A 115,343-nucleotide genomic window follows, 5' to 3' on the forward strand; every position below is an offset into this window, starting at 1 on the left:
CTACAGCGATTCCGTGAAAGCAAAAGAGGTGATCATGAGCCCGGAAAAACTGAAAGCCGCGAGGGAAATATCGCAGCGTTCGATCGTGTTGTTAAAAAACGAAGGCGGTCTTTTACCCATCAAAGCACAGGGAAACGTAGCGCTGATAGGTCCTTTGGGAGATTCGCAGAGAGATATGATCGGCAACTGGTCCGCCGCGGGGGATTTTAAAAAGGCCGTTACCCTGCTGCAAGGCTTGAAAGCAAAAAACATCAACGTCACCTATGCGCAGGGCGCGAATGTGACGGACGACAGTGTGTTGCTCGCCAAACTAAATATCCCCGGGGGAAATGCGGCAGCCATGGAAAAAGAAGCGCTGGACCTGGCGCAACGTTCGGACCTGGTGATACTCGCGCTGGGAGAAAGCCAGGGCATGAGCGGCGAAGCCGCCAGCCGTTCCGATATCGGCATCCCCGCCAGCCAGAAACGGCTGATGGAAGCAGTTTTGCGCACCGGCAAACCGGTTGTGCTCGTGCTGATGAACGGCCGCCCGCTCACGCTGGAATGGGAGGATAAACACGTGCCCGCCATCCTCGAAACATGGTTCCTCGGCACCGAAGCCGGCAACGCCATCGCAGACGTACTCCTGGGCGAATACAACCCTTCCGGCAAGCTCACCATGAGTTTCCCCCGCAATACCGGCCAGATACCCATCTATTACAATCATAAACATACCGGCCGCCCCCTGGACCCGAATAACAAATACACTTCCAAATACCTGGACGTAAGCAACGAACCGCTTTATCCCTTCGGGTACGGACTGAGTTACACAACATTCACATATGGCGATATCCGCGTCAGCAAAAAGACCATCCGCCCCGCAGAGAAGCTGCAGGTGACCATAACGGTTACCAACGAAGGTAATTTCGACGGCGAAGAAGTAGTACAGCTCTACCTGCGCGACGTAACCGCCAGTGTAAACCGCCCGATGAAGGAACTGAAAGGGTTCCAGAAGATATTCCTCAAAAAAGGCGCAAAACAGGATGTAACGTTCACCATCAGCACCGAAGACCTGAAATTCTACGACCGCAATATGCAATACACCTGGGAGCCGGGCGAGTTCAGGGTGCAGGTGGGGCCAAACAGCCGGGACGTGAAAGAAGCCGCCTTTATCGTGACCAAATAAACATCTCAAAAATGCGTTTGCATCGCTTTTATTCTAAATATAACCATTAATTCCTAAGTAGTTTTTCAATCACCTCGTATAACTTGCCGCCTCTTAATCCAAACCCATTTAAATCAATCCCTGTAATTAACGATTCATCCACCAATTTTAGCCCTATGATATCAGAAGCCACTATTTCAGAGTTACTGTTTACCAAAATATATCCAGGTATCGCAGATAACAAGAACAATTGTTTAGAAATATTATCAATATCAATTGCATTGTTCCATTTTGAATCTATTTCAGATAATGCCTTTTTCCATGCTTTACGATTCGGGTCAATAGATATGCTTAAAATATTAAAACCCTTCTGATTAAAGGTAGAATATGCCTTTTTGAGTTCAGGCACATCTTCGCGGCATGGCACACACCAGTAAGCCCAAAAATCAATCAAAGTATATCGCGACCCTGCGATGATCTTCCTGACTGATTTTTTTTCCCCGTTTGGCAGCTCAACCATAAAATCAGGTATCTGCTTCCCCACTTTATATTCAGATTGAAGTTCCAGCATTCTTATCTGTTGTTTCAACCTGATGCCACTATAGCTTATTTGTACAGAAGATGTCAATTCATTAAATAATTCACGTTTTTGACTCGCATTTAGCCTCAAATTATTATAAATCAGTAAAGGAGCAGCTTTGGAGTAGTTAACCTTCGAAATATAATCTATTGAATTGGTCAATGCAATATTTGTTAACTCCTGAAGTTTCTCAGGATCGTAATTCGGCTTGGAAACCAGTTCCTCTATTGCACTCTCATGTTTCCTCCGTTCTCTGTGGTAGTTTTCATAAACGTTGGTCGAAGGCGAAGTGGTTTTTACTTTTTCCGGCCAGCTTGCAAAATCACCTGAGATATCTATTATGGAGGTATCAAGAATAAGCATCATCCAGTCTTTGCTATTGACAGAGTCTAATTCTGCCCGAATGAATACATATTCTCCATTGGGGTCCAAATCACTATTAAACTCTATTCTGCCAGATTTTGAACTGACTACCTGAACTGTGTCTTCTACATTCTCTTTTGTCACCCGCGTTAGGTAAAAATTCTTACCATCGGGCAAATTATTGAATTTCCCAACTATTTTACCGCCAGAAATTTGCTGCGAAAAAACATCTCCATGCAACATTACAAAACCAATAACCAAAAACCAAAACCTGCCTCCCATGTTAGAAAATTTACAAGACATATGTGTATAAATAATATTCTTTCTTATGAAAACGTTTGTAACTACTAAATCTCTCTACCTATTTGTTCTTTAAGAAGTACCCCATAGTAACTATTCCTGGCGGGAGATGACAAATTCTGATAAGATGATTTCCACGCAGGACGAGGCCACCATTGCATAATTAATTCAGGAGTATAAAGTGAGGTTGGATGTAGAATAATCCATTCCAGTGTTTCTTTCTGGTATGTAACAACTGCCTTCTGATAAATCTGTGTAGCTAGAAATACATCTAAGGAATCTCTTCCTACCAATATCTTTGAATGCCGTTCCCATTCAAATACATCCGATTTCCCTGTGATTCTTTTCATCAACATTTCATATCTCTTATATTCACATGAAAAAGGCGCCTGAATATTATTCTGAAAATCATTATATTCTTCGTGCACCTTGGAGCCCGAAACTAAAACGTTAGGCCATTTTACTAGCTCTCCCGTTATCTTGATAGCTGATTCCCTATCAACTATTACCCTAAGTTTAGCAGGAAAAGTATCTATCTGAATATCCACCGGAGTTCCTGGAAGAGAATCAATACCACTAAATATATATTCCCCATTCTTGAAAACTCCCGCTGCTCGTTCCCCTTTAACATTAAAGAAATAGACCGAAATCCCATTCTTTAACCCAGATAGCTGAATTGTTATGTGATATTCATTACTACTCTGCGAAAAAGCGCTGCAAACCGAAAAGATGAGCGAACCTACTATTACAATAATTTTATAAAGCATGCCAATATTCATTCCTGACCAAAATAATATCAATAAAAATTATTGCTTTAATAAACTTGCGATTTCAGCGTCCACATCCCCTTCCTGTAGAGTACCATTAAATACGCGCATTTTGCCTTCCTTGTCAAGCAAAATCATTTGCGGAACGAATGTAAATCCATATGTATCAAATATTCTACGCCATTCCGCCGATTCAGACTTCCACTCGTTCCGATTTTTCCCACCTATCATTACTATCGGCCATTCTGTTTTTATACGTTTTTCTATTTTCCTTACAGTATTTAAATCCTCTAAAGGATCAACATTTACAGAAACAACTTCGAAGCCCGAATTTTTGTATTTATCATATGCACTTTTTATTACCGGCATTCTAGCTATGCAGGAAGAACAATATATATTCCAGAAATCAAGCAGTACTACTTTTCCTCTGTAATTTTCAAGATTTATATGTTGCCCATTAATCGACTCTCCTTCAAATTTTAACGGATTTTTTTCTAAATCCAACAATGCCAGTTTTTGCTGGGCCCACTTCCTAACACTTGCATGCGGATCATTAAGATATGGTCTCACAAATCGTCTTAAATCTTCAAAACTTAAATCAAAATTGTTTACCCCAAGAAATAATACATCTACATTTAAAAGTGCGATCGAACATTTATCATCATTTTCAAGAATGGACAATATTGCCTCAAATTTCCGCCCTATTGTATTTAAGAATTGTTCTGTATTTTCCCTATAAACCTTGTTTTTCGAAAGCGAAAGTTCCATCTGAAGCTCCCTGGTGAGATAGTTCGCTTTCTCATCGCGAGGTATTGACGATGAACTCAAAACACTTTCTCGCACCTTTGTCATATTTACCTTCCAAAAATAAATTAAATCAAAATCGACCGGAGTTGAATTGTATTCACCTCTCAGCGATATCTCAGCTCCACTCTCTATATCTTTCCAAAAATTCAATTCATACGAATTGAGCATTTTGGCCCATTTATATTTTCTCTGGTCATCGGGGAAATTCGTCCAAAAGGAAAGCCCCTCATTTAAGTATTGCCTGAAATAAATCTCTTTATTCCTTATCTTCTTACGCGGCTCTATATCATTCATCTCAATATTCCATATTGCTGAATCTATATCCGACAAACATTGCCACGCACTATCGGCAGACAGTACTTTATTGGCTTTCAATCCTGTGGCAGCTGCTGTAACAAGGGGGGTACTTAAAATAGTATTGCTGGTGTTGTTATGTGGATCGGAGTGATATCCCCCATCTGCCTGCGCGGAAGTCGATTGTTTGTTGGCACCAAAGGCCAATACAAAAACAGACAGAAATACTCTGTGGGATTTTTTTAACATACACATGATTTAAGGCCTATCAAATATTTTGTTTCATAGATATACCGTCTGAAAGGAAAAGGACAAGACGTTATAAAATTGACGTAGCAAAAAAATCTTATCAACTAGATAGCATATCCCTACCTGGTTGATAAAATCAGTAAATGCATAAGTCAATCTTCTATCTAGGACGCAGATAAACTAAAAAAGGGGGAAAAATAACAAAAAAATAAAATAATACAATTGGTAACGATATAATTATATATATAAAATATAATAAATTTCAAAGTAACTGTTGATTGATTTTTAATAGAATCCGGCAGCACATACCTACACAGATATTTCCTGTATAAGCATATGCTGACGGAGGGCATTCCACTTCACAAATCCGTAAACAACAATAGCTTACTGATCCAACCTAAACCTTATCGGCAGATTAAAATACACCGCCACCGATCTCCCATTTTGCTTCCCCGGCTTCCAGGCCGGCATCTTCCTCACCACCCTCAACGCCTCTTCCTCCAGTCCCGCACCCTTTTTTGCCCCCACTACTTCCACATCCCGTATCTCCCCGGTAGAGCCCACCACGAATTTGATAAATACCGTGCCTTCCACGCCTGTTTCAGAGGCTACCGTAGGATAATGGATATTCTTGTTCAGGAACTTCGTAAGCGCTGCTTCTCCGCCCGGAAATTCGGGCATAATTTCCACGAAAGACAACGGACCTTCGGGTTTAGGTTCTGTCTTCGGTACATCTATCACGCCTGTGCCGGGAGCACCGCCGTCCAGCAAACCGCCATCCACACCATTCACATCCCCGTCCGCAGTCTTCAGCCCGATAGACACCGCCTGCAATTCACTGTTCTTTTTTAGTTCATCTTCCGGTTTTACCTGCTCATCAGGCGCTACCGTGAAAGTCGGATGTTCGATCGTCGGCAAACTTGCGGCGGGCGGTTCCACGCGCGCGGGAGGCGGCGGTGTTACCAGCGGCTTTTCGATATCTACATCGATCGGCGTTATCGGTGTTACCTCCACCAGCGGTTTGTCCACCGGCTTACCAGCTTTTAATCTTGTACTAACGCTATACCCCCCGATGATCAATAACACAATCCCTCCCATGCCCATAACGGCGTTGCGTACACGTTTATCATACTTGCGGCGCAAGTCATAAGCGCCATAGGATTTGTTCCTGTCATTAAAAAGAATGTCAAGAAAATCCTGTTTGGTGAGTTTGGTTGTTTCCATGGCAGTTTGTTTAACAGGAAGATGCCGGGGCATTTATTTTCCATAAAGGGTAGAATAAACCGTTGAACCTTTTTATCTCAGGATTGTTCTTTACTAGTATCACCGGCTTTAAAACTGAATTTTCTATCCGTATGAGATGCTGGCTCCCCTACATAACCATGCGTAAAACCTTGCTGACTGTGGCACTCCTGCTGACCGTCAAGGCCCTTTCCGCCCAACAGGACACAACTTCCGGTAATTATGTTTTTTCCCTTGAAGAATGCATAAAATATGCGCTCAGCAACCAGAATAACGTGGTGAACGCCCGCCTCAGCAGGCAGTCCAGCCTGGAAAGGATCAGGGAATACAGGGGCCGCCTGCTCCCGCATGTGACCGTCACCGGCAACTTTACGGACAACCTGAAACTGCAAACTTCCCTCATCCCGGATATCGCCGGCAACCCGGACAACAAAATACCTGTCCAGTTCGGCACCAAATTTTCTTCCGCCCTCACCGGCGAAGCCACCCAGACACTCTTCAACAGCGACTATTTCCTCGGCCTGCGCGCCGCCAAAGTATATGACGAACTCTCCGTGCGCGACCTTCAGCGCACCGCCATCGATACCCGTGTGCAGGTAAGCGTGGCTTATTTCGATGTGCTCGTAGCCCTGGAAAGCATCCGCATCGTGGATGCCAACCTCGCGCAGTTCGGCAAAACCCTCAAAGATACCAAAGCCCGATACGAAGAAGGCGTAACGGAAAGGATCGATGTGGACCGCATCCAGGCAAGTTTTAACAGCGTGGAAACCGAACGCGCCAACCTCGAGCGGACCAAAGGTTATGCCTATGATCTGCTGAAATTCAGCATGGGACTGCCCCTCAACGCAAAACTCGATATAAAGGAAACTGTCAATGACTTTACCAGCGTGGCGCTGCCTGACAGTATGAACTACAGCGTGCTGGACCGGCCTGAATATGCTATGCAGCGCGTGCAGGTAGAGCTCAACCGGCTGAGCCTGAAAAGTAAAAAACTGGAATTCCTCCCTACCCTCAACGCTTTTGTGAACTACGGCTTCAACTGGTTCGGCGGGGAATTTTCCGAGCTGTATAAAACCGGCTTCGGCGCATCTGCTTTAGGGCTCCGGCTTTCCTGGCCCATATTCGCCGGCACGGAAAGGATCTACCAGGCACGGCAATACGCTATCACCCTGCAACAATCCCAAAACGACCTGAGCTACCTGGACCAGCAGATAAAACTACAGGTACGGGATGCCTGGACGCAGTTCAAAAACAACTACGCGTCTTACCTCACCCAGCAAAAGAACATAGAGCTGACGCAGGGTGTGTACGACCGCGTGGTACTAAAATACGAACAGGGCGTTTCCACCAGCCTCGACGTAATATCGGCAGACAACAATCTCAAACTAGCGCAGAACGAATATATCACCGCCCTGATCAATGCCCTCATCAGCAAAGTGAAGCTGGATCAGGCGATGGGCAAGATCAAAGTGGAATAAATCAATGGTTATGCAACGCACCCGCACAACTTATTTAATGCTGATCCCCCTGCTGGCTATGGCCTGCAAGGGAAAACAGCAACAGGCAGGAGGCCCTATGCCACGCCCCGGTGTAACCGTATACGAAGTGAAACCCACCGAATATGTGGTCACCGAAAGTTTCCCCGCCTCGCTTATCGGCAATGTAATTGTAGATATACGGTCGGACGTGACCGGCTACCTCGAGGCCATCCATACCAAAGACGGTAGTACCGTTAAAAAAGGGCAGATACTGTATGAAGTGGACAAAAGCCGTAGCCAGGCCACCTACGACCAGGCAGAGGCTTCCGTGCTGCAGGCCGAAGCGGATCTTGCACAAAAGAAACAGGACTACCAGCGTTACGCCAACCTGCTAAAGGCAGACGCCATCAGCCGCCAGACCGTAGACCAGGCGCTCACCGCCGTTAAAACCTCCGAAGCCATCCTCGCCGCCGCCAAAGCCTCCCGCGCAAGAACGGGAACGGACATCAGCCATTCCGTGCTCCGCGCCCCGCAGGACGGAAAGATCGGCATCGCGGCGCTGCGCATCGGCGACCTGGTGACTGCCGGCTCCACCACCATCAATACCCTTGTGAACGAAGATCCGATCTTCGCGGACATCGATATCCCGCAGGCCCGCTACGGCGAGTTTGCTGGGAACACAAAAAAAGATTCGGCGGGGATCAAATATTTTATTGCTTTCCCCGATGGCAGCGTTTATCCACAGGAGGGAAAAGTGCTGCTCATCAATAACCTGGTTGATCCGAAAACGGGTACCCTGCGCGTTCGCCTTACTTTTCCCAATAAAGGGGAAACGCTCAAATCGGGCATGACGGCTTTGGTACAGATACGTTACCACACGCCTAACCAGATCGCCATACCGGCAAAAGCCATTGTAGAGCTGCTGGGCGAAGTGAAAGCGTATACGGTGGACCAACACAACGTGGTGCAGGCCGTTCCTATCCAGAAAGGGCCTATCGTAGACAGTCTCATGATTATCCATACCGGCCTCAAGTCCGGGCAGCGAATAGTGGTGGATGGCATTCAGAAAGTAAAACCAGGCGATACCGTGAATGTAAAATAAAGGCACATGATCTCTAAAACGTTCATAGAAAGGAAAAATACCACGATCGTGATCGCCATTATCCTGGTGATCGTAGGGCTCATATGCATGGTGAACCTCCCGGTGGCCCAGCTGCCGGACATTGCGCCGCCTACTGTGTCCGTTACGGCCAGCTACATCGGTGCAAACTCCACCACGGTAGAAGAAACGGTAACCACTCCCATCGAAAACCAGGTGAACGGTACGCCCGGCGCCATGTACTTACAGTCCGTCAGTGCAAACGACGGCTCCATGAGCATCACCGTTACTTTCGAAATAGGCACCAATCCTGATATCTCCACACTGGACGTACAAAACCGTGTGAGCCTCGCGCTTCCCGCCGTGCCGGACGATGTGCGCAGGGTGGGCGTTACCACCAAAAAACGCTCGAACGATATGCTGATGGTGCTGGCGCTGAACAGCCCCGGCGGCACGCACGACAAGGCTTTCCTGGAAAACTATCTCAACATTTACCTCAAACCGGAAATAGCGCGTATCCACGGCATCGGCGACGTCACCGCCTTTGCAAACGACTACAGCATGCGCATCTGGCTGGACCCGGATAAAATGGCCAACCTGAGCATCTCCACCGCGGACGTGGCCAGGGCCATCCAGGAACAAAATACACAGGCGCCCGCCGGTATCATCGGTGCGCCGCCCGCCAATAAAAACCAGGCTTTTGAATATACCGTAAAAGTAAAAGGCCGACTGCTCACCTCGGAAGAATTCGGGGACATTATCGTAACCACCAACCCGCAAACGGGCTCGCTGGTACGCCTGAAAGACATTTCCCGCCAGGAGCTTGGCTCCTTCAGCTACGCCATAGACGTACGCGCGGACGGTAAACCCGGCACCGGGATGGCCATTTACCTCTCTCCCGGCGCCAACGCGCTGGACGTGGCGGAACGCGTGGAGACGAGGATGAAACAGCTGGAAAAAACATTCCCGCCGGATATCAACTGGCTCATTCCTTTCGAAACGGTGTCTTTCGTAAAGATCTCCATCAACGAAGTAATACATACATTCCTGGAAGCGCTGGCCCTCGTGGTGCTGGTAGTATACATCTTCCTGCAAAGCTGGCGGGCCACGCTGGTGCCCGTGCTGGTAATTCCCGTTTCTCTGATCGGCACATTCATCTTCTTTACACTGCTGGGCTTTTCCATCAATACCCTTACGCTTTTCGGTTTTGTACTGGCCATCGGTATCGTGGTGGATGACGCCATTGTGGTGGTGGAGGCCGTCCAGCATCATATAGACGTAAACGGCATGACCCCGCTGGATGCCACCTATCGCGCCATGCACGAAGTGCAGGCGCCGGTGATCGCCATCGGCCTGATATTGGCCGCGGTATTTGTACCGGTGGCATTTATACCCGGCGTGAGCGGGAAGCTGTACCAGCAGTTCGCCCTGACCATCGCATTTTCCGTAATATTATCCGCCTTCCTGGCGCTTACGCTTACCCCCGCGCTTTGCGCCATTATGCTGAAACCATCGCAGCTGAATGAAAAATCAAGGGGACTGAATGCACTGCATTACCGTTTCAACAAATGGTTTGGCCGGTTCACCGAAAGATATACGCATGGCGTACGCAGGGCTATCAAACAAACTGCTTTTATACTGATCTTGCTGGGCATTCTTTTCGGCGCGGCCTTTTTCCTTTTCAAAAAAGTACCCACCACCTTCGTGCCGCAGGAAGACATGGGCGCGCTGTTCCTCGCGCTCGAACTGCCTGACGCATCCGCTTCCGTCCGCACAAGGGAAGTGGCAGAAAGGGTAAATAAGATATTATCCGAAGATCCCGCTGTGGCGCATTACATGGGCGTAGCCGGTATCAACTTCGTGGCGGGTGCAAACAAACCGAACTCCGCCACCTGGTTCGTCAACCTCAAGCCATGGGACGAAAGATACGAGAACGGGCAAAACATGAACGTGGTGATCGGCCGCCTGCAAGGCAAACTCTCCCAGATCACAGAAGCCACTGTGCTGGCGCTGCCCTCTCCCACATTGCGCGGGATGGGTACCTCCTCCGGTTTCTCGTATGTACTGGAACAGCGGACCGGCAACGATATCGCGGAATTCAACAAAGTGCTCCGCGATGTGCTGATAGCCGCTAACCAGCGACCGGAAATAGCGCAGGCCTACGCCTTCTTCAGCTCTACCACCCCGGAATACAACGTGGAAGTGGACCGTGACCGCTGCAAGCAGCTTGGCGTGGCCGTGAATGATGTATTCAGCGCGTTGCAGACTTTCCTCGGCGGCTTGTATGTAAACGACTTTACCCGCTTCGGGCGCAGCTTCCGTGTGGTGTTACAGGCCGATACCAGTTACCGGAAAACTATTAACCAGTTGCAATTCTATTACGTGCGAAACCTGAACGGCGACATGGTGCCGCTCAGCAGCCTGATCAAACATAAACTGGGAGCGGGTGCGCCAGTGATCAACCACTTCAATCTTTACCGCTCCGTGGAGATCAGCGGCACCAGCAAACCCGGCTACAGCAGCGGCGATGCTATCAAAGCCATGGAAGAAGTCTCCGCAAAGGTTTTGCCCGCCAATTTCAGTTATGACTGGAGCAATATCTCCCGCCAGGAAATTGAAGCCGGCAACAAAAGCATGCTGATCTTCATGCTGTCTATTTTATTCGTATTCCTTCTCCTTACCGCCCTATACGAAAGTTGGTCTGTCCCATTTTCCGTACTGCTGGCAGTTCCGGTAGCCTTGTTCGGGTCCATCCTGGCGTTGTGGCTTACCGGGCAGGCTAACAGTGTGTATTCCCAGATCGGTCTTATTACGCTGATCGGCCTCTCCGCCAAAAACGCGATCCTGATCGTGGAGTTCTGTAAAGAGCGGGTGGACAAGGGCATGCCTTTGATTCAAGCCACGCTGGAAGCGGTAGCGTTACGTTTCAGGCCTATCCTGATGACGTCTTTCGCGTTTATTCTCGGCGTGTTACCATTAGTATTTGCACATGGGGCCGGTGCGGCTTCGCGTGTGAATATCGGGTTTACCGTGGTGGGGGGAATGCTGGCGGCCACTGTGCTCGCCATCTTCTCCGTACCGGTACTGTACGTACTGATCACAAGACTGGCGTATGGTAAAAAGAAACTGGCGCAGCTGGAAGAAGAAGGGAAAAACCGCCCGCCTGAAGAAAGCTCACTCCATTAAGCTTGTCACTTTAAATACTGTTTTGATGTTGCCGGGATCATTCCCGGCAACTTTTTTTGGACATATCCCATCCGGCAGCTGTCAGGCCACTGATGGAATATTAACCGGATTAACTCCTGATCAAGTCCACCTCATCTCCACCTCAGGTCCGCCTTGCCTATACCTCTCCTATAGGCACCATATAGGTTTCCGATATTTACGGGGTATTTCTGAGGCAAAAGGCAAAATACCATCATATCCGGACTTCCTGTGCAACCGGCCTGAACTTTTACATTACACATTTCTATAGCCGGTCAATTCCGTTCCTCTGCATTTTCCCTGTCCCAGCCGGCATCGCGTATCATCATGTTCGTATAGGCATCCGCCTGTATCAGCTTTTGCAGTTCCTCGATCCTTTCTCTCATGACGTTTACATACTGTTTATCGTCGCGGTAGGCGGACAGGCCTTTTAAAGAACGCTCGTCGAAGCGGCGGAACATACGCGCGGCACGCTGGCTCTGGTAAGCCCTTCTGCCCAGCATCTCCAGCACATCGGAAGCCATGCGCAGCGAGGTATCCACCGTTTCGCGGTATATGCGGAGCACACCGTCGTTCATCAGGTCAAAGGCATCGTTGTTATCGGTCGCTCTTACCAGCATTTGCAGGTGAGGGTAATTCTTTTTGACGGTGGCTACCACTTCCCTGTTTTTTTCCGGCGTGGCCATCGCTATGACGATCACACGGGCCTGTTCCGCCCCGGCGGATTTGAGCATATCTGTGCGGGAGGCGTCTCCGTAATATACTTTCAGGCCCATTTTGCGCAGCAGGTCCACCCTGTCCGAATCGAGATCAAGCACGGTGGTCTTTACACCGCTGGCGCGCAGGAAACGGCCTACAACGGTGCCGAAATGATCGAAGCCGGCAATGATCACCGGGTTGCGTTCGTCCATCTGGTCCGGTTCTCTATCTGCCTGGTCCGCGGCGCTGCCCAGGCGGGGCTGTATCCATTTTTCAAACACCAGCATCAGCAGGGGCGTAAGCGCCATGGTAATGGCCACGACCGCCATCATAGTGCTTACGATATCCTTTTCAAGAAGCGCCGCGCCTCCGGCAAAAGAAAACAGCACAAAAGCAAATTCACCCACCTGCGGCAACGCGAAGGAGAACAGCAGGTTCTGCTCCCGGCTCAAGCGGAATATTTTGCCAAGCCCCAGCAACACCGCAAATTTCAAGGTCATAATGCCCGCTACCAGCCCGGTAATGAGCATAGGGTGTTCCACAATAAGATTAAAATCGATCGTGGCCCCCACTCCTATAAAAAAAAGCCCCAGCAACAGCCCTTTAAAAGGCTCTATATCGCTTTCCAGCTCATGACGGTATTCGCTATTGGCCAGCACCACACCGCCGAGAAATGCGCCCAAAGCAGGGCTTAAACCCACAAGTGTCATCAGCACGGCAATGGCCACCACCAGCAGCAGGGCCGAGGCGGTGAACAATTCTCTCAGCCTTGTGCGCGCCACGATATGCAGTATCGGTTTTACCACGTACCGCCCGCCGATCACCAGGCCCGTTACCGCGCCCAATACGATCAGCGTTCTTGCCCAGGCCGGCTGGCCGGCTATCAGCGAAGTAGTTTCCTCCGACACTGCCGCGCCCTGCGGCGCCAGCAGCGGGAAAATAGCCAGCATCGGGATCACCGCGATATCCTGGAAAAGCAGCACCGAAAACGCGCTCTGCCCCGCCGCCGAGCCCATTTGCCCTTTTTCGCCCAGCATCTGCAAAACGATAGCCGTAGAAGATAAAGACAAGATCATCCCGATCACCAGCGCCTGGTTCCAGGGCAAACCGAAGAGTATAGCCAGCCCCGTGATGACCAGTGCCGTAACGGTCACCTGCAAACCGCCCAGGCCGAGGATCGGCGCGCGGAGTTTCCATAACAGCGACGGCTCCAGCTCAAGACCAATGAGGAACAACATCATCACCACCCCGAATTCCGCGAAATGCATCAGGTCTTCCCCGCCATGGCCTATCAAACCCAATATGGCCGGCCCGATGATGATGCCGCCGATCAGGTAGCCCAGCACGGAGCCAAGGTTCAGTTTTTTGGCCAGCGGTACAAATACCACCATGGTGGCAAGGTAGACCAGTGCCTGGTAGAAAAAGGATTCGTTCGTCATGAGAGCCCGGGTTTATTTGGATGCGGATGTTATTTGCGGAATGCCGGTAAGGCTGTTCAGTTCCTGTAATTGCTGCGCCCTTTGCAGGTCCAGCTGGCCGGCCTGTATGGCTTGCAGAAGTTGGGTATACCCTTGCGCGTACTGGTCCAGCTGCTGTTCGGAAAGCTGGTTGGTGCCATGCACTACGAAGGGCGGCAGGTAATGCATATGACAGAGCCTGGCGGATTGTTCGAAAGGCAGCATGAACTGTTTCACCACATGACCGTGATGCCCTTCAGGACTGTATGCCCCTTCATTGCCCCCGGTGGAGATCACCTGCAGCATGTATTTCCCCTTCAGCTCATTGCCGTCTTTGCCGTATGCCCAGCCATGCTCCAGCACGAGGTCCATCCATTGTTTAATCAATGCGGGGCCGCTGTACCAGTAAAACGGGTGCTGAAAAATGATCACATCATGCTCCTTTAATACCTTCTGTTCTGTGTCCGGATGTACGTCAAAGTCAGGGTATATTTCGTAGAGGTCGCGCAGGGTGACGCCGGGCAGCTGTTTTACTGCCCTGATTAATTTTGCATGAACGCGGGAACGTTCAAATGCCGGGTGGGCGAAGAGGACTAATACTTTCAATCTCCTGGAAATTACAAATGATGACTGAAGTTAAAGAGATTAGGCGAACCAGCCTAATGTCTCTCCCCGGTCATCATTTGTAATTGTCACCGGTATTGGCCGGTCTTATCATATCAACGCTCCTGTGCTTTCAAAGCCGGAAGCTGTATTTTATATCTGTAGCGCTTCCGCGGCCGCTTCGTCCACAAACCAATGCAGGTCCCCGTTTTCGGGGCGGATCAGTTGTGAAGGGTAACGGTCGGGATCGGTGGCGCCGTCTATCACCGCTTTCAGCGTGAGGGCTTTTCCAGCACCGGTGGCCATGAACACTACGCAGGCTGCCAGGTTGGTAACAGGTGCGGTGAGCGTGATGCGGTACATATCCTGCGCTTCCAGCCAGAAGGTTTTCACCCAGGCCTTTTTCTCCTGTACGATCGGCAGGCCGGGGAAGAGGCTCAGCGTGTGGCCGTCATCCCCCATACCCAGCAGCACCAGGTCGAAAGTATTCTCTTTCCCGTCGAAATAACGGTGGAGTGTTTTTTCGTATTCAGCAGCGGATGCTTCAGGCTCAATGTCCGTACGCATCACGTGGACGTTTTCGGGCAGGGCGCCTACCTGGTCCAGCAGTACGTCGTAGGCCATGCGGGCATTGTTGCGGGAATCCTCAAAGGGTACCGCCCTTTCATCTCCCCAGAAAAAATGCACTTTGTTCCATTCGATCATGTTCACATACGGCTCTTTGGCCAGCAGGGCATACAGCGCTTTGGGCGTGTTGCCGCCGGAAAGGGCGAAGGTGAAACGTTCCTGTTTCTGCAGCACTTCCTGGATGTACTGGCTGATAAATGCGGCCAGGTTCTCGCTCAGCTGCTGTGTATCTTTTGCAACATGTAATTCCATAAGGCGCTATTTTTTTTCCGGTGGCAGGTTGATCCAGCTGTGCCCGTCGCGGGCGATGAGCGCATCTGCGTCTTCAGGGCCCCAGGAATCCGGAACATAGTTCGGGAAGTCCTGCGGGATGCGGGTTTCCCATGTTTCGAGGATGGGCATGATCACTTTCCAGGCGGATTCCACCTGGTCCGCGCGCATGAACAGCGTGGCGTCTCCTTCCATCACATCCAGCAGCAGGGTTTCGTATGCTTCAGGCGTATGATCGTCCGAACCTTCGTAATTGAAGGTCATGTTCACAGGGTCCAGCGTCATGGTCTGCCCCGGGCGTTTCGCCTGGAAGCGGATGCGGATGTCCATTTCCGGTTGAATGCTGATGGTAAGACGGTTGCTGCGCCAGGATTCCGCGGCTTCAGACGGGAAAGCGAAAGTGGGCGCTTCCTTGAACTGGATGGTCACGTGCGTGCTCTTCTGGTGCATCAGTTTACCGGTGCGTACATAGAACGGCACGCCCTGCCAGCGCCAGTTGTCAATGAAAAACTTAACGGCTGCGTAAGTGTCCGTGTTGGACTGGGGCGTTACGCCTTTTTCTTCACGGTAACCGGTCACCTGTTTGCCTTTCATCCAGCCGGCGCCATACTGGCCACGTACAGCGGATTCGTGTACGTCTTCGCGCCTGATGGGGCGGATGGCGTTCAGCACATCCACTTTTTTATTGCGGATCTCGTTCGCATCGAAGGATACGGGCGCTTCCATGGCCACCATGCAAAGCAATTGCAGGATATGGTTCTGCACCATGTCGCGCAGGGCGCCGGAGTGTTCGTAATAACCGCCACGACCTTCCAGGCCTACGCTTTCGGCTGCGGTGATCTGTATATGATCGATATAATGACGGTTCCATACCGGTTCAAACAAAGCGTTGGCGAAACGCAGCGCCAGGATGTTCTGCACAGTTTCCTTACCCAGGTAGTGATCTATGCGGAAGATCTGTTCTTCGGCAAACAGGCCGGTGAGCAGGGCATTCAGTTCATGCGCGCTTTCCAGGTCGTGACCGAAAGGTTTTTCGATAACGATGCGGGTGGCGCTTTTGTCTTTGCAGAGATTAAGCGTGCCCAGCTCCTGTGCGATGGAAGGCACCAGCTGCGGCGCTACGGCCAGGTAAAAGATCACGTTCGGGTGTACGCCCCATTCGGTTTCCTTCTGCTGCACGTATTCCGTGATGCGCTGATAGGAAGCGATGTCGCCGGCATCCAGCTGAAGGTAGTTCACATGCTCGAAAAATTCCTTGTAGTGACCGTTCTCCTCTGCTTTACGGCGCGAGAATTTCTCGATGCCTTCCTGCAGGTGAGCACGGTAATTTTCAGAAGAATATTCCGTACGGCCGATGCCTACGATGGCAAAACGGTCGGGCATCCACTCGTCCAGGAAAAGATTGTACAGAGCAGGCGTCAGCTTCCGGTAGTTCAGGTCGCCGCTGCCTCCGAAAATGAAGAGGATGGAAGCTGGCGGGCGTTTATGATGTTGCATAAAAAAGATAAAAATTGATTAATGGTGTAGCCAGGTGGTATGAAAACTGCCCGGCATGTCTATCCGCTGGTATGTATGTGCACCGAAATAATCGCGTTGCGCCTGCACCAGGTTGGTGGGGAGCTTTTCGGTGCGGTATGCGTCGAAGTATGAAAGCGCCGCCATAAAACCTGCCGCGGGCAATCCTGCCTGTGCGGCCTGTACGATCACAGCGCGCATGTTATGTTCTTTTTCTTTTACAATGTCGGCCACTGCTTTGTTCAGCAGCAGGTTCGGCAGTTCGGGTGTTTCTTTCAGCGCTTTGTAGAAAGTGCCGAGCAGGGCGGAACGGATGATGCAGCCGCCGCGCCATACTTTTACGGCATCGGGCAGGGGTATCTGCATGTCATGCGCTTCGGATGCGGTGTGCAGCATTGCCATTCCCTGTGCGTAACACATGATGGTGGCGAACTGCAGCGCATCTTTTACCTGCGAGATAAAAAGCTGCGTGTCCGCGGATACGGGAATTTTTGGTTCCGCGTATACCTTAGCCGCCAGTACACGCTCGTCTTTGTAAGCGGAAACGGTACGCATAGACACTGCTGTGTCTATGATCGTGGCGGGCACGGCCAGGTCCATGGCTTCCTGGGAAGTCCATTTACCGGTGCCTTTGGAGCCGGCTTTGTCCAGGATCACGTCTATCAGCCGCTGCCCGGATTTATCATCGTTTTGCAGGAAAATGTCCGCGGTGATCTCCAGTAGGAAAGACTGCATATCCCCGCTGTTCCAGTTTTTGTATACTTCGTGCAGCTGGTCATTGTTCAGCCCCGCGCTTTGCAGCAGGCGGTAGCTTTCGCTGATGAGCTGCATGATGGCGTATTCAATGCCATTGTGCACCATTTTCACGTAATGACCGGCCGCGCCTTTGCCGAGGTAAGCCACACAGGGCTCCCCTTCCACCTTAGCTGAAATGGCTTCCAACATAGGTTTCACATGCGCATATGCCTCCTGGTCCCCGCCGGGCATAATGCTCGGGCCGGTGCGTGCACCCTGTTCCCCACCGGAAACGCCTACGCCCATAAAATGGAAGCCGGAGGTTTTGGTGTATTCCACCCTGCGCAGGGTGTCCGTGAAATGGGAGTTGCCCCCGTCTATCACGATATCTCCCGGTTCCAGCAGGGGCTTGAGAGATTCCAATACATCGTCCACCGGTTTGCCGGCCGGCACCAGCATCATCACCCTGCGGGGGCGCTGAAGCTGGCTGATCATTTCTTCCAGCGACACTACCCCTTTTACGCGGGTGCCGGCGGTAGCGGATGATTCCAGTGCTTTTGCCTTTTCAGTATCCTTATCGAAGCCGATCACGGCAAATCCATGATCCGCCATGTTGAGCAGGAGGTTGCGCCCCATCACGCCCAGGCCGATCATTCCGAATTCGTATAAGCTGTTTGCCATATTGATTATTGTCTGTATTGAGTATTAGAGCGGCGAAATTAGCCATTTATTTGTGCAATTGCAGGGTAAGATCACGTAGCGCTTCCAGCGCGCGATACACCAGCTCTTTTGTTTTTTCGTCCGTAAGATTCCCGTGCGCGTCGAACTTCCCGGCGGCCTGGGCCACCAGCACTTCGGGTTTTGCCACTTGTTTCATGTCCAGGAACTGGAATATGGATTTAAATGCCAGTTGCATCCTGACGGTGCCCCACATGCCCGGGGTGGCGCCCATCAGGGCCACGGGCTTGTGCAGCAAAGGCGCATCCGGGCCGCGGCTGGCCCAGTCTATGGCGTTTTTCAGACCGCCCGGGATGGAATAATTGTATTCCGGAGATACGATCAGGATGGCCTGCGCCCCTGCCAGCTGTTCCCGGAAGCGGTGCACGGAAGGCGGGCGATCACCCGTGTCCAGGTCCGCATTATACAGGGGGATATCTTCAAAACCTGCTGTTTCAGCCGTAAGGCCGGGAGGGAGATTGTCCAGCGCCGCGTGCAGCAGGGCTGTGTTATAAGAACCTTTTCTAAGACTGCCGGAAATGCCAACAATATGAACGGGTGTACTCATGTTTAATCGATTGAGCCTTTCAACCCCGCAAAAATAGGCACAAAAATGTGATAGGAAAAGTTGAAACAACTGCATAAATTACAGTATTAATCCCCCAAACCATGAAATTAGGTGTTCTCCTCAAGCACTATGTCCCCTGTTCATACTTCATTATCTGTTCCGTTTGTATATTATGGAATGCTGATATGATCAATTTCCTGGGCCTCACCCTGCTCGTTTTGTCCTCCGGTCTTTTCTTTTTCAGGCATCCGGCGGCCCGGATGATCACCGGCGGAGTAATGCTGGCGGCGAGTTTTTATTTCCTGCTGGCCCTGATAGACGAAGCCGGCGATGTGAGCCGCGAAGGCGGGGATACTTCCATGCTCCTGGGCTGGGGTGTCACGTTGATCAGCCTTACAGCCGTGATGTCCGTCCTGCTGATCCTGCCGCTCAATATGCCCCGGAAGGCGGCCGTATATCAGCGCAAATAGCCACCCCTGCTTATTATTACCTCCCGAAACAGGAAATTATTATCTTGTACGGGTTATGAAAAAATTACTGCTCCTCTGTCTTTTCGTTACCGCCGCTTCAGCCGCTTCAGCGCAGCAGAAAACGCGACCGTATCTGAACCACCTCGCGCTGTATGTGCAGGACCTTGAAAAAGCGACCATATTCTACCGCGACTTCCTCGGCCTGGACACCATTCCCGAACCTTTCCATGACGGCAAACACACCTGGTTCTCCGTTGGTCCCTTAAGCCACCTTCACCTGATAGAAGGCGCCAAAGGCCCGTACACCGGCGACCGGAATTCTCATATCTGTTTCAGCGTGGATTCTGTAGAGGAGTTTATCGTCCGGCTCAAAAAAGCAGGCATGACCTATATCAACTGGGCCGGTGAAAAGGAAAAAGTGACGGTAAGGGTGGATGGGGTCAAACAGATCTACCTCCAGGACCGCGATGGATACTGGATTGAGGTGAACGACGCCCGGAAATAATTATTGAAGCTGTTTTCTGAACTATGCCCGCTTCAGCATATACTTATGCGCTACCGGCTTCGTCAGCACTGGCATAGAGTCCAGTGAAGCTTTCCACTGCCGGCGGATCTCCGCTTCTTTCGGCTTCTGCTCCAGGTAGCTGCCGAGCATCTTTTTTATGTTGTCGGTATCGGGCTTTTTAGCAAAACCGGTATCGTAATGATGTTTTATCACTTCCAGGTTTTCCTTCCCAGGCAATGTATTAATGAAGCGGTATTCCAGCAGGCGCATCTGGCGGAGCTGGGCTTCCAGCTTCCAGCTGTTCTGCAGCAATGCCTGTACTTTCTGTGCCTGCTGGTATTGCGGTGTTTTGGTGATCAGGGCCAGGTTCACGCCTCTTTCCAGCTCGCCGGAAAAATATTTCCCGATTTCTATATCATCGATGGAAAGGATGTATTCACCGGGTTTCAGGAAATTGAACTGTAACAGTTCGCGGTTGAAGTTCTCCGTAAACGGCGCCAATTCCAGCGCAAAAGCCTGCTCATCGCGCAGTGGGAAAGGTAATGCCTGCTCCTCCGCGGTAAAGGTAATGGTCTTGTTGTCCCGCACGAGGTTGGTGATCTTAGCCTGCTGAGCTTTGGCCTGGCTGGATTTTGTATCCCTGTCCGCCACGATGGTGGCCACGATGGGAGACGATTTGAATGTTTTCAGGAATTCCCAGGCCATGAGCAGGTGGCCCACCGGACCGGGATGCACGCGGTCTTTGCCGATCACCGTGGCGGTGGAATCCGTGCGTTGCACCTCTGTGTTGAAGGTGCTGAGCGAGGTCCAGTAATCTACCACAGGCACGTTATATTTAGCGGCAAACTCGCGGATGTAACCCGCGCAGGTCTTCAGCGCATCGTTGACCCCGTAAAGATTATTGCCGGCCATTTTGGAAGTCTGGTCGTAGATAGAGGGTGTTTGCAGCACCACTTTGATCCCGTTGGACTGGAATATGCGGATGATGCTGTCCAGGTTCTTTTTATAGGTGGCCAGCGCCTGCTGCTGCTGTTCTTTGATGCCGGGCTCGTTCACGCGTTTGGCGTCGTACAGCGGGCGGTTCACATCGTTCATGCCTATCATGATCACGGCCCAGGTGGGCTGATGCACCAGTATATCTTCATCCATCCTGGACAGGATGCCCTTCGTCACGTCCCCGGAAATGCCGCAGTTAAAAAAGGTAACGCCCAATTGCGGGTAACGCGTGGCGTAATAAAGGGATACGTTGTGCCAGAAATCACCGTTGTGCGTGATGCTGTTTCCCACAAAACATACCCTGTCCCCCTTTTTGAACACCTGGGCGGAAGCGGTAATACTACAAACGAAAAGGCAACAAATGATAATAAAGGAGCGCATGGTTCTGAATATATCCGATAAAAATAGACAATACTTCGAAAAATCCTATATGGCAAAGGCCCTCCTTTCGGGAGAGCCTGCCGCATAAGCACTATTCCATATCAGAGAGCCGGTACCGTCGTTCTTTTTACATTCTTTTCAAGAAAGCCGTCTATCAGTGAAACAATTTCGTCCAGGTGGTCTTCCAGCGCAAAGTGGCCGGTGTCCAGCAGGTGGAATTCAATATTCCGGAGGTCGCGTTTATAAGGATGGGCGCCGGATGCGGGGAAGATGTCGTCGTGCTCGCCCCAGATGATGAGGGTGGGTGGCTGGTACTTACGGAAATATGCCTGCCATTCCGGGTACAACGGCGGGTTTGTACCGTATGAAAGGAAAAGCTGCAACTGTATCTCGCGGTTTCCCGGGCGGTCCAGCAAAGCCTGGTCGTGCAGCCAGGTATCCGGGCTGATCTTCGAGATATCTTTCACCCCATTTACATACTGCCAGCGGGTGCTTTCCGGTTTCAGCATCACGGCCACGCCGTCGATATTGGCCGGGTCTTCGGGGTGCTCCCAGTAACGGAAGATCGGTGCCCAGAAGTCGGTCATCCCTTCGCGGTAGGCGTTGCCGTTCTGTACCAGCAGGCCTTCTATCCTTTCGGGCTGGCGGGCGGCGATGCGGTAACCAACGGGTGCGCCGTAGTCCATTACATACAGGCTGAACTTACCCAGGCCAATGGCGTCTATGAACTGTTCCATCACATTGGCAAGGTTATCAAAACTGTATTCAAATTCTGTTACAGATGGCATACTGCTTTGCCCAAAACCGGGATAGTCAGGCGCGACCAGGTGATAACGATCTTCCAGTTTGCTGATCAGGTTGCGGAACATAAAAGAAGAAGTAGGGTAACCGTGCAGGAGGAGAATGGTAGGATTGCTGCGGCTGCCGGCTTCGCGGTAGAAGATGTTGAGGCCGTTTACGGCGATGGTGTTGTACGTTGTCATGATGATTTAATTTTAGACTAAACGGTCAATTATTAAAGTAAAAAAGATATTCTGCCTATATTTCATTCTATACCAATCGGTCAATTATTGAAGTAAAAAAAAAGTCAGGCTGGTTGAAGTACGCCCAGCTGCAGCTCCACGAGTTTCTCCAGTTCTTTCCTGCCGTACATCCTGCGTGAGATGCTCATGCCGTTCCACATATTCACCAGGTACTTCGCCAGGGTTTCTGGGGAAGCTTCGTTTGTGATATACCCCTCTTTCACGCCTTTTTTGATATAATGAAGATAGATTGTTTCCACATCCAGGAGTTTGTGACGGGCAAGGGCGGCCAGCTCTTCGTCCATGCCGCTCATTTCCCCGAGGGTGTTCACCAGGAAACAGCCTTTTGTATGGGCTTTCATATCCGCCGGCTGCGTTACCTGCCGGAAGATCTCTTTAAATGCTTTGATAGGATTTTTATGCTGCTCGAACAGGGCTCTGATCAGCACGCCTTCTTTGCGAAAAAAATGGTCTATCACCTGTATGAACAATTCCCTTTTGCTGCCGAAGGCATTGTACATACTACCCTTGTTCAGGTCCATGGCTTGCAGGAGGTCTTCCATAGAGGCCGATTCGTATCCTTTGGTCCAGAATACTTCCGTGGCGGCCGCCAGGGCTTTATCTTCATCGAACTCTCTGTTTCTTCCTGCCATGGTTTTAACTGTTGACAGTTCAAAGATACTATTCTATACCATTCGGTCAAAATTAAATTTGAACCCGGCTGATATCATTTGAATCGGCAGGATGCAAAGGGACATGGCCTGCAAAAAAGCGGAGATATGATGTTGATGTTTTATAGCGTACAGGCAGGCGTTGTATAAAGACGAAAGTACATCCGGGGGGATGTACTTTCTGAGAGGGGTTGGGGAAAAACAAACAGTAGTAATCAGACTAGCAGGCGTAAAATTATAGCAGCCCTGCCGGAAAAACACGAGTAAAACCGCTGATTTCTCAAAACACGTAGTTTTACGCAAGGCAACTTGCAAATATGCAAACGTTTGCATAACTTGTATTCAGTTCAACTAACGTTATGAAAATAAAGCACCTGACACAATTGCTGGCAGCATCTCTCCTGATGCTCTCCGCCGGCGCTCTCGCGCAATCCGCGGACCTGAAAAACTTCCCGAAAGGCGCCACACCGGAAGAGATCGGTAAAAGGGTGGCGGACCACTTTGTTGCAACACCGCATACCAACTTTGGCCGGCCCGTTCCCCCTAAAGTGATCACCTACCCCGAAACCTGCACATGGTACGGCGCGCTCACCTTTGCAAAGGAAACAAAAAATGACGCCCTCCGCCAGGAACTGGTGAAACGTTTTGAGCCGCTTTTCGGCTCCAGGGACACGCTTATCCCCGTGCCCGATCACGTGGATTACACCGTGTTCGGCTCCGTGCCGCTGGAACTTTACCTTCAAACCAAAGACGTGCGTTACCTCACGCTCGGCAAAGGCATCGCGGACAAACAGTGGGGCCCACCCGAAGGCAAACGCGTAAAACCGGAATCCCACACGTTTTATAATAAGGGATATACCTGGCAGACCCGCCTCTGGATAGACGATATGTTCATGATCACCGCCGTGCAAAGCCAGGCTTACCGCGCCACCGGGAACCGTGCTTATATCGACAAGGCGGCCAATGAAATGATCCTGTACCTGGACAGCCTGCAAAAACCCAACGGCCTCTTTTACCACGCCCCGGACGCGCCCTTCTTCTGGGGCCGCGGCAATGGCTGGATGGCGGCTGGGATGAGCGAACTGCTGCGCTCCGTGCCCAAAGACAACCCGAACCGCCCGCGCATCATGAAAGCCTACCAAGCCATGATGGCTTCCCTGCTGAAATACCAGGCGGAAGACGGCATGTGGCACCAGCTGATTGATGACCCGAAGTCCTGGAAAGAGACTTCCTGCACGGGTATGTTCACTTTCGCGATGATCACCGGCGTGAAAAACGGCTGGCTGGACGCCAAAACCTATGGCCCCGCCGCCCGCAAAGCGTGGCTCACCCTCATCACCTACCTGGATGAAAATTCAGACATCCGGGACGTTTGCGAAGGCACCAATATGAAAAACGACCACCAGTATTACCTGGACCGTAAGCGCCTCACCGGCGACCTGCATGGCCAGGCTCCCCTGCTGTGGTGCGCTACCGCCCTGCTGCGGAAATAACTGAAAGAGATATCCATAAATAAAAGGCGTGCGGGAAAAGATAAAAAATATCTTCCCCGGACGCCTTTTTTAGAATGATTTTTGCAGGTATATTCGCCCTGGACATCAGTTCCCCGGGGAACCTGCCATTCCGGTTTTTCTATTTAAATCAGTCCACTTCCACCCCCTTTTAACTGGATCAGCCATCTGATCAGCCCCAATGACACTGAAATAATGCCCGAAACTGGCTTTTTACCCTGAAAATACCTCTTCTAAGTCCAGGTATAGTCCAAGTATAGTCCAAGTAAAGTCCAGGTAAAGTCCAGGTATACCGGTATTGTGCTGCTGGTGCGCCGGTATGATATCGTTATCATACAGCTATCATACCAGCGTCATACCGGCTTCGTACCGCATCATTCGGCCTCTTAACCCCCTTTTTACACCCCAGGCCAAATGCGCATAAAGCAGCGGGACGGGGATTGTCATAAAAAGAAACGGATGTATACAGCCTTTCCGGCCGCATACATCCGTTTCTTTATTAACAGTTGTATCTTATTTTACTTCAATGCAGTAAGTAGCGCATCTCCACACTTCCTCAAAAGTCTGGCCGTTGTGCTGGCCGGTCTTTTTCTGTGTGCCGGCTACTTCCACCATGTACCTGCCGGGCCAGATGGGGGTAAAGCTGGCCTTGCCGGTGCTGTCCGTGTACAGTTCCTTGCCCCAGCCGTTCGGTGCAAATACCTTCACTTCCTGTTCAGCGGCGGGTTTCAAGTCCATCAGGGCATGCAGATTGATGCTTTCGTTCACTTTATGCGCGCTTTTGGGAGCTACGAATACGCTCACTTCGTTTTTGTTGGTTTCGGGGCTGGCTTCGCCTTTGCCCACCAGTACGCTGGCGCTGGAATTGTAATCCAGGCGGCTGCCATGGTACAGTTCTTTTACGGTATGTTTCATCACCACCGTGTAGACTCCTTCCGTTTCAGGGGTAAAAAAGGCCTTGTAATGGTCTTTGCCCGGGGCGGAGGTCAGCGGAATCTCTTTACGGTCGGGGGTAATGAGGGTGAGGGTGTATGATTTGGTATCTGAAAACCACTTATCCAGCGGGGAAATGTCCTTATCGGCAAACTCTCCCCAGAAAACGCGCACTTCCTGCGGCTGGCCTTTTTTACCGGTCGGATTTGTTTCGATCCAAAGGGCGTGGGCAAACACCTGGGCGCATACCAGGGTAAAAAAGGTTATCATCCATAATGATCTGTAAAGCATAGCAATAGTTTTGTGGGCGTGAAATTATCCCCTCCCGTCCGGACAACCTACTCCGATCGGTAATATTATTTACGCAAAACGGAAAAATTCATTGGCAGGCTATTTGCGCGGCAAATAGGGAATATTGCATAATTTAGTGATAATGATGTTCGTTATACATCAAGTGTTAAATTCGCCCTCCATGAAACGGATCCTTTATTTGCTCGTATTTCTTCTCCCGGTAGCCGCCAGTGCCCAGAAACTTTCAGAATCAGCCGTGGAAGACATTTCTACCAAAATGGCCACCCAGTTCCTGAAACTCAACGATCCGGCCCTGGTATTTGTGACCGAACAGATGAGCAGGAGCGGCGCCGGCGGCCTGGAAGTGGATAAAACCATGCAGGACCTCAAAAAGGATCCCGCCGCGCTGGACGCAGCCATGAAGTTCCTTTACCAGTACAGCGACTGCAACCGCCAGACGCTCATTGCCAACCTTCGCGCCATGAACGTGAGCTCCGGCAATGTGTTCCCCCTGGCCACCTACATCGTGAACAAAAATAAAAACGACAATAAAGCCCTCGTGGACGAAAAAAACGAGCTCTACCGCATCGGCGCCATCCCGAAACAGATTTCCGTGATGGTAGCCCCGCCTGACAACCAGAACCAGGCCGCCGCCGCAGGCACCGTGCTCCAGGGCACCCCGCCCGCGAACGCCACCGGCCAGGCGCCTGCCGCCGCTCCGGGTTCCTCTCCTGCCAAGGAAACCATCAATACCGCCGCCAATATGCCGGTGGATACCCGCAACTGGGACGTGCGCAACGTGTTTAACATGGTGAAACCGGACCAGTTGCTGGAGTTTTACGGTAAGGAAAATGTGGAGCTCCGCGATGCCGTAGACTTCGAAGGCAACGATGCCGGCAAAGCCTGGGTAGTGTACCCGGATACGGAAAATGAAATGGAGGTGATCTTTTATAAAGATTCCACCAAATCCGTTGCTTTCAGCAGGGAAGAAGGCAAATGGCGCTCCCCCTTCGGCATCAAACCCGGCGACCCTATCGAAAAAGTCAATAAAGTGAACGGCAAAGGCTTCCGTATAAATGGTTTTGAATGGACCAACGGCGGCACGGTGGACAGCTGGGAAGGCGGCGCCATGGACAAAAAAGGCGTGATGATCCTCTTCCGCGCCGTGAACAGCGGCGATCCAAAGCTGTACGACAAGTACACCGGCGAAAAGAAATTCAGTTCAAACGACGCATCCCTCAAAAAACTGGGCGTGATCGTGGAAAAAGTAGTATTCAGAACTTACCAGTAATATCCCTCAGCCAACCCGTTTATTCCAGATTCCTTATTTTCGGCACATGGAAGGAACCGGGAACAAGTATTACAGGCTGCTGGTGAGGTTTGGGAATTACAGGACAAAATTTACATCCCACCGGAATTTTCTTATCATCCTCAGTTTTGTGGTAGGCGTCATTGCCGCACTGGCGGCGGTGCTGCTAAAGGTTACGGTCCAGTTTTTCGAGCACCGCGTGGAGGTGATGAACAACTGGATGAATAGTAACTGGCTTTCCGCCATCCTGCCCATGATCGGCACGGGCCTTTCCCTGCTGCTGCTCACCCGTTTATTCCACAACAAACTCAGCCGTGGCGTGGGTTTTATCATTCACAACATCATTTCCAACAAAGGCCGTATCGAAAAGCGGCATACTTACGGCCACATTATCACCAGCGCCATTACCGTCGCCTTTGGCGGCAGCGTGGGCCTGGAGGCGCCTATTGTAGCCACCGGCGCCGCCATCGGCTCCAATACCGCGCACGATCTCAGGCTTTCGGCCAAAGACACGGTACTGCTGCTTGCCTGCGGCACCGCCAGCGGCCTGGCCGCGGTGTTCAACAGTCCTTTTGCCGGGATCATTTTTGTGCTGGAAATATTCCTGCTGGACTTCAGTATTCCCTTTTTTATACCGCTCCTGATCTCCACCGCCACTGCTACCGTGGTATCGCAACTGCTGTACCCGGGCAAGTTTATCTTCATAGCCAGCGAAAGCTGGAGTGTAAAGGCGATCCCTTTTTATATCCTGCTCGGTATCTGTTGCGGTATGATGTCCGTCTATATCACGCGCTCCGTGGATTTTATCGAAGGATATTTCGAGAAAAGGCGTATGAACTGGAAAAGCTGGCTGGTGGCGGGCATTCCATTGTGCCTGCTGATCTTTATGCTGCCTGGGTTATATGGCGAAGGTTATTCCGTGATCACGAATCTGTTGGAAGGACGTTATGCCTCCATTACTTCGCATTCCCTCCTGGAAGGGTACAGCTCCCATGCCTGGGCCATTGTACTGATGACGGTGCTGCTGCTGGTATTTAAAGTGGTCTGCTCCTGCCTTACCATCAGCGCGGGTGGCAACGGGGGTATCTTTGCCCCGTCTATGATCACGGGAGGGCTCACCGGTTTCCTGTTTGCTTATCTCGTGAACCTGTCCGGTATTTACCAGCTGAACACGCCTAATTTTATCATTGCCGCCATGGCGGGTGTAGTGGCTGGCGTGATGCATGCGCCGCTGACGGCGATCTTTTTGCTGGCGGAGATCTCGGGAGGATACAAACTGTTTATCCCGCTCATGATCGTGTCCGCTATTTCTTATTTTATTACCCGCAAGTACGAAAAACACTCGGTGTATCACAAGTCGCTGGTGGAAAGAAAAATACTCACGGACGAAAACATTCCTGATCATTTCTGATCATTTGGCCATCCGCGTCTTAATGTCATTTATTCACTCGTTGTTCCCGGGAGGCTTATTTGCTTTCGGAAGGATGTATAAATTGAAAAGCCCCTGCAATTACGGTTGCAGGGGCTTTCAGGTGATAGATATAAACAGTTGGTTTAATAACTGCGGATCAGGTTGCGTCAGTCTTTACAGGGTAGCGTAACCGGTGTTTTGTTTCATCAGCGGGTTGGACTGCATTTCTGTGTCCGGAACCGGGAACTGCCAGTGATAGTCTGTGGGTGCTATGACACCTACAGCGCTTTCCAACGCCTGGTAGGCACCTTCGCGAACTTTGTTCACGCCCACACCCCAGCGTTTCAGGTCGAACCAGTAGTGGCCTTCAACAGCCAGCTCTTTCCTTCTTTCAATTCGGATCTGGGCCAGCAGCGTTGCATCATCGTATGCGTCCACGATGGTCACATCGTAGCCTTTGATACGGGAAGCGCGGATGGATTTCAGCAGCGTTTTAGCAGTGGCTTTATTGGTCGGATAGATTGCCTCCATTTTGTTCAGCACCACTTCCGCATAACGGAAGAGTTTGGGGGCGTTGGCACCGTATACACCGGTATAAGCTGGGTTTCCGGGGTATTTTTTCACGATCCAGATAGAATCCTTATACTGGCGCGCGCTATCCTTATAGAAGTAAAAACCTTTGCGCAGATCGCTGTCGCTGTACAGGTTCACCAGGTCTTTGGAAGGAATAAAATCCGGGTTAGGCCTGAACTTCGGGTCGGGCTGGTTGATAAACAGCGATCCAAGGTTTACCGCGGACCAATCGGAGCCCTGGGTTGTCCCCAATCCCACTTTGAGAATGATCTCTTTTGCTCCCTGGTCATTGATCCAGACTTTGCTCTGTGCGGCACTGTCTGCCTCAAAGCCAAAGGGACCGGCGAGCACTTTATCAGCGGCGGTGGCGGCCAGGTCGTTCTTACCGAAATACAGGTAAAAACGCGATTGCAGCGCGGCGATAGAATATTTATTGAACAGGGTCTGCCTGGTTACGTTGGTTTCACCAATGCTGCCCAAAGCTGTATTCAGGTCACTTTCGATCTGGTCGTAGGTTTCCTTTACAGTCTTCCTGGCATGAAATGTTTCAACTGTAGGTTGCAGTACAAATGGAAGGCCAAGCGGATCATTCAGATCCAGTTTGCAAAACATCCTGGTAAGGTCGAACATGTACAAGGCGCGCAAAGCGTAAGCCTGAGCTTTTAACTCTGCTTTTTTCTTGTTTACAGTCTCGGCATTTTCATTTGGAAGCGGCTCAACCTTATCGATGTTTGCCAGGAAACTGTTAACCCTGTGCAGCGCACTATAGGCAACGCTCCAGACACCTCTTCCATCTCCACCGCCGGAATGGAATCCCCAGCGGACAATGTCAGAGTAGGAATTGCTGAACCAGGAACCTGCGATCAGATTTTCCGTCAGCAGATCAGGGATTAAAGTTAATCCCCTGCCATAGTAGCTGGCACCATACAACGGCGAATACATGCCGTTGAAAGCGGATTCCGCTGCTGTGATGGAAGTGTAAACCAGGTCGGAGCTGAGGCTACCATTGGGCTGCTGGTCCAGCTGTTTATTACATGCACTGCCTACCGCACTAATGGCAATTACCGCCGCAATTATATGTTTCTTATTGAATATTCTCATTTGAAATGGATTTAGATAATTCTTACCTTTTTTTCTAGAATCCGATGTCTATACCGAAGGTATAAGAACGGGAAACAGGATATATACCCAATTCCAGGTTGTTAAAGTACTCAGGATCGTAACCGGTCCACTCTGTAAAAGTGAGGAGGTTATTCGCACGGGCGTAAGCACGCACGCTGCGCAGCACTTTCACCTTAGACAGTACATTTTTGGGCACGTTGTAATAAACGGTGAGCTCACGGAGACGGACAAAGGAAGCATCTTCAAGATAACGGTCATCGAACTGGGTACCTGAACCGTATTTGGGATACTTCGCAACATCACCTGGTTTCTTCCACATTTTCTCGCCGAGATCGTGCACGCGGTTGTAGTTTGACCACGAAGCATTATTCCATACCAGCCACGCAGTAGTGTTATTCACGGAATATTTACCTTCCATAAAGTTCCACTGCATGAATATACCCAAGCCTTTCCAGCTGAAATCCGCAGTTGCCCCACCATACCAGGGAGCATACATGGTTTTCCCTTCCTGGATCACTGCATCTGCGTCATCAAATTTGTCGGTCTCTTTGCCGTTCTTGTCCAACCAGAGCTCCAGGCCGTTGTCCGGGTTGATGCGGGAGAACCTGTTGTATTTGAACTGGCCGCGGGGATAACCTACTTTGGTCAGAATACCGGTACCTGAGCCCAGCAGTTCGTCACGGTAACCGTAGAGGTCCCTGATCTTATTTTTGTTATAGGTTAAATTGCCTTCAACACGGAGTGCAAAGTCCCTGTTCTTGAGCACATCGCCTTTAACAGTGAATTCCACTCCATTGTTAGACATCTTGCCCATGTTGCCTTTCACCTGGGTGAAGCCGGTGAGATATGATACGGGCGCATCGAGCACCATATCATAGGTCAGTTCTCTATAGTGATCAATCGTAACAGACACTCTGTTATGAATACCGAGATCGACACCTACGTTGAACTTCCTTCTCTTTTCCCAGGTCAGGTCCGGGTTACCGGCCTGTGAAGGTATCAGGCCGGGCCTGCCTTCGTAGGTAGTACCGCCATAGAGGTCATAAGAAGGATAGAAACCAATGTCGTCGTTACCTGTAAGACCGATACTGGAGCGCACACGCAGATCAGAAATCCATTCATACTGCGCGATAAACGGTTCGCTCTTGGCGTTCCAGAGTGCGCCTACTGACCAGAATGTACCCCATTGCTGGTTCCTGCCGAATTTGGAAGAACCGTCGCGGCGGATAGACAGATCAAGGTAATATTTTTCTTTAAAGCCATAGTTCACGTTGCCGAACACACCAAACATCCGGTATTTACTGAGAGAACCTCCTGTGGAAACCGGGTTCAGCATGGTCCCGAACTCCTGCAGCAGCGGGGAACTGGTGTTCCTGGCGGTAGCGGTAAAATCATAGTCGGTCAGATAGTTATATTCACTACCCACTACCGCGTTCACGGAATGATTACGGGCAAATGTCTTGCGGTAGTTCAGCGTATTGGTCCAGGTACCGTTATTCCAGCGGGAGAAACGCCTTGTTGCGTTACCATTGTCCGCAGCGGCCAGGAGCGGCTGGTTGAACGTTTTGGTAACATAATCGGACAGGTTCATGCTGTAACGGGTAGTGAACTTCAGATCAGGGATGATCGTGGCTTCCGCGAAAACATTCCCAAGGAATTTCAGATGGTCATTACCGCTTCCGGTGAAGTCGTTTTCCCTTGACCACAGATTGCTGCGGACGTTAGTATACCCGCCATGCCTCAGGATCTCTCTCCAGTTGCCGCTCTCTGATCTGAGATTTTCATATGGCATCACCAGGTACGCCATCATACCAGGGTTACCGGTAGAGTTACGCGTTTCATTCGGCAATGCTTCTTCCATGTAACCCACATACATATTCAGACCGGTCTTCAGCCAGTCTGTAGTAGTGTTGTCCACATTCAAACGGGCGCCCACACGGGAGAAATCGTTGTCATAATACACACCTTTCTGGTCGTAATATTCACCGGACATGTAGATAGAAGTCTTATCGGTGCCGGTCCTTACAGAAATAGTATGAGATTGCGCCAATGCAGGTTTCAGGATTTCCTTCACCTGGTTGTAATCGCTTTTCAGCAATTCAGGGATAGCAGGATCGTTTGCCTGGCGAAGGCCTATTGCTACTTCATAATCCAGGCGCTCCTTGGTGTTCATCATGCGCACCTTAGGCTCTGCAATTTCAGTAACACCATAAAATCCACGGTAGTCCAGCGTTGCTTTCCCGCTTTTACCCCTTTTGGTGGTAATCAGGATTACACCGTTTGCACCGCGTGAACCATACACCGCGGTCGCGGATGCATCTTTCAGGATATTAAAACTTTCGATGTCGTTCTGGGAAATAGTAGCGAAGTCGCTGGGAGACACCGGCTGGCCGTCCACTATATACAGCGGGGCAAGACCGGAGTTGATAGAACCTGTACCACGGATAAAGATCTGCGGAGCGGCGCCGGGGCGGCCACCGTTCGCCATCACGTACACACCAGCCGCCTGACCTTGCAGGAGGTGGTTGAAGTTCCCGGAGGGACGGGATTCGATCCTTTTACCGTCTATTACGTCGATAGCGCCGGTGATCGTACCTTTTCTTTTGGAAACATAACCTGTGCTGATCTCAAATTCAGCCAGCGTTTTTACGTCGAGGTTCATTTGAATGTCCACGGTAGACTTACCTGAAACAGGTACTTCCAGGACTTCATACCCCACAAAATTGAAGATCAATGTTGCATTGTCCGCAACATTCAGGGAGTAAACACCATCAACGTTGGTAGTCGTACCGGTGGTGGTTCCCTTTACCATTACACTAACACCAAGCAATACGGAGCCATCGCGGGAATCGGTAACTTTACCTTTTACCGGGCGCGTCTGGGCTGTCATTTGCAAGCATGATAGGACGGAGAAAAGCATGAGTAGTACTTTCTTCATAGCATGCGATTTAGATTTAAGATTACTGATATAAACTCTTTAAGGAATGTAATACTATGGGATAAGCCAGCTTCCGGGATGCCAACTCTCAACCAGCAATGACTGGCTTCAGACCTCACAAGCAAATAAAACGCGTGGGAAATACTTCGGTATAGGACCTCAGCATCCGGCTCGGCATAGATTTTACATTTCTGATTTCGATCTTGTTTAAATTAATTGGGCAGGTTATGCGCTGCGCTCATGGTGACTTAGATTCCGATTAAAACTTAGATTTTGTAAAATGATCGGGCTTAAAATTTTTACTAGTCCTAACTGCATCTTTTATATCTGTGTCTCTCTTCGTCGGGTTAGCATTATTTCTAGGTAAAGGATTTCTCCCCGATTCTGGCACAATATACAAAAACACAATTAAAAAATAACACACAATTATCATATAAATAAAATCGATATACGACAAACATATGCCAAAGCGCAGTGTTACCGCAGTATCTCATCGATCAGGGATATCAGTCCGCAGATTTTTTTTTCGTGTGATGCTTTTGTATACATTTTTTAACTACTTTAGTCGAAATACGACGCAGAGAATATCCAGAATCGAATCGAGTAATCCAGAATCTAACAGATCAATAACCTGACAATAAAAAGTGCCGGAATCTAAATCAGTAAACCAGTAAAATGCAGACAGGACAAGCATCCGCCAGCTTTACCAATACCCGTAACTATTAAAATCAAAACGTCAAGTTTATCAACCTGACGCAGGGCTATCTGTTATGCCCTGAAGCTTTGATTATTTGCCTATGCAATAGACAAACAGCTATTACTATATCACCACAAATCTAAATCAAGCATGAAAAAATGCGTATTCCTATGGTCATTGATGACCATCAGCGTTGTGCATGCCTATGCGCAAACGCAACAGGTATCCGGTAAAGTAACGGATGCCCGAGACGGCACTCCACTCCCTGGCGTTACCGTCAGAATAAAAGGTACCACCACCGGCACCATCACGGATCAGAATGGTATCTACAAACTCAATGCATTTCCCAATGATGTACTCATCGTATCCTTCACCGGTTATTTCGCCAAAGAACAGGCTGTGGGCGATCGCACCGCACTCAACGTGAATCTCAACCAGGACGAAAAATCCCTGGATGAGGTAGTGGTAGTAGGTTACGGTACACAGGAACGCCGGGACATCACCGGCTCCGTGAGCACCGTAAAAGGCGACGCCATCAAATCACTGGCCACACCCAGCTTTGAAAAACAACTCGCCGGGCAGGTTACCGGCGTACAGGTGAACACTCCCAGCGGCATCCTCGGCCAGCCCGCGCGCATCCGCATCCGCGGTACAAACTCTATCTCCAGCGGCACAGAGCCCCTGTACGTGATAGATGGCGTGCCCTACATCAGCGGCGACCAGAGCGGCAGCGCCTCCGTTCCCTACAACCCGCTGGGCGACATCAATCCCAGCGACATCGAAAGTTTTGAAGTACTGAAGGACGGCTCCGCCACCGCCATCTATGGCTCCCGCGCATCCAACGGTGTGATACTCATCAGCACCAAAAAAGGCAGGATGGGCAAAGGCCGCCTGAACTACGATACCTGGCTGGCCATTGCAACGCCTTCGAAAAAATTCGATCTCATGAACGCCGAAGAGTTCATGCTCATCACCAATGAAAAGATCAAGAATAATCGAGCCACCGATCCGGCCACAGCACTGCAGCCTGCCGGCAAATACTATGACACAGACTGGCAGGACATTGTGCTGCGCAACGCTTTCCAGCAGAACCACAACCTTTCTTTCAGCGGCGCTACCGAAACCACCAACTACTATTTCTCTCTCGGTTATACGAACCTGGATGGTATTGCGCTTGCCAACGACCAGAAAAAATACAGCGCCCGTGCAAGACTGGAGCACACAGCGTTTGACAGGCTGAAGATCGGCATTAACATGGGCGCCACCCATACTACGGACAACGGCCTGAACATCGGTACCAACGCGCTCTCCGGCAACATCGGCGGTGCTATCCGTATGCTGCCGAACGTGCCCGCCATGAACGAAGACGGCACCTACAACTTCAGCGCGGACGGCGCTAAGCTGGGCCGCGCCGGCAACGGACAGGATATTGATGACAACTATACCAATATCAAGTTCGTACTGGAAAACAACATCCACAAAAACACCACGCTGAACCTCACCGGCAATGCGTTTGCAGACCTGGAAGTGATCAAAGGGCTGAGCCTCCGCACACAGATAGGCGTGAACTACCTGAACGGGGAGTATTACCGCTACTGGAGCCCCATACACGGGGACGGCCGCGGTGTGAACGGCTCCACCACGCAGTCTTCCATGCCTAAGTTCCGCTACAACTGGCAGAACACCCTTACCTACTCCAAAACATTCGGTAAACATAAAGTGAACGTGGTAGGCGGTCTTGAATACCAGAAAACAAGGAACCGCATGTTCAACGCACAGGGATCCAACCTGGCCGCGGGCATCTTTGGCGGGGACGGCGTGATCTCCGACGTATGGGGCACCCGTACCATTGCAGGCACTTACACGGAAAATGCATTCCAATCCGTTTTCGGCCGCGCCAACTATAGCTTCGACGATCGTTACCTGCTCACCGCCACCCTGCGCCACGACAAGATCTCCGATCTTCCCTGGGGCAAGCAGGGCGTTACGCTGCCAGGCGCATCCATCGGCTGGCGCATTTCAGAAGAAAACTTCTGGAAAGAATCCCAATCGCTTTCTTTTATCAGCAGCCTGAAACTGCGTGGCGGTGTGGCTAAAGTGGGCAACGTGGATATTCCCGCCTACGGCTACGCCGGCCTCTTCGGCGCGTTTGTTTACGGCGACCTGAGCGGCATCCAGTTCAAACAGATCGGTAATCCGGACCTGCAATTTGAAACCAGCGTGAAAGTGAACGCCGGTCTTGACGTAGGACTGTTCGAAGACCGCATCCAGTTCACCGCTGACTATTTCCGCAACAATGTGGACAATATGATCCTTGCCGTGCCGCTTCCTCCGTCTTTGGGCGTACCCAAAAACCAGATACTGCAGAACATCGGCAAGATGTACAACCAGGGCGTGGAACTGGCTGTGAGCGGGGAAGCGTACAACAACGGGAAACTCCGCTGGACATCCAACCTGAACCTCACACTGGTGAACAATAAAGTAACACAGCTGGCCAATAACAACGCGGACATCGAAGGCACTTACCACATCGTGCGGGTGAACCAGCCCGTGGGCGTGTTCTACGGCTTCCAGTCCCGCGGCGTGAACCCGGCCAATGGTAATACGCTCTGGGAAAAGGCGGATGGTTCCATCGTACAGGGCAATATCGCCAATTCCACTTATTACAAATACGATCCTTCCAAACCCGATGACTTTACAGCAGGGTCTGTATCCTCCCTCACCGGTGCGGACAAACGTGTGCTGGGCCAGGCGAATCCTACCTGGTACGGCGGTTTTATCAACACCGTGTCTTACAAAAACTTTGAACTGAACGTGAACTTCGTATTCTCCGGCGGCAACAAAGTATACAACGCCACTGCGCAGGAAACCCTTGCCAACATGAAGTTCCAGAACGCGGGCCGCATCCTGCTGGACAGATGGACCACTCCCGGCCAGCAAACCGACGTGCCCAAACTGCGCTACGGTGCCGCTCCCGGCAACTTCATCAACCAGAACGGTCATACGAACAGCCGCTTCCTGGAAGACGGTTCTTTCCTCCGCGCGCAGAACATCGGCCTGAGCTACAATGTTCCTTCAGCACTGCTGAGCAAAGCGAAGATCAACAACCTCCGTATTTACGCGCAGGTGCAGAATGCATTCATCATCACCAAATATACCGGTCTTGATCCCGAGCTCACCACTATCACCGTGGTGGAAAACTCCGCCAACGCCAGCCGCAACTGGCAGGCAGGGCTGGATTACAACGCGAACCCCGTTCCGCGTACTTACACAATCGGTATTAACCTGGGCTTATAAAAATGACGATCATGAAAAGACTGAAATTTCAATATATCATGCTGGCCGCACTGGCCTTTGCCTCCTGCTCCAAATACACAGAGCTGGAGCCGGTGGATGCCGCTTCGGAGAAAGTGGCATTTGAAACACCCGCTAATATCAAACTGGCTATGCTGGGCGTATACGAATCCGCCGCAATAGGCGCCTACAACGGGGACAAAGCATCCGCCCGCGGTTATCCTTTCGGCGCGGCTTCCATAGAGCAGGCCGAAATGCGCGGCGAAGACATGCTGAACATAGACCAGTTCTACGCCATCACCTACAGCGGCGATGTGAACACCACTTCCGCGAACAACGTGAACCACTGGAACAACCTTTATGCGCTCATCAACCAGACCAATGTCATGATTGAAGGCGTAACGGGCGCGGTAAAAAACAATGTCATCTCCGATGCCGAAGCTAAAGCCTACGAAGGTGAAGCCCGCTTCCTGCGCGCACTGGCGCATCATGAGCTGCTGATCCATTTCTGTTTCCCTTATGGGGATGGCGCGGGCAGCAAAGCCGGTATTCCCTACCGCGTAAAAGCCGTGACCACCATGCAGGCTGTACAGGAAAACCTCAGTATGGGCCGCGGCACTGTAGCTGAAGCGTATACCAAATTGCTGGCAGACCTCGACTTTGCAGAAACCAATATTACCAATGCCACTTATCCCGCTGCGGACGGCGGTTACAGCCGTGCTACCAAAGGAGCGGCCATAGCGCTGAAGATCCGTATCAAACAACATATGGGCGACTGGGACGGTGTGATTGCCGAAGGCGCCAAGCTGGGCACCAGCCTCGCGGCACCGCCTTTCAAAAGCCCGGTCGGCAATTATGAACTGACGGCTGATCCTGAAGTGCCTTTCACCAATTACAAAAGCAATTCCGAATCCGTATTCTCCATCGCGAACGGGCCTAACTCAAACGGCGGGTCCAACGGCGCACTGGCAGCCATGTTTGGCCCTGCCGACAAAAACGGCCGTGGCCTCGTAGCCACCAGCCCCATCCTGTACAATGCTTCCTTCTGGGTGGTGAACGACCTCCGCCGCAGCAAGCTGCAGGTATTGCAGACCACCGCCGGTGCACGGTATTACTTCAATTACAAATTCAGGGATTATACCAACCGCGCGGATTGGGCGCCCATCATCCGCTACGCGGAAGTACTGCTGAACGTGGCCGAGGCTTACAGCCGAAAAGGCAATGTGGCCCAGGCCTTCGCACTGTTGAATGCCGTGCGTAACCGCTCTGTAACGAACCTCGTGGACCGCTTTGCCGTACCACCCGCGGACCTCACGCTGGCCATCCTGAACGAGCGCCGCATCGAGTTCACCGGTGAAGGCCGCCGCTGGCCGGACATCCACCGTCTTGCCAAAGACCCTGTTTACGGTATCAATGGTATTCCGGCAAAAATGCTGAGATCACAGATGAAACTAGATGGAACGGACTACAACCCCGCAACTCCACCTGTTTTCTCTGGTACTGGCGTGCCTAAATATGATTACGACAACTTCCGTTACCTGTGGCCCTTCCCGTCCACAGAAGTAGCGGCAAACCCCACGCTGAAGAACCAGCAGAACAAGGGGTATTAATATTGCTTGCCTATAAAACCATATGAAAGGGCCGTCTCACAATTGAGGCGGCCTTTTTCGTGCTTAACTACGACTTCTCTTAGATGACGGATTAAATGGCTACACATCGCTGTACTAAAGAAAAGAATCTACAACGAAAGGGCTATATATAGTAACAAGCTTTTTTTTATTTTCATTTTGTGAAACCCGGCCTCTAATGGCATGTTTTAAGTTTAAAAGTTAACCGTGCACTCAAATCATATTCCCAATCCCTAAACCCAATTACATGAGAAAAACTCTATTCTTTTTAACCGCATCCCTCTGTTCCGCAAGTGCTCAGGCCCAAAGCCTCAGCGGCGAAACAAACCCCTGCCCGGGTGTTCCTTACGTATACTCAACGGTTATAGGTACATCTTGTCTTGCTCCAACAGTGCAAACAACTCAGTACGTTCAACGCGATGTACTTCAGGCTGAATATTTACCCGGAGGTCAGTTGGTTCGATACAGCATAGCTCTTACTTTTCCGAATGATTATTATGAAAATGGCATAACCATCACATTTAGCGTAAGTTCAAGCGGTTCCAATTGCACTACAGCAAGGCTTAACGTGACGCCTAAGGGCCTCGGAAGGATAACAAATCGCACTTTTCCCACCAGCGTTGCCTGTGATTTCAGAGGTAATAAATCATATATAGTTGAACCAGTGCAGAATGCAGATACCTATACCTGGAGTAATACCGCTGGATGGACTATAACATCATATGGTAACTCAGCAGATATTAACTTTACCAACGGGCAACCGGGAACTGTAAAAGTGATTGCTTCCAATTCAGCCTGCGCAGCATCTGCAAAAGATTATGCATTGCCTGTAACAAGGCCCACGCCGGTAATCTACCCATCTTTCGTTGGAAATATTGCTGTTTGCGAGGGAGTACCTACGACAGCTACTGTTGCTGCATCCGCAAATGGCATAAGAGGATACGAGTGGTATAGTATCCCCGCAAATCAAGTTTATATTAACGGAGCAAGTTATAGCAGCCCTAATGCCCCCCTGTTTACATCAACAAATTCTGTTACGCTTACCAAGGGGATAGGTAATGGACATGTTGACCTGTTTGCTAGAATCGCATTTGAAGGATGTGGCAGCGGGCCATATCAGTGGAAGGGCATCGGTACTGGCATTCCGCAAATAACAGGTTGGTCTACCAGTCAACAAACAAATATACCCGGCTGGGCACAATCCACTTGCCCGGGAACTTACATCACCCTCCATCCCATTCTAAATGTACCTGGTGATATTGCGCTGGAACATCAATGGGAACACTGGGGAGATATAAATCTGATGAGCACAACTAACGGCCCTGCGCTGAGCGTAATATCTGGTTCAACGACGAGTAGCTATGGTTATGCCAAATATCGGGTCAGAACAGCTTGCGGATGGAGCAACTGGCAGGAATTCTCTATTACTACAAGAGATTGTGCAGGAGGAGAAGATCCCGAGAGAGCAACTACGATAATGGCTAAAAAAAGTGATTCACAACAGCAAAAAGGATCGGATTTGAAGTTTACCATCAGTCCGAATCCCACCAAAGGTCTTGTGAATATAAAAATGGAAAAGGGACTGGCTGCCGGCAAGGTACTAGTCAGCGTTACTGATATGAATCAAAAAGTAGTATATAATTCTGTATTCTCCGCAGGTATTTTCAATATACAGTTGGACAATCTCCGGGCTGGCGTTTATTTTATAAAGTTACAACAGGGTAATAAAGTGCAAATCGAGAAACTGGTCATTGTGAAGTAACTTCCTTTCAGCAGAGAAACTCATAAACAAAGGCTTCCAGAATAATTGGAAGCCTTTGCATTTTATAGACAGCATAATCCCGACTAAAGCTTGCATACCCGAATTACCTTTGTAAACAACCAGCATTATCCCCATAAAATTGCCGGAATGCTGCACCCAAGTTCAAAAAAACTTAAATTTAGTGACCCATAAGCAGATACTTCTATATGCTCGAGAATTTTATACAATACCTTGCGCTGATCCTTATCATCCTGTTCCTGGTGATGCTGGCCCGGAAACTGAAGATCGCCTATCCCATTGTGCTCGTGCTGGGCGGGCTGGCGCTTTGTGCCATTCCCGGCATACCGGTGGTGAGCGTCAATCCTGAGCTGATATTTGTGATCTTTCTGCCGCCGCTGCTGTATGAAGCAGCCTGGTATACCTCCTGGAAAGATCTCTGGAAATGGCGCAGGGTGGTCACCAGCTTCGCTTTCCTGATCGTGATCGTCACCTCATTTGTAGTAGCGCTGGTATCCAGTTCGCTGATACCGGGCTTTACGCTGGCGCTGGGTTTCCTGCTGGGCGGCATCGTAAGCCCGCCGGACGCAGTGTCCGCCACATCGGTACTGAAATATGTAAAAGTGCCCAAACGCCTTTCCGCCATCGTGGAAGGTGAAAGCCTGCTAAATGACGCCTCCAGTTTGATCGTGTTCCGCTTTGCACTGGTGGCCGTGGACACCGGGCGTTTTGTATTCCAGGAAGCGGCCTTCAGTTTTGTGATCGTGATCGCCATGGGCATCCTGACGGGCGTACTGATCGGCATGGTGTATTACGCCATTCACCGCTGGCTGCCTACCACGCCGGACATGGATACCGTACTGACGTTTACCGCGCCGTACGTCATGTACATTGTGGCGGAAGCGTTTCATTTCTCGGGTGTGCTGGCGGTGGTGAGCGGGGGATTGTACCTCTCCGCGCGCAGCCATCTGATACTCAGTACCGCCAGCCGGCTTAGGGGGAGCAATGTGTGGGCCACCATAGGATTTGTGCTGAACGGGATCGTATTTATGCTCATAGGTCTTGAGCTGCCCGTGATCGTCAACGGCCTGGGTGATGTAAGCCTGGGCAAAGCCATTGGTTACGGCGTGCTGATCACCATCGTGCTGATCATCACAAGACTGCTCAGCACCTTTGGCGCCTCAGCATTCACGGTTTTTATCAGCCGGTTCATTACCACGGCGGACAGCCGCCCTGGCTGGAAAGGCCCGCTGCTGTTAGGCTGGGCAGGCATGCGTGGGGTGGTATCCCTTGCGGCCGCACTTTCCATCCCGCTTACGCTCCAGTCCGGGGCGCCGTGGCCACAGCGCAACCTGATACTTTTCATCACTTTCACCGTGATATTGCTCACCCTCGTTGTACAGGGCCTAACACTTCCATTGCTCATCAAATGGGTGAAGATGGATGACCCCGATTATGAAAAAAGCATAGAAGAACAGGATAAAGACCTCCGCTTGCAGCTTTCCGATCTCAGCGTCCGTTACCTGGACGAACATCATGCGGACATGCTTGGCAACAGCAAACCGCTTCAGAACCTGAAGAACCGGTTTGAAACAGACCGTATAGAGCAGGACGAACACACCCTGGAGGACCTGGAACATTACAGGGAAGTATATATGAACCTGCTCACTCATCAGCGGGAATCACTGCATCATATCAATAAACAGCAGAGCGTAAATGAAGAATTGGTGCGCAAGTACCTGACCCTGCTGGACCTGGAGGAAGAGAAACTGCGGATGCGGTTTGAAGCAGGAGAATGATTATTCCATTTATACACAGGCATAAGAAAATCCCCGGGCACTCCATTGCGACCCGGGGATTTTTTTAAGGCAGTCAGTAATTCCTCCGGATAACAATATCAAACGCAATAGGCCTTAATGGGTCAATTTTGTACTATCCGGTAAAGTATCTACCTTTGCCCTTATGTCAGGCAGGCCAAAAATATTTGACGAAGATGATGTGATCCGGAAAGCAACCACCGTTTTCTGGACCAAGGGGTATGAGCCTGCCTCCACCGAAGAGCTACTGGAAGCGATGGGCATTGGCAAAGGCAGCTTTTATCTTGCTTTTAAAGGCGGGAAAAAAGAACTGTTTGAAAGAGTGCTGGAACAGTTCAGCAAAGAACAACTGATCAAATTCCGGAAAAAGCTGGATGACAGCGATGACCAGGTGGAGACTTTAAAAGACCTTTTCCGCGACATCGCCACCGGTACCCGGCATGCCCACCAGAAAGGCTGCATCTTCGGGAATACGCTCGCGGAGCTTTCCAACTCCGACGTGATCCTGAGAGACAAAGCCGTGAACCTGCTCCACCGCCTGGAAACGCTTTTCCTGGATGTGATCCGCAAAGCCCAGGCCAGCGGCCGCCTGAAAAACAGGGAAAACCCGGAGCTGATCGCACAGAATCTCATCACCATCTGGAACGGGCTGGGCATCACCCGCAGGATGTACCCGGACAATAACGTACTGCGCGGCATCGTAGAAATGCAGTTACAATTCCTCCGGTAATATTTTTTTATACAATACTTTACCAATCAGTACAATATTACACTTATGCAAAAAGAAGAGATACACGACACCGCCGCCACAGCGCCAGCCATGGAAGGGACACAGACATACACCAGGCTGGACGAGGCTTCGCAGGCGCCGGCCTACAAGCTGCAACCCGCCGTGATGTTCATGTTCGCCATCGCCTGCGGACTCAGCGTTGCCAACGTTTATTACGCCCAGCCCCTGCTGGATGCCATGGCGCTGGATTTCGGAATCAGTCATGCTTCCGTGGGCATTGTGATCACCGTTTCGCAGATAGGCAGTGCGCTGGCTTTGCTGTTCGTAGTGCCGCTGGGCGATATGCTGAACAGGCGGACGCTGCTGCTCACGCAGCTCACCGTACTCGTGATGGCATTGATCGTGGTGGGATTTGCGCCCACAAAAGGCGCATTGTTGCCGGGCATGGTGGCATTGGGCCTGATGGCCACTGCCATGACGCAGGGGCTGATCGCCTTTGCGGCCACTCTCGCGTCTGCGGAACAACGCGGGCGGGCAGTGGGCATTACGCAGAGTGGTGTAGTGATCGGCTTGCTGCTGGCGCGCACGATGGCTGGCGCCATGGCGGACCTTGCCGGCTGGCGCTCCGTGTACCTTCTTTCCGCTACCTTGCTGGTCGGTATGTTTTTCTTTTTGTACCGCGTTTTACCACGTCACTCCACTTCTTCGGGCAACATCACTTATCCTCAGCTGCTGCGCTCCATGTTTAAATTGTTTGCTGAAGAACCCGTGCTGCGCAACCGCGGCATCATCACGATGTTTATGTTCGCGGCCTTTAATACTTTCTGGACCTCGCTGGTACTGCCGCTCAGCTCCGCACCACATTTTCTTTCGCATACCGCCATCGGCGCCTTTGGCCTGCTGGGCGCGGTGGGAGCATTGGGCGCCGCGAAGGCGGGTAAGCTGGCGGACCGTGGCCGGGGCCAGTGGGCGAGCGGTGTAGCGCTTTCATTATTATTGCTGTCCTGGTTGCCGCTGGGTTTTACACAATATTCCCTGTGGGCATTAGTAGCGGGCATTATTCTTTTTGACATGGCGGCGCAGGCCATTCACGTTACGAACCAGGTCATGATCTTCAAAGCCCGGCCCGATGCAGCCAGCAGGCTGGTGGGCTGTTATATGATCTTTTATTCCATCGGCAGCGGCGCGGGCGCTTTCCTTTCCACGCAGGCTTATGCCGCGGGAGGCTGGCAAGGCGTATCGATACTCGGCGCTTCATTCAGTGCAGCGGGTTTGCTTTTCTGGCTGATCACCCTGAAGAAGTCCCGGCATTTCTGAAAGCGTGTTTTTTGCGCTGTCTTTCCCCTTATTACAGCGTGTGTTCAGGGCTTTATACGTGGAAAACGTAAATCCCTGAACCTGCAAGACAGGCCATAAGCGTAAATTTTACCCACACCGATATCAAAATAATTGCTGGAAAATGAAGCACGGGGTATTATATTCGTTGAGCTGCGCATAACCCATTGCCGCTAATACGATCCACGTGAAAAGGACAGCTATCATAATATATATACTCCTCCAATACTTTTGCACCAAAGGGCAGAACCAGACCGCGCTGCCCCAGATCATCAATTATCACAGCTACGAATACAAAGCCGGCGTGCAGAACTGGTCCATAGACCAGGACGAAAACGGCCTCCTGTACTTCGGCAACAGCGAAGGCCTGCTCAGCTTCGATGGAAAATTCTGGCGGCGTTACCAGCTCCCGCATCAAACCATCGTGCGCTCCCTGAAAGCCAGTAAAGACGGCAGGATATACGTGGGCGGGCAGGACCAGATCGGTTATTTTTCGCCGGACCGCCAGGGCAGGCTGCAATATCATTCCCTCAACCAGCTGGTGCCCGCGCAGGACAGGAACTTCTCCGACATCTGGAACATTTCGCTGTACAACGACGAGATATTTTTCCAGTCCAAAAACAAAATATTCCAGCTCAAAGACGGCACCATCAAAGTATACCTGCCTGAGAAAAAATGGGCCTTCATGGGCCGCGGCGGCAGCCGGCTGTATGCGCAGGAACATGGCAAAGGCCTCGTGATGTACGACAACGGCACCTGGAAACCTGCCTGCGATAACCCCGTGCTGGCGGAAAGCGCGGTGACCGGCATTCTTGATTACAGCAAAGACACCCTGCTGGTCATGACGCTCAAAAAAGGCCTCTTCCTCCTGCATCAGAACACCCTCATACCCAAACAAACCAATATCGACCACATCCTCACCAGGGACCGCCTGTATTGCTCCGCGAAGGTGAACGACAACTGGTATGCGCTGGGCACCAATTCAGCCGGTATTTTTATTGTCGATAAAGAAGGCCGGCAGATACAAACATATTCTTACCGCGAAGGCCTTCAGAAAAACAATATCCGCAGCCTGCTGCTGGACCGCAATAAAAATCTCTGGACCGGGCTGGACGATGGCATCGACCTGATTGCCATCAACAGCGCCATCAAATATATTTACCCGGACAAAACCAAACAGGTGACAGGATATGCCACCCGCATCTTTGACAACAAACTGTATGTGGGCACATCCAACGGGGTGTACGTATCGCCGGTGGACCTGTCGCAAAGCGACCTCAGCCATTCCGGCAGCTCCTTCACCGAAGTAGGCAACACCTCGGGGCAGGTATGGAACCTGGAAGAGGTGAACGACCGCCTGCTGATCGGCCACGAGGACGGATGCCTGATCGTGAACGGGAACACCGCCTCCAGGATCTACGGCGGCGCGGGTTCCTGGCTTTTCAGGCCCACCACGCAGGTATTTCCCGCCGCGCATGTGCTGGCAGGCACCTACACCGGGCTCCGCCACTTCAAAGCGGAGGGCGGCGGTTTTACGGACCTCGGCCAGCTGGACGGCGTGAATGAATCGCTGCGATTCTTTTCGCTGGACGACCGGTCCAACGTGGTATGGGCCGCACACCCGAATCGGGGGATCTACCGCATCGAACTGTCCCCGGACTACACCCGCATTACCGGCAGCCGCCTCTTTGATAAAAAGGACGGGCTGCCCGCGAATAACGGCAACTACCTGTACCGCATCAAAAACAGGCTGGTAGTGACCACCCTCAGCGGCGTATACGAATTTAATCCCGCCACCGCCCGCTTTGAGCCCTCCAAAACACTCTACCCGGTATTCAACGACCTCAGCATCCAGTACCTGCATGAAGACCGCGAAGGCAATATCTGGTTCATCACGAACAAAAAGGTGGGCGTAGTGGACTATCACAAACCTTCCGGCGGGAAAAACCACAGCATCGTCCACTTTCCCGAGCTGAGCGGGATGGCGCTGGGCGGTTATGAATCCATCTATTCCTGGAACAGCGAGAATATTTTTATAGCGGGCAACAAAGGGATCATTCATGTGAACTATAAAAAATACGGCACGCAGAACACCCGGCCGGACGTGCACCTCAGCCAGGTGAAAGTAACCGGGGAAAAAGACAGCCTGCTGTATGGCGGATACCCTGTGAAACAAACCGATCTCCGGCTTGGCAGTAAATACAGTTCCCTCCACTTCGAATATTCCTCCACCATGTTCGAACAGTTGCAGAACATCGAATTCAGTTACCAGCTGGAAGGGTTCGACCGGGCATGGAGCGCCTGGAGCACCAAAAGCGAAAAAGATTATACCAATCTCCCTCCCGGCACCTACACCTTTGCCGTAAAGGCGCGCAACAACCTGGGCAATGAATCGCCCGCCGCGCGTTACAGCTTTGAGGTGACGCGGCCCTGGTACAGCAGTTACTGGCTCTACAGCCTGTATGTATGCCTCCTGGCCGGCCTCATTTACCTCGTGCTGCGGTGGCAGCAGCAGAAACACCGGAAGGAACAGGCCCACCTGAACTATCTCCACCAGCTGGAGCTGGACAGGAACGAGAAGGAGATCGTCAAGCTGAAGAATGAAAAACTGGAGACGGACATCAGCTTCAAGAACAGTGAACTGCTCACCATGACCATCAACCTGGTGCAAAGGGGCGAAGTGCTCACCCGGATCCGGGAGATCATTTCCTCCCTGATCAAAAAAGATACGGACGGGGAAAGCACCCCTGCTTTCCGGAACCTGTTGAAACTGATCCGCGAGGTGGAAAAAAGCAATGAGGACTGGGACCAATTCGCCATTCATTTCAACAACGTCAATTTCGATTTCTTTAATAACCTCAAACAGGCATACCCGGACCTCACACCAAATGACCTGAAACTTTGCGCTTACCTGCGGATGAACCTCTCCTCAAAGGAAATTGCGCAGCTGCTGAACATCACTTTGAAGGCGGTGGAGATAGCCCGTTACCGCCTCCGGAAAAAACTCCAGCTGTCCCCGGACACCAATCTGACGGACTTCCTGACCGGCCTGACCAAAATCCCGATAAATAATTAACCAACTTATTATCAATTAGTTAAACTCACGCTGTAGGGGTATTGTAGTGCCTGAAAACGGAGGCGCCCCAATTTTTTTTTAATTGTAGGGTTTGTGTAGTGGCATTGATGCAAACGTTTGCCAAAACCAGACCCTATTTTTATTCCGCCGGTTATAGCCAGTTAACCTGCCTTGTCTATTCATTACATATTCCACAGACTTCAATCAAAAAATTGGTCCACGTAAAATTCCTAAACGCTAAAAAAGCTAACACTAATTCCATGAGTAAAAACATGACAAAGCAGCGGGTCAGGCTGTTGATGATTTCATTTCTCTTATTAGCAGCTCACTTGATCCCTCGAAATGCTTATGCCCAGAATTTCCCCGTTTCCGGTATCGTAAAAGATGAAAAAGGGGAAGCCCTGCCCGGGGTAGTGGTTCGTGTAAAAGAATCCGCTACGGGTACCACCACGATAGAGGGTGGAAAATACACTGTCAACGCGGGGAGCGGCACCGCTACCCTGATCTTCTCCTTTATCGGTTATACCACGCAGGAAGTGGCCGTGGGGGGAAGAAACACCATCAATGTAACCCTTACCGCCACCGAACGGTCACTGGAACAGGTGGTAGTAGTGGGGTATGGCGCCATCCGTAAAAGTGACATCACCGGCTCCATTTCCTCCGTTTCTTCGAAAGACATCAGGGCCGTACCGGCCGCTTCGCTCTCCCAGGCGCTTGAAGGCCGTGCAGCCGGCGTAAAAGTAACCCAGAGCTCCAACGCACCCGGCGGCGGCATGACCATCCGCATCCGTGGCGGCAACTCCATCCAGGGAGGCAACGAACCATTGTATGTGGTGGACGGCTACCCGCTTTACAACGAAAACGGCCCATCCATCAACCCGAATGACATCGAAAGCATGGAGATCCTCAAAGACGCGTCCGCAACCGCCATTTACGGTTCCCGCGGCGCAAACGGCGTTATCATTATTACCACGAAAAGAGGCCGCGCAGGCCGCAACAACATACAGTTCGAAAGTTACTACGGCGTGCAAAGGGTTCGTAAAAAACTGGATATGCTCGACGCTACCCAGCTCGCCACACTTGTAAACGAAGGTATTGCTACAGTAAACAGGGACAACCTGAACACCCCGGGTTATGTACCCAAAGCCCCCGCTTTCACAGACGCGCAGATCGCCGCGCTCGGGAAAGGCACAGACTGGCAGGACGCCATTTTCCGCGATGCCCCCATCCAGAACTACCAGCTCACCTTCACCGGCGGCTCTGAAAAAACCCAGTACGCCATTTCCGGCAACTACTTCGGCCAGGAAGGTATCGTGATCAACTCCGGTTATGGCCGCGGTTCCGTACGCATGAACCTGGACCAGGAAGTGAACAGCAGGCTGAAACTCAGCACCAGCTTCACCGTGAGCCGCAGCAAAAGCCGCTCCGTGAATACAGACGGTGATGGCGGCGGCGGCGCGGGCGTGGTATACGGCGCGCTGAACTTCTCTCCCACCGTACCCATTTACGCACCGGACGGCACCTATACGCTGACCAACCGCCCCGGCGGCATCATCATCAGCAACCCGGTGGCCATGGCCATGGAATCGCAGGACAATACCACCCTCACCCGTATGCTCGGCAACATCTCCGGCGAGTATAAGATCATAGAAGGGCTGTATTTCAAAACCCTTTTCGGCGCCAACCTGAACTATAACAAAAACAACTTTTACATCCCCAGGACAGTATACGCAGGCCTGGCCGCAAACGGCAGGGCTTCCATCTATACCTCCCAGTACGGCGAATGGCTGAACGAAAATACCCTCAGCTACCGCACGACCATCAACAAGATCCACAAGCTGAACGTACTGGCCGGTTATACCTACCAGGCAGCCAACTTTGAAGACGTGCGCGCGAACGCCCAGAACTTTGCCAACGACATTCTTGGTTACAACAACCTCGGCACCGCACAGCAAACCAATACCGGCACTTCCAACAAAACGGACTGGACCTTACGTTCCTACATCGGCAGGATCAATTATGACCTCCGTGAAAAATACCTGCTCACCCTTACCGGCCGTATAGACGGATCTTCCCGCTTCGGTACCGGTAATAAAAGCGCGTTTTTCCCCAGCGGTTCCGTGGCCTGGCGCCTTTCCAACGAAAACTTCCTGCGCTCGGTTAAAAACCTCAGCGACCTGAAAGTACGCGCCAGCTACGGCCTCACCGGCAACCAGGAAATTGGCCAGTACCAGTCGCTCGGCGCCCTCAGCACCCAGAGCTACAGCTTCGGCAACGTATTGTCCGTAGGTTATGCGCCCAACCGCATCGGCAACCCCAAACTGAAATGGGAAACCACCGCGCAGCTGGACTTTGGCGTGGACCTCGGCCTGTTCAACAACCGCATACAGGTAACGGCGGACTGGTACCAGAAAAGGACCAAGGACCTGCTGTACAACGTAGCGCTGCCCATCACTTCCGGTTACGCCACTTCCCTGCAGAACATCGGTAAAGTGATGAACGAAGGCCTGGAGTTCTCCCTGAACACCGTGAACTTCGACGGCGAATTCCAGTGGACCAGCAATTTCAACATCGCCTATAACCGCAATGAGATCCTGGACCTCGGTGACGTGACCGGTGACGTGCCTTCCGGCCAGGCCAGCGGCCACTTACAGCTTGGCAATTCCGGTATCCTGCGCGTAGGCCAGCCCATCGGCGTATTCTTCGGCCTGGTAACGGACGGTATTTTCCAGAATGCGGACGAGATCGCAAAATCATCCCAGAAATCCGCCAAAGTGGGCGAACGCAGGTATGTGGACCAGAATAAGGACGGCGCCATCAACTCCACGGACCGTGTGATCCTGGGTCATGCACAGCCTGATTATACCTTTGGCTTTACCAACAACTTCTCTTATAAAGGATTTGACCTGAGCGTGTTTTTCCAGGGCGTACAGGGCAACAGCATCTTCAACCTGAACCGTTTTGAGCTGGAATCCATGACGGGCGTAAGCAACCAGGGTGCAGCCGTACTGGACCGCTGGAGCGCTAGCAATCCCAGCCAGACCATTCCCCGCGCGAGTGCAAACGGCCAGCCTTACCAGGTAACCAGCCGCCAGGTGGAAGACGGTTCTTATATCCGCCTTCGCAATATCCAGCTGGCGTACAATTTCCCTTCCAGCTGGCTGAAACGCGCCGGCATCACAAACGCCAAACTGTATGTAAGCGGGCAGAACCTGCTCACCTTCACGGACTATTCCGGTTACGATCCGGAAGTGAGCCGTTTCGGGCAGGACAACCTCAGCCAGGGCACAGATTACGGCAGCTATCCCGCTACCAAAATTTTCCTGGTTGGTCTTAACATCAGTTTATAATTGAATGAATCCTTTAAAAAAGAAGCAATGAAACGAATACTTTATATAATCGGAATGGCAGCGATCGGAATATCTTCCTGTGGTAAACTGGAAGAAAGCCCGCAGGCTTTTATTTCCCCTGAGAACTTCTATAAAACCCGCAGCGACGCCATTGCTGCGGTTACCGCCGCTTATGCCCCCGTGCGCAACAACGGTTTCGTAACACGCAATTATGCCATCCTCGGTGAAGTCACTACAGACAATATGTTCCCGCTGCCGAACAACAACGACCGCGTGCAGCTGGACAACTACGTGCATACCCCGCAGAACGGCATCCTGCGCGAAACCTGGACGACCTTTTACCAGGGCATTTCCTACTCTAACTTCGTGATAGACAAAGTGCCGAACATCGACATGGACGGTACCCTGAGAGACAGGCTGGTGGCGGAAGGTAAGTTCCTGCGCGCATTTTATTACTATCACCTGGTGCGCCTCTTCGGCGATCTGCCGCTGATCACCACCGCGCTGGCATCCCTGGATAAACTGACGTACCCGAAACGCTCTCCCGCGGCTGACGTGTACGCACAGATCATTGCGGACCTGAAAGACGCGGAAGTTGGTTTGCCGGTTTCATATACCGGTGCGGACCAGGGCAGGGCTACACGCGGCGCAGCAAAAGCTTTCCTGGCCAGCGTTTATCTCACCCAGAAACAATACCAGCTGGCGGCGGATAAAGCGGCCGAAGTAATGCGCCCCGAATACGGTTACGGCCTCTGGGCAAACCTGGCGGACGTTTTCGATATCAAAAACGAATTCGGTAAAGAAGCCATTTTTGACGCGCAGTTCATGAGCGGCCCCGGTGGTCAGGGCGGTAACCTGATCGCGTTTTTCGCGCAGGAAAACAACGCCGTGGGCGGCCGTGGCTTCGGCTCCTTCCAGCCCACCCAGGAACTGTACGACGCCTTTGACCCCACGGACCTCCGCCGCACGGTATGGTTCACCAAAGGCACAGACAACAAATTTTATTGCAACAAATGGATCGATGCGGATGCAAAAACGGAGAACCAGTCGGACAACAACTGGCCGCTGATACGTTATGCCGAAGTGGTGCTCACCTTTGCGGAAGCATATAATGAAGTGAACGTTCCCGTGGATGGCAACCTGGCTTACCAGGCGGTGAACAGCATCCGCGGCCGCGCCAATCTCCCCGCGCTGAGCGGCCTCACCCAGGACCAGCTGCGCCAGGCTATCCTGAAAGAGCGTCGTTTTGAAATGGCCTTTGAGGGCCAGCGCTGGTTCGACCTGGTAAGGACCGGCACACTGGTGAGCACTTTGCTGGCAAAAGGAACCGTAAACATAAAATCTTTCCACGTCTTGTTCCCTGTACCACAATTTGAGATAGACCTGAATCAGAATCTGAAGCCCCAGAATACGGGGTATCCTCAGTGATTGTGAGCTGTGCTTTTTTAGTTGAACGAGGGGCGGGTTGATTTTTCAACCGGCCCTTTTTTTTGTAATCGGGCTACAGAAATATTCGTTATTTTTGCTTTAATGACAATTACATCATATAAAAGGCTTAAAGCTGCGCTTATTCAGCAAAGGCGCAAGGTCACTGCTTCTCCCCGGGCAGCTAGCCGTTTTATTGATGACCTGGGACTGAGAGATATTGTTGTCATTTCTAATCCTCCCGCGAAGAAACCTGTGCATAAAAAAAACACCCCTAAATAGTCATAGCTTTCAAAGATTTATAGCAAATTTTCCTACCATTGTGCCATCGTTGTTTAGCGTATGGCCTCAACTAATTTTATCTATTCTTCGGACCCTGGCTTAATTATTGGCTTTCATGGCTGCTCTCAGGAATTGCGGGATAATGTTGTCATTGGGAAAACGTCTTTACGGCAAAGTAATAACACCTGGGACTGGTTAGGCGATGGCATTTATTTCTGGCAAAATAATTATGATCGGGCATTCCATTATGCTAATAATCCTCCACCTAAAGTTAAAATTAGCACCCCTTCTGTAATCGGTGCAGTATTCAGTTTGGGAAACTGTCTCGATTTTACAGACAAGAAATATATAGACCTCCTCAAATTTTCATACGAAACGCTCGAAAAGACTACAAAGCTTGAAGGAACTGAACTGCCAGCAAATACCAATCCTAAAGAAAATGAAAAATCCAATGACAAAATAATAAGACGCCTGGATTGCGCGGTTATAAAAAACATCCACAAACAGATGGGAATACTAGGTGAACCTCCGTTTGATTCTGTGAGAGGGGTATTCTTTGAAGGCAATGAATTATATAAGGGCGCTGGCTTTTTAGATAAAACACATATACAGATCTGCATTAGAAATCCGAATCTCATTAAGGGCTACTTTATACCGCGTAAAGAAGTCAAATGGCCATAATAACAGTTCGCCCATCATTGTCACCGTTATCCGGTCTTCATTTTTCCGCCACCGCTTGTTCCAGTAATTGCACGATAGTTTTGGGATGTTCGCCAAACTGGTCATTCAGCCAGTCCGGTTTGGCCAGTTTTGTGAGCGCCAGGAACATCGCCAGCCCTTCTTCCTGCGACCATTGGTTACGTTTCCGCCGGAAGCCGTTCACCGCTTCTGCCGGAGGCATATTTCCACCCTGCGGGTGCGTCAGCCAGTATACGGCCACGTATTGCCCGAGGCCTTCCATGGACAGGAAAACATCATCCAGTTCAGTGAGAACGGTTTTGTTCCCGGTAAAGTATTTTTCCTGCCGGGCTTTCAGCATTGCAAGGCCTTTTTTCACCAGCACCCTGGTTTCGTCCGAATCCGACGCTTCATAAAACGTACCCGTTTCAGAAAGGAACAGCCTGGTATAAGCACTGTCTTTCCTGAAATAATCCTGCACAATATCATCGGACAACTGCATATCCCCGAAGCTGTTTTTTCTCTCCACGGAATCCACCATCCGGCCAAAACCAGGGTACTGCCGCGTATGTGCAAATTCATGCAGGAATACCCCGGTCAGCATTTTTTCCAGCGTCAGTTCCCGGCTTTCCACCCCGGCCGCTTTCCAGAAAGAAGGTGCGGCCATCACAAAAAAACTCCTGCCGTCGCCGGTAGCGGCGGCAAAACTCATGAGCCCCACAGGCACCCGCTGGCCGTCCGGCAGGATAAGCGTGTCTTTATGCGGCATTTTCAGCCAGGATATTTTCCGGCCATACAGCGAAGGCCCGACAATGGGTGTACCGGAAGGGGCGGTTTTAGCGGAGCTGGTATATACGTAGGTATCGTCATAAAAGACCATTTCCGGCGGGGTTGCAGGCGGCAGCCTGAAAAGTTGGGTGCAGGCCAGGTCCCAGGCATTAAACCAGCTCCCCAGCCATTGCAGGTCAGGTTCCTGCGCCTTCAGGCAAAGGGGCGCCAGGTGGAGGCAAAGGAGCAATACTAAAGTCGGCTTTTTCATGGCTTAAAAGTTAAGGATTTTTCGGCGGAGCTTTGCCAGTTCCAGCCCACCGAACCTCCCGGAATGGTAAAATTTGTCCGGGTATGGGAGCGCCGCGAGGCACTGAACGTGAGTGCCCTGAAGCCTTACCTCTTGATGGCGTTGAGATACAAGGTTTCCGTAAGGATAAGCCGGCCTTTTTTATATTTTTAAACTATGAAAAAGCAATGGTTACTGGCAGGGATGATGCTACTCACATCCGTCTGCATGGCACAGAAAAAGCCCAACATCGTATTTATCATGGCGGACGATCTCGGTTTGGGAGACCTTGGCTGTTACGGCCAGCAAAAGATCAAAACACCCCATATCGATAAACTGGCAGCGCAGGGCATGAAGTTTAACTCCTTTTACTGCGGCACTTCCGTATGCGCGCCTTCCAGGTCTTCTTTGCTCACGGGCCAGCATACCGGCCACACCTATGTGCGCGGCAACAAAGAGATACAGCCCGAAGGGCAGGAGCCATTGGGCGATTCCGTGCAGACCTTCGCGCAGTTGCTGCAACAGGCGGGGTATACCACAGGCGCTTTCGGCAAATGGGGCCTTGGTATGGTAGGCACCAGCGGTGCGCCCGACCGTAAAGGTTTTGATAAATTCTTCGGATACAACTGCCAGCGCCAGAGCCACCGCTACTACCCCACGCATCTCTGGAACAATGACCAGAAAGTGATGCTGGACGGCAACGACCTGGCCCACAAAGTGACGTACGCCCCCGAGCTCATCCAGCAGCAGGCCCTGGCTTTTATCGATGAAAACAAAGACAAACCTTTTTTCCTCTACATCCCCACCGTATTGCCACATGCCGAACTCGCCGGGCCGGATGATCAGTTCTATAAAATGTATGAAAACGCTTTCGAAGAAAAACCGCACAAAGGCGCGGACTATGGCCCGAATGCCAGCATAGGCGGTTACCAGTCCGTTGAAAAGCCCCGCGCTACATTCGCCGCCATGGTGAGCCGTATGGATGCGCAGGTGGGAGAAGTGGTTGCACGGCTTGAGAAGTACGGCCTGCTGGAAAACACGATCATTATTTTCACCAGCGACAACGGCCCTCACCGCGAAGGTGGCGCCGATCCTGCTTTTTTTAACAGCTCCGCCGGTCTGCGCGGCGTAAAACGCGACCTGTACGAGGGCGGTGTACGCACTTCCTTTATCGTGCAGTGGAAAGGAATAGTCAAAGCCGGCTCTACTTCAAAGTTCATCGGCGCTTTCTGGGACGTGCTGCCCACCCTCACACAGATCACCCAGGCCCCCAGGGCGCGTTATACGGATGGTATTTCTTTCCTGCCCACCCTGCTGGGCAAAGGCGCACAAAAACAGCATGATTATCTTTACTGGGAATTCCATGAGGACGGCGGCCGCCAGGCGGTACGCGCCGGTAAGTGGAAAGCCGTACGCCAGAAGGTAAAAACCGATCCCAACGGCCCCATCGAACTGTACGATCTTGCCAAAGACCCGGAAGAAAAACATAATATCGCCGCCGAAAATCCTTCGATCGTAAAACTGATGGACCAGCGGATGAAAGAATCACATGTGGAATCTCCCATATTCCCGCTGATCGGCGCAGGAAAATAATCACCGCACATCAAGACATAAAAAGGGATGTATCAAGACTGATACACCCTTTCCTGTTATGCTTATAATTGGTCTAGTTTTTCTTCAGTTGCTCCAGGATCTCCAGTTCTGAACTGGTTACTTTCACCACTTTGAAGCCGGTGGCGTTTTCCAGGGTAACGATGTATGTTTTTTCGCCCAGTGCGTCAAACTCCCTGATCAGTTTGATCTGCTCGTCAGGGCATTTTTTAATCAGTTTGTTCACAGCATACTGCGGCAGTTCTATTTCGGAAATGGAGCGGCAGGTGGCCAATACATTACCCTCTGTATCAAAGTAGGTGGTAACTTTCCTTTCAGCCGCTACAGCGGTTACTTTCTTTTCAGACAGGAGGGCGGTGGCGGTATTGTACTTTTTGTTGTTTGCCATTGCGCTTACGGAGATCATTGCGATTGCGAGGATAAAGGTGATCGTTTTCATATTAGTAAGTTTTAAGTGTTTTTGTGTTTTGTGTGTTTGTTTTGTGTTTCTGTGTTTGATAAATCAAAGGTATAAACGGTTTGAAAGAAGGTAAAATGAATAGTTATAGGCGGATGAACGGTAAATAGAAAACGGGAAAGTGTCCGGTTTTGTACAGATCGGACAATGGGGCATTTCAGGCTATAACGCAGTGGGGCAAAGGGTTTCCGGGTTATTTTATCCATCCGGCAACAGGAATACCACCTGAAACAGGGAAAAACCGCACTAGGGCTGACTGGTTTTGGGATTTGAGCGGTTTTTAAAAGCGGACATGTTTTCTCAAAAGCGGACACCCGGAAGGCCTTTTCGCCCCCCGGGTGTCATTATATATAGGGTACAAAAACAGCTATGGTTTGGCTGAAACCGTTGCCAGATCAGACTTTAGCTCCTTTCCCGTCATATTCTTCAGGGTAACGGAGGGTTTAAAAGGAACGTCGAAGTTATTGCCGCTTATCCTCACGGCCTCACAGGCTTCCAGGGAAAATGCGGCTCTGGGCGCGGCTTCCGGCTGGCGGAAGTCATTCGTCCAGGTGATGCGGTTGCCGGTGAATACCAGGTTCTTTGTGCTTTTGGCGGTCAGTACCGGGTAGTCATATATAATGAACCGGTTGTTTTCTATCCTGATGTTCCGGTGGACGGTGAATTTGCTCACCAGTTCATGATTCTCAGGGCTGATGGCGATCACATAGTTCCCTCCGCCCAGGTTATACCCGCAGCCTTCGAAGGTATTGCCGCGGATGGTCACGTCCGTTACCGGCCCGGATTCGAACCAACTGGTTGCATCGTCCGCGATCAGGATGGCGTGCATGCCTGTACGGTAGAAGGTATTGTTTTCGATGAGCACGGGTTTGCGGGTGGTGACCAGCAGGCCCCTGGTGTTCACGGCTTCAAAACGGCAGTTGCGGACCGTGAGGGAAGGCGTCCAGGTAATGTTCTCCAGGCAGTCGCCTTTCTGTAATTGCTCCGGGATGTTTTTGTCCAGGGTTATTTCCATTTCCCTTTCGGAGATCATTTTTGCGGTGCTGACCCTGCCCATACCATACCCTTGCAGCGTGGCGGACCGGAGGAACATCACGCTGTCCTGCGCAAAAAAGGCCGGGAATCCATAAGTTTGATGATGCATAAACCGCAGCCTCAGCACTCTTGGGGACACTTTCTCCGTCACCACGAGATGCGTGCCATGTACATTGATAGGATCGTCGTGCAGGCCTTTAAATTCCGAATCCGTCACTTCAATATGCCCCTTACAGCCGGAGAAATGCATCCCGTCCGCAAACGCGGCTATCGCCCGGCCGCTGCCCGGCGCCGGTTTTACCTGTATGCGGCGGTAATCCAGGTTCTCTGAAAACTGTGAAACGATCCCCAGCCCGTGCATATACCGCATATTGATATTTTCCAGCCGCACGTTTTTGCAATGATTTATAAATGCCCCCACCTGGTCGCGGATGCCGTCCCTTACGGTGAAGATGTTGCCGGGAGAGGCTTTGAAGCCTGAAAAATCGCCGCTGAACTGTACGATGCCCGGAGATACCAGCGTAGCTTTGCTTTTATAAAAAGGCGTCCAGGAGGAATAGGTATTAAGCCCTTTGGCGGTATCGGCAAGTACGGCATGAAAGATACTCATCCCCCACTTTTCCCCGTGCCATTCCAGCCTTCCGTTGATGATGGCAAATCTTGAATCGGGGTGCACCACGGCCGTGACCATATCCGGCTTTATGTCCTGTATGGTCATTTCGGACATGCTGGGCCGCTCGAAGTCCACACTGATGCCGTGCATTGTAATATTTTCGCAGTGATCGAACACCCAGGTGGTCATTTTCCCATGGAAGACAAATTCCGCCCCGTTTCCCTCAATGGTGAGCCCGTTGAAGTTCTCGAAGAACAGGCCGATCGTTTTGGTTTTGACGGGCACTTCTTTTTCGCTGGAAGTGTTCGAGATGAAATATTCTTTCCTGACAGCGCTGTCCGGGTAAAAATCGTAGCGGCCTTTTTCGAAGGACAGCACGGCGCCGGGTTTCCCTTTACAGGCGGCGATGGCACGCTGTACGCCCGTAGTTGCGTCTTTGAATGTGTTCGGGGCAGCGCCGAAGGAGCTGATGCTGATCTTGTCCTGTGCGGTGGCCAGCCCGCTGATGCACAGCAGTGCGGCGATAAATATTTTACTGGTCATTCTTACATGTCGGCGAAGCAGCCTTTCTGCCGTTCAAACAGGCGCGCTGCCTTACCTGGATTTTGCGGTGGAATAAAACAGGTGAAAGATGAAAGTAATGCCAAAATAGTTAATTTCAGGTGCAAATATTATTGGGAATCACTGCATGAATATCGGGCAACAAATATTGTTTCTTCTCGGCGCGCTCGGGGCATTGAATGGCCTTGTGCTGGGGTTTTACCTGCTGCTGAATCCCAAAAAGCGGTCCGTAGCCCTCATGTTCCTGAGTGTATTGCTGCTGGTGACCAGCATCCGGGTGGGCAAATCCGTGTTCCTGTATTTTAACCCCGCCCTGCCAAGGGTATATCTCCAACTGGGGCTGAGCGCCTGTTTTCTCATCGGCCCGGCTTTATATTATTACACCCGGTCCGTAACAGAGAAAGTGACAAAGATTCCCCCGGCCTGGAAATGGAGCTGGAGCCTTCAGTTAGGCCTGATTGTGGTTTTCGGGGCAGTGTTCCCCTATCATTTTTACCCGCAAATGTGGAAAAATTGGACAATAGGCATTATTTATGGTCAGTGGCTGGCCTACATCGTGGCTACCGGTATCTTTTTATGGAAAAATTCATTTGCCAACCGGTTCCTTAATATGCTGCTGACCGGGTACGGGATCATCTTCACCACCTACCTGTTGTCTTTCCTGGAGATCAGGTGCGGTATTTATATCAGCGGCCCCCTTTCTTTTACCCTGGTACTGTTCGCTGGTCTTATCTTTGTGCTCAGCGGCGTAAAATTTGACACCGGCGCCAAACAGGAAAGGAAAAAGATCACGGATACCGATGCCAGGCTCTGGCAGGAAAAACTGGACAAAGCGCTGCTCGATAAAGAACTTTACAAAGACCCTAACCTCAAGCTGAACGACCTGGCGCAGAAGATCAACATTTCCGGGCACCAGCTTTCCCAGCTGCTGAACGATAACCTCGGCAAAAGTTTCTCCACCTATATCAATGAATACCGGATCAACGAAGCCTGCAAACTGATCAGTACCAACGGCCTGCTTACCTTTGAAGCCATCGGTTACGAAGTGGGCTACAACTCCAAATCCACCTTCTATGCGGCCTTCCGGAAGATCAAAGACACCACCCCCGCACTTTACAAAGAAACCATTGATAACCAGCTAAGTTAAGTCCGGATTTATAAATCCGTACGCCTGAATTCGGGAAGTAAAACCTCCCGCGGCAGCGCCTTCTGTAGGTTTGCGGCATGATGATACGCGTCCTGTTTTTTTTGCTGCTATCGATGGGGCTCCTGTTCCGTTTCCCCGTCCTGTCCCAGACCATAAAAGGGAAAATAACCGATGGGAAAACGAAGCAGGCCATCGGGCATGTCTCCGTCAGTTTGCTGTCCCTGCCTGATTCTGGTCTTGTAAAAGGGCAGATCAGCGACTCGGCGGGTGTATTTGTATTCACGGATATCAGGCCGGGGAAGTATTCCCTGCTGCTGATGGCGATGGGTTATAAAAAACAATACAAAGACCTGGATGGGAATACGGACGCAGGGGAGATCATTTTAACCGAAGATCCAAACCTCCTGGAAGGGGTGACCGTGACCGGCGAAAGGGCAGCTTTGCAACGGCAGGGGGATAAACTGGTCGTCAATATCTCGGGGAACAGGCTCTTCGCCGCCAGCGTCAACGCTTTTGATATCCTGAAAAAACTCCCCGGCCTGGAAGTAAGCGCGGACGGCACCCTCCTTATGGGCGGCCGGGTGGCGCCCGGTGTGTTCATAGACGGCAAACCCTCCCCTATGAGCCCCGAAGAACTGCAAAATTACCTGGCAAGCCTCACCCCCGCCATGATCTCTTCCATCGAAGTGATCAGCAATCCCTCCGGCCGGTACGACGGTGAATACAAAGGCATTATCGACATCCGGCTGAAACGCGACCAGGCGCTGGGCTGGCAGGGAACGGCCACCGTCAGCCTTCAGCAGAACGCCCATACGCTGAATGACAATAATCTTTCCGTGACCTATAAAACAAAAAAACTGGCTTACACGGCAAGGCTGGGATATACCACCGGCACCACCATCCGCCGGTACAATGCGCTGCAGCACCAGGCCAATACTAATATCATGACCACGAACACCCGGTGGCTGACGGGGAATAACAATATCAACGTACAGCTGGGGGCGGATTATAGTCCGCATAAAAACCACCGGCTGGAAGTATTGCTCCGCACTTACCAGGTGAACCGCGACCTTTCGCTGTACAATACCCTTTATACCACCGATGCTTCCCGTAAAAACCTGGTTTTTAATACCGAAAGCATGAACCTTTCCGCGCCGAAGCAGCATAATTACGCCGCCAATCTGAATTATGCGGGCCGCTTCGGGGAAACGCAGCTGGACGTCCTCGGCTCTGTCGTAAAGATCATCAACCGGCAGAGCGAGGATATTCAGAATTCGGATATCATCACGGGCAATTTGGAGTATTACTGGAAAACCGTTCTGAAAAATGACATCCTCATCCGCGCGGTACAAGCCGATCTTACGAGGAACATCGGGAAAGGAAAACTGAGTGCGGGTGCGAAATTCGCCTTTACCACCACTAAAAACGATATGCGCTACGACACGCTGGACACTACCGGTGAATTTGTATTGGACGCCAGCCGGACAAACGGTTTCCGGTACGATGAATACATTACGGCCGGTTATGCCGCTTATGAAGGCAGTATTTCCAAACTGCGTTACACCGCCAGCCTCCGGGCTGAAAACACGCATAGCGTGGCGGATTCGTACACGGAGCAACAGCTCACCAAACGCAATTACCTCACCTGGCTACCAGCCCTGAGCCTCACTTACCCGCTCAGCAAAGCAGAGCAGCTCAATCTTTCCTTCAGCCGCAGGATCACCCGTCCCAACTTTGCCCAGCTTAATCCGTTCAGGCTTTACATCAGCCCGCTGAATTATTTCATCGGCAATCCTTTTCTCCGCCCTTCCATCATCACCATGCTCAGTCTTTCCTACAGCGTCCGCTCAGTGAACATCACGGTACAGGCCGGCCGCGAGCACGATCCCATGGTACGTTACCCGGAGTACGACAGCGCGACCAATATCCTGCAATACCTCGGCACCAACTTCCCGTACAACGATTTCGCGGGCATTGAGCTGAGTTTCCCCGTGACGGTCAATAAGTGGTGGAGAATGAATCACAATATCAGGGGAGGATACAAAAAGGAACAAACGCCCTATCACGGCGTTACTTACGCCATTCCGATCACCGACTATTCATTATCGGGCAGCCAGGTATTTACGCTGCCGCAAACCATCACCCTGGATGTGTCTTACTATTACCGCTCCAGAAGCGGCTCCGGGCTGTATATCCACCGGCCCTTCGGCAACCTGGATATTGGTTTGCAGAAAACCTGGATGAAGGGGAAATTAAGTTCGAAGCTGAATGTGTATGATATATTTGATACTTACAGGATCAGGTATATCTTCCGGGAGAAACAGATCCTCAACAACCAGCTGCAGCACTGGTTCGGCAACCGCCGGCTGGTGGCCACGCTCAGCTACAGCTTCGGCAGCTCCACCCATAAAACCAGGCAGAGCAGCCGCAGCGATGAAGAAAACCGGGCAACATTGTAGGAAGTTTACAGCTTGAACTGCAACGTAACGTACCAGTTGCGCGCATCAGAAGGCAATATGCCGGGGCCGGGGTAACCATCCGCCCTGCGGGTGAAATATCTTTCATCCGTCAGGTTGTTCAGGCCCGTGTAAAGGGTGAACTGGCGCCAGTTGTAACTGAGGCTCAGGTCCATCACGCTGAATGCGGGAATAGCGCCATCCACCGCGGTGGGCGTGGATTCCGCGTTCGTAGCATCCGAGTATTGTTTGGACTGACAGGCGAACTGGTACGTGAGATTAAATTTCGGGGTGCCGAATGAAAGGCCGGTCCTGAACAATACAGGCGGTACGTTTTCCACGAGTTTATCCGCAATGGCGGTGTTCTGCGTGTTCACATAACGCGCGTCAATCAGGGAAAGATTGGTGTACAGGTTCAGGCGGTATTTTGAATTGTGACTGGACAATGCTTTGATTACATCCCCTTCCAGCAGCAGTTCCATCCCCAGGTTCCTGCTGTCGGACACATTGGTGCGGTAGCGGAAGGTCATAAAACTGGTGTCGCGGGTGAAGATGGAACCGATACGGTCGTTGTATTTCAGGTAAAACACGCTGGCATCCACATACAACCAGCCCCGGTAGTTCCCGCGGAAACCCGCGTCTATATTGTAACCGGTTTCGTCTTTCAGATTGGGGTCCACCCGCGCGTTCACATTCAGCACCCGGATGTCGTTGAAGTTGATGGAACGGTAGTTCTGCGAAATGTTCGCGTACAATTCAATACCATTCGGGAATTTCCAGGCAGTACCGATACCCAGCAGCGTAAAAGAGCGCGGGTTTTCTTTTGTTTCGTTGATCTTTTCGTTCGGGATGAAGATGTTCTGTTTGTAATAATACCCTTCGGCTTTGGTGTTGATGTGTTCAAAACGGATACCGGGCGTTACCGTCCAGTAAGGGTTTACCTGGAAGATATTTTCCGCGAAGGCCGCAAAGTTGTAACCCGGAAATTCATAAGAGGACTTATCCGGTTCGGGACCGAGGAAAGTAAAGTCCGCATCGCTTTTATCATTTGCATTCCCCTGTTTCCTGTCCGTAAGGCCTTTGTACGCCCTCACGCCCACCAGGAAGGTGCTTCTATTTTCTTTTACCAGCTTGTACCGGTGTATCAGGCGAAGCTCCGAAGCATAGTTCGAATAATCATCGGACATAAAGTCGCGCTCGGTGCCAGGGTCCGGCCGGTTGATATATGAAAGGATACCCAGCGCATCACGGCCGCCCTGGAGCGTGTACGTTCTCCAGTTCAGTTTGGTTTGTTCGCTGAAAGAATAATCCAGGATGAGGCTGGCAAGGTTCCAGTTCACCCTGAACCAGTTGCGCGCACGTACGGATACGGATGGATCTTCTTCAAACTGTGCATCCGTGAGGCCGCCGGGTTGCTGCGCCAGGTAGGACATAAAAGTATACTCCCCGGTGATCTTCAGTTTGGGCGTGATATTGCCGGCCAGGTGCACATAGGCGTTGTGCTGGTCGTAGTGGCTGTTCGGCCGCCAGTTGTCGCCTTTTTTGTATTGATAAAAAGCGTAGTAGTTCAGTTTGTTTTTAGCCGTGGTGCCGCCGATGCTGTTGAAGGAATTAAACAGGCCGAAGCTGCCCAGGGTTTGCCTCGTGGTGAATTCAAACGGTTTGTCTTTCGGCCCTTCTTTCATCACAAAATTAACGAGCCCGCCAAACTGCGGACCGTATTGCAGGCTGGCCGCGCCCCGGATGATCTCGATCCGGTCCAGCGCCTCAGCGGAGGGCGTATAATAACTTTCCGGATACCCCAATGCATCCGCGCTGATATCATACCCATCCTGCCGGATATTGAAGTTAGAAGAACGGTCCGGGCTGAGGCCGCGGCCGCCGATACCCAGCTGAAGGCCGCCCCTGTCGTATTCCCAGATGTTGAGGCCGGGCACGCGGGCGTAGATCTGGCGGGTGTTGTTCGTGGCAAGGTTCGCATTCACATTGCGCAGCAGGATCACTTCGGTCTTTTTGCCGGCGTAGATGGAAGTGCCTTCCACATCCCTCAGTTTCCCAGCCACCGCGTAATTCGCGGCGCCGGTCACACGCAGCGTATCCAGCTGAATGTCCTGCTTCAGCAGGCTGATGTCCAGTACAATATTTTTATTGAAAACGGTCACTTCCTGCTGATAGGCTTTAAAACCTTCGGTGGTCACCGTGATGGAATACGTGCCCGCCGCGAGATTGCCGAAGCGGAAAAAGCCGTTGTCATTGCTGAGTTTCCGTTGTGCGGAGGGCTGTAACGTAACCGATGCATTGTGTACTGCTTCGTTCCCATTCCTCACGGTGCCGCTGATGCTGTACTGCGCATAGGCTGTAACATTCAAAAGCATTAAGATCATCCACCCGCTTAATTGTTTCATTGTTGATTTGTGCTATTTTTATAAGGAAGTACCCATTGATAATGTCCCCAGCCCAGCGGCTGCGCCGCCAGGTTCACCAGTGTATCCACGAACAGCCTGGAACGCTGCCCGTTCAGCGCCACATATATTTCTCCATACACTTCGGGATGGTTCACACCGCGTTTACCGTATTCCGATGCCAGGTAATGCGCATATTTCAGGATCAGGTCCGGCTGTGTGCTCATCATTTTTTCCTGCAAAGGCGTGAGGAATTCCGCGTTGTTCACCGTGTACACTTCCCGGTGAGCCTGGTCCTTTACTGTGAAATAAGCGGTTCCCGCCTTTTCCATCAACATCACCCGCCAGGAAAAACGGTAACCTTCTTCGTGCCAGAACAAATGCCCGGGATACAGCAGGAAACGCAGCGGGATAATGACCTGCAGGATCACGTAAATGCCAAAAGCCGCCAGGAATATTTGTTGGCCGGAATAATTATACACCTTGTCTCCTGTCCTTTTTTTAGGAGAATAACCGGGTAGGTAACCCAGTAAACGTTCATGGAAATCCGCGGAAAAAAATAGGAGGCTGGCGGTCATCATCACGTAGGGGAACATACCGATGCCCGGGAAAAAGATGGCGGTAGCGATGTGGAACACCAGCACTACCGCATATGCATAAGGCCTGGTGCGTTTGTTCAACAGAAAAAACACGATGAACAGGTCGTACACCGCGCCAAACCATGAAAAAAGATAAGCTGTCCAGGGCTCGTACATAAAACGCCCCACCAGCGGCAGATGCGTCTTTGCGGGCAACCAGGTGCGCATTGGCTGCGCTTCCAGCAGCCAGTCGCTGTTTATTTTTGCCAGCCCGGCAAATACATACACTACGGAGATCTGGAAGATCAGCACCTGGATACACCATGCCGGCAGCTGCGTTCTTTCTTTTTCGGGCTTCAGCCATACATCTACGGAGTAGCGGCGGTTGGCCGGCAGCCAGATCATGATAAAAGCAACCAGGCTGATAAAATAATAATGATTGAGATAAGTCGTAACGTCTATCAGTTCTATGTAAGTGAACCCGAGGAAAAACACCACGGCCGCCCACCTGTACAGGAAACCTGCCGCGATAAACAACGCTGCCGCCAGCACCGTGAAGAACAGCGCGTGCATGCCCGTATGGCCCAGTGGTTGCACCCATTCAAACCCCTGGTAGGCAAAATGGAACTTAGGCAATACATATACATCCGTTACCCAGCCGCGCCACCAGAACCGCAGCAGGCTTACGAACATCAGCAGCCCGAAGGTGATCCTGAACGTAACAAGCGGCGCTATGGAAACGGGTTTGGTAAAACGTCCTGTATTAGTCGCCGTCATTATCCATAAAAGTTATTTGTACCCCGGTGGCGGAAGGCACATCTGTTTTCAGCAGTGTCAGCAACTTCTGTATCTCTTTGTACGCCGCTTCCACAGCCGCCGCATTGCCGGTCAGCGAGGCGGACAGCGGATCGGGAATCGCCTGCAGTCTGGCGATCACCAGGTCGAACTGGGCGAGCACATCCGTATTGAGGGATTGTTTGCCCAGGGCCACCAGGTAGTCGGACATTCCTTTGCCGTTGCCGTTATTGGTATAGATCTTTTTCAGGCTGGTGATATTTTCCACGGCCAGCGCCCCGGAAATACCGGCGAAATATGCTTCTGTTTTGCTGGCAAACACGATCCCGTTCGATTGTTTCCCGAAGGGCCAGCCAATGCGTGGGCCTTTCAGCAGGTCCATCTGGTAGGCAAACTGGTTGATCATACTGCCGATAGGGCTGCCCACATCGGTTTTGGTGTTCGCGATAAAACCGGCGCGGTAAGCGGGCCAGTCGCCCGCTACTTTATCCACCAGCGCTTTGAACCGGGCCAGCACATCGTTGATGTATTGTTTGCGTTTTACGGGGTCTGCATTGAGTTTGTCAATAGCGTTCGGGCCGAAATAAAGGTAATTCAGCGCGGGAAAACCCTGTGAATAAAACGAAGACCGCACCATGTTGGTAAAAGTGTAGCCGCCCGCTGTGATGTTCTGTTCGATCTTATTACTGTCCACGGAAAAACCGGTCAGTTCACCTGAGGTATTAAAATTATAGTCCAGCCCGCCGGAGAAGTTCACAAATAAATCCAGCAGGGCACTTTCCGCGGGGCCGAACTGGAATGCCGCCACCCGTTCGTATTGAAGATGCGCGGCGGTGTAAGCCTGTTTCAGCGTTGCCCGTGTACCTTCCGAAGGGGCGGCCAGGAATGCGTCAGACGCGGTTTTCAGGTTAGCCAGCTGCTGCTGCAATGCGGTATAACCGGGGATGATCAGGTTGTCCGCATAACTTGCCAGCATGGCGGATTTATCAAAGCCCTGCCCTGTTCCCGGGCCATCGTCACCACCGTCGGATTTGCTGCAGGCATAAAACACCGTTGCCAGCGCAACAACCAGGAAGGCAACCAGGGATATCTTCTTCATATTATCGGTTTAATCAGATTTGACCAGAATGCGTAAAACCCGGTGCCGTAACAGCCAGGTTTTACACGTTAAAATGTTATGGACCTATATATCAGAGCCCGTAAGCTGTTTTGAGTATTGTCTGCGCTGTTACCAGGTCGGTAAAGCCGGGCTGGTTCAGCAACACATAAAAATCTTTGTTGATGATGGCAGAAAGCGTTGCAAAGTTCGCAGGGGACAGTTTGTTATTGTTTGCCCTGTATTTCAGCGCGGCGATAAACCCTTGTCCTTCGGACAGTGCGTGCAGCTGTGTACCAAAGTTACCGATGGCGGAAGAAGCAGTGGGAGCCGTCACATAGTTCAGTGCGGCAGCCGCGGCCAGTTGTTCCCATTTAGCCAGGATGATGTCCACCTGTTCGTCACGTACTTTGGTATCGTATCCGCCGATGGCTGCGCGGCCTTTCAGGAATGCGCCGAAAATGATTCCTCCCGCCTGGATGCTTTTACCGCGTTCAGCGAGGTAACCACCCCACAGCAGCGGCCTGTTCGGGTCGGTGTTGGGATATGCCAGGGAGCTGTCGTAATTGGCAGGCACCGCGAGATAACCAAATGCTTCATCCCAGAGTTTCTGAGCGGCGGTAGTATCTCTTGCGGCAACAGTTTTTACACTACCCAGGATACGAACGGCTTCTTTGAAATAAAGACCGCCCATAATGCCTTTCACGAAAGACTGACCGTATTCAAGACCACGGGGGCCTACAATGATCTTATTCGCACCGCGGGGAACGAGGCCGCCCACGCCCGGAGCTGCCGGTGTAGCGATATTGTAACGTACCACGCTGTCCGCATAAGCTTTATACAGGTCAGCATCAGACGTCACTTCACGGAGACTTTTGCCGGATGTGTTCAGGCTTGCATCGGCAAAAGGATTGCCGCTGTTCGCCCACATATTGGTCACTTTCGCCTGGTCCAGGGGTACTACAGTAGCGCCCGCGTTCGCCAGCTTGAGGTAGGCGTCCAGCTCAATGGCCATTTTAACCCTTTGAGTGGAGGTTGTATAAGAAGCGTTGTTAAAGCTGTAAGTTGTGGGAACTGTATAAGGTTTTACCGAAGGATTTGAATTATCATCGTCGTTGCTGCAGGCTACAAAGGAGGTTACTCCTGCTGCAATCATCACATAAGTAAGTAAATTGTGCTTCATTGTTCTGATTTTATACTGCAAACTTAGCGCTGTAAGGCCCCGGCATGTTTACGACAACCGGAATATAAAACCATCAATACCTTAACAATTTGAAAAACAATAACTTACACACAACCCACAAAGATGTCAGCCATCCTAACTTTAATACAAACAACTCATTATCAATAACTTAAACACTCAACCAACACCAAACCCGTCAATTTTGTTTTTTTTTTGAAGATGAAGCATCCCTGGCGCCGGTATGTACGTAATGAATGTTAACAAACAAACCCGAAGATGAAGATTCTGATCGTGGAGGACGAACTGCCGCTCGTGGAGAGCATATCCACTTATCTCGTAAAAGAGCACTACAGCTGCGAACACGCTATCAATTACCAGCAGGCCCTTAACAAAGTGCTGGTGCATGAATACGACTGCATCCTGCTGGACCCGGATATCCAGGGAGGCGAAGGCATGCAGCTGCTGGAAGCCCTGAAAGACGGGAACCGCCAGGATGGACTGATCATTATCGCCTCCGGCACCGAACCGGAAGAAAAGATCAATGCCCTGCGCGCCGGGGCGGACGATTACCTCTCCAAACCTTTTCAACTGCCCGAGCTGGAAGCCAGGATATTCTCCGTGATCCGCCGCCGGCAGTTCCGGAATCATAATGTGATCCGGCAGAATGAAATTGAAATAGACCTGATGACCAAAACCGTCGCGGTCCACTCCTTTCCGCTGGATTTCACCAAAAAGGAATTCGAACTGCTGTCTTACCTGGTCGGGAACAGCAACAGGGTAGTGTCCAAAAGCGCGCTGGCGGAATATCTTTCAGGAGATATCGCCGGGTTGCTGGAAAGCCATGGGTTTGTGTATACCCATATCAAAAACGTCAAGAAAAAACTCCATGAAGCGGGGGCGGGTAATTACCTGAAGACGGTGCACGGCATGGGGTATAAGTGGGAGACTTCGGGGTGATTTCCTTATTGCTCCAAATGCCTGATATCCTCATGCGTGATCACGTTATGCTCAGCGTCCAGCGGTATCAGCGGGTTGTACCCTACATCCCAGAGATTACCTTCCACGTCTTTTACATAACCGGTGTACGCACCAAAGAAAGTCTTTACCGGTCTTTTCACGATCTCCACGCCATTGTTTTCCAGGAGATCAAACAGGTTATCCACTTCTTTTTCGGAAGGAACGAGGTACCCCAGCGCAAAACTTCCCGCTGAAGTATGCTCTGCCAGTCCCGCATCATCCGCCAGGTCTTTTGCCGGGAAAAAGGACAGCAGCATGCCGTTCACTTTGTAGAACACAATGTCTTTATTAACGGCCGCAGGTGACCAGCCAAATTTCTGCTCATAAAAATCCCTCATGGCCGCCAGGTTTTTCACGCCGATGGTGATCAGGCTCAGTCTTTGTTCCATAATGTGCATTTTGTTACAAAATTGAAGAAGGGACTCCAGGGCTATAAAGTTACAATGAATCCCGTGTAAAAAATCCCCGCACTCGGCAGGCATGACGGGGACGGCAAGTCTTATGGTTATCCGGGGATAACTGCCGGGATGAGTGCAAATAGCTATTTCATTACAATTATTTTAAAGTGTTTTGCAATACTTCCCCACAGCCGTCAATGTCTTCTGTGATCCGCAGCCCGAGTATCTCCGCGATAAGCGGGTATACGTGAACGTTTTCAAAAGAAGGGATATCGAGGTTACTTTCAAAGGCGGGGCCCCATGCCATAAAAACCGCGTGCATATCCTTTACAACTGTGGGATCAAATCCATGATGACCCGCGTTGGGCGTTCTTTCTCCGAAAACATAAGGCCAGTCCGGGATCAGTACGATGTCCCCGATCCGGTTCATCCGGTCGTCTTCCGCGCCGTAATGCAGATAAGCAGGCATATTTGTTTTCAGGTAAACCTTATAATGATTTTCTTCTTTCTTCAGCGATTCGTACAAGGGCTGTATGTCCGCTTTATCCTTCGCGTACAGCGATACCATAGTACTAACAGAGATCGCCCGGAACCTGGAAATATCCACGCTCGCCGGCATCGGAAGAGGATGTTCCCTGTCTACTGCCGTCATGCCATGATCGGATACAAAAATAAAATTCACCGGCAGTCCTGTTTCGCGTACGGCTTCTGCCAGCTGCCAGACCAGGGAATCCACCATTCTCACGGCCCGTTCCGTTTCCGGCGCTTCAGGCCCGTAGCGGTGACCCGCGTGGTCCGGCTCGGGTGTATAAAAGGTGATCAGGTGCGGCCGTTTGTCTTCCGGTAGCACCAGCCATTCTTTTACGATAGCAATGCGCCGTTCGTTTGATATACGTTCGTTGTAATAGTAGGAGTAAGTGGGCGATATGCCTTGCACAGCCGCTTCCGAGCCAACCCAGTACATGCTCGCACTCACCATCTGCTGCTGCTCGGCCAATACCCAGATGGGCGTGCCGCCATACCAGGATCCGTCACGCACTTTGGGTTTATCGCTCATGGAATACGTGCCCTGCCTGGCCGCATCGTAAAAGGTATTGGCTACAATGCCATGGTGCGAAGGATACAACCCGGTGGCGATGGTATAATGGTTTGGGAACGTTACACTGGGAAAGGATGGGATCATGGAAGCAGCACGCACGCCCGTTTTACCAAAGCGGATCAAATTCTCAGCCTGGTATTTTTCCATGTAATCATGCCTGAAACCATCCGCGGAGATCAGGATTACATAAGGCGCCTTTTGCTGCGCGGCGCTGTTGCTGCGGCCCGCAACGATGTGTTGCAGCGTGTCCTGGCTGTATGCCCTATTCACAAAAAGGGCCGACAGCAGGAAAAAAAAGATATATTTCATCGCCTGTGTTTCTGTTTGGTCATCGTACTTGCCTGGAGCCGGGCAGGTCCGTCAAAAAGGGAAAGGGCAAAATAAAATAATTTCATGCGCATTTGAATAAAGGCAAAGGGTATACGCCATTTAACATGATGCATACCCTCTGAATAAATGTATTATTTAATTGCCACAAATCTCATCTGCGGCACTGTTGCCATTTCGTTATCCTTTTGCGGAAGGAGCTGGTACTATTTGAACATTGCAGGATAATTTTCCCCGATATCCCGGGCCGGATATGTGGAATTTCTTCCACAACATGATATTATTTACAGTTTTCTCTCCTTCGACTCTCGTTCGACGATCCTTCGACGATCCTATATCTATCGTTGCTCCTTCGGTTTTGGATAATATAATATCAATTCTGTAAAGGTCTGCGTGGTATTTTTTGAACGTCGGTTATCTGTCCATCCTATTAAACGGCTCCTTTCCCGGTGGCTCCGGGAGATTGAATCCGCTATGGCAACGCAAAGGCCACATAGCTGTCCCCGGACGGCACGTTCAGCTTGCCGCCGCCACAGGCGATGACAACAAATTGTTTTCCATTAACATTATACACGGCGGGTGTGGCAAAACCCGAAGCGGGCAGGGAGGTTTCCCAGAGCAACTGCCCGGTGCGTTTGTTAAAGGCGCGCATTTTGGCGTCTTTCGTAGCGGCGATCAGCACCAGTCCGCCGGCCGTAACCACGGGAGCGCCATAGTTTTCCGTACCGGTTTTGATGCCGCGGCCTTTAAATGCGGGGTCCTCCCCTAACGTGTCGCGCCATACGAACTTCCCGGTGTTCAGGTCGATGGCGGTGAGCGTGCCCCAGGGAGGACTGTTTGCCGGAAGGCCTTCTTTGCTGAGGAATTTATTGTAGCCGGTCATGGTATAAGGAAGATTGCGGAAGCTGTCCGGCTGCTGCCGCGGGCCGTTATAGGCCAGGGGCTGGGATTTTTTCAAATCCAGTACAAATGCGGCGAGGGCGTTCTTTTCTTCCGGTTTCAGGCTGTTGAAGGCGGGCATCATACGCCTGCCGGTGCTGAGGAGTTGCAGGAACTGCTCCGTATTGAACCGCTGCTGAATATTCACCAGTGCGGGATAAGCGCCGCCGCCTTCCAGTTCGCGGCCGTGGCAGCTCATACAATGCGCTCGGTAAAGGCGTTTGCCTGCCTGGAGATTGGTTTCTTTTTTCAGCTCTTCTTTCGGGGCGTCCACTACCTGCAATACCCATGGCATTTCGCTGGCATTCACGTAGAGTATTCCCGTTTCCGGGTCAAATGCCGGGCCTCCCCATTCCGCACCGCCGTCGAACCCCGGGAATATAACCGTACCTTCTTTGGAAGGCGGCTCGAACATATGCGAACGTTTATACGACGCCCAGCGCCGTTTTACTTCCGCCAGCGAAGAATCCGGTAACAGGTAGTTCAGATCGGCTTCCGTGAATAGCTGCCGTACAAAAGGCGCGGGAAGCGTTGGATAGGGCTGCGTAGGCCACAGCTGCTCTCCTGTCAGGAGGCTGGGGCCTGGTACGGGACGTTCCTCTACCGGGAAAAGCGGTGTACCGGTAGTTCGGTCCAGCAGGAATACAAAACCCGTTTTGGTCACCTGCGCCACCGCTTCTTTCTTTTTCCCTTCGTGGTTTACGGTTACCAGCACCGGCGGGGCGGGCAGGTCGCGGTCCCACACATCGTGATGAACGCTCTGGAAGTGCCAGATACGTTTTCCGGTGTTCGCGTCCAGCGCCAGCAGGCTGTTGCCGAACAGGTTCGCGCCTTTGCGCATGCCGCCGTAGAAGTCGAACGATACGGACCCGACGGGCGCAAACAATATCCCCTTATCTTCATCCAGGCTAAAACCCGACCAGGCGTTTGCGCCGCCGAGATGTTTATACGCATCGGGATTGTCCCATACATCATAACCATGTTCGCCGGGCTGCGGGATGGTGTGGAATATCCAGCGCAGTTTGCCGCTATGCACGTCGTAACTGCGGATATGTCCGGGTGCCGCATCGCTCCCTTCGGACACACGCGAGCCGATGATCAGCTGGTCTTTGTAAATGATACCCGGCGAAGTGGTGATCACATATAGGTCTTTGGAACCGTCACCGAGATCGTTATGAAGATCCAGTCGGCCGCTGTCCGCAAAAGACAGCGCGGGTTTGCCGCTGATGGCGTCTATGGCGTACAGGTTGGAGCCGGCCGTATAAAAAATACGTTTGTCTTTTTCATCTTCCCAATACGTGACACCGCGCAGGGTATTGATGTTCTTTTGTTTTCCCGCGCCGGCAAAAGGATCAAACACCCACTTCTCTTTACCTGTGGCAGCATCCAGCGCAAGCAGCTTCAGCTGCGGAGACACGGCGTAAAGGATACCGTTCACCATCACCGGGTTACATTGTATCTGCGAGCGGCCCGCGGAATCGGCATCGCCGGTGCGGTATTCCCATACAGGCTTCAACTGGTGAACGTTCGAGGTATCTATCTGCCGGAGGGATGAATATTTTAAACCCTCTTTGGAACCGTTGTAAACGGGCCATTGGTCGTAGGCATTTTTGGCGGCCTGCTTGCAGGAGCACAGCAGCAGGGCGAGGAAGATCGTGTAACGTGGCATAAGCTCTTAAATTAATAAATATAAATTACCGCCGTCGGGAAATCTTGCATGGAAAAACGGGGTAAATTTGAACCTGTTAAAGATTGGTCCATTATGCATAGTCAACCCGGAAACTCGCAACAGTTAAAGGCCGAAGCATTCAAAGCGCTCCATGAGCGGCCCGGCATTTTTGTAGTGCCCAATCCCTGGGACGCCGGCTCCGCGAAGATGCTGGAATCGCTTGGGTTCAAAGCGCTGGCGACTACCAGCGCAGGCCTTGCCTGGTCGCTGGGCAAGCCGGACGGGCACGCGTCCATTACACGGGAAGAGACCCTGCAGAATGTACAAAACATTATCGCTGCCACGCATCTGCCCGTATCCGCCGATCTTGAGAACGGGTACGGCGATGATCCCGCTGTGTGCGCGGAAACGATCCTGCTTGCGGCAAAAGCCGGGCTGGCGGGCGGCTCCATAGAAGACGCCACCGGCAGACCGGAAGACCCGATCTATGCATTCGCTCATGCCGTGGAACGCGTAAAAGCTGCCGTAGCGGCTGCACGCAGTCTTCCTTATCCTTTTACACTCACCGCCCGCGCGGAGAACCTGATCTATGGCCGTCCGGACCTGGCGGATACCATCAAACGGCTGGTAGCCTTTGCCGATGCGGGGGCCGATGTATTGTTCGCCCCGGGCCTGAAAACCCGCGAGGAAATTGAAGCCGTGGTGAAAGCAGTGGCCCCGAGGCCGGTGAACGTGATCATGGGGCTTTCCGGTGTAAACGGGGCGTTTTCGCTGGATATGCTGGAGGATATGGGCGTAAAACGTATCAGTGTAGGTTCTTCACTGGTACGCGCAGCTTACGGCTCATTTTTTAAAGCGGCGGAAGAGATCGCGCGGGAAGGGACTTTCAGTTTTGCGGGAGATGCCAAACCTTATGCGGAGATGAATAAATTGTTTATTGACAAACCCTGATCAGAATAATTTTATACATTAGCCGGGAAAATTGCAGGGAATTGTTCAATTACGCGTCAGATATATCTTTTAAAGGCAGGCTCCGTATTATCTTATTGTTAGTACTCAGCCTGGTTTCCTGCGTATCCTACATCCTCCCGGACAATATCCACCAGGGTTATATCCACGAATCCCTGCTGAATGAAAACGAAAGCCCGGAAGCCTGCAAAGTAAGCCTGGGCATAGAGGCAGCGGTAAAAAACAAACGCGCCTTCAGCAAAAAACAGCCCCTTTACACCGCCATTACAGCCGTATACAGCACTAACGGCCATGAATATGCCCGCCTGGCCTCCTGGATCAGGCCGGCTTATTATATTTTCCTCTACCGGTTCAGCCTGTTTTAATCTCCCCTTTTCGTATCCACATCACCGACCGCCGCATGTTTCCCCACCGGGAACACGCTGATGCATTTTTATTTTTCGTAAATTAAAAACAGAATGACTGATGAAATGCCCAAATTGCAATGAAACGCTGCTGATGACGCAACGGAACAACGTTGAGATCGATTATTGTCCCCAATGCCGCGGCATCTGGCTGGATAAAGGAGAGCTGGACAAACTGCTGGAGTATGATGACAAACGCAGCAACGAAGAGCACCGCCGGCACGATGACCGCAACGATCATCATGACCATGACCACGGCCGTTTTGATGACCGCCACAAATACCCAAAGAAAAAGAAAGGATTCCTGGGTGACTTTTTTGACTTCGATTAAACCTTAAATCTCAGATAATGGAATTCATTATTCCCGACTTTACCGATGCTTCCGTCTGGATCAGCCTGATCACCCTTTGTTTCCTGGAAGTGGTATTGGGCATTGACAATATCATTTTTATCTCCATCGTGGCGGGCAAGCTGCCGGAGCACCAGCAGCGCAAAGCCCGGAATATCGGGCTGGGGCTCGCTATGGTGTTCAGGGTCGGGCTTTTATTGTGTATCAACTGGATCATCGGGCTGAAGGACCCCGTCTTTAATTTCAAATGGCTGAACGGGGTGGTGATCCCACTCAGCTGGAAGGACATTATCCTGTTGGCGGGCGGGCTTTTCCTGATCGTCAAAAGTACCCTGGAAATACATCACAAGCTCCAGACGGACGCGCAGGACGGGCACAAGAACACCCGCGCCCCGCTCAGCCTCGGCTCGGTGCTTTTCCAGATCGTACTGGTGGACGCCGTCTTTTCCTTCGACTCCATCCTTACGGCCGTAGGCCTCGTGGATAATGTGCTCGTGATGATCATTGCCGTAGTCGTATCCATCATCATCATGATGCTGTTCGCCGGCCCGGTTACGAAGATCATCAACAAACAGCCCACGCTCCAGATGCTGGCATTGACGTTCCTGATCGTGATAGGCGTGGTACTGATCGCCAGCGGTTTCCACCAGGAGATCAGCAAAAGCATCATCTACTCCTGCCTCGGCTTCTCGCTGATCGTCGAAATGCTGAACATCAGGCTGAGAGGGAAAAATGCGAAGAATATCGAATTAAACACACCCAAAGAGCTGAAATAACAGCGTATACAAAACAGGGCGGCCCTTTTGGACCGCCCTGTTTTTTTTATGTCTTGTTTATCCTGGTATCACTTGTTTGCGGGCGTGGTAGATGCCGCCGGATCGATGCCTTTGTCCAGTATTTTCACTACCGCCGCTTTCAGATCGGTATACTTCAGGTCATCGTTGAACCCTATGCCATAATTCAGGTGCGTGGTTCCTTTCGTGCCGCAGAGGATATATTTTATACCGTCCAGCTCCACCGAAAAAGGAGAATACTCCGTTTGTATCCGCATCACGATGTTGTCCGCCTTATCCACCACGTAAAACAGGTGTTTGTTAAATATCTTTTTGCTCGGGCCCTCTTCGTATCTTTCAAATACCTGCACGGTGTGGTCTTTCCATTTGAACTGGTCAAAACAGAACATGTCTTTCATGTTGTCCTTCAGCAATTCCTTTTTATGCGCATCATATAACCGGTCCTTGTAGGGTTTTGCTTTTTCATATTCCCCCCGGGCGTAATATACCTGGATGAGGTTGGAATAGGCGTGATAATCATCCGGAGTAAGTTGGATAAGCTCCGTAAGCGCAGATTCCGCCGGGCCATAGTTGCCTTCCAGGTACTCCAGCTGACCGATATTAAACAAAGCCCTGGGGTATTCCTCCTCTTCTTTACCGATGTTGGTTTTGGCATCATACAGCGCCGCGATGGTTTCCTTTTGCTGGCCCCTTTCGGAATATATGTTTGCGATCATCATATACGAACGGGCGGGCGCATTTTTCAGCGTGGTGGATTTTTTAAAACTCTCCAGCGACAGGTCGTAGTTCTTCAGGTAATACTGCGACTCACCCAGGCCGTTGTGATAGTCGGCGCTGTCCGGTGCAATACGGATGGCTTCTTTGAACTCATCCACCGCTTCCGTATGTTTTCCCAGGTAGTTGTACAGCCAGCCTTTGAGATTATGGGGCTTTGCGTAGTGCTGATCTTTTTTAATAGAAAGATCGGCATACTTCAGGCAACTATCCACCTGTTCTTTTCCATAAAAAGCCACTGAAACAGCATACACGGCTTTTGCCGAAAGACCCGTGGCCACCGGAGCATACCCTGATATCACTTTATCGTACTCTTCCCGGTCTATCATAGCTTTGAGGGTATCGGCCACAGCATCCTGGGCTGCGGCGGCTCTGCTGAAAAGGAGCAATAAAAGGAGGGGGACTATTTTGCGCATAGGGATAAATTTGAAATTAAATATAAAGGGGATTCCAAAAAGAAAGGCTTCTCCCGCGCTTATTTAACATTATTTTGTACTCTATGCCCTTTTTACTTAAACCCAGGCCTTGATCAGCAGCCCCAATACTGCCGCCGCAAGAATAATAAACGGCTCCTGCACTTTCTTTTTAAACATCAGCAGGGTAATCACCGCAAGGCAGATCAGCACAGCCGGAATATCCTTCACGCTCCGCTGGCCCAACACGACTACCGCCCCGGCAATGGCTCCGATGGCGGCGGCTGTGATACCGTCCACAAACGCTTTGATACCTGGCCGTCGGCCGTATTTCCGGAAGTATGGAGCCGGTATAACCGTCAGCAGATAGCAGGGGAAAAAAGTGGCAAATGAAGAAACAGCCGCCCCGGGAAAACCGGCAGCCAGGTAGCCAATAAAACCGACCGTGATCACCACCGGGCCAGGTGTGATCATTGCCACGGCCACCGCGTCCATAAATTCCTGTTCGCTTAGCCAGCCATACTCTTTCACAACACCACCATATAAAAACGGTACTATCGCCAGCCCGCTGCCAAATACAAAAGCGCCCGCTTTGGTAAAGAACAAAAAGATCTCACCGAGTTTCTCATGATCTCCCATACTCACATTTACCTGCAAAAATGCAGGGAAAATAAACTTCGTTGCGGTACCGGCACCCGGCTTAAGCCAGATGGAGGACTTCACCAGCCAGTAAAATATGCCGCTGCCGATAAACAAGCCGATATGCTCGGTTTCTGTAATTACAGTCGTTGCGGCTGCCACGAGATAAGTAAACCAGAGATAATAATCCTTACCGATAGATTTACGGGTAAGCCTGTACGCACTGACCGCGATAATGCCGATCACCGCCGCTCCCACGCCGTAAAAAACCGACTGTATCCAACTGATGCCCTGGTAGCGTACATATACGAAGCCGAGCGCAAGCACCATCAGGAAAGATGGCAATACAAAAGCCAATCCGGCGAGCGTAGCGCCCCACAGCCTGTAATGCACAAACCCGATATAGATCGCCAGCTGTGCGGCCAGCGGCCCCGGTGCGAGTTGCGAGAGCGCCATTCCTTCCCGGTAATCATCTTCCGTGATCCATGCCCGTTTTTCCACCAGGTCCCGGTGCATGTAACCTACCAGTGCCACCGGCCCGCCAAAGCCGATGGTACCGAGTTTCAGGAAGTAAAACACCAGGTTTTTCAGACTATATTCAGTAGCCACCGTCATATGATTGAAGGATGAAAAAAATCAGAACACAATTCCAAACTGCAAGCCCACCCCTATGGTAGCAGGCTGATCATTGCCGAACCGGGCGGGCACAGGAAGAGCGGCAAACCAGTTGTAACCTCTGCCCTTTATGATTATTTTGTTCAGCACCGGTGTAAACCCATACCTCCCCGACGTTTCAAATGCCGCGCGGGCCGCCAGCGTAAACCCTTTCCCCAGGCCAATCAGCATACCCGGATGAAACAACAGGTTATTCATTTTGCCGGTACCGCCCGATGCCCTGATCACCGGTACTAATTCTATGGAAAAGCCGATCCCCGGGTTCTTCCAGATATTGATACCTGTAGGCAGCCCCACCGTATAAGCACCGTCGAAATTGTAGTGTGGCTCGTGATGGCCGAATGTAACCAGCGGATGAAGTATCCCCACATATCCCATTACCCTGGGATAGGCGGCAGAAGCCTGCTGTGAAAATGCAGGCCATGAAAAGCCGGCCGCAAGGATGATCGTCAACATTCCCTTCTGTAATTGTTGCCGGATAAAACCGTTCCTGATAATTTGCATGTACGTTTCAGCATTTAGTGTTCAGATGAACACAATGCTATCAATAAAAGAAGGCCGGAAATAGAACAGAAATGACCGTCTTGTACGGAAATTACTTTTTGTGGAGTTTTTTCCTGTATTGTGAAGGGTTGTCGCCGGTGATCTTTTTAAAGATCCGGGTGAAATGGCTCTGATCCGAAAAACCGGTCAGGTAACCGATGTCCGTCAGGGAATAAGAAGGATCAGCCATCAGTTGTATCGCCTTTTCTATGCGCTGTTTCCGGATATAGTCACCGAATGACAGGTTGTCGAAGTGTTTGGAGAATTCCCGGGAAAGGTAAGAAGGATTAATATCCAGGTCTTTAGACAGTTCTTTCAGGCTGAGGTTGGTATCGATATGATCCTGGATCATTTCCTTTAGTTCCTTCGCCCATGCCGGCATTCGTTTCCCACCCTCCTGCCTGGATCTGATGAACCTGTTAAATACTTCCAGCAGCAAATGTTCAAAGGGTTGCTGCGTATGTTTTTCCTGTTGAAGGTGGGCCGCCCAGCTGTAAAGCGCATCGTAGATCAGCATACCTTTTTCCAGCAGATCATGATCATCTTTGTGGTTATAGGCCAACCCGGCGGATATTGCCCAAAGACCCGACGCCTGTGCTGAAATATCGTGACGATCCGTATCAGCCCCTCTTACAATAGGCGCCATTGACTTTACAGCGGGGTCCTTTATCTTGTATTTTTTAACCAGGTAATCAAATGTACATTCGTCCCCGTAATGCGTCAGCTCCACATCCGGCACATCAAAAGGAATGGCCTGTAGCGCCATTGCCTGCGGAACAACTTCCTCAAACGGGACATAGATAAACTCAGCCTCCGGGTCAATGAATTTGCGAATGAGCCATGGGCAGGCGAGACGGTCTATTTTAGGATGTTCCCTGGTGATCCATTTCATACATTTCAATATAAATCATTTCAGCCGCGGTAACAAAGAATTAATATTCCGTTACGGGCATATCGCTAGTTTTGCAGAAATACCACGCAGCCGATGTATTCAAATTGGCCTGAACTGGACGGATCCGTTGCGGAACTGTTTTTAAAGGGGGACAAAGAGGCATTTACTACAATATATCACTCGTTTGCACCGGGGCTGCTTTCCTATGCCACTACCATCTGCGGCTCGCAGGAACAGGCAAAAGACATCATCCAGGATGTATTCGTGGTGTGCTGGGAAAAAAGAAAACAGATCACGGCGGATCAGCTGGACCGGTGGCTGATAAAAGTAACCAAAAACATGTCCGTCAAAGCCTTCCGCCGGAATGTACTGACAGCCGGGTATCTCACGGACGGCAGCCTCGAAATGGCGGATGAAATCCCGGAAGACAATACTCCCTATCTCGAAGAAGCCCTGAAGATCGTCAATGCACTGCCTCCCGAAAGAAAAAAGATTTTCCTGCTGAGCCGCATCCACCAGAAAAGTTACCGTGAAATAGCGGAAGAGCTGGGCATCTCCGTAAAAACAGTCGAAAACCAGATATCCTCCGCATTAAAACATATCCGCTGCCAGGTGCCTGTCAGCGAAGCCGTTTTTCTCCTCTGCATCGTATTGATGCCCCTGAAAACGCCACCCATCGGCCTTTAAGCCTTACACTTCCACTCTTAACATTATGGTAACTTTGCCGGATAGGGGTTTTTGCCCGCTCCCGGGATATATCCCAAACCAACACGCTGAATGGATCGCGAAGAGCTCATTGCCTTAATCGAAAAATTTCATCAGAAGTCCATTACCGACCTTGAACTGGCCAGGTTAAAAATGTTCGTGGGCCAGCCCGGCGCACAGGAATTGCTGGAAAATACCGACTTCCCCATTTTACGGCGGGAGCCGCAGACGCTTCCGGCCGATATCTACGAAGGCATCTCCCGGCGCATTGCAGTGGCGGACAAAAAACGGTCAGGAAAAAAAATATACCTGCAACTGGCAGCGGCGGCTTCCGTGGCGCTGGTCGTATCTTTTGCCGCCTGGTGGTGGGCCCCGCCTTCCGCCCAACCCCTGAAATGGGCCAAAGTACAGGCCCTGCCCGGCGAACGGAAAAAAATAATATTGCCGGACAGCAGCGTGGTATACCTGAACGCGGGAAGTTCGCTTTCCTATCCTGAAAAATATGATACCCTGCGCCAGGTACACCTGGAAGGCGAAGCGTTTTTCGAGATCGGGCAAAATGCCGAGCAGCCGTTTATCGTACGCACCGCTTATACCACTACAAGGGTATTGGGTACCCGTTTCAACATTGAAGCGCATGAAAGGGAAGGCATCACCAGGGTGGCGCTTGTGGAAGGAAAGGTGGAAACCGGTGACAGCCTTCATAAGGTCATCCTCTCCCCCGGAACGATGGCGCTGCATGAAAACAGCACGGGCCGGCAGTCTGTACAGGATATTGAAGGAAATGTGGCCGGCTGGATAAAAGGAGAACTGGTATTCAACGGCGTTTCGCTGGCGGAAGCCTTACAACGCATCGGCGAGGCTTATAACATTCAGGTTGCCCTGCGCCCTGGCGCCGGCCGCTCTTACAGCATTACAGGGCATTTCCAGAAAGAAAGCCCGGAGAAGATACTCAACGCCCTGCTGGCCGTTTACGGGCTGAAGTGGCGGCACTCGGACGGGATTTATGAAGTATATCAATAGTCGTTTTTTTACCGCAGTGCGGCATTTTATAGTATGACAAGCGCATACGACCCTCATGGAAATTAGTTAAACAAAGAAAAAAATTATGGGAAAAAGATTTACCCGCCAAAGGCGATACGGGATGTTATGCCTGTGCCTGTCCCTCTGCCTTTTATCAGCGGCCGCTTTGGCGCAGTCAGGTTATCCGCAGTTGCAGGAAAAGATCACATTAGGTTTTCAGCGCACCACCGCTTCCGCCGTTATCCGGGAAATAGCCCGCCAGGCCGGTACACGCTCATTCCTTTTTGATGCGAACCTGCTGGAAAGCCGCAAAATGGAAAACGTGCAATATAAGAATGAGGCGTTGGGGAAAATACTGGATGAGCTAAAACGTAAGTACGCGCTGGATTTTACGGTGAATGACAAATATATTTCCGTAAAGCTCCTCCCTTTGCCCTCCGCATCCAAAACTAAAACGCTGCAGGAAGAAAATGCCCTGCAGGGGAAAGTGCTCGACGCAAAAACGAATGAGGCATTGCCCGGTGTGTCGTTGCTGGTGAAAGGCACCAAAACGGGCATGGTTACGGACGCGGCCGGAACGTTCCGGCTGGTGCCCGGCCAATCCAACGGCACGCTGGTATTTTATTACATCGGTTACAAACTACAGGAATACAATTTCGACAGCTCCCGTACGGCATTCACCATCAAACTGGAATCTTCCGCCACCGCGCTTTCCGTTTTTGATGTACAGGCCACCCGCCGTTCCCTGCAACCAGTGCAACACACCGGCGAACGCGAGCTGATCCAGGAGATCAGGCAGGCGGGCAGCGTGGTATCCGGGATTTCGTCGGAGCTGATCGCCAAAATGGCGGACGTGAACGCAGCACAGGTAGCACGGCGCATTGCCGGCGTAACGCTGACGGATGAACAGTTCCTGGTGGTACGCGGCATGAACCAGCGTTACAACGTCACCTATCTGGGAGACAACATCGCGCCCAGCACGGAACAATACAGCCGCGCTTTCGCCATGAACCTGCTGCCCTCCAGGATCGTGGACAAGATCCTGGTCTATAAATCCCCACGGGCAGATCTTTTTGGTGATTTTGCCGGTGCAGCCGTGAAAGTGTACACCAAAGACGCGCTGGCCGTGAAACACTTTGACGTGGGCCTGCGCATCGGTTATGTGCCCGGCAGCACGCTGGAAAACTACAATACCTACAAAGGCGGCAAACTGGACTGGCTGGGCGTGGATGACGGAACAAGGAAGTTACCCTCTTCCGTACCGGGTTACGGGGATTTCCGGAAAGCCAATTTAACGCAGGGGGAATATGTAAGGTCTTTTTCCCCGACACTGAACTATGGCACGAGAATCGCCCTGCCCGACCTGCAGATCACCGCTAATTATTACAACAGCTTTAAAATAGGTAGCGCCCGCCTGTATAACATCACGGGACTGAGCTATACAGCTGAAACGCGTTCCTTTGATGTATACCGGCAGGTCAATAATCTCTATTCATCTTTACTGAATTACCAACAGGCTTCCATCAGCACCGAAACGCAAAGCACGGAAGAAGCCACGGTCAACCTGATGCAGAATTTTATGCTGCGTCTTAACGACAGGCATAACATTTACTTCCGGAATTTTGTATTACAGCAAGGCCGGAAAAATACAATCGACAGGATACAAAGACCTAATACCTACCCGGACACCCTGGGGCGATATGGCTTTGAGGCCAGTTACTGGAACAGGAACATTGTGTTGGATTACCGGGAACGTTTTCTCTATGCGGGAAACCTCGGTGGCATGCATGGTTTGTTTGGAGGAAAACATCAATTGAACTGGAACCTGGGGATCACCCTTACAAGAAACGAAACACCGGATCAGCGGATCACCCGCTTCATCAACAGCGAATATCCCTTTCTCAACTTCAACCTGGGCGGGCCGCAGGATTTTGATCTTGGCTGGCGCGCGGACGACCGTTTTGGTAAGGTGCCCGTCAATTACGATATGCAGGGTACCGCCGCCCGCGTATATACGCGGCTCAAAGAGCAGGTGTACAATGCTTCACTGGATTATACTATCCCCATCCGGCCCTGGCTGGAAGCGAAAGCCGGCACATACCAGTTATTCAAACAAAGGGAAATTGCCCGGCGCTCTTACCTGGTATATGACGGGGAACTCACGGCAGGCAACAGGCCCAACCTCATCAAATCGATCACTGAAGGAGAGGAATATAAGCTGCCCGGTTCTACCCAGTATGTGGACCCTACGCTCTTTCGTTTCAGCCTGCAGGACCTGGGTAAAGTATGGAGCCATGATTATTTCAGGGAAGACGGATCCGGTTTGCGGGTAGAAGACCGTACCAGTTCTATGGATTCCTACCGCGCCTCAGAGCAGAACAATGCAGGATTCATCATGGCTACCGCGAAACCCTTTGATGGCAAGCTGGAGCTGAACGGCGGATTGCGTATGGAATACGATCTTTTACAACTGGCTGCCGTAGTCCCCTCGCTGGTATTGCCTGATAAACGGGTTGGCCCTACTATCCTGGTGAACCGCTCCCGTCTTTCCTGGCTGCCTTCCTTTAACGGGTCCTGGCTCCCGTCCGAATCCTGGGTGCTGCGCGCCGCATACGGCAAAACGGTGAACAGGCCTGAATTCAGGGAAGTATCTCCTTTCCGTGATTATGATTATGCCAATAATCAAATGATCAATGGCAACCCCGCATTGGTGCAATCAGATATTTCCAATTACGACCTCCGGCTGGAATTGTACCCGCAAAAAAACAAGGGGGAGATGATGAGCATCGGTGCTTTTTATAAAAGGTTGAAAAATCCCATCGAACGGATCCTCTTTTCCATCAGCACCGCCGCCGCAGAGCTAACCGCCTACGATAATATCACCTATACCAATATTGATGAAGCAGTAGTACAGGGAATTGAAGTGGACATCAGGAAGAACCTGAATTTTATTCCCGGTAAATTCTTCCGCAGGTTATCCGTGCTGTTCAACAGTTCCATCATCCAAAGCCGTGTGAACGGGGCCTTTATCGCGACCATACCCGGTTCCGGTTCCGTATTTATTGATACGGCCAACAACCGTCCGCTGCAGGGGCAGGCGCCTTATGTGGTAAATGCCGGCCTTTTCTACGAAGACGTTGAGCGGGGCAGTAAAATAGCGTTGAACTACAATACTTCTGGCACCAGCATCTACGCGGTAGGTAAATTTACCAACCCGGCCAACAGCAACGTAGAATACCGTGGGTCCATACTGGAGCTGCCGCGGCATCTGCTGGATCTTTCCTATACCCAGCAGTTCGCCAGGCGCTGGCAGATGAAGCTGAGCATCAATAACCTGCTCAACGAAGACATAAGGTTTGTGGAAGATCATAACAGGGACAGTAAATATCAGCCGGAAGCCTTCACCGGTCAAACACAATCGCTTATCGGCAGGAATGTTCCCGTTTACGAAGGAGATAACATCTCCAGGCGGTGGAGCCCGGGGCGGAATGTACAAGCCAATCTGACCTATTCTTTTTAAACCGGAAAATGAACCTATTTATGAAACATGCCTGCCTGCTTGTTCTTTCATTTACCATACTGGCTACGGCCTGCCAAAAGACGGGGCAATTCTATGACCAGCTGGATAACCTGCCAAGGGCTAACCAACTCGCCGGCAATTCATATGCCGTTGGCGATACTTTAGTCCTCACCGGCAAGTTCGGTGCGGGCAAAGCAGACCTGAAAATTTCAATCGGCGGCGTGGACGCCTCCGTGATCTCCCTCGTTTCGCGGGACAGCAGCTACACACAGAACGATGTGCTGTACAACTACACCCTCGATGTTGCGAAAGTTCTGATCACTACACCCATGATCGGGCAGCAGCAACCGGTGATCGTATCAGTAAACGGCATCGGCAGTACCGTGGCCGCCATCCTGGTGAGTAAAGACAAGCTTGTTCCGGCCCGTACGGACACGCTTACTTACCTGGATCCGGCAGTGGCCAAAGAAGCTCTCCGAATGCCGGCCGGCACCCGGATAGTACCCAATTACACACCAGGCGCGGCTATTGTATTCATGAGCGGGGATAGCCTGGTGACCTGGCAGGAAGGAAATATCCGCCGGGGCAAAGTAACCTGGGAAGACAACTACGGTCCTTTTACATTGATAGATCCTTCCAGCGAACACTTCGGCTTTGGCTCGGACCCCGCAGGTAACAACCTCTACATCTCCTGCCTCACCAGGGACGCCCGGCTGCCAGGCACCAATCAATCCGCCATCAGGCTGATGAAAGTATCCCTGCGGGATTACAGCGTCACCACGCTTAACCGCACTGTCATACCTACCGATGCCAGCTTTATTGACGAAGCCTATTATGATCTGGATACCGTGAAAAAAGAGGGCAACATCAGCCAGGTGTTCCTCCCTGTCATGAAAAACATATATGCAAACAGCAAAGGAGAGCTGTACTTCAGTGGCCCGGCACTCAATTGGATTGCAACAACGGGAAAAGCGTCCCCTTCTATACAAAGCAATTTAACCCTGGCCGGCATGGATGCTTCCGGCACCTTCCGGTACCTGGCAAAAGCGAGTAATAACAGCCGCCAGTTCTTCGTGGTGCGTACCCGTAAAGGCGGCAGGATAAACGGCGCTTACGATTTCATTCCCAATATCACAACAGTGCTCAACTATAACAGGCTGCTGGGCATTGATGCGGAAAACGACCTGCTGTATGGATACACTGTCACCAGTCTCGGTGCCACTTCGTATACCATTTCCACCTTCTATTGTTATAATCTCGCACAGCAAAGACAATTCGGTGAATTCACCTATAAACTGAACAATCAGGTCCCTACCATAACAGACGGCCCCTTTGATGTAGTGGAAGGAAATTATACTGAAACATCCGGTACCGGCGCACGCATTTTCCAATGGCCGGCTCCGGGCCTGCCCGGTGTGCTGTTCGCCACACAGCAGCAGGATATGCAGGACGGGCTCAGGTCAATCAAAATGGTCAATTTCAATAACCGGACCGTCAGCACCTATGCACCCTTTATCCAGGGATATTCTCCAGGCAGCAAATACCGGCTGGGCATAGGGGGCGACGTTGTGGGTTACACCGCGTCAAAGCAGCCCTTAATGGTCCGCACCAATGAAACAGACGTAACCATTAACGAAGTATTGCTGATGGCTCCTGTACAGTAAAAATATTCATTCAATTCAATTAAAGACAAATGAAATCACATCATTATATCCTCGCATTCTTACTGGTGGCTTGCAATCCATCAAAAGAGGCAGACAGCATCACTACGCCTGATGCATCAGTCAACTACTTTAATGCTTCCGAAGGGATCTCTATTTTCCCGGGAATAAAAGCTGTATATGTGGACGTGATGGACACCACTAAAGTGAATCCCATCCAGTTCACAGGCGTAACTTCCATCGGGGAAACTTATCCGGCGCTGCAAAGCCCCGGCCCGTCAGGAACGGCAGGCATACTGCCATTGAGGCAATCTCCCGGCATGCATCGTTTTATTTACACCAACGGAAAAAAACAGGTGTTGGCAGATACTACCTTTAACCTGACGCCTGGTGAAAAACATACCTTTTATGCCTATGATGACGCTGACAGCCTGCTCCACCGTTCCCATGTTTTACACATCGTGGAGAATACAAGCGCGGGTGAAGATGAATGCCGCTTCCGGCTCCTGCACCTCAGCAGCGATTTCGGGGAGCTGCACTGTTATTATATTAAAGAAGACGGAACGAAGGTCTTCCCTTCAAGCCTGCCGCAAAAAATGAAACACGGCAGCTATTCTGACTTTATCCAGGTAGACACGTCGGCTGTCGGAACAGACGGGAACGCATACCTGCAATTTTTCACAGGCACAGATACGGCCACTGCAAGAGCTACGGCAACTATTCCATACCGTAAGGGCCGTTCGTACGCTGTGGTGGTAAAAGGAATAGTGACGCAAAAATATGTACCATACAAAGACCCTGCTTCCCCCGATCCCATATTCGTGCAGGTATATGCAAATGTACTGGCGCGTGTAAGGACAATTAACTGATACGGAAACCCTGCAAAAAAGGCCATCTCCCACGGGCGGTGGCTTTTTGCATTTAACGGGTTTCTACCTCCAATGCGTCCGCCAGTTCACCCACTGTTCCCATCACTTTTGAGATATTCCCTTTTTTATTGATGATCATATGCGTGGGATAAGACATGATCCCCAATCCCTCCATGTAACTCTCGGGTACGGATATCACAGCATAATTAAATACCGTCTTCTTTTTGAAAGCCCGTAATTCATCCGCTGTATCAAAAGCAAAACTGATGAACTGAACATCCCCGCGGTTGCTGTATTTTGTTTGCAGCTCGTTTAATTCTGGCATTTCTTTCACGCAAACCCCGCAGTGAATGAACCAGAATTTGAGCACCAGCGTTTTCCCCGTTGTTGTTTCTTTGTTGTATGGTGTGCCATTGATGTCCGTAAAAGCCATCACCGGGTATTGTTCTCCTTCTCTTTTAAAATATTTATACTGTTCCTCCCCATATTGAGCAATGGCATTGGCCACACCGGGTTTTACAGAGGCCGGCAGTTTATATAACTTATACCGGATAGATGAATCGGCCGAAACAAGCCGCAGGGGAAGGTATCCGGATGCATATTGTTGCAGGAACAGTTCCCGGCTGATCTCTTGTAGCGCGGTGTCGTACGCCTTATAAGGAACGGAAAGTTTCAGGTGATCTGTTTTGTAATAATAAAAATTTGCGTAGCTGCTTAAGATACTGTCGGGTGAAACCAGCGGCTCATCTGGTTTCAGGGAAGCTGGCTTACCTCCTGGTTGGGAGCAGGCTGCAAAAAGTAACAAAGCAGAGAGAGATAACGTGTGAATTTTCATAGTACCTAAAATTTAATGGATTATTCCGGCCGGGCATTTTTCCGGTATTCCACCGGGCTTACACCGCTGTATTTCCTGAACTGCCTGCTCAGGTGGCTTTCGTCCGTAAAGCCCAGCTCGCCTGCTATCTGGCTGACCGTAAGCGAGCTGAATGCAAGGCGCTGCTGTACCAGTTTTATTTTGTATTGGGTAATGTAGTGTTGCAGGCTTTCGCCGGTAAACTTGCGGAAATATTCCCCCACATAATTCGCGGAAAGGTTAAACTGTGAAGCGAGGAATTCGATCCTGAGTTTTTCCGGGTCACTGATGTGCTGGCGGATATGGAGCAGCATCCGGTTGATCAGCGGTTCGGATGCCTGGCCGGTGGCCGCCTTATCCGCACTATCGGACACATTCCGGGCAAGAATGTTGAGCACAAGCGTTACAAAATGCTGCAGGTTCTCTTCGTGGTAAGTTTGTTTCTGACTGTATTCCTCCACCATATTGTTCATCAGCGTGGAGATCATGTGGCAGTCGCTGTCATTTTTTACAAGCAGCTCCTGGAAACGGTTGTGATGATAAAAGATATGTTCCAGCTGTTTGAGCCAGAGCCCGATCCGTTCACGGTCCAGGTTGGTTTTGCACTGGCCGAGAAAAACCTCCGAGAACCGGATCGAACAAAACCGGGTGGGTTGGGTGATATCAAATCCCCTGCAGTCCAGCGGCGTAAACAGGAAGATGCAGCCCTTTTTGTACGGAAAGCGGTTTTGATTCACGATACGCATGCCTTCCCCATCCAGTATCTGCACGATCTCGAAAAAATGATAGGTCAGCGGGCGCTGGTGCCAGCATTCCATATCCGAAACATACAATTCAAACGGCCTGTGTAACTCTTTCTGCTCCATAACCTCCAAATTTACAAAACAAACCCCGCTTTGTCACTGTTCCGCCATAGCCGTTCCGGGTAATTTTGACATCAAAATAGTTATTTATGAGTCTGACAGAAAAGCTGTTGTCACCGTTTAATACACCGGCGATCTCCCTTCAAAACAGGGTGGTAATGGCGCCAATGAGCAGGCGCCGGTCTGTGAACAATATTCCCGGCCCTTCCGTGGCTGCATATTATAAACAAAGGGCCGGGGCAGGTCTGATCATCGCGGAAAACACCGCGGTGACCGCCAACGGGATCGGTTACCTCCATACCCCGGGGATTTACAACTCCGAACAGATAGCCGCCTGGAAAAAAGTAACGGACGGCGTACACGCCAGGAACGGGAAGATATTCGTCCAGCTGTTGCACGCCGGCCGTATCGGGCATCCGCTGAATCATGAAGGCGGTATTCCACTGGTAGCGCCTTCGGCGGTAAGGGCCAACGGTACCATCCGCACACCGGGAGAAATCTACCTGCCCATGCCTGAGCCTGAAGCGTTAAGCGCTGCCGGTGTACAGGCGGCCATAGAACAACATATACAGGGCGCCATAAACGCTATGGAAGCCGGGTTTGACGGCGTGGAAATACATGGGGCGCACGGCTTCCTTCCCGAACAGTTCATGAACCCCCAAACCAACCATAGAACCGATCAATATGGTGGCAGCATTGCCAACCGCAGCCGCTTCCTGCTGGAAATAATGGGAGGCGTGGTGGCCGCTATCGGGAAAGAACGCACCGGTATCCGGCTCTCTCCTTTCGCCACGCAGAGCGACCTCCAGGGGTATGCGGATGAAACAGCCATGCATCAATATATCACAGATGCATTGCAGCAGTTGGGCATCCTATACATTCACCTGTCCGACCAATCCACGAACGGCAACCCACCCATTCCGCCCGAACATATCCGGGATGTACGCAAACGGTTCAGCAACCTGCTGATACTGGCAGGCGGATATACCCCCGCATCCGCGGAAACCGCCATACAAAGCGGGATGGCTGATCTTATCGCTTTCGGCAGGCCCTTTATTTCCAATCCTGACCTGGTGGAAAGGTTCCGTCGTAATGCACCGCTGGCGGATGGGGACAAAGCAACTTATTACCTCGGCGGTGACGAAGGGTATATCGATTACCCGGAGATACATGTGAATGAAGATGCAGCCTGTGCTGCCGTATGATCTAAAGGATGGCGTGTGAATGATGATTTGCACGCCGTCCTTTTTCAGTAAATGTTTTCAGATAAAAAATAACCTTACTGGTAAAAAGTGCCGCGCTTTGTGATGATGTTTGCCGTCAAACACCGTACAGGTTATGCCAATCCGGCTATTGTATTTTATTACCCGTCAAAAGCCAGATGCCCGTTATTTCATGTATTTTTTCTACAAATTGACTTCCCAATTCCCTGATAACCAATCTGCTTACATTTCCTATATTCTATTAGTCTACTGATTCTATAGGATATATGGTTTATATTAGTACCTTTACCCTGAAATCAAAAGCCCCTTTCCGAAATGAAACGATATAAACTATTCATCAGACCTTATTGTTGCGGCTCCCATAGCCCGTCAGCCAGATAAAAATATTCCAGCAAATATTCCCAAATCCCGGTTTCCGTCCGACAAAGGTTCCGTTCGTCACCAGGAAATTCAAAAACAAATTCACTATCAACCATGAAAAGAATATTACAGTTATTCCTGCCCGTTATTTTACTCAGCCATGTAGCCGTCGCTCAGCGTACCATTAAAGGAGTGATCAAAAACAACGAAGGCCAGCCCCTCGCAGGCGCCACCGTTGGCATCAAAGGGACTACCACCTATGCACTTGCTGATTCTGTTGGCCAGTTCAGCATTGATACGCGCAAAGAACCACCTTTTTTCCTTGCATTCAGCTATATCGGTTATAAAATAAATGAAGTACATATCACCCGGCAGACGGGCGATTTCCTGGACGTTACGCTCGCAAAAAACGACCTGCTGGGCGAAGTGGTGATCACTGCAAGACGCCGTAAAGAAACGCTGCAAGCCGTTCCCATTCCCATTTCAGTGATCGGCGGAACACTCGCGGAAGAGGCCGGTGCTTTTAATGTGAACCGACTGAAAGAACTCGTGCCTTCCGTTCAGCTCTATTCTTCCAACCCCCGCAACACAGGCCTCAGTATCCGCGGCCTTGGCACTACATTCGGCCTCACGAACGACGGCATAGACCCCGGCGTTGGTTTTTATGTAGATGGCGTGTATTACGCCAGGCCAGCCGCTACCACCATAGATTTCCTGGATGTGGAACAAATAGAAGTACTGCGCGGCCCCCAGGGTACATTGTTTGGTAAAAACACCACCGCTGGTACTTTCAACGTAACCACCCGTAAGCCCAGCTTTACACCTGGTGCGAACTTCGAGCTCAGCTACGGCAATTATGGATATATCCAGGCCAAAAGCTCGCTCACAGGCCCGCTGGGTGATAAATTCGCAGGGCGCCTCTCGTTCTCCGGCACACACCGCGACGGCCTGATATACAACCAGGCTACCGACAAACATACCAACACGCTTAATAACCTTGGCGCACGCGGCCAGCTGCTGTTCCGCCCTTCGGAGAAACTTGAGATCATACTCGCGGCAGACGCCACCAGGCAGCGCCCTGACGGTTATGCCCAGGTATACGCGGGCGTTGCGCCTACCTTGCGCCCGGACTACCGCCAGTTCAACAAGATCATTTCGGATCTCAATTATACATTGCCCCGTCAGAACCCGTTTGACCGTATCATCGATCACGATACCCCCTGGCGTTCCAGCCAGGATCTCGGCGGCGCTTCTTTGAATGTGGACATTAAAGTGGGTTCGGGGAAACTGACCTCCACCACCGCATACCGCTTCTGGAACTGGGATCCGTCCAATGACCGCGACTTCACCGGCCTGCAGGCCCTTGCACTGTCGCAGGCTCCGTCCAAACACAGGCAATGGTCGCAGGAAATACGCTGGGCGGGTAACATCCTCCCACGCGTGACCGGCGTATTGGGAGTATTCGCATTCGGCCAGAAACTTGACCCCGACGGCGCTCATACTGAAGAATCCGGCCGCGATCAATGGCGTTTTTCACAAGCCTCTACCAGCGCGCTTTGGAAAACACCCGGCCTGTTCGAAGGATACGGCATCAAATCATATCCCAGGCTCAAAACCTTTAGCGGCGCCATATTCGGCCAGGTGGACTGGGCTATCACGGATAAACTGAGCGTGCTGCCCGGCCTTCGTTTTAACTACGACGATAAGGAAGTGAACTTCCGCCGCGACACTTACGGCGGCCTGCAAACGGAAGATCCCGCGCTGGTGGCATTAAAAAACCAGGTGTACACCCCACAGGCATTCGAAGCGCAGATCGATGACACGAACTGGTCCGGCCAGCTCACCGTCGCTTATAAAGCCACCAAACAGATCAATGTATTTGCCACCTATTCTACCGGTTTCAAACCCGTTGGCCTCAACCTCGGCGGCTTGCCTGTCACCGGCGGCAAAACGATGCTGGATCTGGCAGTGATCAAACCGGAAGAGGTACGGCATTATGAAATCGGCATCAAAACCACCCCCACCGACAATTCCATCGTGAACCTAACAGTGTACAACACAGATATCACCAACTACCAAACGCAGGTACAGGCCGCGGACCTTTCAGTAAACCGCGGTTATCTTGCCAATGCTGAAAAGGTACGCGTACGCGGCGCCGAGCTGGATGCCAGCATCAGGATCAAGGATTTTCTTTCCTTCTACGGCGCCCTTGCTTATACTGACGGAGAATATGTAACATTCACCAATGCCCCGCCCCCGCTTGAAGAAACCGGCGGTCCTACTTTCAAAGATATTTCCGGCGGCCAGTTGCCAGGCATCTCCAAATGGGCGGCTTCCCTGGGCGGTGAAGTGAGCACGCTCGGCAAATTTGTCGGGCAGGGCGGTTCTTACTTCTTCGCGTTTGATACTTATTATCGTTCTTCATTTTCGTCCAACCCATCTCCCTCGAAGTACCTGGTAGTAGATTCTTATGTGCTGCTGAACGCAAGAGCCGGTTTCAGGGTAGTGAATGGCCTGTCCGCATTCGTATGGGCCCGCAACCTGCTGGACACTGAGTATTTCGAACAGCTGCTGCCCGGCGCCGGCAATGCCGGCCATTACGCGGGAGTACTGGGCGATCCGCGTACTTATGGCATAACGCTCCGGTATTCTTTATAATTATTGCCTGAAACTAAAACAGCCGCAATGTGATCAACATTGCGGCTGTTTTGTTTTTATAACGGCGTTTTTATTTCCTATCCTGCATATTGATGACGGATATTTCATAGATAGACGGCAGGTTACTCGCCTTCGTCACCCTGAAACGCAGCTTGTCCGTTTTGTAACTACGCGGCAACCGGATCACTTTGCAATCGCCCATGGGCTCATATCCGAGGCAGATCGTTTCCCATTGCCCGTTCTGCATAATGTCCACCGCGTATTCCTGTATCCGGGGCAGGCGTACCTGCGAAAATCCGTCAGCCAGGTCTTTGGTGTCTTTATATTCAAAGATGCTGATCTTATTAAAAGATTCCGTGGGATCAAGCGCTATCTCAAGGCTGGCCAATGTATCCGCGGAAGCCCAGCGGCTATCGAGGTTTCCGTCTGTTACCTTATTCCCTTCATACCGGTTCTCTTTGTCCGCATACACACTGGATGTTTTCACCGGCTTACGTTCTGAAATGAATCTCCCGTTTTTCGGCAATGGTTGGTTCTGCGCCAGTCCCAGCCTTTTGCCAAGGGTAATGGCCGTCAGGGCTTCGTATTCGCGGATGCGGCCTGTCTGGTCCGGCGGGATGTTCATCACCAGCGCATTGTCGTTATCGGTGCACCAGTAAAACAGTTCTTCCAGCTCATCCAGTTCACGGGTAGGCAGCTGTGCCGATTTCTGGAACCAGTTCCAGCGGTGGCTGATGCAAAGCGTATGTTCAAAAGGCAGGTAATAGGATTTTCCTTCGTGCAGGTATTGTTTTTTGTCAAATCGGGTAATAATCTTCGGGTCCCACAGCCGGAAGTCCGATGGGAAGTATTGGAAATAATATTTGTTGTCCGCTGTCATTTCGGAAGGCGGTGTGAACTTGCGTTTGCCCTCTTCGTTTACGATCGTATGATTCACACTTACGGCGCAGGCGGGATTGAATTTTTTCACGAGGTTATATACCTGGTCAATCCCCCAATCCTGCGGTTTCCTGTCCCAGCCGCCATCCAGCCACAACTCACAAATGGAACCGTTGATAGTGAACAATTCCGTGAGTTGTTTCAGCATGTAGTCAATATATTTCTGCGGGTCTTTGACTTTGTAGGATGGCTCGTGGCGGTCCCAGAGAGAATAATAAATGGCGAACTGAAGCCCGTATTTTTTACAGGCATCGGAAACGGCTTTCACCACATTGGTCTTAACAGGGGACGATGCCACGTCGTAAGTAGTGTATTTGCTATCCCACAGGCAGAAGCCGTCGTGATGTTTGGTAATGAGCAACACATACCGAAAACCGGCGTCCCTGGCTGTGCGCACCCATTGTTCGGGATCAAGCTGAGTTGGATTATATTTTTCCACGGGTATTGTGCCGTCAGACCATTCCAAATCGGCGAATGTATTCACCCCAAAGTGAATGAACATGCCGTAACCGCGTTTGATCATTGCCTGTTGTGCCTGGTTGGGTTTCGCGCCGGGCTGCTGCTGGGCGTAACTGTTTGTGAGCAGGAAAAGCAGAACTACTATTCCGGATAATTGTTTCATGTATACTTTCCTTTTTTTCTTCAAAAATCGATGATGGCTTTGATAACGTTTGCTTCCGGCGCATAGAGGCCGGTGAATCCGGTAGCGAGGTTTTCAAATTTTATGCGGTGTGAGATATACCCTTCGGTATTGATAAGCCCTGCTTTGAATAATTGTATCACTTTCCTGAAATCCACCGCCCTTGCGGAACGGCTGGCCTTTAACGTGATTTCTTTCCGGTGAAAAACGGGGTCGGCAAATACCACATCTCCCACAAACAGCCCGACAAACACGATCGTGCCGCCGGCTGCGGTAAATTCAAAAGTCCGTTCCATGGAAGTCTTATTACCGGTGGCGTCAAATACCACGGTAGGTAGTTCCCCGTCAAAAGCGCTTCGGAGGTCATCCACAACAGTATCTTTTAACAAAACCGTTTCTATTTCCGGGAAGAGTTTTTTTGCATATTGCAGCCTGTTTTCGTTGATATCCAGCGCGGCGATCCTGATCCCTTTCAGTCTTGCCAGCGCCATCACCGCCAGTCCGATGGGCCCCGCGCCGATCACCAGCACGGTATCGTCATCTGTTATCTCCGCCCGCTCCACCGCATGGCAGCCAATAGCGAAAGGCTCTATCAAAGCCACTTCGTCAGGGTTCATACCGTTTACCACGTGAAGGTTGGCCGCCGGGTAAAGAATGTATTCCTGCATAGCGCCGTCTTCATGCACACCCAATACCGTCACCTGGCTGCCGCAGTTGGTTTTGCCTCTTCTCACCGCCTGATCTGTCACCGGATTGCGGTAAGGTTCAACGGACACAAGATCTCCCGGTGTTACATTCGATACGTTATCTCCAATGGCGGTCACTTCCGCGGCTACTTCATGGCCGAGGATGCGCGGGTAGGTAAAAAACGGTTGTCTGCCTTTGTAGGCGTGCAGATCGGTGCCGCAGACAGATACATGTTTGATGCGAAGCAAAGCGTAGCCTTCGGGAGGCTGCCCGGGATGCGGCTTTTCCGTCCAGGTAAATTCCCCGGGCTGCTGTAGAACGAGTGCTTTCATACTTGAAGGTTGTTTTACGGCCTGCCAAGGCCATATGCAGTAAAGGTATAGGCTTCCCTTCAAAAAAAACGATGTAATCATTACCCGAACTGATGCAAAAATATCCCATGGAATGTGATTTCCGTCATTTACCGGCATCCGCCGTATCCGTTGGGTTTAATTATATAAAAAAGGGCAGACTTCCGCCTGCCCTCATTGTCTGCTGTTATTCTTTTTACTGTTCTTTGATCAGTATTTTCCTGTATTCCACTTTCATGGGAGGGCCTACATGCACCTGCATGCCCAGCAGGCCTTTTGCCCTGCCATATACCTTATCGTTGTCCGTTACGTCGCTCATCAGCACACCATTAATGTAATGCTGAAGCCGGTTGCCCTTGGCCACGATGCGGCAGGTGTTCCAATCCTCCTGTTTGATCACGGTTTGCAGGGAATCGCTGCTGCCCAATGAGCCGGTCACTTCAGCCAGCGTCCACGCATTGTTTTTGCCGGCTTCCTGCAACGTTTTGTTGGTAGCGGGAATGGTTACCTGCTGCCCGCGGTAGGCCAGGGTGGTACGGCCGCGTTCTTCATAATTCTGCCCGGTGTAGCGGTTGGCTCCGTCGATGTCCGCCTGGTAGCCGGTAAGGGCGTTCGGCACGCCATCAAATTTCGCGCTGCGGTAGTTGATGCCGCTGTTCCCGCCTTTGGTGATTTTAAATTCGAGCGTCAGTTCAAAGTCGCCGGGCTGGCCGCCCTGCCATACGATGAAACTGTTTGTCTTCAGGGTTTTGTCCGGCGTGATCTCCCCTACCAGGTTCCCGTTTTCCACGCGCCAGTAGTTGGCATCGCCTTCCCAGCCGTTCAGGGTTTTACCGTCAAAAATACTTTTGAAGCCTTTTTTTCCCTGCCCGTTGGCGCATCCTGCGTGCAGCAGGGCCATAGAGGCGATAAAAAGGCCGAGCACTGATTTTTTCAGCATATCTGAGATTTAAGTAGTTTATGCTTTAGGTACGTCTTTCCAGGCGCCGGACGCTGCGGAATCCAGTACGGCTTCGCATACTGCCTGTGTTTCATACGCTTCACGGAAAGTGGGTGAACAGGGCGCTCCCGTCTCCAGGCTTCGCAGAAAGTCCGCCACCTGGTGTACAAAAGAATGTTCGTAGCCGATACCCAAACCGGGCACCCACCATTTGTCCATGTAGGGCTGCTCTCCGTCCGTAACATGGATGGAGCGCCAGCCACGGAGGGTGGAATCATCCGCATTGTCGAAATATTCGAGGCGGTTGAGGTCGTGCAGGTCCCATCGGATGGAAGCATTTTCGCCGTTGATCTCGAACGTATACAATGCTTTGTGACCGCGGGCGTAGCGGGTGGATTCGAAGAGGCCCAGCGAGCCGTTGTTGAAGCGGCAGAGAAAAGCGCAGGCATCATCTATTTTCACTTCCTGCACTTTCCCGGTGAGCTGGTGCATCCTTTCTTTTACAAATGTTTCTGTCATCGCGGTAACGTTGCTGATGCTGCCATTCAGCCAGAGCGCGGTATCTATGCAATGGGACAGCAGGTCACCGGTCACGCCGGACCCGGCCACGTCCGCATCCATACGCCAGAGGCCTTCGCCGCCCTGGGGCAGTTTGGCATTGATCGTCCAGTCCTGGAGGAAGTTCGCCCTGAAATGGAAGATGCGCCCGAGCTTACCGGAATCGATGATCTGTTTGGCCAGCGTCACCGCCGGGATGCGGCGGTAATTGTACCACACGGTATTGGCCACGCCGGCTTTTTCAATGGCTTCCACCATCTTGCGGGATTCTTCCAGTGTGCGGGCCAGTGGCTTTTCACAAAGCACCATCTTACCTTTTGCGGCAGCGGCGATGGCAATCTCCGCATGTGTATCGTTCGGCGTGCAGATGTCTACCGCATCGATGCTATCGTCTTCAATGATCTTTTTCCAGTCTGTTACGTAATTCGCATATCCCCATTGCTCCGCGAATGCTTTGGCCTTCTCTCCGTTGCGGGCGCATACGGTATGCAGTACCGGTTTGTATTCCAGTTCGGGGAAAAAGTTCCGGATACGCTGGTAGCCGTTGGAATGCGTCCGGCCCATAAAGCCGCACCCGATGAGTCCTATATTCAAAGTTTTCTGTTGCGTCATTTGTGTAATGATTTATGGTTTTCAGGCTTCGTACCATCCGTGCTGGTTACGCACTTTGATCATCGCGGCCAGGATGTTGTTCCAGGTGCCGGGCTGCGTCATTTTTTCGTTGGGGAACATACAGCCGTCCCAGCAGATATGCCGGAAGGCTTTGGTGAGTTCTCCCTTTTCATCACGCAGCCAGAAACCGGCGTCCGCAGCGATGTCCAGCTTACCGTTCGGGTCGTTTGCCAGGCAATGGCGGCCTGTTTTGTCGTGTGAGCCCGTGCCGTGAACGGTACCGTCATTTTGCGCCACATGGAAATCGATCGTCCAGGGGCGGAGGGCGGCGGTAAGTTTCCGGAGACCATCCTCCAGGGCGGCGCGGTCGCTCCAGTCGAAGTTTGCGGGCAGGATGCGGTCCCCGGGTGCATTGTAGCCCATGAGGTACAGCAGCGTATGCGCCATATCTGCCTGGAAGCCCATATTCGGGCGGTCTGTGGCGTTCAGCGTGTCTATCATTGTTTTCCAGCTGTGCATGCCGCCCCAGCATATTTCTCCTTCCGCCGCCAGCTTCTCGCCGTAATCAGCAGCGATGTCGCAGGCTTCCCGGAAGGTTTCCGCGATGAGTTTTGTATTGCCCACCGGGTCTTTCGCCCAGCTTTCGGGTGAGCTGGCGGAATCGATGCGTACGATGCCATGCGAACGGATGCCTATTTCACGAAGCCTTTTTGCAATGTGGCACGACTTGCGCACCTGCTCCACAAACCTTTTCCTGTCATCCGCGCTGCCCATGGCGGAACCGCCATCCGGAGGCCATATCGGCGCTACGAGGCTCCCAATTTCCAGGCCATGTCCCGCTACTTTGTCGGCCAGTTTTTTGATACCGTCGTCTGAACTGTTCACGTCGAAGTGGGGATTAAATAAGCCAATGTCCACCCCGTCGAATTTTACGCCGTCCACTTCAGCGGCGGCGGTCATTTTCAGCATTTCGTCAAAAGCAATTACCGGTTCGGAACCTTCTCCTTTGCCTACAATACCCGGCCAGGTGGCATTGTGCAGTTTCGGAAAGTTATTTTGTTGCATAGCGGTTTGTATTTATAACGTGAGAATTTTCGCAGTTTGTTTTTTACCCTGATTACAGCACCAGGTCCGGATTTTCCGGCCCGAAGTGTTTCAGCATCACGATCGGGTCCGTGGAGGACGTATTGGTGATGGTCACGCCTTCTTTTGCTGTTTTTTCGCTCACAAAATATTCATCGTGGGTAAGTTGCCCGTAACGGATCAGCGCCGGCGTTTCAATGTCCCACACGCCCATTTTACCATGCCCCTGCATCATGATCAGGCCATAAGCCGCACTGTCTTTGATCACCACCGTAGCGCCGGGCTCAATGGTGAGTTCTTTCGCGCTGAAAGCTGCAGATTTATAACAGATCCATGTTTCCGTATATCCCGCTCCGTTAGCGGCGGGTATCGGCGCCATGAAGCGGTTTTCGTGAAGGTTCGGGTCAAGGTTGAGGTCCCAGTCTATAACTTCCAGCAGGGCTTCGTAATCGCCGATGTTTTCTTTGGGTGTGCCGTTCCACAAGAGTTCTTCGGGGATCACCGCATTGTTCACCAGGGATTGGTACATGGCGAAAACGTCCGAGGCTTTTTGCGGTTCGTAGGTGCAAAGGCTTCCGGGCGCATGCAGCACGCCGGGCGGAACGTCCCATCCGGTGCCGGGGCGCAGCAGGAAAGCCTGTGAATAGTCGGTGATCTTGTTATCGCCTTTGGTGAAGTTGCGCAGGCATTCGCCGATCTGCTCACGGGTGGTGCCGGGCGCAATACCCATAAATGTATATGGAAAATCGCCGCCATGATTGTTCAGCTGCGGCGGGAAATAATATGCTTCCGGTTTGCCCAGCTGCCCGATGAGCGCCGCTTTTTCGTCGTTGTGGTGAATATGATGCGGCAGCGGACCGAGATTGTCGAAGAATTTGGAATACATCGGCCAGGATTGGTACTGGTCCCACAGGCGGTTACCGATAAGCTCGCCTTTCAGCTCGTTCACCGCGTCTGTCAGCAGGAACTGCACTTCTTTGCCGCCATCGTTAAAAACGATTTTGCTCAGGCCTTCGTGTTCTCCGGTCAGCGGGCCGTTTTTGGCGGGCGTGGTGGAAGACAGCCAGCGTTCGTCAATACCTCCGCGCTGCCCGCCCAGTACGTAATAATCGTCAGGGTGCAGTTTGATCCTGCGGCCGGGCACGCAGAAAGACCGCGGCACCCAGGTGGGCGCCAGGCGAAGGATCCCTTTACCCTGCTCAAGGGCTTTGGCGGCTAAACTTGATTTTTCCATTGCGATTGTATTAGTTTGTTTATGCATCGTGGAATGTTTTTTTGATTAAATCCCGGCCTTGTATTAACTCCAGTTCCAGCTCATACCGGCGGCTTTCGCCCGGCTGCAGGAAGATCAGCGAACCGTCTTTCCTGGCCGCCGCTTGCCCTCTGGGCGGGTGAGTGCAGGGTTCCAGCCCCGTCACATATTCTCCCGGCCCCCAGTGCTGCCAGTTGGTTAACCAGGGAAGTTGTGATTTTTTGAACCGCAAAACGGCTGCCAGTTGCAACTGTGGATTGTGCAGACCGGCTGTACACCAGCCATCCTCTGCCGCTTTGATGTCAATTACCGCTACCGCTTCGCCGGTGCCTGCATGTTCCGGCATCGGAGGCGGGCAGGTTTTAAAAGAACCGCCTTCATGGAAAATTGTTTTGCTGGCTTCGTCCCTCGCTGTCCATTTTCCTTCCCACATCAGCTGCGAGCCTTCGTCGGCCAGGGGCCACCCGAAGTTCATGTGATACATGAGCATATGCGGCGCGGGCATGTTGCCACGATTGGTGATCTCATCAAAAATCTTTATCACTGGTTCGCCTATACGCGCGCTGATCGTGCGTTTCATTTCAAGGTTCACGCCCAGCGCCCGCGTTTCGCGGATGATGCCTGTGAGCCGCATGTCCATCCGGCCGGCGGCGGGATCGGGCTGTATGATGGAAATAATTTCCGCCGCTGTATTGCTGATAGGGCCATGCAGTCCGCGTTCACCATATTCATCGCTTTCAGGCCCGCCGATGTGCGTAAGGCCGCAGGTAGTGAGCAGGCCGCCGCCAAAGGTATGAAGCCACGAAAGCCCGCCGGTTGGGGCGGGCGCGGGCGCGGGATGACCGGTACAGCTTAGCCAGGCCAGGCTGTGCCGGTCATAAAACGCTTCCGCAATATCCATCGCCCGGTCTATCACTACCTTAAAGCGCAGCCCGGCGCCCGTATTGACCCAGGCCACACGGTTGCCCCTTCCGGGACCATTGTCCAGCACGGCCGTTTCAATGCCGCCCAGCTGCGCGTGATGTGATATTTTATGTTGCCAGTTGTGTTGCATCCGGTTGATCGGTTTTTTCCAGGCTTTCGTTTATTTTTTGGTCAGTTTATCACTGCTGATAAACATCGAATCTTTTTCATTACCACCGGATTTGATGTAAGCCATCAGGTCGCGCAGCTCTTCAGGGCTCAGGCGGTTGATAAGGCCAGGCAGCATTACGGACACGGTGGATTCTTTTTTCCCGTTCACGGATTTTTTATCGATCTCTTTCAGATCTTTCGGCGAAAAGGGATTCTGTGAAACAAAATATTTCGCGTCATCCTCATTCACCAGCCTGCCGGTAATGGAACTGCCGTCTTTCATCGTGAATACGGTAGCTTCATACTGGTCGGAGATCGTTTTGCTCGGCTCGATGATCGCTTCGAGAATGTCTTTGTTGGAGAAGCGGGTGCCCAGCTGCGTCAGATCAGGACCGGCTACGCCGCCCGCGCCTTTTACGGTATGGCAGGAGCTGCAAAGTGTGGCTGCAAACATTGCTTTGCCCTGTTCGAAATTACGGTTGTGCAAGCCGCTGTCTATCATCAGTGTGGCTTCTTCCACTTTCCATCTTCTGCCGGGACCTTTGGGCTGCACTTTCGCTACATCAGCGCCGCCGCTGCGGGCAAGGGAATCGCCGGATATGATGTTGAAGTGTTCAAACTGATCTTTCGGCAAAAGGGCCAGCGCATTGCGGCGCGCGTTGTCGATAAAACCGAGGAAGCTGTGGCCGCCTTTGAAGCCGAACGCGGTGTAGTACCATTTAAAATATTGTTCCTGCAACGGTGGCGTCCAGCCCTGCTTGGCCTGGCTGAGCACCGTGGCATAGAAGGTTTGCTGCATGGGCGGCATTTTTGCCAGCATGTTCGCAATGTCGAGCCCGTATTGCGGGTTGCGCATGATGAGATCCGCTGAAGCCGTGGCTGTTTTCTGCTCTTCAGGATCATCTTTCGCATCTGCCAGCAGGCTCATTGTTTTTTCAACAGCTTTTGGCGCATCCAGGTGTACGAGCAGCTTGCTCAGGCCACGGTTAAGAATGTTGTCTTTTGCGGGATAATGCGGATCGAGATACGCGATCAGTAAAGTCTTCTGTGCAGCATCCGGCTCGCCCAGGCGGGTGATGGCCAGTTCAAAGGCGCGCAGCAGATCGGACTGTTGGCTTTCGCTGAGTTTGCTGTAATCTATCGTTGTCAGTTGTGTGAAAAGTGCGCTTTTGACATCCGGCTTGCCCTGGCGCGCCAATGCGATGCCGAGCTGGATCATGGTGGCGGGATCTTTTTCCTGCAATGCTTTGGCCTGCCATTCAGCTACGGGCTGGTTTTCGATGGCAATGCGCGCGGCGAAGCGGATAAAGCGGTCTTCATGTTTCAGGAAAGGCCAGGCCGCTTCCACAGCGCCTGCCTGGGGGCCTCCGTGGAAGGCTTCCAGCTTGCGGCGCTGCTGTTGCAGTTCTGTCGGTTCCTCAGCGGCGAGCACTTCCGTATTTTCTTTGTTGTCTTTGTAATAGATCCTGTAAAGATCGGATTCCAGCCTGCGGCCGCCGGTGAGGAAATAAAGCGCGCCGTCGGGGCCGATCACACCGTCCGTAAGCGGAAGCGGCGCGCCGGACAGGAATTCTTCAGCCTTGGCATTGTACGATGCGCCATTCGGCTCCAGGTGCACGGCGTAAATAATACCGAAGCTCCAGTCGAATGCAAATACTGCCTTTTTATATTTCTCGGGGAAATGCGCATTGCCGCCGTACACCACGTTGGTGGGCGAACCCTGGCCGATGTTAACGATAGCAGGCAGGTTATCGGGGAAAGACGGGTTCCATTTACCGGTACCGTGCCTCCAGCCGAATTCCGCACCGCTGGTAACATGACAGATGCGGGTGGGGCGGTACCAGGGCATCCCAAAGTCCCATTCCATGTCCGAATCGTAGGTAAACAACTCTCCTGCGTTGTTGAACGCCATGTCGAAAGGATTGCGGAAGCCGGAAGCAACCAGGTCCCAGTTGGTACCGGTGGAATCGATATGCGCGATCCAGCCGCCACGTGCATGCGAGTGCTGATCGTGACCGTTGGGGTCTTTGATCATGGGCAGTAGGTTGTCCGTACTGTCTGAAGTACGGATGCTGTAGCGGTTCATTTCCGGCTGACGGGTGAAGTTGCCCGCGATCACGTACAGCGATTTTTTGTCCGGCGCCATCACGATGCTGTGCGGGCCGTGTTCGCCTTCACCTTCCAGCTCGCGCAGCAGGGTGATGGTTTCGAAGTTGTCGTCTCCGTCTTTGTCCTGGAGACGGTAAAGGCCGCTGCCTTTGTCGAACTTCTCATCCTTGTTATGGTTGACCATTACGTAAAGACTGTTGAATGCATACAGCAGGCCCTGCGCGTACCCCATCGTCACTTTGGACGAAGTATCCGCGCCGATCTTCATCTGCTCGATCTGGATCTTTGTTGTAGTATCCCCGATGGCGGGCAATTGCAGGCGGTAGAGGTACCCGTACTGGTCGGACACGATCATGCGGCCCTTCGGATCGAAGGTCATAGATACCCATGAGCCCTGCTTGTTGTCGCCGGGACTGTAGAGGTGATCCGCATTAAAATTGTCCGGCAGCTTCAGCTTGTCGATCTTCGGATTACCCGTCAGCTTTTTTTCCGTGGGCTGGTTGTTACAGGCGGTTGCCGCCATCACGGCTGCGAAAAGAATAAAGAGTTTGGTCTTTACATGCATAAAAAAATGTTTCTTTTAGTATAGTAGACGATCAATCCCAGCCCTGGTTCTGCTCCAGCCCGTTCAGGCGTTTTTCCCTGTCAGGGATGGGAAAGAGCAGTTTGTAAGCGGCTATGTTGTATGATGCGCTGCTGAGGCGCGTCAGTCTTTGTTTTTCTGCTGTTCCGTGTTGCGTCATAACGTCTATGGCTTTGCCGGTACGCAGCAGCTGGTACCAGCGATGGTTCTCAAAAGCCAGCTCCACCCTTTGCTCATGCTGCACCGCATCCCTGAAAGTGGCCTGACTAAGCCCGCCCAGCGGTTGTAAGCCCGCGCGCTCCCGTACCGGGTTAATATATTGGTACGGATCGCCTGTTCCCGTTTCGTTCACCGCTTCTGCCAGCATCAGCAATACATGCGCATAGCGGTACACCGGCCAGTTTTCGTTCGCGCGCCCGTCCAGCGCATATGGTGGATGATAGAATTTTTTAATCAGCGGAAGTTTGCCCCCGAACGCCTTTGCTTCCTCAAAGGGTGTATTGCCCGGGCTGTCATACAAATATATCGATTCATCTCTCCGCTCATCGTCCGCTTCGTAAGCGTTGTAAATCCCCGGTGTGGGAATGTTGTTTCCGCCCAGCAGCCCGTTGAAACCGGTGAGGTCCTTTTTTCCATTACGTGGACCGAATACAAAAATATAATTACTGCTCTCAGTTTCAAGCCCTGAATTATACTGCACCGAAAAAACCGATTCAGCATTGTTTTTCCGCGCAGGGTTAAAGTTGTCCCCATAACTGTCCAGCAGCGCATAATTCAGGGTCGTCACCTGCTGCAAGGCAGCTACGGCCGCGGGATAATCTTTTTTCGTCAGGTACACTTCCCCCAGCAGCGTGAGCGCGGCGCCTTTCGTGGCCCGGCCTATATCCGCCCCGGTGTAGGACGCCGGAAGACCGTCCGCGGCGTCTTTCGCGTCCGCAATGATCTGAGCGTACACTTCGTCCACCGTAGACCGTTTGGGCGTAAATGCCTCGGCCGGGCTGGCAGGTTCTTTTACGATCAACGGCACACCGCCAAAAAGGCGCACAAGGTGAAAATAATACAAAGCGCGCAGGAATTTAGCTTCTCCCGCATAACGTTTTTTGGTGACCTCGCTGGAAAACTGGACACCGTCTATCCTGCTGGTGATCACGTTGCACTGGTGAATATTCCTGTAGATCTGCGCCCAGATCGTATTCACATAGTTGTTACTGGATGTGATCAGGAACTCGTCTATCTCCTCTCTTTGCTGCGCGCCCCGGTCGCTGGCGTCGTACTGGTAATTGGTATTGTCCGCCACCATTTCGGTCACCGCCCAGAAGTCGCTCGTGTAGAGGTTCTGTAGCACACCATATGCCCCGTTTACCGCCCTGAGCACCTGTGTCTCCGTCTGGTAATAGTTTTCGCCGCTGGAAAAGGAATTGGGTTTTACATCAAGCATGTAGTTACAACCATTGGATGATAAGGCCAGCAGGCATATAAGATATATTTTAGTTTTCATTTTTTGCAGGATTTAACATGGTTAAAATGACAAATTCGTTCCGATGATGAATACTCTCGGCACCGGGTAGTTGGAATAATCGATCCCCGGCACCAGCGCGCCGCTGCCTCCTTTGCCAATGTAATTGCTCACTTCGGGGTTTCCGCTGTATTTGGTGAACAGGAAGGCGTTCTGCACGCTCGCATAGATGCGGGCACTGGAAATGAAGCCTTTTTTCGGAATGGAATACCCGAGCGTGATGTTTTTGATCCAGGCGTAGTCATTTTTTTCCACCGTCAGTGAACTTACGTCGCGGTACATCACCCTTCCGCGGCCGGAACCGTTCGTGGTGGGGATACGTCCGTTGCCCGGCTGCGATTCGGAGCGCCAGCGGTCTTTTACCTCGCGTCTTACGTTAAAAACCCCGTCTATATTACCGTTGTAGTCGTTCGTGGCGTGCAGCCTGTCCGCCCCCATGGAACCTACCACCAGCACCCGCAGGTCAAATTTGCCGTAGGTGAACATATTGGTGAGGCCCCAGGTGAAGTCAGGGTATGGATTGCCGATGATGTCAAAGTCCTGGCGCGGGGTGATCTGCCCGTCACCATTGATGTCCTTGAAACGGATGTTGCCGGGTATGGCGCCGGGGAATGCCGGGCCTTTATCTACCTCGCCCTGGTTCTGGTAAATACCGTCAAACACATAACCAAACAGCATGGCCAGCGGTTTGCCCACCATCGTGAAGTTCGTTGGGTTGCCCTCGCTGCTGTTCCCGGAGTAGATCGGGTCGTTGTTGCGGCCGAGCTTCAGCACTTTGTTGCGGTTAAAGGCGATGTTAAAATTGGTGTTCCAGGCGAACTTCACAGTTTTGATGTTCAGAGAATTGATACCCAGCTCAAGACCTTTATTTTCAAGGTCGCCGCTGTTTTCTGTCACCGTACCAAAACCCGAAGACTGCGGTATCTCTACCTGCAGCAGCAGATCCTCGGTGTTGCGTTTGTAGAAATCGGCGGTAATGTACAGGCGGTCTTTCCACAGACCGATGTCAATACCGATGTTCAGTTCCCTCATTTTTTCCCAGCCAAGATTGGGATTACCGAAGGAATTCATCACACGGCCGCCCGCAAGGGCGCCGCCCAGTACGTAGTCGGCCGTGCCGATGTTGCTCATATAAGAATAGTTCCCGATGTTGAAATTGCCGGTGAAGCCGTACGACGCCCTGATCTTAAGATCGCTGACGGCGGGGATGGCCTGCATAAAATTTTCCTGGGAAATCCGCCAGCCCAGCGCCAGGGACGGGAAAGTACCCCAGCGGTTATTCGCGCCGAAGCGGGAAGAACCATCTGTACGGATGGTAGCGGTAACGAGATATTTGTCTTTATACGCATAGTTCACACGGGCGAGGTAAGACAGCAATACCCACTCAGATTTGTCCGTGCCGCCGGTGAGGGTGGCCGCCGCGTTGAGGGTTTTGATATCGTCGTCCGGGAAGTTCGTACCATTGAACAGGGAGGAGTTGTCCTTTTGTTGCTGAATGGTATAACCCAGCAGGCCGGTCAGGTTGTGATCGTTGCGGCTCCAGTTGTAGGTCAGCGTGTTTTCGTTCAGCCAGTTGAGATTGTCTCCCTTGTAAGAATTGGCGCTGGGAATACTGGGAGGCGCGGTATTCACGCCGCCCAGCGTGGACGGGCGGAAATATTCAGCACTGGCATTCTGATAATCTATATTGATCGTGCTTTTGAATTTGAGGTTGGGAATGATCTCATATTCCGCGTAACCATTCATCAGCAGGCGGGTTTCTTTCAGATTGTTGACGGTCTCGTTCATCAGCATGATCGGGTTCGGCAGGCCGAAGGTGCCGGGGCTTTGGATGTAGGCGTTATAAGAACCGTCCGGATTATACGCAGGCTCTATCGGGCTGGCGATGCCAAACACCTCATCCCTGCCTTCGCCGCGGATAGCGCCCTTTTTGGTTGAAAAGGTGGGCGCCACATTCACACCGATCTTGAATTTATCGCTGATATTGGTTTCTATATTGGCGCGTACGGAATAACGTTTGTAACCGGTGTTGATCATCACGCCATCCTGGTTGAAGTACCCGATGGAAACATATGCGCGTGTTTTTTCACTGCCGCCGCTCACGCTGGCGTTGATCTCCTGCATGGGCGCCACACGGGTCACTTCGTTGAACCAGTTGGTGCCTTCGCCGATCAGCGAGGGATTGCGGTATTTCTCGGGAATGTCCGACTCTACCGGTTCACGCCCTTGCTCAAAGCGGATCTTGTCCTCCGTCAGTTCTTTCCAGAACTGTGCGAATTCCTGCCCGTTCATCAGGTCCGGCCGTCCTTTCTGTGGGATCGACTGCCAGCCGGTATTGGCTGACACAGATACCACGGGCTGCCCGGTAGCGCCCCGTTTGGTGGTGATGAGCACAACGCCGTTCGCGCCACGCGAACCGTAAATGGCGGTGGCGGATGCGTCTTTCAGGATGGCCATGGATTCAATATCCTGTGGATTGATGGCGTTCATCGGGTTGGTTACTTCACTGGAAGAAGTGGCCAGCGGAAAACCATCCACCACATACAGCGGCTGGCTGCCCGCACCCACGGCACCAATGCCTCTTACCTGCACCTGCGGCCCGCCGCCGGGAATACCGTTCGAGGTATTTACCTGTATGCCGGCCACCTGTCCGGCAAGCGCCTGGTCCACACCGGCTACCGGCATGTCCTTGATATTTTTCATGGAAACTATTCCCACCGAACCCGTTACGTCTTTTTTCTGCTGGGTACCATACCCCACTACCACTACCTGCGTCAATGTTTTGTTGCTGCTTTCCAGCTGTATGTTCACTACTTTTCTGTCTCCCACCAGCACGGTTTTGGATACAAATCCGATCATGCTGAAAACGAGGGAATCTGTCGGAGCGGCCTGTATCGTGTAGCGACCGCTGCCATCTGTAAAAGCGCCCGTGTTTGTTCCTTTAATGCCTACGGTTACGCTGGGCAAGGGCGAGCCCGTGGCTGCATCAGTCAGGTGACCGCTGATCGCGGCCTTGTTTTGTGAGTAAACGTGAAATGAAGCGCATAGCAGCATTGACAGGAAAATTCCCGCAAGTGCAAAACGCTGGTTTTTACACCGGTGATGGATCGTGGACTTAGACATAACAATGTGGAATTAGTGTGGCAAAAAGCGAATCTGGTATCAGACACAATTTAGACGAATGGTTATACATTCCTGTCCTGTTGCGTCCTGTACCGTCCTGTACTGTCCTGCCCGGGCATTGCCTGTGTCTAACGTATCGGGGTAAACGGAGCGGGTGCGGCGTTCCGCTACAGGGAAGGCCGCAGGTTGATATTGAAGGGAACTTCTATCTGCGCGCGCGAATGATCGAGGATGAGCTGCGCGGCTACCTCGCCCATGGCTTTGAAATCTGTGGAGATGGTGGTGATCCCGTTGAGGATGAGTTTTTTAAGCGGGGTCTCGTTGTAGGATATAACGCCAATGTCGCTGCCTACCTGCAATCCTTCGGACATGATCTTTTCTATCAGCGCCACCAGGTCGTTTTCCCGTATATTGATATATACATCGCCGCGGCGGATCTCATCCGTAAGAATGTCCGGCACCAGCTGGAAGGGGAAGGCATAATTCTGGCAGAAGCGTACAAAACCCTCCTGTATCTCTTCAGGGTAATAGGTATTGTCCGGGTAAATAAGTTTCAGCGCCTGGTATTGTTGCAGGCGGTCTTTGGCCTGCTCCAGCGCGCTGTATATGTCTTCCCGGAAATTTTCATACACCCCGCCATATTCTCCGGACACGCCTTTCAGCTTTTTGTCCAGCAGGATGAGTTTTTCCTTCGGAATGGTATTGATCACCTCGTCGACATGCTCCCAGCGCTCCCGGAAGTGCGGGAGGATGACCACATGGGTATAGTCGTTTACTTTCTGCGACAGCAGTTTCTTAAACAGGCTGAAGTCACTGTTGTAAATATAGAAGTCAATATTGGCGTGCTCTCCCAGCCGGGCGGCAAAGGAATCGTAAATGATCTTTTTATGTTCGCTGAGTTTATTAAATAATAGCAGTATCTTATATGGCTGGCGCGGGTGAGCGTTTTGCACATAATAGCCTTTGCCGGGCACGGAGCCGAGCACCCCGATGCTTTTGAGATGTTTGTAGGCCTTTTCAGCCGTGTCCCGCGAGATCTCGAAAACGTAGCTCACCTCGTTGATAGAGGGCAGGATATCGTCCTGTTGCAATTTTCCGTCCGCTATCGTCTGGATAATCGCATTCGCCAGCTGATAATATTTGGGAGTGGCAGAAAAATCATCGATAAAAAGATACTTAAAAACCGGGTGTTGCTTCATAAGCTTACATTTTCGCCTGGCGGTAAAGTAAGAAAATAATTGTAAAGTTGCTGAAGGGCATGACAGTGCATGACAGTTCAAAAATACACAAGCTTTACTTTAGCAACATGACATTCCACGTCACCATCATGTTCCCCGGCAATCCACGGATATGCCATCAGAAATCTTAAAAGGAATTTTATGTCTTTAGATAGAACTATCCAATTCAGGCATGTTAGTTATTTATGGGATGAAAAACAAGTCGCCGCAATGGCCGGCGATGAAGTGGCCCTGCTGATCTACCGTTCCAACCTGCTGGGGGCGGACCTCCGGCTCACCAATTACGGTGGCGGGAATACTTCCTGCAAGGTGCAGGCGAAAGACCCGCTGACCGGCGCTTCCACGGAAGTGATGTGGGTAAAGGGCTCCGGCGGCGATCTCGGCACGTTGAAGAAAAGCGGGCTGGCGGCTTTGTATGTGGACCGTCTCCGCAGCCTGCAAAGGGTCTACCGCGGTGTGGAGCACGAGGATGAAATGGTGGAACTGTTTAATCACTGCATATTCGACCTGAGTTCCAAAGCACCCTCCATTGATACGCCGCTGCATGGTTTTCTTCCCTTTGCACACATCGATCACCTGCATCCCGATGCGGCCATCGCTATTGCCGCCGCGAAAGACGGGGAAAAGATCACGCAGGAGTTATTCAGCGGCACCATAGGCTGGGTGGACTGGCAGCGCCCGGGCTTCGACCTTGGCCTTAAACTAAAACAGTGCCTGGACGAAAATCCCGGCATCCGTGGCATCATGCTCGGCTCTCACGGCCTTTTCACCTGGGGCGATACCGCTTACGAAAGTTATATCAATACCCTGGAAGTGGTGGAGCGCTGCGCGCAATACCTCGCGGAAAATACAGGGAAAAAAGCCCCGGTGTTCGGCGGCGCGAAGATCACATCCCCTCCACAGGAAAAAAGACATGCACAGGCCATTGCACTGGCACCGCTGCTGCGCGGGTATTGTTCTTCCCAGGTCCGTATGGTGGGCCATTTTACAGACGATGCGCGTGTGCTCGAATTTATCAATTCAAAAGATATAGACCGGCTGGCACCGATGGGCACCAGCTGCCCGGATCATTTCCTGCGTACAAAGATCAGCCCGCTGGTGCTGGAGCTGAAGCCCGACGCGGACCTCAGCGATACAACTAAAATAAAAGCGTTACTGGCGCCGCAGTTTGAAGCGTACCGCGAAATGTATACCGAATATTACAAAAGCTGCCGCCATCCAGACAGCCCTGCGATGCGTGATGCGAACCCTGTAGTGGTATTGTATCCCGGCATCGGCATGTTCACTTTCGCAAAGGACAAACAAACGGCGCGCGTGGCATCTGAATTTTATATCAATGCCATCAACGTGATGAAGGGGGCGGAAGCAGTTTCTGCTTACACTTCCCTGCCAAGACAGGAGGCATTTAATATCGAATACTGGCTGCTGGAAGAAGCAAAACTCCAGCGTATGCCCAAACCCAAGGCCCTTAGCGGCCGTGTGGCCCTGGTAACGGGCAGCGCGGGCGGGATCGGCAAAGCCATTGCCATGAAGTTCGCGGCGGAAGGGGCTGTAGTCGTGATCAACGACAACGATGAAACAAGACTGGCCACCGCCAGGGAAACATTTGCAAAAGATTTCGGGAAAGATGTGTTCGCCGCGGAAGTACTGGACGTAACCACCGAATCATCCGTACGATCCGTGTTTAATGCCACCATACTGGCATTCGGCGGGGTGGACATCGTGGTGAACTGCGCCGGCCTGTCCATCTCCAAACCGCTGGAAGAACATACGGAAGCCGACTGGAACCTGGTCTACGACGTGCTGGTAAAAGGCCAGTTCCTCGTCACACGCGAAGGGGCGGGCATTATGCGCAAGCAGGGTTTTGGAGGGGACGTGCTGAACATCGTCAGCAAAAACGCCCTCGTATCCGGGCCGAACAACGCCGCATATGGCTCGGCCAAGGCGGCGCAGCTGCATCTCAGCCGCCTGAACGCAGCCGAATTAGGGAAAGACCATATCCGGGTAAATACCGTAAACCCCGATGCAGTGATCTCCGATAGTAAAATATGGGCGGGCGCATGGGCGGAAGGCCGTGCAAAAGCATATGGCGTAAAAGTGGAAGAGCTGCCCGCATATTATGCGAGCCGCACTTTACTCAACGAGATCATTGTGCCGGAAGATATCGCCAACGCATGTTTTGTATTTGTGGGAGGTTTGCTGAACAAGGCTACAGGCAATGTTCTGAACGTTGACGGCGGCGTGGCGATGGCATTTGTACGATAGGCATTAAGATAAATTCCATGGAGAGAATTCCGGTCATAGCAATTTTTGATATCGGTAAAACGAATAAAAAACTGTTCCTCTTCGATGAGCAATACCGTATTGTATTCGAAGAGAGCGTGCGCCTGGAGGAAACAACGGACGAAGACGGCGATGCCTGCGAAGACCTACCCCTCCTGCGCCGCTTTGTGCAGGACACCATGGCTTCGATATTGGAACGGGAGGAATTCCTGGTAAAAGCGGTGAACTTCTCCGCCTACGGCGCCAGCATGGTCTTTATAGACGAAACCGGCCGGCCGCTGACACCGTTATACAGTTACCTGAAACCTTACCCCGCGTCCCTGCACAGTTCTTTTTATGATCAAAACGGCGGGGAAGCCGCGTTTTCACTTCAATCCGCCTCCCCCATACTTGGCAGCCTGAATTCAGGCATGCAGCTGTACCGGCTGAAATACCAGCAGCCGGCACTATTCCGCAAAACGAAATACGCGCTACACCTGCCGCAATACATCAGTTTCCTGCTGACGGGCACAGCCTGTTCCGACATTACCAGCATCGGCTGCCACACCAATCTCTGGGACTTCCGCCGCCAGCAATACCACTCCTGGACGGAGACCGAAGGCGTCCGTGTTAAACTGGCGCCCCTGCAGCGGTGCGATAAAGTACAACCCGGCACATACCTCGCCGGCACCGGCCTTCATGACAGCTCCGCCGCACTGATCCCCTACCTGGTACAGTTCGGCGAACCCTTTCTGCTGATCTCCACCGGCACCTGGTGCATCAGCCTCAATCCTTTTAACGACTCACCACTGACGGACGAAGAACTACGGCAGGACTGTCTCTGTTACCTTTCTTTCCAGGGCAGGCCCGTAAAGGCTTCCCGCCTGTTTGCCGGCCGCGACCATGAACTACAGGTGGCACGCATCGCTGAACATTTCAACAAAAAAGAAACGGATTTCCACACCATGCCCTTCGACGACGCACTGGTACAAAAGCTGCAATCCCGGTACCCGGATGACGCGTTCTTTTCACAACGGGAGCTCCCCGCTTTTGAAACCGCGGAAGAAGCCTACCACCAGCTGATGATCGATATTATTGCCCAGCAGCGCCATGCTACCGGGCTTGTACTGCATGGCGATAAAGTGAAAAATATTTTCGTGGATGGCGGCTTCAGCAAAAACGCGCTTTACATGAACCTGCTCGCCGCCGCGTTCCCTGAAATGACTGTGTTCGCCGCGGATGTGGCACAGGCTTCAGCCATTGGCGCGGCCATGGTTATTCACGAAGCCTGGAACCGGCATCCGATACCGGGCAACCTGGTTTCGCTAACCGGGTATACCCGTAAAAGTGTGCATTAGCCCGCGTATACCTGCGAAAACCCGGATCACCTTTTGTTGCAAAATCTTCAACCCGGCAAACTTTCACCCCTTCACAGATCAATATATTGTGTCATCTCCAATTCCTCTGCCAGCAGCGGGTCGTGCGAAACCAGCAGCAGCGTGCCTTTATATGACTTCAACGCGTTCGTGAATATCTCCAGGCTGCTGATGTCCAGGTTGTTAGCGGGCTCGTCCAGCACGATCATATCCGGATGCGTATTGGATACGTAAAGGCAGCAGATGGTCAGCTTCATTTTTTCACCGCCGCTTAACTGCACACATTTTTTATCCCAGAGATCCACGCCAAGCTGATACTGGATCAGCAAGGTTTTAAGAGCGGCGGGTTCCAGCCGTTGGCGGTTGTATTGTTCCAGCTGTTCCACGACCGTTTTCTCCGCATCGATAAAACTGTATTGCTGATCCAGGTAGATGATCTCGCAGGGGGCCTTTTCCAGTGTACCGGTAGTGGGTTCCAGGGCGCCGATGATGAGTTTGAGCAGCGTCGTTTTGCCGGCGCCGTTCATGCCGCGTATCACGAACCGGTCCCCGCTGTTGACCTGGAAACTCAACGGCTCCGCCCATAATGGTGTTTTATCATACACAAAATTGACGCCGGTGGCCAATACCAGTTTTTTACCGCGATGCAGCAAGGAATCCGGGAAACGCAGTTGCAGCAACTGTTCTTTGCCCAGCAGATCCCTTTGCTGCTGTAGTTCTTTTGTTATACCACCTACCTTTTCCGCGTGCACCGCCTGCGATTTTGCGGCGCTCTGTTCAGAAGCATTTTTCATCACATTCACCATGATCTTCGGGATGCCCGAACGGTCCTTATCCCGGCCTTCCTGGCGCTGTTTGCGTTCTTTGGACAACTGCGCCTGTTTTTTCGCGAGCTTCAGTTCCTTTTCACGGTGATGGATATCCTGCTGCAAAGCGTTCAATTGCTCCTCCCGGCGTGCTTTATAAAACTCATAATTGCCACCGTACACTTCAAGTTTTCCGTAAGCCAGCGCCAGCGTGGTATTGTTCAGGTGCAAAAGTGATCTGTCGTGACTCACGGCCACCAGCGTGCCTTTATATCTTTCAATAAAACGGTACAGTTGTTCCCTCCCCCGCAGGTCCAGGTGATTGGTCGGCTCGTCCAGCAGGATGATGGGGGGTACGTGTAGTTCCATGCCGGCCAGCATTACACGTGTTTGTTCCCCGCCGCTGAGCCGGTGCATGGGCAGGGCAAGGTCGATATGGTCCAGTTGCCAGTCTGCCAGCGCTTTGTTCACCTGTTCTTCAATATCCCATTCATCAGCCAATGTTTCAAAATGGGATTCATCTGTTTCTCCCCTGAGAATGGCCTGTAACGCTTTGATCTTTTTGTCCACGTTCAGGGCTTCCGCCACGGTCTGCTCCTGCAACCAGCCCAATTGCTGCGGCACATAATACGGCCATGAAGCGGTG

Annotated in this window: 80 protein-coding genes (2 of these 80 running past the window's edge); 36 read left to right on the plus strand and 44 right to left on the minus strand. The window is 51.5% G+C overall.

Annotated elements, in window-relative coordinates:
* Positions 1-1,165 carry the 3' portion of a beta-glucosidase BglX gene (bglX, locus tag EG028_RS10465; RefSeq protein WP_120516571.1) on the plus strand. It extends 1,070 nt beyond the left edge of the window, so only the last 1,165 of its 2,235 coding nucleotides appear in the window; the start codon falls outside the window, past its left edge; the stop codon is at positions 1,163-1,165.
* A 46-nt stretch (positions 1,166-1,211) separates the two neighbouring features.
* Here the strand turns inward: bglX and EG028_RS10470 are convergent, their stop codons facing one another.
* The 4 genes from EG028_RS10470 to EG028_RS10485 all read right to left on the minus strand — a co-directional run bounded on the left by EG028_RS10470 (position 1,212) and on the right by EG028_RS10485 (position 5,728).
* Positions 1,212-2,369, minus strand: coding sequence for a TlpA family protein disulfide reductase (locus EG028_RS10470; RefSeq protein ID WP_162946457.1), 1,158 nt, complete (start codon positions 2,367-2,369; stop codon positions 1,212-1,214).
* Between the two features lie 65 nt (positions 2,370-2,434).
* On the minus strand, positions 2,435-3,166 hold the full coding sequence (locus tag EG028_RS10475) for a DUF4369 domain-containing protein (RefSeq protein WP_120516569.1): 732 nt from the start codon (positions 3,164-3,166) through the stop codon (positions 2,435-2,437).
* 27 nt (positions 3,167-3,193) lie between these two features.
* Entirely contained in the window at positions 3,194-4,504 is a 1,311-nt protein-coding gene (locus tag EG028_RS10480) for a TlpA family protein disulfide reductase (RefSeq protein ID WP_162946455.1), read from the minus strand.
* A gap of 384 nt (positions 4,505-4,888) precedes the next feature.
* Complete coding sequence (locus EG028_RS10485) at positions 4,889-5,728, minus strand: energy transducer TonB (protein ID WP_162946454.1); 840 nt, start codon at positions 5,726-5,728, stop codon at positions 4,889-4,891.
* A gap of 158 nt (positions 5,729-5,886) precedes the next feature.
* Here EG028_RS10485 and EG028_RS10490 point away from each other — a divergent pair, with 158 nt between their 5' ends.
* Genes EG028_RS10490 through EG028_RS10500 form a run of 3 tightly spaced genes read left to right on the plus strand, consistent with a single transcriptional unit; the run spans position 5,887 to position 11,509 of the window.
* Complete coding sequence (locus EG028_RS10490) at positions 5,887-7,224, plus strand: TolC family protein (RefSeq protein ID WP_221198100.1); 1,338 nt, start codon at positions 5,887-5,889, stop codon at positions 7,222-7,224.
* Between the two features lie 10 nt (positions 7,225-7,234).
* Positions 7,235-8,326 (plus strand): efflux RND transporter periplasmic adaptor subunit, encoded by a 1,092-nt coding sequence (locus EG028_RS10495; RefSeq protein WP_162946453.1) that lies wholly within the window; start codon positions 7,235-7,237, stop codon positions 8,324-8,326.
* Positions 8,327-8,332: 6 nt separating this feature from the next.
* Positions 8,333-11,509, plus strand: a complete 3,177-nt coding sequence (locus tag EG028_RS10500) for an efflux RND transporter permease subunit (RefSeq protein ID WP_120516564.1) — start codon at positions 8,333-8,335, stop codon at positions 11,507-11,509.
* 293 nt (positions 11,510-11,802) lie between these two features.
* Here the strand turns inward: EG028_RS10500 and EG028_RS10505 are convergent, their stop codons facing one another.
* The 6 genes from EG028_RS10505 to EG028_RS10530 all read right to left on the minus strand — a co-directional run bounded on the left by EG028_RS10505 (position 11,803) and on the right by EG028_RS10530 (position 18,718).
* Positions 11,803-13,665 (minus strand): monovalent cation:proton antiporter-2 (CPA2) family protein, encoded by a 1,863-nt coding sequence (locus EG028_RS10505; RefSeq protein WP_120516563.1) that lies wholly within the window; start codon positions 13,663-13,665, stop codon positions 11,803-11,805.
* 12 nt (positions 13,666-13,677) lie between these two features.
* Positions 13,678-14,289, minus strand: coding sequence for a glutathione-regulated potassium-efflux system oxidoreductase KefF (kefF, locus tag EG028_RS10510; RefSeq protein ID WP_120516562.1), 612 nt, complete (start codon positions 14,287-14,289; stop codon positions 13,678-13,680).
* Positions 14,290-14,439: 150 nt separating this feature from the next.
* The gene (gene pgl, locus EG028_RS10515) at positions 14,440-15,165 is read right to left on the minus strand and encodes a 6-phosphogluconolactonase (RefSeq protein WP_120516561.1); all 726 of its coding nucleotides are present in this window, start codon (positions 15,163-15,165) and stop codon (positions 14,440-14,442) included.
* 6 nt (positions 15,166-15,171) lie between these two features.
* Entirely contained in the window at positions 15,172-16,680 is a 1,509-nt protein-coding gene (zwf, locus tag EG028_RS10520; RefSeq protein ID WP_120516560.1) for a glucose-6-phosphate dehydrogenase, read from the minus strand.
* An 18-nt stretch (positions 16,681-16,698) separates the two neighbouring features.
* Entirely contained in the window at positions 16,699-18,114 is a 1,416-nt protein-coding gene (gene gndA, locus EG028_RS10525) for an NADP-dependent phosphogluconate dehydrogenase (RefSeq protein WP_120516559.1), read from the minus strand.
* Between the two features lie 46 nt (positions 18,115-18,160).
* Positions 18,161-18,718 carry an NADPH-dependent FMN reductase gene (locus EG028_RS10530; RefSeq protein ID WP_120516558.1) on the minus strand — a complete coding sequence of 186 codons (558 nt, stop codon included), beginning with the start codon at positions 18,716-18,718 and terminating at the stop codon, positions 18,161-18,163.
* Positions 18,719-18,903: 185 nt separating this feature from the next.
* Between EG028_RS10530 and EG028_RS10535 the strand changes: the two genes are divergently transcribed.
* Together EG028_RS10535 and EG028_RS10540 are read left to right on the plus strand one after the other, a co-directional pair.
* Positions 18,904-19,188 carry a hypothetical protein gene (locus EG028_RS10535; RefSeq protein ID WP_120516557.1) on the plus strand — a complete coding sequence of 95 codons (285 nt, stop codon included), beginning with the start codon at positions 18,904-18,906 and terminating at the stop codon, positions 19,186-19,188.
* A 55-nt stretch (positions 19,189-19,243) separates the two neighbouring features.
* Positions 19,244-19,693, plus strand: coding sequence for a VOC family protein (locus tag EG028_RS10540; RefSeq protein WP_120516556.1), 450 nt, complete (start codon positions 19,244-19,246; stop codon positions 19,691-19,693).
* A 21-nt stretch (positions 19,694-19,714) separates the two neighbouring features.
* Here the strand turns inward: EG028_RS10540 and EG028_RS10545 are convergent, their stop codons facing one another.
* The 3 genes from EG028_RS10545 to EG028_RS10555 form a co-directional block, all read right to left on the minus strand.
* Positions 19,715-21,070 (minus strand): SGNH/GDSL hydrolase family protein, encoded by a 1,356-nt coding sequence (locus EG028_RS10545; RefSeq protein ID WP_120516555.1) that lies wholly within the window; start codon positions 21,068-21,070, stop codon positions 19,715-19,717.
* A gap of 101 nt (positions 21,071-21,171) precedes the next feature.
* Complete coding sequence (locus EG028_RS10550; protein ID WP_120516554.1) at positions 21,172-22,053, minus strand: alpha/beta fold hydrolase; 882 nt, start codon at positions 22,051-22,053, stop codon at positions 21,172-21,174.
* A gap of 104 nt (positions 22,054-22,157) precedes the next feature.
* Positions 22,158-22,745 (minus strand): TetR/AcrR family transcriptional regulator, encoded by a 588-nt coding sequence (locus tag EG028_RS10555; protein ID WP_120516553.1) that lies wholly within the window; start codon positions 22,743-22,745, stop codon positions 22,158-22,160.
* 377 nt (positions 22,746-23,122) lie between these two features.
* Between EG028_RS10555 and EG028_RS10560 the strand changes: the two genes are divergently transcribed.
* Positions 23,123-24,256, plus strand: coding sequence for a glycoside hydrolase family 88/105 protein (locus EG028_RS10560; protein ID WP_120516551.1), 1,134 nt, complete (start codon positions 23,123-23,125; stop codon positions 24,254-24,256).
* A gap of 531 nt (positions 24,257-24,787) precedes the next feature.
* Here the strand turns inward: EG028_RS10560 and EG028_RS10565 are convergent.
* A complete protein-coding gene (locus EG028_RS10565) occupies positions 24,788-25,498 on the minus strand; it encodes a DUF4198 domain-containing protein (protein ID WP_120516550.1) in 711 nt (236 codons plus the stop codon).
* Between the two features lie 181 nt (positions 25,499-25,679).
* Between EG028_RS10565 and EG028_RS10570 the strand changes: the two genes are divergently transcribed.
* Complete coding sequence (locus EG028_RS10570; RefSeq protein WP_123864631.1) at positions 25,680-26,789, plus strand: hypothetical protein; 1,110 nt, start codon at positions 25,680-25,682, stop codon at positions 26,787-26,789.
* Positions 26,790-26,835: 46 nt separating this feature from the next.
* Entirely contained in the window at positions 26,836-28,218 is a 1,383-nt protein-coding gene (locus EG028_RS10575) for a chloride channel protein (protein WP_120516548.1), read from the plus strand.
* Positions 28,219-28,392: 174 nt separating this feature from the next.
* Here the strand turns inward: EG028_RS10575 and EG028_RS10580 are convergent, their stop codons facing one another.
* Complete coding sequence (locus EG028_RS10580; protein ID WP_120516547.1) at positions 28,393-29,892, minus strand: RagB/SusD family nutrient uptake outer membrane protein; 1,500 nt, start codon at positions 29,890-29,892, stop codon at positions 28,393-28,395.
* Positions 29,893-29,926: 34 nt separating this feature from the next.
* Positions 29,927-32,851: a SusC/RagA family TonB-linked outer membrane protein gene (locus tag EG028_RS10585; protein ID WP_120516546.1), complete on the minus strand. Its 2,925-nt coding sequence runs from the start codon at positions 32,849-32,851 to the stop codon at positions 29,927-29,929.
* An 847-nt stretch (positions 32,852-33,698) separates the two neighbouring features.
* On the opposite strand from EG028_RS10585, the gene EG028_RS10590 reads away from it, so the two are divergent.
* The 10 genes from EG028_RS10590 to EG028_RS10635 all read left to right on the plus strand — a co-directional run bounded on the left by EG028_RS10590 (position 33,699) and on the right by EG028_RS10635 (position 52,925).
* Positions 33,699-36,845, plus strand: a complete 3,147-nt coding sequence (locus EG028_RS10590) for a SusC/RagA family TonB-linked outer membrane protein (RefSeq protein WP_120516545.1) — start codon at positions 33,699-33,701, stop codon at positions 36,843-36,845.
* An 11-nt stretch (positions 36,846-36,856) separates the two neighbouring features.
* Entirely contained in the window at positions 36,857-38,452 is a 1,596-nt protein-coding gene (locus tag EG028_RS10595; RefSeq protein WP_206614437.1) for a RagB/SusD family nutrient uptake outer membrane protein, read from the plus strand.
* A gap of 265 nt (positions 38,453-38,717) precedes the next feature.
* A complete protein-coding gene (locus EG028_RS10600; RefSeq protein ID WP_120516544.1) occupies positions 38,718-40,232 on the plus strand; it encodes a T9SS type A sorting domain-containing protein in 1,515 nt (504 codons plus the stop codon).
* Positions 40,233-40,438: 206 nt separating this feature from the next.
* The gene (locus EG028_RS10605) at positions 40,439-42,028 is read left to right on the plus strand and encodes a Na+/H+ antiporter (RefSeq protein WP_120516543.1); all 1,590 of its coding nucleotides are present in this window, start codon (positions 40,439-40,441) and stop codon (positions 42,026-42,028) included.
* Positions 42,029-42,191: 163 nt separating this feature from the next.
* Entirely contained in the window at positions 42,192-42,776 is a 585-nt protein-coding gene (locus EG028_RS10610; protein WP_120516542.1) for a TetR/AcrR family transcriptional regulator, read from the plus strand.
* Between the two features lie 45 nt (positions 42,777-42,821).
* Complete coding sequence (locus tag EG028_RS10615; protein WP_120516541.1) at positions 42,822-44,093, plus strand: MFS transporter; 1,272 nt, start codon at positions 42,822-42,824, stop codon at positions 44,091-44,093.
* Positions 44,094-44,298: 205 nt separating this feature from the next.
* Positions 44,299-47,187: a triple tyrosine motif-containing protein gene (locus EG028_RS10620; protein WP_120516540.1), complete on the plus strand. Its 2,889-nt coding sequence runs from the start codon at positions 44,299-44,301 to the stop codon at positions 47,185-47,187.
* Positions 47,188-47,516: 329 nt separating this feature from the next.
* Positions 47,517-50,537 (plus strand): SusC/RagA family TonB-linked outer membrane protein, encoded by a 3,021-nt coding sequence (locus EG028_RS10625; protein ID WP_206614436.1) that lies wholly within the window; start codon positions 47,517-47,519, stop codon positions 50,535-50,537.
* A gap of 54 nt (positions 50,538-50,591) precedes the next feature.
* Complete coding sequence (locus EG028_RS10630) at positions 50,592-51,965, plus strand: RagB/SusD family nutrient uptake outer membrane protein (RefSeq protein WP_162946451.1); 1,374 nt, start codon at positions 50,592-50,594, stop codon at positions 51,963-51,965.
* A gap of 339 nt (positions 51,966-52,304) precedes the next feature.
* Positions 52,305-52,925, plus strand: coding sequence for a hypothetical protein (locus EG028_RS10635; RefSeq protein ID WP_120516538.1), 621 nt, complete (start codon positions 52,305-52,307; stop codon positions 52,923-52,925).
* Positions 52,926-52,962: 37 nt separating this feature from the next.
* Here EG028_RS10635 and EG028_RS10640 read toward each other — a convergent pair whose 3' ends face one another.
* Positions 52,963-53,961 (minus strand): hypothetical protein, encoded by a 999-nt coding sequence (locus EG028_RS10640; protein ID WP_120516537.1) that lies wholly within the window; start codon positions 53,959-53,961, stop codon positions 52,963-52,965.
* A 195-nt stretch (positions 53,962-54,156) separates the two neighbouring features.
* Here EG028_RS10640 and EG028_RS10645 point away from each other — a divergent pair, with 195 nt between their 5' ends.
* Positions 54,157-55,572, plus strand: coding sequence for an arylsulfatase (locus EG028_RS10645; protein ID WP_120516536.1), 1,416 nt, complete (start codon positions 54,157-54,159; stop codon positions 55,570-55,572).
* Positions 55,573-55,645: 73 nt separating this feature from the next.
* Here the strand turns inward: EG028_RS10645 and EG028_RS10650 are convergent, their stop codons facing one another.
* On the minus strand, positions 55,646-56,029 hold the full coding sequence (locus tag EG028_RS10650) for a hypothetical protein (protein WP_120516535.1): 384 nt from the start codon (positions 56,027-56,029) through the stop codon (positions 55,646-55,648).
* Between the two features lie 385 nt (positions 56,030-56,414).
* Positions 56,415-58,238, minus strand: coding sequence for a right-handed parallel beta-helix repeat-containing protein (locus EG028_RS10655; RefSeq protein WP_120516534.1), 1,824 nt, complete (start codon positions 58,236-58,238; stop codon positions 56,415-56,417).
* Between the two features lie 145 nt (positions 58,239-58,383).
* On the opposite strand from EG028_RS10655, the gene EG028_RS10660 reads away from it, so the two are divergent.
* Both EG028_RS10660 and EG028_RS10665 read left to right on the plus strand, forming a co-directional pair.
* A complete protein-coding gene (locus tag EG028_RS10660) occupies positions 58,384-59,403 on the plus strand; it encodes a helix-turn-helix domain-containing protein (protein WP_120516533.1) in 1,020 nt (339 codons plus the stop codon).
* A 77-nt stretch (positions 59,404-59,480) separates the two neighbouring features.
* Entirely contained in the window at positions 59,481-61,862 is a 2,382-nt protein-coding gene (locus EG028_RS10665) for an outer membrane beta-barrel protein (RefSeq protein WP_120516532.1), read from the plus strand.
* A 5-nt stretch (positions 61,863-61,867) separates the two neighbouring features.
* Here the strand turns inward: EG028_RS10665 and EG028_RS10670 are convergent, their stop codons facing one another.
* From EG028_RS10670 to EG028_RS10685, 4 genes are all read right to left on the minus strand, one after another.
* On the minus strand, positions 61,868-64,264 hold the full coding sequence (locus EG028_RS10670) for a TonB-dependent receptor domain-containing protein (protein WP_120516531.1): 2,397 nt from the start codon (positions 64,262-64,264) through the stop codon (positions 61,868-61,870).
* Positions 64,261-65,616, minus strand: a complete 1,356-nt coding sequence (locus EG028_RS10675; protein ID WP_120516530.1) for an HTTM domain-containing protein — start codon at positions 65,614-65,616, stop codon at positions 64,261-64,263. The genes EG028_RS10670 and EG028_RS10675 overlap by 4 nt, the downstream gene beginning before the upstream one ends.
* The gene (locus tag EG028_RS10680; RefSeq protein WP_120516529.1) at positions 65,603-66,733 is read right to left on the minus strand and encodes an imelysin family protein; all 1,131 of its coding nucleotides are present in this window, start codon (positions 66,731-66,733) and stop codon (positions 65,603-65,605) included. The genes EG028_RS10675 and EG028_RS10680 overlap by 14 nt, the downstream gene beginning before the upstream one ends.
* Positions 66,734-66,824: 91 nt before the next feature.
* Complete coding sequence (locus tag EG028_RS10685; RefSeq protein WP_120516528.1) at positions 66,825-67,913, minus strand: DUF4856 domain-containing protein; 1,089 nt, start codon at positions 67,911-67,913, stop codon at positions 66,825-66,827.
* 276 nt (positions 67,914-68,189) lie between these two features.
* On the opposite strand from EG028_RS10685, the gene EG028_RS10690 reads away from it, so the two are divergent.
* Complete coding sequence (locus EG028_RS10690) at positions 68,190-68,870, plus strand: response regulator transcription factor (protein ID WP_120516527.1); 681 nt, start codon at positions 68,190-68,192, stop codon at positions 68,868-68,870.
* Positions 68,871-68,875: 5 nt separating this feature from the next.
* On the opposite strand, the gene EG028_RS10695 is transcribed toward EG028_RS10690, so the two are convergent.
* The 3 genes from EG028_RS10695 to EG028_RS10705 all read right to left on the minus strand — a co-directional run bounded on the left by EG028_RS10695 (position 68,876) and on the right by EG028_RS10705 (position 73,362).
* Complete coding sequence (locus tag EG028_RS10695; RefSeq protein WP_206614435.1) at positions 68,876-69,319, minus strand: VOC family protein; 444 nt, start codon at positions 69,317-69,319, stop codon at positions 68,876-68,878.
* A gap of 166 nt (positions 69,320-69,485) precedes the next feature.
* The gene (locus EG028_RS10700) at positions 69,486-70,736 is read right to left on the minus strand and encodes an alkaline phosphatase family protein (protein ID WP_120516526.1); all 1,251 of its coding nucleotides are present in this window, start codon (positions 70,734-70,736) and stop codon (positions 69,486-69,488) included.
* Between the two features lie 490 nt (positions 70,737-71,226).
* Complete coding sequence (locus EG028_RS10705; protein WP_120516525.1) at positions 71,227-73,362, minus strand: outer membrane protein assembly factor BamB family protein; 2,136 nt, start codon at positions 73,360-73,362, stop codon at positions 71,227-71,229.
* 93 nt (positions 73,363-73,455) lie between these two features.
* Between EG028_RS10705 and EG028_RS10710 the strand changes: the two genes are divergently transcribed.
* From EG028_RS10710 to EG028_RS10725, 4 genes are all read left to right on the plus strand, one after another.
* Complete coding sequence (locus tag EG028_RS10710; RefSeq protein WP_120516659.1) at positions 73,456-74,313, plus strand: isocitrate lyase/PEP mutase family protein; 858 nt, start codon at positions 73,456-73,458, stop codon at positions 74,311-74,313.
* 41 nt (positions 74,314-74,354) lie between these two features.
* On the plus strand, positions 74,355-74,696 hold the full coding sequence (locus tag EG028_RS10715; protein WP_120516524.1) for a hypothetical protein: 342 nt from the start codon (positions 74,355-74,357) through the stop codon (positions 74,694-74,696).
* Between the two features lie 100 nt (positions 74,697-74,796).
* Positions 74,797-75,066 (plus strand): TFIIB-type zinc ribbon-containing protein, encoded by a 270-nt coding sequence (locus EG028_RS10720; protein WP_120516523.1) that lies wholly within the window; start codon positions 74,797-74,799, stop codon positions 75,064-75,066.
* A gap of 17 nt (positions 75,067-75,083) precedes the next feature.
* Complete coding sequence (locus EG028_RS10725; protein ID WP_120516522.1) at positions 75,084-75,860, plus strand: TerC family protein; 777 nt, start codon at positions 75,084-75,086, stop codon at positions 75,858-75,860.
* Positions 75,861-75,928: 68 nt separating this feature from the next.
* Here EG028_RS10725 and EG028_RS10730 read toward each other — a convergent pair whose 3' ends face one another.
* From EG028_RS10730 to EG028_RS10745, 4 genes are all read right to left on the minus strand, one after another.
* On the minus strand, positions 75,929-77,068 hold the full coding sequence (locus EG028_RS10730; RefSeq protein WP_120516521.1) for a tetratricopeptide repeat protein: 1,140 nt from the start codon (positions 77,066-77,068) through the stop codon (positions 75,929-75,931).
* A 96-nt stretch (positions 77,069-77,164) separates the two neighbouring features.
* Positions 77,165-78,319, minus strand: a complete 1,155-nt coding sequence (locus EG028_RS10735; RefSeq protein ID WP_120516520.1) for a chromate transporter — start codon at positions 78,317-78,319, stop codon at positions 77,165-77,167.
* Positions 78,320-78,340: 21 nt separating this feature from the next.
* A complete protein-coding gene (locus tag EG028_RS10740; protein WP_206614434.1) occupies positions 78,341-78,883 on the minus strand; it encodes a hypothetical protein in 543 nt (180 codons plus the stop codon).
* A gap of 91 nt (positions 78,884-78,974) precedes the next feature.
* Complete coding sequence (locus EG028_RS10745; protein WP_120516519.1) at positions 78,975-79,814, minus strand: chromate resistance protein ChrB domain-containing protein; 840 nt, start codon at positions 79,812-79,814, stop codon at positions 78,975-78,977.
* Positions 79,815-79,907: 93 nt separating this feature from the next.
* Here EG028_RS10745 and EG028_RS10750 point away from each other — a divergent pair, with 93 nt between their 5' ends.
* From EG028_RS10750 to EG028_RS10770, 5 genes are all read left to right on the plus strand, one after another.
* Complete coding sequence (locus EG028_RS10750) at positions 79,908-80,501, plus strand: RNA polymerase sigma-70 factor (protein WP_120516518.1); 594 nt, start codon at positions 79,908-79,910, stop codon at positions 80,499-80,501.
* A 90-nt stretch (positions 80,502-80,591) separates the two neighbouring features.
* Positions 80,592-81,542, plus strand: a complete 951-nt coding sequence (locus EG028_RS10755) for a FecR family protein (RefSeq protein WP_120516517.1) — start codon at positions 80,592-80,594, stop codon at positions 81,540-81,542.
* 85 nt (positions 81,543-81,627) lie between these two features.
* Complete coding sequence (locus EG028_RS10760; RefSeq protein ID WP_120516516.1) at positions 81,628-85,062, plus strand: TonB-dependent receptor; 3,435 nt, start codon at positions 81,628-81,630, stop codon at positions 85,060-85,062.
* Between the two features lie 20 nt (positions 85,063-85,082).
* Entirely contained in the window at positions 85,083-86,726 is a 1,644-nt protein-coding gene (locus EG028_RS10765; protein ID WP_120516515.1) for a hypothetical protein, read from the plus strand.
* Between the two features lie 29 nt (positions 86,727-86,755).
* The gene (locus EG028_RS10770) at positions 86,756-87,592 is read left to right on the plus strand and encodes a DUF4397 domain-containing protein (protein ID WP_120516514.1); all 837 of its coding nucleotides are present in this window, start codon (positions 86,756-86,758) and stop codon (positions 87,590-87,592) included.
* A 52-nt stretch (positions 87,593-87,644) separates the two neighbouring features.
* On the opposite strand, the gene EG028_RS10775 is transcribed toward EG028_RS10770, so the two are convergent.
* Complete coding sequence (locus tag EG028_RS10775) at positions 87,645-88,427, minus strand: TlpA family protein disulfide reductase (RefSeq protein WP_120516513.1); 783 nt, start codon at positions 88,425-88,427, stop codon at positions 87,645-87,647.
* A 20-nt stretch (positions 88,428-88,447) separates the two neighbouring features.
* Positions 88,448-89,311 (minus strand): helix-turn-helix domain-containing protein, encoded by an 864-nt coding sequence (locus EG028_RS10780; protein WP_120516512.1) that lies wholly within the window; start codon positions 89,309-89,311, stop codon positions 88,448-88,450.
* Between the two features lie 86 nt (positions 89,312-89,397).
* Between EG028_RS10780 and EG028_RS10785 the strand changes: the two genes are divergently transcribed.
* Together EG028_RS10785 and EG028_RS10790 are read left to right on the plus strand one after the other, a co-directional pair.
* Positions 89,398-90,513 carry an alkene reductase gene (locus tag EG028_RS10785; protein ID WP_120516511.1) on the plus strand — a complete coding sequence of 372 codons (1,116 nt, stop codon included), beginning with the start codon at positions 89,398-89,400 and terminating at the stop codon, positions 90,511-90,513.
* 492 nt (positions 90,514-91,005) lie between these two features.
* Complete coding sequence (locus tag EG028_RS10790; RefSeq protein WP_120516510.1) at positions 91,006-93,549, plus strand: TonB-dependent receptor; 2,544 nt, start codon at positions 91,006-91,008, stop codon at positions 93,547-93,549.
* Positions 93,550-93,619: 70 nt separating this feature from the next.
* On the opposite strand, the gene EG028_RS10795 is transcribed toward EG028_RS10790, so the two are convergent.
* From EG028_RS10795 to EG028_RS10845, 11 genes are all read right to left on the minus strand, one after another.
* The gene (locus tag EG028_RS10795) at positions 93,620-95,110 is read right to left on the minus strand and encodes an alpha-L-fucosidase (protein WP_120516657.1); all 1,491 of its coding nucleotides are present in this window, start codon (positions 95,108-95,110) and stop codon (positions 93,620-93,622) included.
* Between the two features lie 20 nt (positions 95,111-95,130).
* On the minus strand, positions 95,131-96,147 hold the full coding sequence (locus EG028_RS10800; RefSeq protein WP_120516656.1) for a zinc-binding alcohol dehydrogenase family protein: 1,017 nt from the start codon (positions 96,145-96,147) through the stop codon (positions 95,131-95,133).
* 214 nt (positions 96,148-96,361) lie between these two features.
* Positions 96,362-97,105: a 3-keto-disaccharide hydrolase gene (locus tag EG028_RS10805; protein ID WP_120516509.1), complete on the minus strand. Its 744-nt coding sequence runs from the start codon at positions 97,103-97,105 to the stop codon at positions 96,362-96,364.
* An 18-nt stretch (positions 97,106-97,123) separates the two neighbouring features.
* Entirely contained in the window at positions 97,124-98,275 is a 1,152-nt protein-coding gene (locus EG028_RS10810) for a Gfo/Idh/MocA family protein (RefSeq protein WP_120516508.1), read from the minus strand.
* A gap of 21 nt (positions 98,276-98,296) precedes the next feature.
* Positions 98,297-99,340 (minus strand): sugar phosphate isomerase/epimerase family protein, encoded by a 1,044-nt coding sequence (locus tag EG028_RS10815; protein WP_120516507.1) that lies wholly within the window; start codon positions 99,338-99,340, stop codon positions 98,297-98,299.
* Positions 99,341-99,392: 52 nt separating this feature from the next.
* Positions 99,393-100,592, minus strand: a complete 1,200-nt coding sequence (locus tag EG028_RS10820) for a cupin domain-containing protein (RefSeq protein ID WP_120516655.1) — start codon at positions 100,590-100,592, stop codon at positions 99,393-99,395.
* Positions 100,593-100,611: 19 nt separating this feature from the next.
* Entirely contained in the window at positions 100,612-101,664 is a 1,053-nt protein-coding gene (locus EG028_RS10825) for an aldose 1-epimerase family protein (RefSeq protein ID WP_120516506.1), read from the minus strand.
* A gap of 30 nt (positions 101,665-101,694) precedes the next feature.
* Positions 101,695-104,358 (minus strand): c-type cytochrome, encoded by a 2,664-nt coding sequence (locus EG028_RS10830; protein ID WP_120516505.1) that lies wholly within the window; start codon positions 104,356-104,358, stop codon positions 101,695-101,697.
* Between the two features lie 31 nt (positions 104,359-104,389).
* A complete protein-coding gene (locus tag EG028_RS10835) occupies positions 104,390-105,874 on the minus strand; it encodes a RagB/SusD family nutrient uptake outer membrane protein (RefSeq protein ID WP_120516504.1) in 1,485 nt (494 codons plus the stop codon).
* 21 nt (positions 105,875-105,895) lie between these two features.
* On the minus strand, positions 105,896-109,015 hold the full coding sequence (locus tag EG028_RS10840) for a SusC/RagA family TonB-linked outer membrane protein (RefSeq protein ID WP_120516503.1): 3,120 nt from the start codon (positions 109,013-109,015) through the stop codon (positions 105,896-105,898).
* 167 nt (positions 109,016-109,182) lie between these two features.
* Positions 109,183-110,214, minus strand: a complete 1,032-nt coding sequence (locus tag EG028_RS10845) for a GntR family transcriptional regulator (protein ID WP_120516502.1) — start codon at positions 110,212-110,214, stop codon at positions 109,183-109,185.
* A 180-nt stretch (positions 110,215-110,394) separates the two neighbouring features.
* On the opposite strand from EG028_RS10845, the gene EG028_RS10850 reads away from it, so the two are divergent.
* Positions 110,395-112,518, plus strand: coding sequence for a bifunctional aldolase/short-chain dehydrogenase (locus tag EG028_RS10850; protein ID WP_120516501.1), 2,124 nt, complete (start codon positions 110,395-110,397; stop codon positions 112,516-112,518).
* 17 nt (positions 112,519-112,535) lie between these two features.
* Complete coding sequence (locus EG028_RS10855; RefSeq protein ID WP_120516500.1) at positions 112,536-113,873, plus strand: FGGY-family carbohydrate kinase; 1,338 nt, start codon at positions 112,536-112,538, stop codon at positions 113,871-113,873.
* 71 nt (positions 113,874-113,944) lie between these two features.
* Here the strand turns inward: EG028_RS10855 and EG028_RS10860 are convergent, their stop codons facing one another.
* Positions 113,945-115,343 carry the 3' portion of an ABC-F family ATP-binding cassette domain-containing protein gene (locus tag EG028_RS10860; protein ID WP_120516499.1) on the minus strand. 182 nt of this gene lie beyond the right edge of the window, so only the last 1,399 of its 1,581 coding nucleotides appear in the window; its start codon lies off the right edge, out of view; its stop codon occupies positions 113,945-113,947.

Source organism: Chitinophaga barathri (assembly GCF_003807585.1).
Classification (GTDB): domain Bacteria; phylum Bacteroidota; class Bacteroidia; order Chitinophagales; family Chitinophagaceae; genus Chitinophaga; species Chitinophaga barathri.

Bases quoted from the DNA above. Each gene is read 5' to 3' on its own strand.
- EG028_RS10800 (WP_120516656.1), bottom strand. From the start codon at position 96,147: ATGAAAGCACTCGTTCTACAGCAGCCCGGGGAATTTACCTGGACGGAA.
- EG028_RS10610 (WP_120516542.1), top strand. From the start codon at position 42,192: ATGTCAGGCAGGCCAAAAATATTTGACGAAGATGATGTGATCCGGAAA.
- EG028_RS10765 (WP_120516515.1), top strand. From the start codon at position 85,083: ATGAAACATGCCTGCCTGCTTGTTCTTTCATTTACCATACTGGCTACG.
- EG028_RS10825 (WP_120516506.1), bottom strand. From the start codon at position 101,664: ATGCAACACAACTGGCAACATAAAATATCACATCACGCGCAGCTGGGC.
- EG028_RS10785 (WP_120516511.1), top strand. From the start codon at position 89,398: ATGAGTCTGACAGAAAAGCTGTTGTCACCGTTTAATACACCGGCGATC.
- EG028_RS10835 (WP_120516504.1), bottom strand. From the start codon at position 105,874: ATGAAAACTAAAATATATCTTATATGCCTGCTGGCCTTATCATCCAAT.
- EG028_RS10585 (WP_120516546.1), bottom strand. From the start codon at position 32,851: ATGAAGAAAGTACTACTCATGCTTTTCTCCGTCCTATCATGCTTGCAA.
- EG028_RS10660 (WP_120516533.1), top strand. From the start codon at position 58,384: ATGAATATCGGGCAACAAATATTGTTTCTTCTCGGCGCGCTCGGGGCA.
- EG028_RS10645 (WP_120516536.1), top strand. From the start codon at position 54,157: ATGAAAAAGCAATGGTTACTGGCAGGGATGATGCTACTCACATCCGTC.
- EG028_RS10495 (WP_162946453.1), top strand. From the start codon at position 7,235: ATGCAACGCACCCGCACAACTTATTTAATGCTGATCCCCCTGCTGGCT.
- EG028_RS10535 (WP_120516557.1), top strand. From the start codon at position 18,904: ATGATCAATTTCCTGGGCCTCACCCTGCTCGTTTTGTCCTCCGGTCTT.
- EG028_RS10590 (WP_120516545.1), top strand. From the start codon at position 33,699: ATGAAAAAATGCGTATTCCTATGGTCATTGATGACCATCAGCGTTGTG.
- EG028_RS10840 (WP_120516503.1), bottom strand. From the start codon at position 109,015: ATGTCTAAGTCCACGATCCATCACCGGTGTAAAAACCAGCGTTTTGCA.
- EG028_RS10685 (WP_120516528.1), bottom strand. From the start codon at position 67,913: ATGAAGCACAATTTACTTACTTATGTGATGATTGCAGCAGGAGTAACC.
- EG028_RS10720 (WP_120516523.1), top strand. From the start codon at position 74,797: ATGAAATGCCCAAATTGCAATGAAACGCTGCTGATGACGCAACGGAAC.
- EG028_RS10735 (WP_120516520.1), bottom strand. From the start codon at position 78,319: ATGACGGTGGCTACTGAATATAGTCTGAAAAACCTGGTGTTTTACTTC.
- EG028_RS10570 (WP_123864631.1), top strand. From the start codon at position 25,680: ATGAAACGGATCCTTTATTTGCTCGTATTTCTTCTCCCGGTAGCCGCC.
- EG028_RS10700 (WP_120516526.1), bottom strand. From the start codon at position 70,736: ATGAAATATATCTTTTTTTTCCTGCTGTCGGCCCTTTTTGTGAATAGG.
- EG028_RS10475 (WP_120516569.1), bottom strand. From the start codon at position 3,166: ATGAATATTGGCATGCTTTATAAAATTATTGTAATAGTAGGTTCGCTC.
- EG028_RS10600 (WP_120516544.1), top strand. From the start codon at position 38,718: ATGAGAAAAACTCTATTCTTTTTAACCGCATCCCTCTGTTCCGCAAGT.
- EG028_RS10670 (WP_120516531.1), bottom strand. From the start codon at position 64,264: ATGAAACAATTAAGCGGGTGGATGATCTTAATGCTTTTGAATGTTACA.
- pgl (WP_120516561.1), bottom strand. From the start codon at position 15,165: ATGGAATTACATGTTGCAAAAGATACACAGCAGCTGAGCGAGAACCTG.
- EG028_RS10530 (WP_120516558.1), bottom strand. From the start codon at position 18,718: ATGAGTACACCCGTTCATATTGTTGGCATTTCCGGCAGTCTTAGAAAA.
- EG028_RS10480 (WP_162946455.1), bottom strand. From the start codon at position 4,504: ATGTTAAAAAAATCCCACAGAGTATTTCTGTCTGTTTTTGTATTGGCC.
- EG028_RS10770 (WP_120516514.1), top strand. From the start codon at position 86,756: ATGAAATCACATCATTATATCCTCGCATTCTTACTGGTGGCTTGCAAT.
- EG028_RS10710 (WP_120516659.1), top strand. From the start codon at position 73,456: ATGCATAGTCAACCCGGAAACTCGCAACAGTTAAAGGCCGAAGCATTC.
- EG028_RS10730 (WP_120516521.1), bottom strand. From the start codon at position 77,068: ATGCGCAAAATAGTCCCCCTCCTTTTATTGCTCCTTTTCAGCAGAGCC.
- EG028_RS10630 (WP_162946451.1), top strand. From the start codon at position 50,592: ATGGCAGCGATCGGAATATCTTCCTGTGGTAAACTGGAAGAAAGCCCG.
- EG028_RS10505 (WP_120516563.1), bottom strand. From the start codon at position 13,665: ATGACGAACGAATCCTTTTTCTACCAGGCACTGGTCTACCTTGCCACC.
- EG028_RS10745 (WP_120516519.1), bottom strand. From the start codon at position 79,814: ATGAAATGGATCACCAGGGAACATCCTAAAATAGACCGTCTCGCCTGC.
- EG028_RS10750 (WP_120516518.1), top strand. From the start codon at position 79,908: ATGTATTCAAATTGGCCTGAACTGGACGGATCCGTTGCGGAACTGTTT.
- EG028_RS10830 (WP_120516505.1), bottom strand. From the start codon at position 104,358: ATGCATGTAAAGACCAAACTCTTTATTCTTTTCGCAGCCGTGATGGCG.
- gndA (WP_120516559.1), bottom strand. From the start codon at position 18,114: ATGGCAAACAGCTTATACGAATTCGGAATGATCGGCCTGGGCGTGATG.
- EG028_RS10665 (WP_120516532.1), top strand. From the start codon at position 59,481: ATGATGATACGCGTCCTGTTTTTTTTGCTGCTATCGATGGGGCTCCTG.
- EG028_RS10680 (WP_120516529.1), bottom strand. From the start codon at position 66,733: ATGAAGAAGATATCCCTGGTTGCCTTCCTGGTTGTTGCGCTGGCAACG.
- EG028_RS10565 (WP_120516550.1), bottom strand. From the start codon at position 25,498: ATGCTTTACAGATCATTATGGATGATAACCTTTTTTACCCTGGTATGC.
- zwf (WP_120516560.1), bottom strand. From the start codon at position 16,680: ATGCAACATCATAAACGCCCGCCAGCTTCCATCCTCTTCATTTTCGGA.
- EG028_RS10780 (WP_120516512.1), bottom strand. From the start codon at position 89,311: ATGGAGCAGAAAGAGTTACACAGGCCGTTTGAATTGTATGTTTCGGAT.
- EG028_RS10640 (WP_120516537.1), bottom strand. From the start codon at position 53,961: ATGAAAAAGCCGACTTTAGTATTGCTCCTTTGCCTCCACCTGGCGCCC.
- EG028_RS10550 (WP_120516554.1), bottom strand. From the start codon at position 22,053: ATGACAACGTACAACACCATCGCCGTAAACGGCCTCAACATCTTCTAC.
- EG028_RS10850 (WP_120516501.1), top strand. From the start codon at position 110,395: ATGTCTTTAGATAGAACTATCCAATTCAGGCATGTTAGTTATTTATGG.
- EG028_RS10560 (WP_120516551.1), top strand. From the start codon at position 23,123: ATGAAAATAAAGCACCTGACACAATTGCTGGCAGCATCTCTCCTGATG.
- EG028_RS10690 (WP_120516527.1), top strand. From the start codon at position 68,190: ATGAAGATTCTGATCGTGGAGGACGAACTGCCGCTCGTGGAGAGCATA.
- EG028_RS10650 (WP_120516535.1), bottom strand. From the start codon at position 56,029: ATGAAAACGATCACCTTTATCCTCGCAATCGCAATGATCTCCGTAAGC.
- EG028_RS10485 (WP_162946454.1), bottom strand. From the start codon at position 5,728: ATGGAAACAACCAAACTCACCAAACAGGATTTTCTTGACATTCTTTTT.
- EG028_RS10655 (WP_120516534.1), bottom strand. From the start codon at position 58,238: ATGACCAGTAAAATATTTATCGCCGCACTGCTGTGCATCAGCGGGCTG.
- EG028_RS10615 (WP_120516541.1), top strand. From the start codon at position 42,822: ATGCAAAAAGAAGAGATACACGACACCGCCGCCACAGCGCCAGCCATG.
- EG028_RS10490 (WP_221198100.1), top strand. From the start codon at position 5,887: ATGCGTAAAACCTTGCTGACTGTGGCACTCCTGCTGACCGTCAAGGCC.
- EG028_RS10545 (WP_120516555.1), bottom strand. From the start codon at position 21,070: ATGCGCTCCTTTATTATCATTTGTTGCCTTTTCGTTTGTAGTATTACC.
- EG028_RS10595 (WP_206614437.1), top strand. From the start codon at position 36,857: ATGAAAAGACTGAAATTTCAATATATCATGCTGGCCGCACTGGCCTTT.
- EG028_RS10760 (WP_120516516.1), top strand. From the start codon at position 81,628: ATGGGAAAAAGATTTACCCGCCAAAGGCGATACGGGATGTTATGCCTG.
- EG028_RS10470 (WP_162946457.1), bottom strand. From the start codon at position 2,369: ATGGGAGGCAGGTTTTGGTTTTTGGTTATTGGTTTTGTAATGTTGCAT.
- EG028_RS10795 (WP_120516657.1), bottom strand. From the start codon at position 95,110: ATGAAACAATTATCCGGAATAGTAGTTCTGCTTTTCCTGCTCACAAAC.
- EG028_RS10575 (WP_120516548.1), top strand. From the start codon at position 26,836: ATGGAAGGAACCGGGAACAAGTATTACAGGCTGCTGGTGAGGTTTGGG.
- EG028_RS10675 (WP_120516530.1), bottom strand. From the start codon at position 65,616: ATGACGGCGACTAATACAGGACGTTTTACCAAACCCGTTTCCATAGCG.
- EG028_RS10580 (WP_120516547.1), bottom strand. From the start codon at position 29,892: ATGAGAATATTCAATAAGAAACATATAATTGCGGCGGTAATTGCCATT.
- EG028_RS10790 (WP_120516510.1), top strand. From the start codon at position 91,006: ATGAAAAGAATATTACAGTTATTCCTGCCCGTTATTTTACTCAGCCAT.
- EG028_RS10540 (WP_120516556.1), top strand. From the start codon at position 19,244: ATGAAAAAATTACTGCTCCTCTGTCTTTTCGTTACCGCCGCTTCAGCC.
- EG028_RS10815 (WP_120516507.1), bottom strand. From the start codon at position 99,340: ATGCAACAAAATAACTTTCCGAAACTGCACAATGCCACCTGGCCGGGT.
- EG028_RS10855 (WP_120516500.1), top strand. From the start codon at position 112,536: ATGGAGAGAATTCCGGTCATAGCAATTTTTGATATCGGTAAAACGAAT.
- EG028_RS10500 (WP_120516564.1), top strand. From the start codon at position 8,333: ATGATCTCTAAAACGTTCATAGAAAGGAAAAATACCACGATCGTGATC.
- EG028_RS10705 (WP_120516525.1), bottom strand. From the start codon at position 73,362: ATGCCACGTTACACGATCTTCCTCGCCCTGCTGCTGTGCTCCTGCAAG.
- EG028_RS10845 (WP_120516502.1), bottom strand. From the start codon at position 110,214: ATGAAGCAACACCCGGTTTTTAAGTATCTTTTTATCGATGATTTTTCT.
- EG028_RS10805 (WP_120516509.1), bottom strand. From the start codon at position 97,105: ATGCTGAAAAAATCAGTGCTCGGCCTTTTTATCGCCTCTATGGCCCTG.
- EG028_RS10810 (WP_120516508.1), bottom strand. From the start codon at position 98,275: ATGACGCAACAGAAAACTTTGAATATAGGACTCATCGGGTGCGGCTTT.
- EG028_RS10695 (WP_206614435.1), bottom strand. From the start codon at position 69,319: ATGGAACAAAGACTGAGCCTGATCACCATCGGCGTGAAAAACCTGGCG.
- EG028_RS10775 (WP_120516513.1), bottom strand. From the start codon at position 88,427: ATGAAAATTCACACGTTATCTCTCTCTGCTTTGTTACTTTTTGCAGCC.
- EG028_RS10740 (WP_206614434.1), bottom strand. From the start codon at position 78,883: ATGCAAATTATCAGGAACGGTTTTATCCGGCAACAATTACAGAAGGGA.
- EG028_RS10755 (WP_120516517.1), top strand. From the start codon at position 80,592: ATGGATCGCGAAGAGCTCATTGCCTTAATCGAAAAATTTCATCAGAAG.
- EG028_RS10635 (WP_120516538.1), top strand. From the start codon at position 52,305: ATGGCCTCAACTAATTTTATCTATTCTTCGGACCCTGGCTTAATTATT.
- EG028_RS10555 (WP_120516553.1), bottom strand. From the start codon at position 22,745: ATGGCAGGAAGAAACAGAGAGTTCGATGAAGATAAAGCCCTGGCGGCC.
- EG028_RS10605 (WP_120516543.1), top strand. From the start codon at position 40,439: ATGCTCGAGAATTTTATACAATACCTTGCGCTGATCCTTATCATCCTG.
- EG028_RS10820 (WP_120516655.1), bottom strand. From the start codon at position 100,592: ATGGAAAAATCAAGTTTAGCCGCCAAAGCCCTTGAGCAGGGTAAAGGG.
- EG028_RS10725 (WP_120516522.1), top strand. From the start codon at position 75,084: ATGGAATTCATTATTCCCGACTTTACCGATGCTTCCGTCTGGATCAGC.